Genomic DNA, 99,075 nt, shown 5'->3' with positions numbered 1-99,075 from the left:
ACGTGTTCACTCTTGAGACTTGGTATTCATTTATTGTCCGAAGACATTAAGAATCCATGTCACTTTGAGTGCCCACACAGATTGTCTGATAAATTGTTAAAGAGCAGTTGCAACGCGGCTTTCAGCTCACCGTTGCGAGGTCCCGTATAATACGTTTTCCTCATTCAGAGTCAAGCCCTTATTTTGCTTTTCTCTGTCGGTTTTCAGCGCTGAACTTCATCGCCGAAACCTTGCTGACCCGGCGGCTCGCTTGCCGTTGTTCCGTGTCAGTGGAGGCGCATTATAGGGAGTTCTGAGACGTTGACAAGCCCTGTTTTCAAAAAATTATTCAACCGTCTCTTTTTTGTGCAAAACGCCGTTAAAGCGGTAATTTTTCCAGCGTCGAGAAGCCATAGCGATGCAAAACGGGTAAAAGTTGTTCCGTTTCTGCCGTCAACGCCATGCAGAATGCTTTATTCTCGTCGCTGGACTTCGCATCCGGCGCTTCATGCTCTAACAGCCAGGCGGTGCGACGGGCAATCGCCGCGCCGGAATCAATCAGCCGCGTGCCTTCCGGCAGAACGCGCTGCAGCTCCTCCTGTAAAAGAGGAAAATGGGTGCAGCCCAGCACCACCGTATCCGGCGGCTCCTGCATCCGCAGCCACGGGCGCAGGATACGGCGCAGCTCTTCTAACGGCACAGGCTCGCCGTGCAGCTTCGCTTCCGCCAGCTCCACCAGCTCCGCCGACCCCAGCATCTCAATCCGACATTCATTGGCAAAGCGGTCGATCAGCTCACGGGTATAAGGACGCTTTACGGTACCGCGCGTCGCCAGCAGACCAACAATGCCGTTCGCCGTTAAGCGGGCGGCGGGCTTGATCGCCGGCACCACGCCAACAACGGGGAAGGCGAACTTTTCACGCAGGGCAGGCAGGGAGACGGTACTGGCGGTATTGCAGGCGATCACCGCCAGCGCCAGGGGATAACGCTGCTGGACAGCGGTGACGATTTCCACAACGCGCTCAACGATAAACTCCTCGCTCTTCTCGCCATAGGGGAAGGCAACGTTATCGAAAGCATAGATGTAATGCAGATTCGGCAGCAGCTGCCGAATCTCATTATAAACCGACAACCCACCGACGCCGGAATCAAACACCAGCACGGTGGGACGTGGATCAGAAGGTGTAGCTGCCAGACAAGGTGTATTCCCGTCCTGCAGATTGGTAGCCATAAACTGTCTCGTAATCTTTATCGAACAGGTTGGCTATTTTACCACGAACTGTCAGGTGTGAGGTGACGGGATACGATAAACCGACATCCCAGAGGCTCAACCCACCCATATTGACGGTACGCGAATTGTCGTAATCATAATCGTAGCGCTTGCCGATGTAGTGATACGTCACTTCCCACCCCAGATCGTAGACCTGGCCGTTCAGCTCGTATTTCACCTGCTGCTTCGCCCGGCGATAGAGGATCTTGTTAGTTTCATCATCGCGAGGGTCAACATACTGCAGCGTCAGATGGTGCTCCACCGGCCCTGTGGTGACATTTCCCGTCCACTCCAGCCCCTTGATCGTCGCCGACTTGACGTTGTAATAGGCGTTGTTGTCGTAATCGATGAGGTTTTGAATCTCATAGCGATACGCGGAGAGACGCCAGTCGACCGGCCCCGTTAACCCTTCAAGGCCCGCTTCCCATTGCTTCGACTCCTCTGGCTTCAGGTTCGGGTTAGAGGCGATGCCAAAGCGTTCTGCGCCGTACTGCTGCCCGAGGGAGGGGGCGAGGAATCCTGTGCCGTACGAGAGCGTTGTCCGATAACCGTCGATAAATTCCCAGCCTGCCGCCGTCTGCCAGGTACCGTGCCAGCCAAACTGCTCGTCATGATCCTCACGGCCGGAAGCTTCCAGCGTCACGCTGTCAATCTGCTGCTGGCCCGTCAGATAAAGACCGGTGGTATCGCGCTTATACACGTCGGTATTGGTCGTTCCGCTGGATTTCAGCTTCTCCTGTTTCCAGTCTACGCCGCCGCTCACCGCGCCATGGCCCACCACAACATTATTTCCCCACTGGATATAGCGCTGTTCCATATCATCCAGGGTGGTGCCCGCGGCATAGCGGCCAGCGTCGCTGCTGTAGTTGTAATCTTTAATACGCTGATAGTTCGCAATCAGCTGGGAGGAGTAAATTCCGGAGTGGTAGTGCAGACCGGTATCCCAGGATTGGGTATAGGACTGATCTTCATCGTTTCCACCTGCGTAGCCCCAGTTACCCTGGTCATAGTCAGCATTGGCGGAATAACCATAGCCGCGGAAGAATCCCGAGAAGTTATCATCGAACTGATGCTGTACCCCGCCCCACAGCATTTTATTGCGGTAGCCGTCGCGATCGCTGTCGCCGCTATAAGAGGAGTTCGGCTGGACGTTAAACCCTTTGGTGGTCTGATAGGCGCCGGCAGCGGTAACCAGCGTATCGCCAAACCGCTTGTTGAAGGCGCCATCATAGGACTGATAGCCGTTCGTTCCCGCGCCGGCGTTGATCTGCGAACGCTCAGCGTCGGTCATGGTGATAATGTTCACCACCCCGCCGATCGCTCCGGAGCCATACACCGCGGAGCGCGGGCCGCGGATATATTCCACCCGCTGGACCAGAGAGATAGGGATCTGACTGATATCCACGCCATTGGAGATCCCCGGACGCGCCATCGGCACACCGTCGATCAGCACCAGCACGTGGCGAGCCTCCGTCCCCCGAACATACAGCGAAGCGCTCTGCCCCATGCCGCCGTTGCGGGCAATATCGACCCCGGGAAGACGACGCATGACATCGTTTAAATCTTTGGACTGCCAGCGGTCGATGTCATCGCGCGTCACTATATCGGTCGGCGCCAGCACGGTATTGACCGGCTGTTGAAAACGGTTTGCTGTCACCACCAACGTATCTGAATTGCTATCCTGCGCCCAGCCGGAAAATGCCGTGACGGATAAGGCCGTCATCAGCGAAGCTTTTTTAATCATTGTAAAAGCATCCGAAACAGAAAAAGGATGCCGCAGGTTTTATCAGTTGCTCGCGACGATAAAACCCAGTGCGACGTATTCCGGCAGGTCTTCGGGCTTGGAGGCTGTTTCAAGAAATAATGACTTCCCACGGCTAACCGCAGTGTCTGCACCGAGTGCGCTCATTTCTCACCTTCCTTACCGCTGCGCGTCAGCCCCAGATTTCCACTGGGTTCCCTTTTAACTCACAGGACCGGTAGGCGAATGCTACAATCAGAATCATATAGATGTCCAGACTGCTAATTATATTTCCCGCGGCATTCGAGGCTGGACATCCCCGGCGCTTTCCCTACAATCCCCGCGTACTTATTTTATTCAGGATACATCATGACCCCCGAACACCTTCCTACCGAACAATACGAAGCGCAACTGGCAGAAAAAGTCGTCCGTTTGCAAACCATGATGGCGCCTTTTGCCGCGCCGGTTCCGGAAGTGTTTCGTTCGCCGGTCAGCCACTACCGTATGCGCGCCGAGTTCCGTCTGTGGCACGATGGCGACGACCTGTACCATATAATTTTCGATCAGCAGACCCGGTCGCGGATTCGCGTTGACAGCTTCCCGGCCGCCAGCGCGCTCATCAATCAGCTGATGACCGCCATGCTGGAGGGCGTACGCAACAATCCCGTGCTGCGCCATAAGCTGTTCCAGATTGACTATCTGACCACCCTCAGCAATCAGGCGGTCGTCTCGCTGCTGTATCATAAAAAACTCGATGATGCCTGGCGTGAGCAAGCGGAGGCGCTGCGTGACGCCCTGCGAGCCCAGGGGCTCAATGTGCATCTGATTGGTCGGGCGACCAAAACTAAAATCGAGCTCGATCAGGATTATATAGATGAACGTCTGCCGGTTGGCGGTCGGGAGATGATCTACCGTCAGGTGGAAAACAGCTTTACCCAACCGAACGCGGCAATGAACATTCAAATGCTGGAGTGGGCGCTGGATGTCACCAAAGGAGCGACCGGCGACCTGCTGGAATTGTACTGCGGCAACGGTAACTTCTCGCTGGCGCTGGCGCGTAATTTCGATCGCGTCCTGGCCACCGAAATCGCCAAACCGTCGGTGGCGGCGGCGCAGTACAACATCGCCGCCAACCATATCGACAACGTGCAGATTATCCGCATGGCGGCTGAAGAGTTTACTCAGGCGATGAACGGCGTGCGTGAGTTTAACCGGCTGCAGGGTATCGATCTGCAAAGCTATCAGTGCGAGACCATTTTCGTCGATCCGCCGCGTAGCGGGCTGGACAGTGAAACGGAAAAAATGGTGCAGGCCTATCCGCGCATTCTGTACATTTCGTGCAACCCGGAAACGCTGTGCCGCAATCTGGAAACGCTAAGCCAGACGCATAATGTTACCCGGCTGGCGCTGTTCGACCAGTTCCCGTATACCCATCACATGGAATGCGGCGTGCTGTTGACCCGGAAATAGGCCAAAAAAAACCGGCAACGTCATATTGCCGGTTTTTTATCACTGGCGGCTTATTCGGCTGCCGTATTTTTGCGGTTACGCATCTTGTAGCCGATCCAGAAGACCATCGCGACGGACAGAACGGCCGGGAAGAAGTTAGAGCCGATATCAGGGTACTCCGCACGCACGACGGTGCTGTACAACAGCACCCCGAGAATAAAAAAGGCGGCGGCGAGGCCCGGTAGCCCGACGGGCATACTGCGATTCTGATAGCGCTGGTGCAGACAGTAGACCGTCAGCAGCAGGGATAAGATGGGGAAGACGGAAAACGGAACTATCGAACTGAACAGCGCCGCAAAGGCGCCATTAATAGATAACCCGGCAATCAGCGCCAGCAGCAGCGTACCTTTATCTTGAACTGAGTGTTTCATTGCTCGTCCTTCACGTTATTCGGAATGATGTGACATTTTTTCTTGTTCACGGCGATACCAGTAATACGCGCCTTTCGAGATCATTCTGAGCTGCAGTACCAACCGTTCTTCCAGCTGTCGGCGCTGTTCAGGGCCGACATCCAGCGCTTCCGCGCCAGCGCTAAAAACGATGGTGACCATAGCTTCAGCCTGCGCTTCGGTAAAGGCGCGCGGCATATGGTTTTCGAGTTCTAAATAGTCGGCGAGTTCAGCAATAAAGTGCTGGATCTCGCGTGCGACGGCGGCGCGAAACGCCGCAGAAGTTCCCGAGCGCTCGCGCAGCAGCAGGCGGAAGGCGTTCGGGTTGTTACCGATAAACTCCATAAAGGTCGAGACCGAGGTGCGGATCACGCTGCCGCCTTTGGCAATCCGCTGGCGCGCCTGGCGCATCAGCTGGCGCAGCATCAGTCCGCTCTCATCGACCATCGTCAGGCCTAACTCATCGACATCGCGAAAATGACGATAAAAGGACGTCGGCGCGATCCCTGCTTCCCGCGCCACTTCACGCAAGCTCAGGCTGGCGAAACTCCGCTCAGCGCTAAGTTGGCTGAATGCCGCTTCCACCAGCGAACGGCGGGTTTTTTCTTTTTGTTGTGCTCTTACGCCCATCACGATGTATGAATCCTTCCAATAGCCCTGCTGGCACTATACCAGAGATTAAAACTAATCGGTTTGCCCTGGATTGTGAATGATTGTTTACGAGCCGTTTCTGCTTTTATGCCGCAAAAAAGCACAACGATAATTGGGTTAAAGCGCAGCGAATGTTATCATCGTGTTTATTTTATGTATAAAACAGGTGAGTAATGCCATGTCACACTCTTGGGATTATGATGCAATAGTGATTGGTTCCGGTCCTGGCGGCGAAGGCGCCGCCATGGGACTGGTGAAACAGGGAGCACGCGTTGCCGTCATCGAGCGCTACCATAATGTCGGCGGCGGTTGCACCCACTGGGGCACCATCCCGTCGAAAGCCCTCCGCCATGCCGTCAGCCGTATTATCGAGTTTAACCAAAACCCCCTCTACAGCGACCACTCCCGCCTTCTTCGCTCTTCTTTCGCCGACATCCTTAACCATGCCGACAGCGTCATCAACCAGCAGACTCATATGCGCCAGGGATTCTATGAGCGCAACCACTGTGAAATTCTGCAGGGCAATGCCCACTTCGTTGATGAGCATACTCTGGCGCTGGAGTGTCATGACGGCACGGTTGAGACGGTGACCGCGGAGAAATTCGTTATCGCCTGCGGCTCTCGCCCCTACCATCCGGCGGATGTCGATTTCCACCACCCGCGCATCTATGACAGCGATTCGATTCTCAGCCTGCAGCATGAGCCGCGCCATGTGATCATTTACGGCGCCGGGGTAATCGGTTGTGAATATGCGTCGATCTTCCGCGGCATGGAGGTGAAGGTCGATCTGATCAACACCCGCGATCGTCTGCTGGCCTTCCTCGATCAGGAGATGTCAGATTCGCTCTCTTATCACTTCTGGAACAGCGGCGTGGTCATTCGCCACAACGAGGAGTATGAGAAAATTGAGGGGGTGGATGACGGGGTGATCATGCACCTGAAGTCCGGCAAAAAGCTGAAGGCTGATTGCCTGCTGTACGCCAACGGCCGCACCGGCAATACCGACACTCTGGCGCTGGAAAATATCGGTCTGCAGACCGATAGCCGCGGTCAGCTGAAGGTCAACAGCATGTATCAGACCGCCCTTCCGCACATCTATGCGGTTGGGGATGTCATCGGCTATCCGAGCCTCGCCTCCGCGGCGTACGATCAGGGACGCATTGCCGCCCAGGCGCTGGTGAAAGGCGAAGCCTCAGCGCATCTGATTGAAGATATCCCGACCGGGATCTACACCATTCCGGAAATCAGCTCCGTCGGGAAAACCGAGCAGCAGCTGACGGCGATGAAAGTGCCGTATGAGGTGGGTCGCGCTCAGTTTAAACACCTGGCGCGGGCGCAAATCGTTGGCATGAGCGTGGGAACCCTGAAGATCCTGTTCCATCGGGAGACCAAGGAGATCCTCGGCATTCACTGCTTTGGCGAACGCGCAGCCGAAATCATTCACATCGGCCAGGCAATCATGGAGCAGAAAGGTGGTGGTAACACCATTGAGTACTTCGTCAACACCACCTTTAACTACCCGACCATGGCGGAAGCGTACCGGGTTGCCGCGCTGAACGGCTTAAACCGCCTGTTTTAACGCCTTGTCGAAATGGCCATCCATCGTGCCGCGGATGGCCTCCGCCAGATGTTCGTAGCGGCTGCGCAGCGGTGAGCCCGGACGGTAAACCAGACCGATGGTGCGTCTTGGCTCTGGCTTAATGCACGGCAGGTAGACCACGCCATCGCGTTTTCTTTCCTGCGGCACCGCCAGCGCAGGCAGCAGGGTAATACCGCTGCCTGCCGCTACCATATTGCGCAGCGTTTCCAGGCTGGTCGCGCGGAAGTGGGTATCCTCATCCGCCCCCGCTTCAAAGCAGAAGCCCATCGCCTGATCGCGCAGGCAGTGCCCATCCTCCAGCATCAGCAGCTTTTCACCGGCCAGATCCGACATCGGCACCCGATCGCGGTTTGCCCACGGATGATCCTCATAGATAGCCAGCATCATCGGCTCATCGAACAGCGGCACCTCGATAAAGGCCTCGCTCTCTTTGACCAGCGCCAGGATGGCGCAGTCGAGCTTACCGCTGTCGAGCTGAGCCAGCAGCTGATGGGTCTGCGCTTCGTGCAGATACATTTCCAGCTTCGGGAAGGTCTGATGCAGCATCGGAATGATGTGCGGCAGCAGGTACGGGCCAATTGTCGGGATCAGGCCGATATGCAGCGGCCCGGACATGGTTTCCCCTTGTTGGCTTGCCATCTCCTTGAGCACTTTTACTTCGCGTAAAACGGTGCGCGCCTGATCCACCAGCAACAGCCCCGCCTGGGTAAACAGAACCTTACGGCTGGTGCGCTCCAGCAGCATGACGCCAAGCTCATCCTCCAGCTTGCGGATCTGTCCGCTGAGCGTCGGTTGGCTCACATGGCATGAGTCAGCCGCCCGCCGGAAGTGGCGGTGTTCGGCGAGCGCTACCAGGTATTCAAGATCGCGAATATTCATTATTCATCCTCCATCGCCACGATAGTCCATGGCGATAGATAGCATAGCAACGAACGATTATCCCTATCAAGTTTTCTGTTCAATAATACACCCATAAAGACGGTGAACCTCTGAAAACCACTGGCCCGTCACACTGTTTCTCTACCCGAACAACTAAAGCCAACGTGAACTTTTGCGGACCTTGCGTCCGCTTTTTTTTTTGCATAAAAAACCCGGCGTCGCTGGGCTCGGCCGGGTCAGGGGGGCAGATATCTAAGGATTAGCTCAGACGGGCCTTCGCCTCGCCGATAGCCTGCGCCACCTGCTGCGGCGAGACGCCGCCTTTTGCCGCGCGTTTATCCAGGCAGGACTGCAGCGACAGGATCGGATAAACATCGTCCACAATCACCGGGCTGAATTTCTGCAGATCGGCCAGGGCCAGCGCTTCCAGCGGTTTCCCTTGCGCAATGGCTTCCACCACCGCTTCACCGACAATATGGTGCGCCTCGCGGAACGGTACGCCTTTCGCCACCAGATAATCCGCCAGCTCCGTGGCGTTGGCATAGCCCTGCTGCGCCGCTTCCGCACAGCGCGGACGTTTTACCTGGATGCCATCCAGCACCAGGGTCGCCATATGCAGGCAGTCGAGCCAGGTATCCAGGGCGTCGAAAAGCCCCTCTTTATCTTCCTGCATATCTTTGTTGTAGGCCAGCGGCAGCCCTTTCAGGGTCATCATCATGCCGGTCAGCGCGCCCTGCACGCGACCGCATTTGCCACGGATAAGCTCCAGGGCGTCCGGGTTTTTCTTCTGCGGCATCAGCGAGGAGCCGGAGGTCACGCGGTCGGAAAGCTCGACGAAGTTCGCCTCGCCGGAGTTAAAGAAAATCAGATCTTCCGCAAAGCGCGACAGATGCACCATACCGATAGCCGCATCGGAAAGCAGCTCCAGCACATGATCGCGATCGGACACGCTGTCGAGGCTGTTGCGGGTGGCGGAGGCAAAGCCCAGCCAGCCGGCCAGCTGCTCGCGGTCGATCTCATACGCCGTCCCCGCCAGCGCGCCGCAGCCCAGCGGGCTGACGTCGAGGCGCTTCAGCGCGTCCTGCAGACGGCTTTCGTCACGCGCCAGCATTTCAACGTAGGCCAGACACCAGTGCGCGAACGTCACCGGCTGGGCGCGCTGCAGGTGGGTGTACCCCGGCATCACCGCGTCCTGATTCTGCTGGGCGGTCTCCACCAGCGCGCTCTGCAGCTGGCGGTTCGCCGAGAGCAGTTCGACAACGGTATCTTTGCACCACAGTTTAAGATCGGTGGCGACCTGGTCGTTACGGCTGCGCCCGGTGTGCAGTTTCTTGCCCAGCTGGCCCACTTTATCGATCAGCTTGCCTTCCACCCAGCTGTGAATATCTTCGGCATCGCTGGCGAGGATTTGCTGCGGATTGGCGCGCACCTCTTCCAGCAGCACGTTCAGCGCTTCTTCCAGCTGCTGCTGTTCAGCGGCACTCAGAACGCCGACCGTTACCAGCGCTTTCGACCAGGCGACAGAGCCAACGATATCCTGCTCCGCCAGACGATAGTCGAAGCGCAACGAGTCGTTGAACTGTTTGAACCGTTGATCTGCTGCCTGTGTAAAACGCCCGCCCCAAAGTGCCATAACATGCTTCCTTTATTCGTTAGTTCCGCCGGCGGCATTGTGCCGCTCGGCCTACGGTCTTGTAAGCCCGGCAGACGACGCGCCGCCGGGCATGAAATCTTAAGCCAGAATACGTGTGCCGATCGGCGTGCCGTTAAATAACGCCGGCAGCTGCTCGGCGTGACGCCAGGAGGCGATATCCACCGGACGGCCCAGAGCACGTGCGGCGTCAAGGGCCGCATTCACTTTAACAATCATGCCGTCGGTGATAATCCCCTGCTCGATCAGCTGTTCCGCTTTCTCGGCGGTCATCTCGGCAATGCGCTGCCCTTTACCGTCGAGGATACCGCTAACGTCAGACAACAGGATCAGATCCGCCCCCAGGGTGGCCGCCAGCGCTGTCGCCGCCTGGTCAGCGTTGACGTTCATCAGCTGGCCCTCGTCGGTCACCCCGATAGAGCTCACCACCGGCAGGTAACCGCCGGCCAGCAAGGTATTGATCAGCGTCGGGGAGCCCGGCTGCGCCAGCCCGACATGGCCCAGCTCAGCATCCAGCTGCGTCACCTTCACGCTATCGCCATCGCCGAGGAACAGGCCTACCGAGGAAATACCATGTTTTTTCGCCCACGCCAGCAGCGTCTTGTTGGCGGTACCCGCCAGCGCGCCGGTGATGATGTCGATTTGCTCAGCCGGCGTCACCCGCAGACCATTTTTCTTCTGCACCGGCAGATTGAGCTGCTTCATCAGCTCATCCACCACGCAGCCGCCGCCGTGGACGATAATCAGCGGACGCTGGTGCGCTTCACGGTAATTGACCAGCGCGGTAAACAGACGCTCCAGCGCTTCTTCGCTATCGAGTAATACGCCGCCGAGTTTGATAATTAATGGGTTCATCATCACACCTTAAATAAGAGACTGCGTCTCAGCGAAGCCGAAACGAATATTCGCGCACTGCACCGCCTGCGCTGCGGCGCCTTTCAGCAGGTTATCTTCTGCCGCGACGACGATGAGATGATCGTCCTGCACGGCAAAACCGATATCACAGAATGGCAGACCTTCGACGCTTTTCACTGCGGGCACGCCTTTATCATATAAACGTACCAGCGGTTTATCGGCGTAAGCCTGCTGGTAAACCGCCGCGATCTGCGCATGGCCGACGCCCGGCTTCAGACGGCAGGTAATGGTTTCCAAGATGCCGCGCTTAAAATTACCCAGGTGCGGGGTAAAAATCACTTTCGCTCCGAGGTGGCTGGCAATCTCCGGCTGATGACGATGGTTAAATATGCCGTACGGCTGCAGGCTGACTTCACAGAAGCTGTTGCCGATCGCGGCTTTGCGTCCCGCGCCGCTCACCCCGCTGGTGGCGTTGATCACTGGCCACTGGTTGAGATCCAGCAGACCGGCATCGATCAGCGGCTTCAGCGACAGCTGCGCCGCCGTTGGGTAGCAGCCAGGCACCGCGATTAACTGCGCTTCTTTAAGCGCATCCGCGCTCCACTCCGCCAGACCATACACCGCCTGTTTGAGCAGGTCGGGATGCTGATGAGTGAAACCATAATATTTTTCGTAGAACGCCCCATCGTTAACGCGGAAGGCACCGGAGAGATCGAACACCACACAGCCGGCGGCAAGGAACTGCGGCGCCAGATCGTGACTCACTTCGTGCGCGGTGGCGAGAAACACCACGTCCACGCCAGCGCTGAATTCGCTGATATCGGACATCGGCTGCAGCGGCATATCGACAATGCCTTTGAGCTGCGGATGCAGGTCGGAAATTAATTTTCCCGCATCATTGCTTTGCGCGGAGACCGTCAAAGCGGTTATGTTCATATGCGGATGACGATTGATATAGGTCACCAGCTCTGCGCCGGCATAACCACTGGCACCCACAATCAGCGTATTTAACATTGGAAGCGCATCTCCTTACATTCGATGGGTTTTCTTACGCTCAACGATATTGTATTTTTATTCACAATAAATGCATGAATATTGATACTATCACGACCCAAGGTGTGTCAACAATGAAAAACAATTTACCGCCCTTTATCGAGATCTACCGCGCGTTGATCGCCACACCGTCCATCAGCGCGACCGAAGAGGCTCTCGATCAAAGCAATGAGTCTTTAATCAATTTGCTGGCCGGCTGGTTCCGCGATCTCGGCTTCAACGTCGAGGTACAGCCGGTGCCGGATACGCGCCATAAATTCAATCTGCTGGCCAGCACCGGACACGGCGCCGGCGGCCTGCTGCTCGCCGGGCATACCGATACCGTGCCGTTCGATGATGGCCGCTGGACGCGCGACCCGTTCACCCTCACCGAACACGATAACAAGCTCTACGGCCTCGGCACGGCCGATATGAAAGGCTTTTTCGCCTTTATTCTCGACGCCCTGCGCGATGTCGACGTCACCACGCTGAAAAAACCGCTGTATATTCTGGCCACCGCCGACGAAGAGACCAGCATGGCTGGCGCGCGCTATTTTGCCGAAACCACCCAGCTGCGCCCGGACTGCGCCATCATCGGCGAGCCCACCTCCCTGCAGCCAATCCGCGCCCATAAAGGACATATGTCCAACGCGATCCGTATTCAGGGCCAGTCCGGCCACTCCAGCGATCCGGCGCGCGGGGTCAACGCGATCGAGCTGATGCACGACGCCATCGGCCGGATTATGCAGCTGCGCGATCTGCTAAAAGAGCGCTACCACTTCGAGGCGTTCACGGTCCCTTACCCGACCCTCAACCTCGGCGCCATCCATGGCGGCGATGCCTCAAACCGTATCTGCGCCTGCTGTGAACTGCATATGGACATCCGCCCGCTGCCGGGGATGACCCTCAACGACCTTAATGGTCTGCTGGGCGAGGCGCTGGCCCCGGTCAGCGAACGCTGGCCAGGCCGCCTGACGGTCTCGGAGCTGCATCCGCCGATCCCCGGCTATGAGTGCCCACCGGACCATAAGCTGGTGCAGGTGGTTGAGAAACTGCTTGGCGCCCAGACCGACGTGGTGAACTACTGTACCGAAGCGCCGTTTATCCAGACGCTGTGCCCAACGCTGGTTCTCGGCCCGGGCTCGATCAACCAGGCCCATCAGCCTGACGAGTTTCTGGAGACGCGCTTTATCAAGCCGACGCGGGAGCTGATTAGCCAGATGGTCCACCACTTCTGCTGGCACTAAAATCGCCCTCTTTTTCCGCCCCGTTCTCCCGGGGCGGAACGGTGACGATCGTCACATTTCCATAAGCGATGCTTATCCAGCGCCCCCTGAGTTAAATTTCGCAAATTACGGGTATTTACTCGTTTGCTGAAGCGATTTCGCAGTAATTGACGTGGGGGTATTTACGTGGCTTTATAAAAGACGGGTTGCTTATCCGTTGCTCACGTTCCAGCGCAGCGGATATAACAAAATAAAATGAGATGGGGTGTCTGGGGTAACATGAACGAACAATATTCCGCATTGCGTAGTAATGTCAGTATGCTCGGCAAGGTGCTGGGCGATACCATCAAGGATGCATTGGGAGAAAATATTCTTGATCGTGTCGAAACTATCCGTAAGTTGTCCAAATCTTCACGCGCCGGCAACGAAGCTAACCGCCAGGAGCTGCTGACCACGCTGCAGAATTTGTCTAACGACGAACTGCTGCCGGTAGCCCGTGCCTTCAGCCAGTTCCTGAATCTGGCTAACACCGCTGAGCAGTACCACAGCATTTCGCCGAATGGCGAAGCAGCCAGCAATCCGGAAGTCATTGCGCGTACCCTGAGAAAGCTCAAAGACCAACCCAATCTCAACGAAGAGACCATCAAAAAAGCGGTGGAATCTCTGTCCCTGGAGCTGGTGTTAACCGCCCACCCGACCGAGATCACCCGCCGGACGCTGATCCATAAAATGGTGGAGGTGAACAACTGCCTCAAGCAGCTGGATAACAAAGATATCGCGGACTACGAGCACCACCAGCTGATGCGCCGTCTGCGCCAGCTGATCGCCCAGTCCTGGCATACCGATGAAATTCGTAAGCACCGCCCTTCCCCGGTCGATGAAGCCAAATGGGGCTTCGCGGTGGTGGAAAACAGCCTGTGGGAAGGGGTGCCTAACTACCTGCGCGAGCTGAACGAACAGCTGGAAGCCAACCTCGGCTATCAGCTGCCGGTGGACTTTGTCCCGGTGCGTTTCACTTCGTGGATGGGCGGCGACCGCGACGGCAACCCGAACGTGACCGCCGATATCACCCGCCACGTGCTGCTGCTCAGCCGCTGGAAAGCGACCGATCTGTTCCTTAAAGATGTGCAGGTGCTGATCTCCGAGCTGTCGATGGTGGAGTGTACCGACGAATTGCGTGCCTTGGCCGGCGCCGAGGGCGCTCAGGAACCGTACCGTTACCTGATGAAAAAACTGCGCACTCAGCTGATGGAGACCCAGGCCTGGCTGGAAGCGCGCCTGAAAGGTCAGAAGCTGCCGAAACCGGCGGGACTGATCACGCAGAACGAGCAGCTGTGGGAGCCGCTGTACGCCTGCTATAAATCGCTGCAGGCCTGCGGCATGGGCATTATCGCCAACGGCGAGCTGCTCGACACCCTGCGCCGCGTGAAGTCTTTCGGCGTACCGCTGGTGCGTATTGATATCCGTCAGGAAAGCACTCGCCATACCGAAGCGCTGGGCGAAATGACCCGTTACCTCGGGATCGGCGATTACGAAAGCTGGTCAGAAGCCGACAAACAGGCTTTCCTGATCCGCGAACTGAATTCCAAACGTCCGCTGCTGCCGCGCCAGTGGGAGCCCAGCGAAGAGACCCGCGAAGTTCTCGACACCTGCAGAGTGATCGCCGAGGCGCCGCGCGGATCGATCGCCGCCTACGTGATCTCGATGGCCAAAACGCCGTCCGACGTGCTGGCGGTTCACCTGCTGCTGAAAGAGGCCGGGATTGGATTCGCCCTGCCGGTGGCTCCGCTGTTCGAAACGCTGGACGACCTGAACAACGCCAACGACGTCATGACCCAGTTGCTGAATATCGACTGGTACCGCGGCTTTATCCAGGGCAAACAGATGGTCATGATCGGCTACTCTGATTCCGCGAAAGACGCAGGGGTGATGGCCGCCTCCTGGGCGCAGTACCAGGCGCAGGATGCGTTGATCAAAACCTGTGAGAAAGCCGGGATCGAACTGACGCTGTTCCACGGTCGCGGTGGCTCCATTGGCCGCGGCGGCGCGCCGGCCCACGCCGCGCTCCTCTCACAGCCGCCGGGAAGCCTGAAAGGCGGCCTGCGCGTTACCGAGCAGGGTGAGATGATCCGCTTTAAGTACGGCCTGCCGGAAGTCACCATCAGCAGCCTGTCGCTCTATACCAGCGCGATCCTCGAAGCCAACCTGCTGCCGCCGCCGGAACCCAAACCGCAGTGGCGCGACATCATGGCCGAGCTGTCCGACGTGTCGTGCAAGATGTATCGCGGCTATGTGCGTGAAAACAAAGATTTCGTGCCTTACTTCCGCTCCGCCACTCCGGAGCAGGAGCTGGGCAAACTGCCGCTGGGTTCGCGTCCGGCAAAACGTCGCCCGACCGGCGGCGTCGAGTCGCTGCGCGCCATTCCGTGGATCTTCGCCTGGACCCAGAACCGCCTGATGCTTCCGGCCTGGCTGGGCGCTGGCGCTGCGCTGCAGAAGGTAGTCGAAGGCGGAAAACAGAGTGAACTGGAAGCGATGTGTCGCGACTGGCCGTTCTTCTCCACCCGCCTCGGCATGCTGGAGATGGTTTACTCGAAGGCCGACCTGTGGCTGGCAGAGTATTACGATCAGCGCCTGGTGAAACCGGAGCTGTGGGCGCTGGGTACCGAGCTGCGCAAGCTGCTGGCTGCCGATATCAACGTCGTGCTGGCCATCGCCAACGACTCCCATCTGATGGCTGACCTGCCGTGGATCGCCGAGTCTATCCAGCTGCGTAATATCTATACCGACCCGCTGAACGTCCTGCAGGCGGAACTGCTGCACCGTTCACGCCAGGCTGAAGAAGAGGGCAAAGACCCGGATCCGCGCGTTGAACAAGCGCTGATGGTCACCATCGCCGGCGTCGCCGCCGGTATGCGTAACACCGGCTAATCGATGTCTTCCCCCGGCCACCCGGCCGGGGGATTTCTCACCCGTTCTAGTGGTGCAACATCTCATCAACGATCTGTTCTTTATGCAGCGCATACGGATAATAGGTCGGCCAGTTATCCATCTCTTTCAACAACGCTTCCTGTGATTCATTGCCCATGAAAATATGGAAATGCTGCGATTTACGCGGACCAATGATATGGTCGCTGAACTGGACATATTTTGGCGCGTTGGCATCGCCCTGCTGGCACTCGAACAGATAACGTACGCCCTTCTTACCGGAGGCGTAATGCAGAATTTTGTAGCCTGAATAGCGGTATTTGCAGCTGTTGACGGTCTCGCCGACGTGGAACTCAATCACGTCATCTTCAATGCCAATCTGTTCCACATCGGTGGCGTAGCCCTTCTTATAATAGGCGCGATACTCCTCCACGCTCTTGCCGCCGGGCTTTTTCGCCTTCTGCTCCAGCACCGGATCGAGATCGCCGTTGAGCAGATACGGGTTCACCGACTGCCAGACGCCCTCCCAGTCGCTCAGCGCGCGGTCCTGCACATCTTTATCCGCAAAAATGCCTTCGCTGGCCTGACGCTCCACTTCGGTTAGCGCCGGCCCATGGCTATGGTTGCCGTGGGCGAACGCCTGGGCGCTGGCTAGCGCCATGCCGAGTCCCAAGGCCAGCAGGGGGATCTTTCTGGTCATTACTCTCTCCTGAGTTTGCTATCAATGGTGACAAATTGTTACGATATAACATATCGTAACTGAGAAGCAATAGCGACAGGCTGGCGCTTTTACCGCTGGAATAATGTCCGGTATGATGAAAAGGGTGATGCGCGGGGCGGAACAATGATGGACAACGATATCAATCAACTTATTGATGCATTGCTAAAAAAGCAGACCAGCCTCGGACGGGTTTATTTCGCCGGCGAGACGCGCTCGCCTGCTAAACCGGTGGTGCAGGTTGATTTTCCCCGTCTGAATATCCTCCTCAATGGGCAGCTGCGCGACCAGGCGCTCGGCAATAACGCCCCGCTCCTGGAGGCCCATGACGTGCTCTATATTCCTGGCGATAGCTGGAACTGCCCACAGTGGCAGGCGCCCTGCCTGCTGTTAAGCATCCTGTTCGCTAAGCAGCAGCTGGAGTGCTCGCTGCAGCGCTGGAATGGCAAGACGATCGCCGTTGTTGAAAAGCTACAGGCGCTGCGTCGAGGGCCGCGCGTCGGTTCCTTCCTGCTGCAGGCGCTCAACGAGATCCGGATGCAGCCGCAGGAGCAGCAAACCGCCCGCAGCATCGTCATCAGCCTGCTCAGCCACTGCCATGATCTTCTCGGCAGCCAGGCGCAAACCTCCTCGCGCAGCCAGGCGCTGTTCGAGGCAATCCGTCAGTACATCGAGGTCCATTACGCGGAGCCGCTGAGCCGGGAATCGGTCGCCCAGGCGTTCTATCTCTCTCCCAACTATCTTTCCCATCTGTTCCAGAAATGTGGGCCAATGGGCTTCAATGAATATCTAAACCACATTCGTCTCGAACAGGCCCGTATGCTGCTGAAGGGCCACGATATGAAAGTGAAAGACATCGCCCACGCCTGCGGCTTCGCCGACAGCAACTACTTCTGCCGCCTGTTCCGCAAAACCACGGAACGCTCGCCGTCTGAATACCGCCGTCAGTACCATAGCCAGCTGACGGAAAAATCGTCCGCGGCAAAAAACTAGATTTTTGTGTGTTAAACCTGACTTTTGTGCGCGCTATAGTTTCCTGCCATCCCAGCCAGCGTCGATAAATGTGATCTAAATCATCCTTAATCGCGATGCGTACATTTATCCAGTTTTTGGCAAATTTGTCATCTGGCGATCCTTCGAACGAAAGCCGTATGCTTACCTCAACGACAGCACCGAATTAAGCATTGAGGAAAACATTATGGAACTCTATCTGGATACCGCCAACGTCGCCGAAGTGGAACGCCTGGCCCGCATCTACCCGCTGGCCGGGGTGACCACCAACCCGAGCATTATCGCCGCCGGTAAAACCCCGGTCTGGGATGTACTGCCGCGCCTGCAAAAAGCCGTTGGCCCGGAAGGAATTCTGTTCGCACAGACCATGAGCCGCGATGCGCAGGGCATGGTGGCAGAAGCCAAACGCCTGAGCAACGCCGTGCCGGGCATCGTGGTCAAAATCCCGGTCACCGCCGAAGGCCTCGCCGCTATCAAGCTGCTGAAGAAAGAAGGCATCCCGACCCTTGGCACCGCCGTCTACAGCGCTTCACAGGGTCTGCTGGCCGCGCTGGCCGGCGCAAAGTACGTCGCGCCTTACGTTAACCGCGTCGACGCTCAGGGCGGAGACGGCATCCGCATGGTGCAGGAACTGCAATCCCTGCTGGAAATGCATGCGCCCGAAAGCAAAGTGCTGGCGGCAAGCTTCAAAACGCCCCGTCAGGCGCTGGATTGCCTGCTGGCTGGCTGCGAAGCAATCACCCTTCCACTAGATGTAGCGCAACAAATGCTCGGCACCCCTGCGGTAGAGTCAGCCATAGAGAAGTTTGAACAGGACTGGAATAACGCCTTTGGCACGCTGAACCTGTAACCGGACCCGCGCGCCGCCTGTGGGCGGCATCACGGTCATCGAGGAGGAATCGTAATGGATCGCATTATTCAATCACCAGGCAAATACATTCAGGGCGCAGGCGCCATCAAGCGCCTTGGCGACTATCTGAAACCGCTGGCCGAACGCTGGCTGGTCGTTGGCGATAAATTCGTGCTGGGATTCGCGGAAGAGATGCTACGCAAAAGCCTGGCCGATGCCGGCCTGGCGGCGGAAATCGCGCCGTTTGGCGGTGAATGTTCGCATAATGAAATCAATCGCCTGCGCGATATCGCCGGCAGTGCGAAATGCACCGCCGTGCTGGGGATCGGCGGTGGTAAAACCCTGGATACCGCGAAAGCGCTGGCCCATTTTATGAAGGTGCCGGTGGCGATCGCCCCTACCATCGCCTCCACCGATGCGCCGTGCAGCGCGCTGTCGGTGATTTACACCGACGAAGGGGAGTTCGACAGCTATCTGATGCTGCCGCATAACCCTAACATGGTCATTGTCGATACGCAGATCGTTGCCGGCGCGCCGGCTCGCCTGCTGGCAGCCGGAATTGGCGATGCGCTGGCCACCTGGTTCGAAGCCCGCGCCTGCTCACGCAGCGGCGCCACCACCATGGCGGGCGGGAAATGCACCCAGGCGGCGCTGGCGCTGGCCGAGCTGTGCTACAACACCTTACTCGAAGAGGGTGAAAAAGCGATGCTGGCCGCCGAACAGCACGTGGTCACTCCGGCGCTGGAGCGGGTGGTGGAAGCCAACACCTATCTGAGCGGCGTCGGTTTTGAAAGCGGTGGCCTGGCGGCAGCCCACGCAATTCATAACGGCATGACGGCCATCCCTGACGCTCACCACTATTATCACGGTGAAAAAGTGGCGTTCGGCACCCTGACGCAGCTGGTGCTGGAAAACGCGCCGGTGGAAGAGATCGAGACCGTCGCCGCGCTATGTCACAGCGTTGGGCTGCCGATCACCCTGGCGCAGCTGGATATCAAAGGCGACATCCCGACCAAAATGCGCCTGGTGGCGGAAGCCGCCTGCGCTGAAGGCGAAACCATTCACAATATGCCGGGCGGGGTTAACTCCGACCAGGTCTACGCCGCGCTGCTGGTCGCCGACCAATATGGCCAGCGCTTCCTGCAGGAATGGGAATAATCCAGAGCAAAACAAAACACCCGGCGTCAGCCGGGTGTTTTTTATGTTTATCTGCCGGACGTGTCGCCCACTGGCGGCGGAAACGACAAGCACTCAGGCCGGACGCACGCCCAGCGTATGGCAGATGGCGTAGCTCATTTCGGCGCGGTTCAGGGTGTAGAAGTGGAAATCTTTTACCCCTTCCCGGCTTAAAATCTTCACCATGTCCATAGCGATGTTAGCCCCCACCAGCTGACGGGTTTCGGCATCGTTATCGAGACCTTCGAACATTTTCGACATCCACACCGGGATACGAACGTTGGTCATATCCGCAAACTTTTTCGCCTGTTTAAAGTTGGATACCGGCAGGATACCCGGAATAATTTCCACGTCGATACCCGCTGAGACACAACGATCGCGAAAACGCAGGTAGCTTTCCACATCGAAGAAGAACTGGGTGATCGCGCGGTTGGCGCCTGCCTCGACTTTGCGTTTCAGGTTGAGTAAATCCGCCTGCGCGCTTTTCGCTTCCGGATGCACTTCCGGATACGCGGCGACAGAGATATCGAAATCCCCCACCTCTTTCAGCAGGCTGACCAGATCGGCGGCATACATCTCCGGTTTACCGCTGCCCGGCGGCAGGTCGCCGCGCAGCGCGACGATATGGCGGATGCCGTTGTTCCAGTAATCCTGGGCGATAGTGCGCAGCTCATCGCGAGTCGCATCGATACAGGTCAGGTGCGGCGCCGCTTCCAGACCGGTTCGCTCTTTAATGCCCTTGATGATGCTGTGGGTGCGATCGCGCTCGCCGGAGTTCGCGCCATAGGTCACCGAGACAAACTTCGGTTTCAGACTGCTCAGGCGATCGATGGATTTCCACAGGGTTTGCTCCATTTCACTGGTGCGCGGCGGAAAGAATTCAAAGGACACATTAATCTGGCCCTGGACTTCCGCCAGGCTCTGATTCAGGGCTTCCCGCTGATTGGCGTGAAAAAAGCTCATACCTTACCTCATCAATCGCATGTAATGGCTGTTGTATTGCGAACTTCTATACGTTTAGACGTCCAGATGTAAAAATGACGGAAAAGCGCGCGGGCGTCAATAGAAAAATCTGCGTAAAGAGTGAGGAAAAGGCGGCCAATATGAAAAAAATTCATCTACCGGCGCTTTGCCAGCCGAAAGAGCCCGCTCTGCGGTCAACATGGGGTAGAACGATATTCAGCATGGGACGAGCCAGTCGTCAGGTGCTCATCCAGCAGTGAGAGCCATTGCTGCACGGATTCTGCCCGGTGAGGCGCATAGATCACCCCAAGGCTTAACGGCATGCTGTCGCCTTCAGCGACAGGACAGAACACCACCCCCTGACGCTGGATTGCGGAAAAGGACGCCGGCAGGAGGATCATGCCTTCCCCACGCGCAATTCGCGCCAGCAGCACATCATGTTCGGCAGGCTCTTCCACATAAGCGGGGGTATAGCCAGCCCGGTCGAAAATGCGTCGCGTATAGTCAAAGAAATCGGGGTTACGCTCACGTTTAAACCAGAACAGCGGCCGGTGATTGAGCGCGCTTAGCGTTAACGCTGATGTGGCGGCTTCCGGCCAGGAGGTTGGCACTGCCGCGATGAGCGGCTCCTGATACGGCAATGGGTGCAGGTGCAGCCCTTCAGTATTGAGCGGCAGCGCAACCAGCGCCGCATCGAGTTTGCCTTTGCGCACCTGCTGAGCCAGCGCCGGTGAAGCGTGGCGGGTGATATGCAACGCGCGGGTATGTTCGCTCAGCGCAGATTCAACAGCGGCGAAAATGCCTTGTTCGAAGGCGGTCGTCACGCCCAGACGCAGAGACGGCGGCGAGTGAACGGAGAGCTCGCTCAATGCCGCCAGCGTGCGTTCCTGGAGCGCCAGCATGGGCCGAATCATTGCCAGCACCTCTCTGCCCGCGTCGGTAAGGATCAGGCCTTTGCTATGGCGCTGAAACAGCGTCACCCCCAGCTGCGCTTCCAGATGGCGCATATGGCGACTCAGCGGCGGCTGCGAGATAAATAACCGCTGCGCCGCCCGGCTGATGTTATTTTCCTCCGCCACCACCGCAAAGGCGCGCAGCAGGCGGATATCGAGAGAATGCAATCGCGAAGTTGTCATACTGAAAAGGTATCACGAAAAGGGTATTACTCAAGTCCGGCAAACTTCCCTACCCTTCCTCTCAACGCATCATCACAGAGAGGAAAAAACGATGTCCAGCGAACGTTATATCACCGGTCAGGAAATGCTTCAGCGTGTGGACGGTCGCGGCGGGGAAGCCGTCGTCGACAGCCTGCGGGATATCGCCCCCGACTTCGCCCGCTATCTGATTGAGTTCCCCTTCGGCGATATTTACGCCCGGCCAGGGCTTGATTTGCGCAGCCGGGAAATCGCCACCATCGCCGCGCTCACCGCGCTGGGTAACGCCGAGCCGCAGCTGAAAGTGCATATTGCCGCGGGATTAAATGTTGGTCTGACGCAAGAGGAAATTACGGAAGTGATCATGCAGATGGCGGTCTACGCCGGATTCCCGGCGGCGCTAAACGGCCTGTTTGCCGCTAAAGCGGTTTTTGCGGCGCACTAACAAAAAAGACCAGGCCTGGCCTGGTCTTTTTCTCGGGATTACAGCAGCTGCGCCAGACGGTTAATATCCGACTGGATCGCCCCGGCGGTCACGTCACGCCCGGCGCCGGGCCCGCGGATCACCAACGGATTATCACGATACCAGCGGCTTTCGATAGCAAACACGTTATCGCACGGCAGCAGCGCCGCCAGCGGGTGCTCTTCGCGTACCGCTTCCACGCCGACGCGAGCTTTGCCGTTGGCATCAAAGCGCGCCACGTAGCGGAGCACCAGCCCCATCTCGCGGGCCGCCTCCAGGCGCTGCAGCATCTGCTCGTTCAGCTCTTCGCCATTCTCAAAGAAGTGATCAACCGAACCCTCTTCACAGTGCGCCGGGACCAGTGATTCCACGCGCACCTGATCCGGTTCGATGTCATAGCCCGCTTCCCGCGCGAGGATCACCAGCTTGCGCATCACATCTTTACCGGACAGATCGACACGCGGATCCGGCTCGGTCAGCCCCTGCTGCCACGCCTGATCCACCAGGTCGGTGAACGGCACGGTGCCATCGAACTGCAGGAACAGCCAGGAGAGCGTTCCCGAGAAGATACCGCTCAGGCCGAGGATGGTATCGCCGCTGTCGATCAGGTCGCGCACCGTATGGTTCACCGGCAAGCCGGCGCCCACGGTGGCGTTATACAGCCAGTGGCGCCCCGTCTTCTCAAACGCGTCGTGGATCTGGCGATACTTATCGCTGCTGCTGGCCCCCGCCAGCTTGTTGGCGCTGATCACGTGGAAGCCATGGCTGGCGAAATCAAGATACTGGTCGGCCAGCTGTTCGCTGGCGGTGACGTCCAGCACCACTAAATCATCGTACGGGTGCGCGCGCATCCACAGGAACAGCGACTCTTCATCCTGCTCCACCGCTTCATCGTTGAAGAAAGCTAGCGCCCGGCTGGCGTCCAGCCCGTCATAGTTCAGCAGACTGCGTTTACTGTCGACCACGCCGGCGAGAACAAACTCAAAGCCGGTGCGCGCCGAGAGCGTGGTTTGTTCACGGGCGAACAGCTCCAGCCAGCGGGAACCGATGTTTCCTTTGCCGAACAGCATCAGGCCAATACGCTTTTCGGCACGAAACAAGGACTGGTGCAGCCCCTGGATCAGGCTTTCCGTCGGCCCGGCGCGCAGCACGGCCACCAGGCTGATTCCTTCTTCCGACTGCCAGGTGAACTCCACTGGCTGCCCTTTCAGCTGCTGCCAGAAACGGTGGCAATGCAGGGGGTTACGGGTGACGCCAGCGCCCACCATCGCCACCAGCGCCAGCTTCTGACGCAGACGCAGCTCGCCCGGCAGACCTGCTTCATCGAGCAGCTTCAGCGCGCTGTCGGCCACCTCGGAGGTATAGCAAAATTGCAGCAGCTTGCGGTCGGCATGGACACCAACGGCTAACGGGCGCAGCTGGGCGCGTTTGAGCAGGGCGTCCAGCTCTTTATGCGCCAGTTTGAAATCGTGACCGCCCGGCACCTGGAACTCCACCAGGCAGACGTCGTCATGGCTGGTGACAATCCGGGCGCCAGTACCGGAGGCCAGCACGCGCTCAATGCGCGTGGAACCCTGTTCCGGCGTATAGCTGCAGCGTAACTGCAGATCGATATCGCTGGCGGAAACCGGCTGTAGCGTGCGGGCATGGAGCACCGGCGCGGCCAGACGCGCCAGCTCGCTGGCTTCGTCCAGACGCAGCAGCGGCAGCAGACAGGCGTCTTTCACCTTGCGCGGATCCGCGCTGTACACCCCGGCGACGTCGCTCCAGATAGTGACGCGGGAAGCGCCCGCCAGCGCACCGATCTGGGTGGCGGAGTAGTCAGACCCGTTACGGCCCAGCAGGACGGTTTCACCGGCCTGGTTGCGGGAGATAAAGCCGGTCACCACCAGACGTTTGTTAGGATGCTGCGCCATCAGCTGCTGCAGCAGTGGATAGGATAATCCTTCATCCACCTGCGGCTGCGCGGCACGTTCCGCGCGCAGGAACGCGCGCGCGTCAAGCCAGGCGGCTTCCATTCCCAGCTGGTTGAGAACCGCCGCCATCAGGCGCGCGGACCACACTTCCCCATGGCCGACCACTTCCGCATAGACCGCTTCGGAAACCCCGCCGTCCAGCAGACCAGCCAGACGCTCAAGGTCGTGGATAAAGGCGGCTATCAGCGTATCCGCCGCCGCAGGCTCCACCAGACCACCAATCAGTTCGGTGTGATAGCGGCGAAGCGACTGCTGAACCTGATGCGCAGCAAGGCGATCGCTCTGGCTAAGCTTAAGCCAGCTGATCAGCTGGTTGGTGGTGCTGCCAGCGGCGGAGACGACCATCATGTCCCCCGCCTGCGAATACTCCTTCATGATCCCCGCGACGCGCAGGTAACATTTCGCATCCGCTAAACTACTCCCACCAAATTTGTGCAGCTGACGACCCTTCGCCCCTGCCTGCGCAATCACACTCATCTTTATTCCTCGTTTGCTGCCCGGAAGCCATTTTCCAGGTCGGCAATTAAATCTTCACCATCTTCAATACCGGTCGAAATACGCAGGAGCGTTTCTGAAATTCCGGCGGCGGCACGCGCTTCAGGCGCCATGCCGGCATGCGTCATCGTTGCCGCATGGGAAATCAGGCTTTCAACGCCCCCCAGCGATTCCGCCAGTGTAAACAGCGACAGCCCGCTCAGGAAACGGCGCAGCGTCTGCTCGTCACCGTCCAGCTCGAAGCTTAACATTGCGCCAAAACCTTTTTGCTGACGCGCCGCAATTTCATGCCCCTGGTTTTCCGGCAGCGACGGATGATACAGCTTTTTCACCAGTGGCTGGGTTTTCAGATACTCGACAATCGCCAGGGCATTACGCTGCGCCACTTCCATGCGTGGAGAAAGCGTCCGCAGCCCGCGCAACAGCAGATAGCTGTCGAAGGCGCTGCCGGTGACGCCAATATTATTCGCCCACCATGCCAGTTCGGTGACAGTCGCCGGATCGTTGGCAATCACCACCCCGGCCACCACATCAGAGTGACCATTAAGGTATTTAGTACAGGAGTGCAACACCAGATCGGCGCCCAGCGCCAGCGGGTTTTGCAGCGCCGGACTCAGGAAGGTGTTATCGACCACGCTGATCGCCCCGGCTTCGCGCGCCAGACCACAGATTTTCGCAATATCCACTACCCGCAGCAATGGATTACTTGGGCTTTCGACCAGCACCAGCTTCGGTTTTTCCGCCAGCGCCGCCCGCAGCGCCTGCTCATCGTTTTGATCGACGAACTGAACGCGATAGCAGCCGCGCTTCGCCAGGCTATCGAACAGACGGTAGCTGCCGCCGTAGCAGTCATGCGGCGCCACCAGCAGATCGCCAGGCTTAAGGAACACCGTCGTCACCAGCAGGATCGCCGACATACCGGTATTGGTCAGCACCGCGCCAGCGCCGCCCTCCAGCTCCGCTAAGGCACGCTGCACCACATCACGCGTCGGGTTGCCGCGGCGGGAGTAGTCGTGAGCGCGAGGTTCATTAAAGTCGGTGAAGTTATAGGTACTGGAGAGGTGGATCGGCGGGACAACGCAACCGTACTGCTCGTCGTCATTTAAACCGCTACGCACTGCGATGGTGGCCTGTTTACGCGTCATGTTGGGAAGTTCCTGGGCTGAATCGGTGAAAAGTCAGGCTCCAGAGTAATCATTGTCACAATAGACGTCAATACATCTGGACATCTAAACTTCTTTGCGTATAGATTGAGCAAAGTGCAAATAGCCGTTAAAATTATATGCATTAGCGCACGTCGGCGGCGGCTTATCTCATGTCAGAAAGCCTGCGCTTACGGTAAACTACGCGCAATTATAGCCCGGGCGGAATATTCTGGCCCTTCACTAATAAACAGAGGATTAAGGTATCTCATGGCTGAATGGAGCGGCGAATATATCAGCCCATACGCTGAGCACGGTAAGAAGAGTGAGCAAGTAAAGAAAATTACGGTTTCCATTCCTCTGAAGGTGTTAAAAATCCTCACCGATGAACGTACGCGTCGTCAGGTGAATAACCTGCGTCACGCGACCAACAGCGAGCTGCTGTGCGAAGCGTTCCTGCATGCCTTTACCGGACAACCGTTGCCTAACGATGAAGACCTGCGTAAAGAGCGCAGCGATGAGATCCCGGAAGCGGCGAAAGCGATTATGCGTGAACTGGGTATCGACCCGGATACGTGGGAATACTGAGACAATAAAAAGGGCGGAAGCACTCTTCCGCCCTTTTTCTTTCTCGCCCAGGCAGGCGAGAGACACAAAAAAGCCGCCCTGAGGCGGCTTCTTCTGGCAACTTACTTGCTGCCCGGGATGCTGAAGCGCTTGTTGAAGCGGTCAACACGGCCACCGGTAGCAACATCACGCTGTTTGCCGGTGAAGAACGGGTGGCATTTGCCGCACACGTCGAGGTTCAGGTCATGACCTACAGTGGAGCGGATTTTCATGACATTACCGCAAGAACAGGTAGCAGTAATTTCGTCGTAATTTGGGTGAATACCTTTTTTCATGGGAGAACCTCAGTTAAGGCCGCGTCGCTCTTCCAGCCCTAACGCCAGACACCACGCGATATTAGTAATTTCCCGTCGCCCTCTACGCTGCTGACAGCGTGAAGCACACGGTAATGGTCAATCTTCAATGCGATATAAAGCGCATCAAAGGCGGCGAATCATACAGAATTTGACCAGCATATGCAAACTGATCCGCGCCGCCTTATCGTAATGTGTATACTATCCCGCCAGATTTCAAGTCAGGAAGATGACATGCCTGTCGCCCACGTTGCCCTACCCGTTCCGCTACCGCGCACCTTTGACTATCTGCTGCCTGACGGCATGGCGGTCAAAGCGGGCTGTCGGGTGCGGGTGCCGTTCGGCAAACAGGAGCGGATCGGCATTGTCGCGGCGGTCAGCGAGCGCAGCGAGCTGCCGCTGGACGAGCTAAAACCGGTCGCGGAAGCGCTGGACGACGAACCGGTCTTCTCCGGTACCGTCTGGCGGTTGCTGATGTGGGCGGCTGAGTACTACCATCACCCGATCGGCGATGTGCTGTTCCATGCGTTGCCCATTCTGCTGCGCCAGGGTAAACCCGCCAGCGCTACGCCGCTGTGGTACTGGTTCGCCACCGAGCAGGGGCAGGCCGTCGATCTTAACGGTCTGAAACGCTCGCCGAAGCAGCAGCAGGCGCTGGCGGCGCTGCGCCAGGGCAAAATCTGGCGTCATCAGGTCGGCGAACTGGAATTTAATGAAGCGGCGCTGCAGGCGCTGCGCGGCAAAGGGCTGGCGGAGCTGGCCTGCGAAGCGCCCGCCCTCACCGACTGGCGCAGCGCGTATTCGGTGGCTGGCGAACGCCTGCGTCTTAATACCGAGCAGGCCACCGCCGTCGGCGCGATCCACAGCGCCGCCGATCGCTTCTCCGCCTGGCTGCTGGCGGGTATTACCGGCTCCGGGAAAACGGAAGTGTATTTGAGCGTGCTGGAGAATGTGCTGGCGCAGGGGCGCCAGGCGCTGGTGATGGTGCCAGAGATCGGCCTGACGCCGCAAACCATCGCCCGTTTTCGCCAGCGCTTTAACGCGCCGGTGGAAGTCCTGCACTCCGGGCTCAATGACAGCGAACGTCTCTCGGCCTGGCTGAAGGCGAAAAACGGCGAAGCGGCCATTGTGATCGGCACCCGCTCCTCGCTGTTTACCCCGTTTAAAGACCTCGGCGTCATCGTCATCGACGAAGAGCATGACAGCTCCTACAAGCAGCAGGAGGGCTGGCGCTACCATGCCCGCGACCTGGCGGTATGGCGCGCCCACAGCGAACAGATCCCGATAATTCTCGGCTCGGCGACGCCGGCGCTGGAGACCCTGCATAACGTCCGCCAGGGCAAATACCGCCAGTTAACCTTAAGCAAACGCGCGGGCAATGCGCGCCCTGCCCAGCAGCACGTGCTCGATCTCAAAGGGCAACCGCTGCAGGCGGGTCTGTCTCCCGCGCTGATTGGCCGTATGCGTCAGCATCTGCAGGCGGATAACCAGGTGATCCTGTTTCTTAACCGCCGCGGCTTTGCGCCAGCGCTGCTGTGCCACGACTGCGGCTGGATAGCGGAATGTCCGCGCTGCGACAGCTACTATACGTTGCACCAGGCGCAGCACCATCTGCGCTGCCACCATTGCGACAGTCAGCGCCCTATCCCGCGCCAGTGCCCCTCCTGCGGCTCCACGCACCTGGTGCCGGTGGGTATCGGCACCGAACAGCTGGAGCAGGCCCTGGCGCCGCTGTTTCCTGACGTGCCTATCTCGCGTATCGACCGCGATACCACCAGCCGCAAAGGGGCGCTGGAAGAGCATCTCGCCGCCGTCCATCGCGGTGGGGCGCGTATTTTAATTGGCACCCAGATGCTGGCCAAAGGCCACCACTTCCCGGACGTCACCCTCGTCTCCCTGCTGGACGTCGACGGGGCGCTGTTTTCCGCGGATTTCCGCTCCGCCGAGCGTTTCGCTCAGCTCTATACCCAGGTCTCCGGGCGAGCGGGGCGGGCAGGAAAACAGGGCGAAGTGATCCTGCAAACCCACCATCCGGAACACCCTCTGCTGCAGACCCTGCTGTATAAAGGCTACGACGCTTTCGCCGAACAGGCGCTGGCAGAGCGGCAGACAATGCAGCTACCGCCGTGGACCAGCCATGTGCTGATTCGTGCGGAAGACCATAACAACCAGCAGGCGCCGCTGTTTTTACAGCAGCTGCGCAATCTGCTGCAGGCCAGTCCGCTGGCCGACGACAAGCTATGGGTGCTCGGTCCGGTTCCGGCGCTGGCGCCGAAGCGCGGCGGCCGCTGGCGGTGGCAGATATTGCTGCAGCATCCTTCGCGGGTGCGCCTGCAGCATATCGTCAGCGGTACGCTGGCGCTGATCAATACGCTGCCGGAGGCGAAAAAAGTGAAGTGGGTGCTGGATGTCGATCCTATTGAAGGGTAAGCCTTCTCTTGCGAGCCGGATCGAAAAATTCAACAAGCATCACGTTTTTCATGAAAATTCTGTAACTCACTGCCGCGACTATCTGATAAAAAAGATGCAGCAGTTAGCGCGCAAGGGAAATGCCAGCGCCATTCAGCGAGGAGAAACCAGGTGAAGCCCAAAAAACAAGTGGTTGCCGCCACCATGAAAGACGTCGCCTTAAAGGCAAACGTTTCCACGGCAACCGTGTCCCGAGCGTTGATGAACCCTGATAAGGTGTCGCAAGCCACCCGTAACCGGGTCGAGCAGGCGGCGCTGGAAGTCGGCTATTTACCGCAGTCGCTCGGACGCAATATGAAGCGCAACGAATCGCGGACGATCCTCGTGATCGTCCCGGATATCTGCGATCCCTTTTTTAGCGAAGTGATCCGCGGTATTGAAGTCACTGCCGCCGAGCATGGATATCTGGTGTTAATCGGCGATTGCGCCCACCAGAATCAGAAAGAAAAAACCTTTATCGACCTTATCATCACCAAGCAGATTGACGGCATGGTGCTGCTCAGCTCGCGCCTGCCGTTTGACGCCAGCGTGGAAGAGCAGCGCAATTTGCCACCGATGGTCATGTCGAACGAGTTCGCGCCGGAGCTGGAGCTGCCCACCGTCCACATCGATAACCTGACGGCGGCCTTTAACGCGGTAAACTACCTTCACGAGCTGGGACACCAGCGTATCGGCTGCATCGCCGGCCCGGAAGATATGCCGCTGTGCCATTATCGCCTGCAGGGTTACGTGCAGGCGCTGCGCCGCAGCGGTATCACCGTTGATCCGCACTATATCGCTCGCGGCAACTTTACCTTCGAAGCTGGCGCCAATGCGCTGGAGCAGCTGCTGTCGCAGCCGGTACCGCCCACGGCGGTCTTTTGCCATAGCGATGTGATGGCGCTGGGCGCCTTATCGCTGGCGAAACGCCGCGGTCTGAAAGTGCCGGACGACCTGTCGATTGTCGGCTTCGATAACATCGCGTTGTCTGAATTTTGCGATCCGCCATTGACCACCGTGTCACAGCCGCGTTTTGATATCGGCCGTGAAGGAATGCTGCTATTACTTGAGCAAATGCAGGGTCATAACGTGAACAGCGGCTCGCGCCTGCTCGATTGCGAACTGATAGTTCGCGGCAGTACGCAAAAAATCAGACGATAACCATCAGGCTTTCGGGCCTGCTCTTCTGGTCAAAGGCCCGCCGCTTAAGTAACATGGCGGGCTGACGAACGAATATAAGACAGCGAAACGATAGTGGCACAACGAGATTATGTACGCCGCAGCCAACCGGCTTCTTCGCGGCGCAAAAAGAGCACTACCCGAAGCTCAAGGAATAAGCAAAGCAGCCTTCCGGCAATTTCACCGGCTATGGTGGCGATCGCGGCGGCTGTGCTGGTGGCCTTTATCGGTGGACTCTATTTCATTACGCACCATAAGAAAGAAGAAGCGGAAGCGATGCAAAATCGCCAGGCCGCCGGCAACGGCTTGCCGCCAAAACCGGAAGAGCGTTGGCGCTATATTAAAGAGCTGGAAAGCCGACAGCCGGGCGTTCGCGCGCCGACCGAACCGACCGCCGGCGGCGAAGTGATGAAACCGGAGCAGCTGACTGACGAACAGCGCCAGCTGCTGGCCCAGATGCAGGCCGATATGCGTCAACAGCCGACTCAGCTGACCGAAGTGCCGTGGAACGAACAAACGCCGGCCCAGCGCCAGCAGACGCTACAGCGCCAGCGTTTAGCGCAGCAACAGCAGCAGGCGCAACAGCAACAGTGGGCGCAAACTCAGCCGCAGACCGTGCAGCAGCCGCCGCGCGTTCAGCAGCCGAAGCCGGTCCAGCAGCAACAGCCGAAGCAGACCGCGTCAAACCAGCAGCCGTACCAGGATCTGCTGCAGACGCCAGCGCATACCAATAACACGCAGCCGCGTACCCAGGCCGCGGCGCCGGTAACTCGGGTGGAAGAAGCGCCGAAAACCACCGCCGAGAAGAAAGACGATCGTAGCTGGATGATCCAGTGCGGCTCCTTTAAAGGCGCCGAGCAGGCCGAAACCGTCCGCGCTCAGCTGGCTTTCGAAGGGTTTGCTTCGCACATCACCACCAACAACGGCTGGAACCGCGTGGTCATTGGCCCGCTGAAAGGCAAAGAAAGCGCCAACGAGATGATCACCCGCCTGAAGATGGCTGGACACGCGAACTGCATTCGTCTCGCCGCCAGGGGTTGAAACCCTCAAAAACCCCCCCATCTATAATTGCATTCGGCCCCGCGGACAGCGCGGGGCCCCTGTTCCGCTTTTGCAACCAAGGGGTCTGCTCGTGACTACAATTGTAAGTGTTCGCCGTAACGGCCATGTTGTTATTGCCGGTGATGGCCAGGCCACGCTGGGCAACACCGTAATGAAGGGCAACGTGAAAAAAGTGCGTCGTCTGTACAACGACAAAGTGATTGCCGGTTTCGCTGGTGGCACCGCCGACGCCTTCACGCTGTTCGAACTGTTTGAACGTAAACTGGAAATGCACCAGGGCCATCTGGTGAAGGCCGCCGTTGAGCTGGCTAAAGACTGGCGAACCGATCGGATGTTGCGCAAGCTGGAAGCGCTGCTGGCCGTCGCGGACGAAAACGCGTCGCTTATCATCACCGGTAACGGTGACGTGGTACAGCCGGAAAACGATTTGATTGCTATCGGCTCCGGCGGTCCTTACGCCCAGGCCGCGGCCCGCGCGCTGCTGGAAAACACCGATATGGGCGCGCGCGATATCGCCGAGAAAGCGTTGGATATTGCAGGTGATATCTGCATCTATACCAACCATTTCCACACCATCGAAGAATTACCTTCTAAAGCGTAAGGATCTCCCATGTCTGAAATGACCCCACGCGAAATTGTCAGCGAACTGGACAAACACATTATCGGCCAGGACGCCGCCAAGCGTTCTGTTGCTATCGCCCTGCGTAACCGCTGGCGCCGGATGCAGCTTAACGAAGAGCTGCGTCATGAAGTCACGCCGAAAAACATTCTGATGATCGGCCCAACCGGCGTCGGTAAAACCGAAATCGCTCGTCGTCTGGCGAAACTGGCCAACGCGCCGTTTATTAAAGTTGAAGCGACGAAGTTCACCGAAGTGGGCTATGTCGGTAAAGAAGTGGATTCTATCATCCGCGATCTGACCGATGCGGCGATCAAAATGGTTCGTATGCAGTCCATTGAAAAGAACCGTTACCGCGCGGAAGAGCTGGCTGAAGAGCGCGTACTTGACGTGCTGATCCCACCGGCGAAGAACAACTGGGGCCAGACTGAGCCGTCGCAGGAACCGTCTGCGGCGCGCCAGGCGTTCCGTAAGAAACTGCGTGAAGGCCAGCTGGACGATAAAGAGATTGAAATCGATCTCGCCGCGGCGCCGATGGGCGTTGAAATCATGTCCCCTCCGGGCATGGAAGAGATGACCAGCCAGCTGCAGTCCATGTTCCAGAACCTCGGCGGCCAGAAGCAGAAACCGCGTAAGCTGAAAATCAAAGACGCAATGAAGCTGCTGATTGAAGAAGAAGCGGCCAAACTGGTCAATCCGGAAGAGCTGAAGCAGGAGGCCATCGACGCTGTAGAGCAGCACGGTATCGTCTTTATCGACGAAATCGACAAAATCTGTAAGCGCGGCGGCAACACCTCCGGCCCGGACGTCTCCCGTGAAGGCGTACAGCGCGACCTGCTGCCGCTGGTGGAAGGCTGCACCGTCTCCACTAAGCACGGGATGGTCAAGACCGACCACATCCTGTTCATCGCCTCGGGCGCGTTCCAGGTGGCCAGCCCGTCCGATCTGATCCCGGAACTGCAGGGGCGTCTGCCGATCCGCGTTGAGTTGAAGGCGCTGACCACCCACGACTTTGAGCGCATCCTGACTGAACCGAACGCCTCCATCACCGTGCAGTACAAGGCGCTGATGGCGACCGAAGGGGTGAATATCGAATTTACCGAAGACGGTATCAAGCGTATCGCTCAGGCCGCATGGCAGGTAAACGAAACCACCGAGAACATCGGTGCGCGCCGTCTGCACACCGTGCTGGAGCGCCTGGTGGAAGATATCTCCTATGATGCCAGCGAGATGAACGGCCAGACCGTCACTATCGATGCCGAATATGTGAGTAAGCACCTGGATGTTCTGGTGGCAGATGAAGATCTGAGCCGTTTTATCCTATAATCCGGTGCAATGCATTTTCATCACTGTTGATGGGGGCTATCGCCCCCATTTTTATTGGCTAGAATAACTATGACTGATATCAGCCGTTCTCAGGCGTGGCTGGAAAGCCTGCGTCCTAAAACGTTACCGCTGGCATTTGCCGCGATTATTGTTGGCACCGTCCTTGCCTGGGAGCAGGGACATTTTGATCCCTGGGTCGCCCTGCTGGCGCTGATCACCGCCGGCTTGCTGCAAATTCTTTCCAACCTCGCCAATGACTACGGCGACGCGGTCAAGGGGAGCGATAAACCGGACCGCATCGGGCCGCTGCGCGGGATGCAGAAAGGGGTGATTACCCCCCAGCAGATGAAGCGCGCCCTGATTGTCACCGTCGCGCTGATCTGTCTGTTTGGTCTGGCGCTGCTGTGCGTCGCCTGGCAGAGCGTCGGCGATTTCATCGGCTTCCTCGCGCTGGGTGGCTTGTCGATCGTGGCCGCCATCACCTACACGGTGGGCACCCGCCCGTATGGTTATATCGGCCTTGGTGATATTTCGGTACTCGTTTTCTTCGGCTGGCTGAGCGTCCTCGGCAGCTGGTATCTGCAAGCGCATAATGTGGAAGCGGCCATCTTTCTGCCGGCAACGGCCTGCGGTCTGCTGGCGACCGCCGTGCTGAATATCAATAACCTGCGTGATATCGACAGCGACCGGCAGAACGGGAAGAACACCCTCGCCGTGCGCCTGGGGCCGGTGAATGCCCGCCGCTATCATGCCTGCCTGCTGCTCGGCGCCCTGCTGTGTCTGGCGCTGTTTAACCTGCTGGCGCTGCATTCAGCCTGGGGCTGGCTGTTTATTCTCGCCACGCCGCTGCTGGTCAAACAGGCGCGTTACGTCCTGCGCGAATCCGATCCGCTGGCGATGCGGCCGATGCTCGAAAAGACGGTCAAAGGGGCTTTACTGACCAACCTGCTGTTTGTTATCGGGATTATTGCCAGTAAGCTGGCTGCTTAACTGACAAATATCAATTAACAATTGATGATTTTGCCAACAATGCGATTCGCGGGATATACTAAAAACTCTCGCAGCAACTGAACGTTAAGCCTATGAAATACGATACTTCCGAGCTTTGTGACATCTACCAGGAAGATGTCAACGTCGTGGAACCGCTGTTCTCTAACTTTGGAGGACGGTCGTCGTTTGGTGGACAGATCATTACGGTAAAATGTTTCGAGGATAACGGGTTGCTCTACGATCTGCTCGAGCAGAATGGCCGTGGTCATATTCTCCTGATCGACGGCGGCGGCTCAGTACGACGCGCGTTAATTGACGCTGACCTGGCGCGTCTGGCCGTACAGAATGAATGGGAAGGGTTGGTGGTCTATGGCGCGGTGCGCCAGGTTGACGACCTTGAGGAACTGGATATCGGCATCCAGGCGCTGGCGGCCATTCCGGTCGGCGCGGCTGGCGAAGGCATCGGCGAAAGCGACGTGCGCGTCAATTTCGGCGGCGTGACCTTCTTCAGCGGCGACCATCTGTATGCCGATAACACCGGGATGATCCTGTCGGAAGACCCGCTGGATATCGAATAAACCTTGCGCCATAAAAAAGGCCTTCTCCATGAGAAGGCCTTTTGTTTATCCGGCGCGTAACTTAGTACAGTTTCTTCGCGCAATCCAGCCAGTCGTTCTTGAACGGACGCTTCATGTTCTCGATGGCATCGATGATGTCGTGGTGCACCAGCTTCTCGTTCTGGATGCCGACGCAACGGCCGCCATGGCCCTGCAGCAGCAGCTCAATCGCATAGGCGCCCATGCGGGAAGCCAGGATACGGTCGTAAGGAACCGGGGAACCACCGCGCTGAATGTGGCCGAGGACGGTGGCGCGGGTTTCACGGCCGGTCTCTTTCTCGATGTAGCTTGCCAGCTCGTCAACGTCGCACATGTGCTCGGTGATCGCCACGATAGCGTGTTTTTTCCCTTTCGCGATGCCGGCTTTGATTTCAGCCACCAGATCGTCGCGGGTATATTCCACTTCCGGCACCATGATGAACTCACAGCCGCCAGCAATCGCCGCCGCCAGAGTCAGGTCGCCGCAGTAACGGCCCATCACTTCCACCACGGAGATACGCTGGTGCGAAGAGGAGGTGTCGCGCAGACGGTCAATCGCTTCCACCACGGTGCTCAGAGCGGTGAAGAAGCCGATGGTGTAGTCAGTGCCTTTGATATCGTTGTCGATGGTGCCCGGCAGGCCGATGCAAGGGAAGCCCATCTCGGTCAGGCGCATCGCCCCCATATAGGACCCGTCACCACCGATAACCACCAGCGCGTCCAGGCCGCGCTTCTTCATGTTTTCGATAGCCACAGCGCGGATGTGTTCTTCGCGGAATTCCGGGAAGCGAGCGGAGCCCAGGAAGGTGCCGCCGCGGTTGATCATGTCGGAAACGCTGTAACGGTCGAGCTGAACCATACGGTCTTCGTACAAGCCGAGGTAACCGTCATAGATTCCAAAAACTTCCAGACCTTCCGTTAATGCCGCGCGCACAACGCCACGAATTGCTGCGTTCATGCCCGGCGCATCACCGCCACTTGTCAACACACCGATTTTCTTAATCATGACTACCTCTGAACTTAGGAAGCAAAAAATAATTCTGTTGCCTGAAGCGCTCCCTCACCAGGAGTGCACGACGCTAATGACAATAGTATATCAAACGCTTCAAGCTGAATTGATTCAGGTCAGACCAAACGGCGGTAATTTATACAAAAAATGCCGAGCTGACCCACATTTTTACATCGAGTTTACAGACTATAACCTAACGCTCAAAAAAGCCCTGCTGCGCCGCTGGCACCACAGAACTGGGATCCTGATGGATAATGACATCGGATCCCGGGAAACGGCGCAGAATCGCCTGCTCCACCTGGTCTGCAATCACGTGGGCTTGCACCAGCGGGAGGTTATCTTCCATTTCCAAATGAATCTGAATAAAGCGGGTCGGCCCTGACTGCCGCGTTCGTAGATCGTGCGCCCCGCGGATGCCGGGCCATGCGGTCACGATGGTGATAATGTCCTGACGCTCCTCGTCAGGCAAAGCGCGGTCGAGTAACGACTGAACCGCCTCATAGCCCATCCGCAGCGCGCTATATAAAATATAGATGCCAATTCCTAAGGCAAACAACGCATCGGCGCGATGCCAGCCGTACCAGGATAGGCCCAGCGCCACCAGAATGGCGCCGTTCATCATAACATCAGACTGATAATGAAGCATATCCGCCCGCACCGCCTGGCTCTGGGTTTTTCGCACCACCCAGCGCTGGAAAGTCACCAGCGCCAGCGTGCTGACGAGAGCGATCAGCGTCACAACGACCCCGACGCCGGCGGCCTGCAGCGGCTCCGGACGCACCAGGTGCTGAATACCGGTGAGAAACAGGAACAGCGCCGAGCCGGAGATAAACATGCTTTGCGCCAGCGCCGCCAGCGACTCCGCTTTGCCGTGGCCAAAGGTGTGTTCTTCATCAGCCGGTTGCAGCGAATAGCGAACCACCAGCAGGTTGGTCAGCGAGGCGGCAATATCCACCAGCGAATCCACCAGCGCAGCCAGAATACTGACTGAACCGGTATACCACCACGCAAAAATTTTGATCAAAAGTAACGCAGAGGCCATCGCTGTCGCAGCGATAGCGGCGCGGCTGACCAACCGGCCATAAGATTGATTCATATAGGCTCCTTCTCCTGCACTGCGCTTAGTATAACCTGAACTTGTGACGCTCACGGGAAAGGCGAAGAAGTTGATTTGCCGAAAAAAGGGCAAAAAAAACCCCCACTTCATGTGGGGGAAGACAGGGATGGTGTCTATGGCAAGGAAAACAGGGTTTGTTACTGGGGTTGCAGGGTGTTGCTACTACTCGAAAGCATCATCGCTGAGCCTTTCTGCATCCTTGCAACCTCACGCAACTGATCCATACGTTGCTGGTGCTTAGCATTTAAAACCGCTTGCTGCTCTGGCGTAAGCAGGTGGTACATCTGGTTGCGGACCTTAGCCATCTCGACCTGGCGAGCAACCTGTTCCTGCGCCATCTTTTCTGCCTGAGCGCGCACAGCGTTTTCATCAAAATTTTCTGCGGTGACAAGGCGATGCATTGTCTCCATTTCGCTAACATTAACGGGGAGCCTGTCGTGGCGTGCCCGTTGCATAAGATCCCGTAACTGCTGACGTTGCTGCTCGGTTAAACTTATGCCGTCAAACATATGGCTCTGGCTACCGCGCTGTCCCCCTTCGTCTCCGGGGAGCCAGTTAACGCTGGTAACGACTTCAGCGGCCTGGCTAATTGCACTTAGCGCCAGCGTTGAGGCCATGACGGCAGCGATAACATTGCGCATCACATACTCCCAAAACGTTTGTGTCGCGATTCAACGAGAGACAGTCTACGATTCAGGCTGCAAACATGCGTCAGGGGGTGTAAAACAACGTAAAGTCATGGATTAGCGGGCCTTGATGACGTAATTTCTGCCTCGGAGGTATTTAAACAATGAATAAAATCCTGTTAGTTGATGATGACCGGGAGCTCACCTCCCTGTTAAAAGAGCTGCTCGATATGGAAGGTTTTAACGTGCTGGTGGCCCATGATGGGGAACAGGCGCTGGCCCTTCTGGACGACAGCATTGATTTATTGCTGCTCGACGTAATGATGCCGAAGAAAAACGGTATCGATACGCTGAAAGAGCTGCGTCAGACACACCAGACACCGGTTATCATGCTAACAGCGCGCGGGAGCGAGCTGGATCGCGTTCTCGGCCTCGAGCTGGGCGCAGATGACTATTTGCCTAAGCCGTTCAACGATCGTGAACTGGTGGCGCGTATACGCGCGATTCTGCGCCGTTCCCACTGGAGCGAACAGCAGCAGACGACCGAAGCCGGTTCGCCGACCCTGGAAGTGGATGCCTTAAGCCTCAATCCGGGCCGTCAGGAAGCCAATTTCGATGGCCAGACGCTGGAGCTCACCGGCACCGAGTTCACCCTGCTCTATCTGTTAGCGCAGCATCTCGGCCAGGTGGTGTCACGCGAACATTTAAGCCAGGAAGTGTTAGGCAAGCGCCTGACGCCGTTCGACCGCGCTATCGATATGCATATTTCCAACCTGCGGCGTAAGCTGCCGGAGCGCAAAGATGGCCATCCGTGGTTTAAAACGCTGCGTGGCCGCGGGTATCTGATGGTTTCCGCTTCATGATTGGAAGTTTGACTGCACGCATCTTCGCCATCTTCTGGCTCACGCTGGCGCTGGTGTTGATGCTGGTGCTGATGTTGCCCAAACTGGACTCCCGGCAGATGACCGAGCTGCTGGAAAGCGAGCAGCGTCAAGGCATCATGATCGAGCAGCACGTCGAGGCCGAGCTGGCCAACGATCCGCCAAACGACCTGATGTGGTGGCGTCGTCTGTTTCGCGCCATCGATAAATGGGCGCCTCCTGGGCAACGCCTGCTGCTGGTGACCAGCGAAGGCCGCGTGATCGGCGCAGAACGCAACGAGATGCAGATCATTCGCAACTTTATCGGCCAGGCCGATAACGCCGATCATCCGCAGAAAAAACGCTATGGCCGCCTGGAAATGGTGGGCCCGTTCTCCGTCAGGGATGGGGAGGATAACTATCAGCTGTATCTGATCCGTCCCGCCAGCACCTCACAATCCGACTTTATCAACCTGCTGTTTGACCGGCCGCTGCTGCTGCTGATCGTCACAATGCTGGTTAGCGCCCCGCTGCTGCTGTGGCTGGCGTGGAGCCTGGCGAAACCAGCGCGTAAGCTGAAAAATGCCGCCGACGAGGTCGCCCAGGGCAACCTGCGGCAGCATCCGGAGCTGGAAGCTGGACCGCAGGAGTTTTTAGCCGCCGGCGCCAGCTTTAACCAGATGGTGACGGCCCTGGAGCGGATGATGACCAGCCAGCAACGGCTACTGTCCGATATCTCGCACGAGCTGCGCACGCCGCTTACGCGCCTGCAGTTGGGTACCGCCCTGCTGCGCCGCCGCAGCGGTGAGAGCAAGGAGCTGGAGCGCATCGAAACTGAAGCGCACCGGCTGGACAGCATGATCAACGACCTGCTGGTGATGTCGCGCAATCAGGCGAAAAACGCCCTGGTGAGCGAGACGGTCAAAGCCAATCAGCTGTGGAGCGAAGTGCTGGACAACGCGGCGTTTGAAGCCGAGCAGATGGGTAAATCCTTCACCGTTGAGTATCCTCCGGGCCCGTGGCCGCTGTACGGTAACCCCAATGCGCTGGAAAGCGCGCTGGAGAACATCGTCCGCAACGCCCTGCGCTACTCGCACACGAAGATTTCCGTCAGCTTCTCGGTGGATAAAGACGGGATTACGGTTAACGTCGATGACGACGGCCCGGGAGTCAGTCCGGAGGATCGCGAGCAGATTTTCCGGCCATTCTACCGGACCGACGAGGCGCGCGACCGCGAGTCCGGCGGCACCGGCCTGGGGCTGGCGATTGTCGAAACCGCTATTCAGCAGCACCGTGGCTGGGTGAAGGCCGACGACAGCCCGCTGGGCGGTCTGCGCTTAACCCTCTGGCTGCCGCTGTATAAGCGCACCTGATGCTATCCCGGCTTGCGCTACGCTAAGCCGGGAGCATCCCCGGAAATACTCAATATGGGGGAATTATTTCCCCCATAATCTCCGTGAATTATCTTCGATCTTGCCGCTTAAACGGCGCTTCTGCATGGTTCTGCTCCAGCTCACCGACAGGCCCGCGGCCGACAATAAGCGGTGGTACTGATCGTCATCAAACGGCATATGCCAGGCAATCGCCCCGGCCTCATGGACGCTGACCTCACTCAGGCGAGAGACCAGCTCGAGCGGCGCATCGCTGGAGGCTTTCCCCCCGGCGATCACCCGATACAACCAGCCGGTCTTCCCGCTGTTTTGCATCAGCTGAGCCATGTCATTGATCGAAAAATGAAAGTTGAGCTTGAAGCACGGAGAGCGCGGCTGGGTGACCTGGATCAGCGCCTCGCCCCAGCGAAAGATATCGCCAATGTAGACGTTTTGTTCGGTGAGCCCGGTGGTGGAGAGGTTTTCGCCGAACGCCGGGGCGCAGAACCGATCGGCCTGCTGGGGGAATTCACGGATCCAGTCGGCATAGTGTTCGCGCGGATAGTGACACAGCGCGCGGTCCGGCCCGCCGTGTATTTTCTTCTCCGCCTGCTCATCCCCTTCGAGACCGAGATCGCCGAGCTGCAACTCGCCGTCAACCTGGATTTTGCCGATCGCGCTGGGACGACTGCCCGTGTAGTCCCTGATTTTGCCGACAAAGACATTCACCGGATAATGCATCTCTGCTCTCCTTGCTACCGATATAAAAAAAGCGAGCCATCAGACTCGCTTCTCTCTTAGCACATTGCAACCTTATTTTTTGGCGGCAAAACGCGCTGCAGCTTCGTCCCAGTTCACCACATCCCAGAAGGCTTTGATGTAGTCCGGGCGACGGTTCTGGAATTTCAGGTAGTAAGCGTGTTCCCACACGTCCAGACCCAGGATCGGGAAGCCAGAAGCGCCGGAAATGGCTTCGCCCATCAGCGGAGAATCCTGGTTAGCGGTGGAGACAACGGCCAGTTTGTCACCTTTCAGGACCAGCCACGCCCAGCCGGAACCGAAACGGGTAGCAGCGGCTTTTTCAAATTCCGCTTTGAAGTTGTCCACAGAGCCGAAATCGCGCTCGATAGCCGCTTTCAGGTCGCCCTGCAGGGTGGTACCGGTTTTCAGGCCTTTCCAGAACAGGCTATGGTTCGCGTGGCCGCCGGCGTTGTTACGCAGTACGGTTTTTTTGTCAGCCGGCAGCTGATCCAGCTTGGTGATCAGCTCTTCAGCGGACAGGTTAGCGAACTCCGGCAGGCTTTCCAGCGCGGCGTTGGCATTGTTCACGTAGGTCTGATGGTGTTTGGTGTGATGGATCTCCATCGTCTGCTTGTCGAAGTGCGGTTCCAGAGCATCGTAAGCGTACGGCAGGGATGGCAGGGTATAGCTCATAATCATCTCCATTATTGTCGAGCGGCTCAAGTGTTAACGCCGCGTAAGCAGTTTGTCCATTATAGTTAATTAAATGGTATTGAAAATGCTTATCAATGCCGTATTTTTCATATGGATATAACCAGAAGAAATACCCGCCGTTTTGTGATGTAGAACAACTAATTAAGCCCATGGTTGCCAGAGTTCGCCATCCTGTGGCAACGTCCTGAAGGCGGCCAAAGCGGCTAATTTTTACACTCATCGCATCGGAAGCCGCCGTCTCCGATAAAAAAAGATGAGGATAAAATCAATGAATCACGCGATTACGATGGGTATTTTTTGGCATTTGATAGGGGCCGCCAGTGCCGCCTGTTTCTATGCCCCGTTCAAGAAAGTAAAACACTGGTCGTGGGAAACCATGTGGTCGGTCGGGGGGATCGTCTCCTGGCTGATCCTGCCCTGGGCCATCAGCGCCACGCTGTTACCCGATTTCTGGGCCTACTACCGTTCCTTTAACGCCTCCACGCTGCTGCCGGTCTTTCTGTTCGGCGCCATGTGGGGTATCGGTAATATCAACTATGGCCTGACCATGCGCTATCTCGGCATGTCGATGGGGATTGGCATCGCCATTGGCATCACGCTGATTGTCGGTACGCTGATGACGCCGATTATTAACGGTCAGTTTTCGGTGCTGATGCACACCCAGGGCGGTCAAATGACGCTGCTCGGCGTGCTGGTGGCAGTGGTTGGCGTTGGCATCGTCACCCGCGCGGGCCAGCTGAAAGAGCGCAAAATGGGCATCAAAGCCGAAGAGTTCAATCTGAAGAGAGGGCTTCTGCTGGCGGTGATGTGCGGTATCTTCTCGGCAGGGATGTCGTTCGCGATGAACGCCGCCAAACCGATGCATGATGCCGCCGCGGCGCTCGGCGTCGACCCGTTATATGCGGCGCTGCCAAGCTACGTGGTGATTATGGGCGGCGGGGCGCTGGTTAACCTTGGCTTCTGCTTTATTCGTTTGGCAAAAGTGAAGAGCCTGTCCGTCAAAGCCGATTTCTCGCTGGCCAAACCCCTCATCATCAGCAACCTGCTGCTTTCCGCCCTCGGCGGCCTGATGTGGTATCTCCAGTTCTTCTTCTATGCCTGGGGCCACGCCAGCATTCCGGCGCAGTATGACTATATGAGCTGGATGCTGCACATGAGCTTCTACGTACTGTGCGGCGGTCTGGTGGGTCTGGTGCTGAAGGAGTGGAACAACGCCGGTCGTCGTCCGGTGAGCGTCCTGAGCCTCGGCTGCGTGGTGATCATCATCGCCGCCAACATCGTCGGTCTGGGAATGGCCCGTTAAGCACCGGAGCATTTGCCTGACAAAGACGCGCTTCAGGCGGCGGCGCGACTGCGCTGCCGCCACTGCCCCGGCGACATGCCGATTTCCCGGCTGAACACCACCGAAAAGTAGTTACTGTCCTCAAAGCCGCACTGCATGGCGATATCGCCGATTAAGCGCTCGGTATGCTGCAACAGATACTGCGCATGGCAGATCCGCAGCTGGCGTAAATAGTGATTGATGGTCATCCCGGTTTGCTGGCGAAACTGCTGACGTAGCGCCCGCTCGCTGCCACCCTCCTGCTCGCAGAAACGCTCCAGGACAAAGGGGCGGCTCAGGCTGGCCGCCAGCGCGGCCAGCAGTTTGTCCAACAGCGCTTCGCGCTGCGTCGCCGCCAGGTTATCCGTCGCGTAGCGATGCCGCTGGAGGGTCAGCGCCAGCTGAGCAAACAACAGCTCGGCCATCGCATTCCCCTGCGCATCGTGCCGGGAACACTCATGCTCAAGCTGACTAATCACCTGACGCGCCTGCGCCATACCGGTGCTGCCCATGCGCCAGTGGGGCTTCCACGGGGTGCCGAAGAGGCCAGGGATCGCCCCCGCCCAGTCGAAATTGAGCTGCAGCCGCTCCGGGCAATAGATGATGTTCTGCAGAACCAGATCGTTAACGGAAGCATAGGAGTGTTTATCTTCGGCGCGAATATAGAACAGATCGCCGCGGGTAATGCGCCAGGGACGGTCGTTGAGAACATGCAGCCCGTTGCCCCGCCACACCAGCACCAGCTCGCAGAACTCATGGGTGTGTTCAGCAAAGACGTTTTGCGGATAGCGGTCAGCCACCGCCACCGCCTGCGTGGCGGAAGGGAAAAATTCCTCTTTACGTAGAATCAAACCGGCCACGGCTCACACTCCCAACGCGGATAACGGCGCATTATTCGCGTTTTTTCTCCGCAATACGTTGACTCCTCTCGCGTTACTGAAGAATAGCGTCGCGCCCCTGGCGGATATCGCGCGGCGACCAGGAAAACTCGCGGCGAAAAAGCGTCGAAAAGTGGTTACTGTCGCCGAATCCGCAGCGATAGGCGATATCCGTCACGCTTTCATCGCTGTGGCGCAGCAGGTGGCGGGCTTTCATCAGGCGCACCCGATTGAGATAGCGCTGCGGCGTCAGGCCGGTCTGCTGCTTCAGCTGGCGGTGTAGTGTACGCAGCGATAGCGAAAACTGCGCCGCCACCTCCTCCCAGCAGATCTCCTGCGCAAAATGGTCTTCCAGCCAGGCCAGCAGCTGATTCAGCCGCGCATCGTTGTTGGTGGCCTCTTCCGCAAGGCTGCTTTTCCGCAGCAGCACCAATAGCTGCATAAACAGGATCTCACGGCTGGCGACGGCATGGGTATCCGTTTCGCTCCCCATGGCCTCCATCTGCGCCACGATATGCCGCACCTGCTGCAGAACCGTCTGGTTCACCCGCCAGTGCGACGGGTAGTTGCCCTCCTGCTCCTGGGGCAACAGCTGGCTGACCCCGGCGAGAAACCGAAACGCATCCGGCGCGCGATAAAGCACGTTGGTCAGACACAGATTGTCCGTGTGCTCGTAAAGATGCCGGTCGTGATCGCGAATAAAGCAGACCGAGCCGCCGCCGATGGTATAGGGCTGGCCATTGAAGACGTGAATGCCCGTACCCTGCTCCACGATGACAATTTCATGAAAATCATGGTGATGCTCAGGAAAGGCCGACTGAGGGAGGCGGGGTTCAATAGCCACCGTCGAGATCCCGGCCTTAAAGAAATCCGTACTGTGCAATATGGTCATGATGCCACCCTCGTAATGAGAAAAATTATCAGTCACCGGCTGATAGTAATGAAGGGTTGGCTATCCGGCCTTCAATTTTTGACCGCAAAATTCGTAAATCCTGCCGCTTTTTCAAGAATCAGCCGGAAAGATGCGGAACTGCGGACCCCATCACATCCTCCTCACCACCGCCCAAAACCGCAATTTGTGATTTTCCTCACGGTCACCTTTGCTTTCTTGCCAGCGGCCAGTTTCGGCTGTCCGTAGCGAGAAGGTGTGAGTCAGCGCCCTTTTTTAGACTGCGGACAATGATTTTAAGAAGGGTCTTTCCATGAGTATTCGTCATTGTGTCGCCGTCGATTTAGGCGCCTCCAGCGGGCGGGTCATGCTCGCCAGCTATCAGTCCGGGCCGCGCGCCCTGACGCTGCGTGAAATTCATCGCTTCACCAACAGCCTGCAGAAGGTGGATGGCTTCGACTGCTGGGATCTCGATAGCCTCGAAGGCGAGATCCGCCGCGGGCTGGAGAAAGTGTGTGAGCAGGGCATCCTGATCGACAGCATCGGCATCGATACCTGGGGCGTGGATTATGTCCTGCTGGATAAGCAGGGTCAGCGCGTCGGGCTGCCGGTCTCCTATCGTGACGATCGCACCCAGGGCCTGCTACGTCACGCTGAAGAACAGCTGGGCCGGGCGGAGATCTATCGCCGCAGTGGCATTCAGTTTCTGCCGTTTAACACCCTTTATCAGCTGCGCGCCCTGGTGGAACAGCAGCCGGAGCTGGTCAGTCAGGCCGCCCATGCCCTGCTGATCCCCGACTATTTCAGCTTCCGCCTGACCGGCAATCTGAACTGGGAATATACCAACGCCACCACCACCCAGCTGGTCAACATCCACAGCGATAACTGGGATGAGACGCTGCTGAACTGGACCGGCGCGCCGCGCGAGTGGTTTGGCACCCCGACGCATCCCGGCAATGTGACAGGCCACTGGATCTGCCCGCAAGGCAACCGTATTCCGGTGGTCGCCGTCGCCAGTCACGACACCGCCAGCGCGGTGATCGCCTCCCCGCTGGCCGACCGCCACGCCGCCTATCTCTCCTCCGGCACCTGGTCGCTGATGGGGTTTGAAAGCCTGACCCCTTACACCTGCGACGCGGCGCTGCAGGCCAATATCACCAACGAAGGCGGAGCCGAAGGCCGCTATCGGGTGCTGAAAAATATCATGGGCCTGTGGCTGCTGCAGCGGGTGCTGAAAGAACAAAACGTCAGCGACCTGCAGGGGCTGATCGCCCGCACTGCCGCGCTGCCGGCGTGTCGCTTCATCATTGACTGCAATGACGACCGCTTTATCAACCCGGCCAGTATGAGCGCCGAGATCCAGGCCGCCTGCCGCGGATCCGGCCAGCCGGTTCCTCACAGCGACGCCGAACTGGCGCGCTGCATTTTCGACAGCCTGGCGCTGCTCTACGCCCGGGTGCTTAACGAGCTGGCGGCGCTGCGCGGCCAGCCCTTCAGCCAGCTGCATATCGTCGGCGGCGGCTGCCAGAACGAACTGCTCAACCAGCTGTGCGCCGACGCCTGCGGGATCGCCGTCGTGGCCGGCCCGACAGAGGCCTCCACCCTCGGCAATATCGGCATCCAGTTAATGACCCTCGACGAGCTGGCCAGCGTCGATGAGTTTCGTCAGGTGGTGCGCGGCAATGCGTCCCTCACCGCCTTTACCCCCAATCCTGATAGTGAAATTGCCCGTTTCGTGGCGCAGTTTCAGCCACAACAGACCAAGGAGCTTTGCGCATGACCACTCAACTTGAACAAGCCTGGGAAATTGCTAAGCAGCGCTACGCCGCCGTCGGCGTGGATGTCGAGGAGGCCCTGCGCCAGCTGGACCGTCTGCCCGTCTCCATGCACTGCTGGCAGGGTGACGACGTCGCCGGTTTCGAAAACCCGGCGGGAAGCCTGACCGGCGGCATCCAGGCCACCGGCAATTACCCGGGCAAAGCGCGCAATGCTCAGGAGCTACGCGCCGACCTTGAGCAGGCGCTGAGCCTGATTCCGGGGCCAAAACGTCTCAACCTGCACGCTATTTATCTGGAAGCCGACGCGCCGGTGGCGCGCAATGAGATAAAGCCGGAGCACTTTAAAAACTGGGTCGAGTGGGCGAAAGCCAACAAACTGGGGCTGGATTTCAACCCCTCCTGCTTCTCGCATCCGCTGAGCGCCGACGGCTTTACCCTGTCGCATGCCAACGATGAGATCCGCCAGTTCTGGATCGACCACTGCAAAGCCAGCCGCCGCGTATCCGCTTATTTTGGCGAGCAGCTGGGCACCCCGTCAGTGATGAATATCTGGGTGCCGGACGGCATGAAGGACATTACCGTTGACCGCTTCGCGCCGCGCCAGCGGCTGCTGAACGCGCTGGATGAAGTCATCAGCGAAAAATTCGACCCGGCGCACCACATTGACGCCGTCGAGAGCAAGCTGTTCGGTATCGGCGCCGAAAGCTACACCGTCGGCTCCAACGAGTTCTATATGGGCTACGCCACCAGCCGCCAGACGGCGCTGTGCCTGGATGCCGGCCACTTCCACCCGACGGAGGTCATCTCCGACAAGATCTCCGCCGCCATGCTCTACATCCCGCGCCTGCTGCTGCACGTCAGCCGCCCGGTGCGCTGGGACAGCGACCACGTGGTGCTGCTGGATGATGAGACTCAGGCCATCGCCAGCGAAATCATTCGCCATAACCTGTTTGACCGCGTGCACATCGGCCTCGACTTCTTCGATGCCTCCATCAACCGCATCGCGGCCTGGGTGATTGGTACCCGCAATATGAAAAAAGCGCTGCTGCGCGCCCTGCTGGAACCGACCAACCAGCTGCGCCAGCTGGAGAACGACGGCGATTACACCGCCCGCCTGGCGCTACTCGAAGAGCAAAAAACCCTGCCGTGGCAGGCCATCTGGGAGATGTACTGCCAGCGTCACGACACGCCGGCGGGCAGCCAGTGGCTGGACAACGTGCGGGCTTATGAGAATGCGGTTCTGAGCCAGCGCGGGTAATACACGGGCTTCCCCGGGTCGCGGCTGACGCCTTACCCGGGCTACGAACTGCGCGATGTTGCCAGAGCGCACCGAACCGTTCCCTCTCCCCTGTGGGGAGAGGGTTAGGGTGAGGGGCTACCCCCACCGAATTAACAGGAAAGACAAGACTATGCAGACCATTATCGACGCCTGGTTCGTCCAGGGCATGATCAAAGCCACCTCCGACGCCTGGCTGAAAGGCTGGGACGAGCGCAACGGCGGCAACCTGACGCTGCGTCTGGATGAGGCGGATATCGAACCTTACGCGGCGGATTTCCACGCTAAACCCCGCTATATCGCCCTCAGCCAGCCGATGCCAACCCTGGCCAATCAGCCGTTTATCGTCACCGGTTCCGGCAAATTCTTCCGTAATGTCCAGCTCGACCCGGCCGCTAACCTTGGCGTGGTGAAAGTCGACAGCGACGGCGCGGGATACCATATCCTGTGGGGTCTGACGGAGGATGCGGTGCCGACCTCCGAGCTGCCGGCACACTTCCTGTCGCACAGCGAGCGCATCAAACTGACCGACGGCAAGGACCGGGTGATCATGCACTGTCATGCCACCAATCTGATCGCCCTGACCTACGTCCTGGAGAACCACAGCGATCTGTTCACCCGCAAGCTGTGGGAAGGTAGCACCGAATGTCTGGTGGTCTTCCCGGATGGCGTCGGCATTCTGCCGTGGATGGTGCCAGGCACCGATGAAATCGGCCAGGCGACTGCGGAAACCATGCAAAAACACTCGCTGGTGCTGTGGCCGTTCCACGGCGTCTTCGGCAGCGGCCCAACCCTGGATGAGACCTTCGGCCTGATCGACACTGCCGAGAAGTCCGCCGAAGTGCTGGTGAAAGTCCTGTCCATGGGCGGGATGAAGCAGACCATCACTCGCGAAGAGCTTATCGCTCTTGGCAAACGCTTCAACGTCCAGCCGCTGCAGTCCGCGTTAGATCTTTATCCATAACAACATCGCGCCCCGCTCACCGAGACGGGGCGAAGCCTCACCTGCAAACCCTACAAAACTGACTCATGTGGAGTAAAAGCAATGAAAACAAAGACAAGCTTGATCCTCACCGTTGCCGCCCTGGCGTTGTCCGGTTCCGCCTTAGCAGAAGTTAAAATCGCCCTCGTGGCGAAATCGCTGGGAAATGGCTTCTTCGAAGCCGCCAACGTTGGCGCCCAACAGGCCGCCAAAGAGTTAGGTGATGTCAAAGTGATCTACACCGGCCCGACCACCACCACCGCCGAAGCGCAGATCGATGTGCTGAACGGGTTGATCGCCCAGGGGGTGGATGCGATCGCCATTTCCGCCAACGATCCGGACGCGGTGGTGCCGGTGCTGAAAAAAGCGATGCAGCGCGGCATCAAAGTGGTTTCCTGGGACTCCGGCGTGGCGCCGGCAGGCCGCCAGATCCATCTTAATCCTTCCAATAACGCCTTAATTGGCGAGACCAACGTCAAGCTCGCCGCCGATGCGCTGAAGGCGCTGAACGTGGAGAAGGGGGATGTGGCGGTGTTAAGCGCCACCCCGACCTCCACTAACCAGAATATCTGGATTGAGGAGATGAAAAAGGTGCTGCCGCAGTATCCGTCCGTCAATCTGGTGACCGTCGCCTACGGTGACGATCTGTCGGATAAAAGCTACCGCGAAGCGGTGGGCCTGCTGAAATCATATCCGGATCTGAAAGTCATTGTTTCGCCGTCATCGGTGGGAATTGTTGCCGCCGCGCAGGCGGTGAAGGACCAGGGAAAAATTGGCAAAGTCTATGTCACCGGGCTGGGGCTGCCGTCGGAAATGGCCGGCGCGATCAAGTCTGGCGCCAGCAAAAGCTTCGCCATCTGGAACCCGATTGACCTCGGTTACGCCGCCACCTATCTGGCCGACGATTTAGTCAAAGGCACGGCGACCAAAACCGAAGCCAGTATGGGCAAGCTGGGCAAAGTGAAGCTGGACGCCGAAGGGAATGGCGCGATGGCCGAGCCGTTTGTCTACGATGCGAGCAACATCGATAAGTTCTCGAAAATTTTCTAACCCTTGTTCCCTCACCCCGGCCCTCTCCCAGAGGGAGAGGGGGAACAGCTGGCCCTCTGCGCGATGCGGCCTGCGGGCGCCGGACCGTTCCCTCTCCCCAGGGGAGAGCGGGAAAGACTGGTCCTCTGCGCAATGCGGCCTGCGGGCGCCAGACCGTTCCCTCTCCCCTTTGGGGAGAGGGTTAGGGTGAGGGGCGATTTTACGGAGAACTATCATGTCAGCATCAACACCACTGCTGTCGCTGAAGGGGATCACCAAGATTTTTCCCGGTGTGCGCGCCCTTGAGAACGTACAGCTCGATCTCTGGCCCGGCAAAGTGACCGCCCTCATCGGCGAAAACGGCGCGGGGAAATCCACGCTGGTCAAAGTGATGACCGGTATTTATCAGCCCGAAGAGGGGGAGATCCTCTATAAAGCGATTCCCATTCATCTGCCGACGCCGGAGTCGGCGCACAAGATAGGGATCACCGCCATTCACCAGGAAACCGTGCTGTTTGACGAACTCTCGGTCAGCGAAAACATTTTCGTCGGCCAGTATCTGTATAAGGGACTGCTCAAAACGCTCGACTGGCCGGCGATGCACCGCCGGGCTGGTGAGATCCTCGCCCGGCTGGAAGTCCAGATCGACCCGCGGGCAACGTTAAAAACGCTCAGCATCGCCCAGCGGCACATGGTGGCAATTGCCCGGGCGCTGGCTTTCGACGCCCAGGCGGTGATCCTCGATGAGCCGACCGCCGCGCTTTCCCAGCATGAAATCCTGGAGTTTTATCACATCGTTGAGCGTCTGAAGCAGGACGGCAAAGCGATCCTGTTTATCTCGCATAAGTTCGATGAAATTTTCGAGCTGGCCGACTATTACACCATCCTGCGCGATGGGGTGTACGTCAGCTCCGGAATGATGAGCGATATTACCGAAGAGCGGATGGTGTCGATGATGGTGGGCCGGGCGATCAGCCAAACCTACCCGAAAGTCGACTGTACCCCAGGGGAAACGGTGCTGGAGGTCAACGATCTTTGTCATCCTACCGAGTTTGCCGATATCAGCTTCAGCCTGCGCAAGGGAGAAATTCTCGGCTTTTACGGCCTGGTGGGCGCCGGACGCACCGAGCTGATGCAGGCGCTCTCCGGCGTAACGCATCCCTCCTCCGGCGAGATCCGACTGAACGGCAGCCCCATGCGCTTTCGCCAGCCCGCCGATGCCATCCGCGCGGGCATCGTCTGCGTACCGGAAGAGCGACAGAAACAGGGGGCGATCATCGCCCTGCCTATCGCCCAGAACATCAGTCTGCCGCAGCTGAGCAAGCTCAATCCTAACGGCGTCCTGAACGACGCCCGGGAATGGCGGCTGGCGGACGAGTACGCCTCGCGCCTGCAGGTTAAAGCCTCCAGCTGGCGGCAGCCGGTGGAGACCCTCTCTGGCGGCAACCAGCAGAAAGTGGTGATCGGCAAATGGCTGGCGACCCAACCCGAGGTGATCATCCTCGATGAGCCGACCAAAGGCATCGATATCGGCTCAAAAGCCGCTGTGCATCAGTTTATGTCCGAGCTGGTCAGCCAGGGGCTGGCGGTGATTATGGTCTCGTCAGAGCTGCCGGAAGTGATGGGCATGGCCGACCGGATTATCGTGATGCATGAAGGGCTGATGGTCGCCGAGTACCGGGCCGGGGAAGCGACGGCGGAAACCATCGTTAGCGCCGCCAGCGGCATCGGCCAGGAGGCAGCATGATGGGACACGCATGGCTGAAGCATCGCGAAGCGCTGCTGGCGCTGGTCATCATTTTGATGATCGGCGCCATTGGCAGCCGGGCGCCGTCGTTCGTTTCACCGGGTAATCTGGTGGAGATGTTTAACGATACCGCCATCCTTATCATTCTCGCCCTCGGACAGATGATGGTGCTGCTCACCAAAGGCATCGATTTGTCGATGGCCGCCAACCTGGCGCTGACCGGGATGATCGTCGCCCTGCTCAATGCCCATAATCCGGGTATTCCGGTGGTAGCGCTGCTGGCGCTGGCAACCCTGCTGGGCCTGCTGATGGGGATGATTAACGGCCTGCTGGTCTGGCGCCTCGGCATTCCCGCCATCGTGGTGACCTTGGGCACCATGAGCATTTATCGCGGCATTATCTTCCTGCTGACCGACGGCGGCTGGGTTAACTCACATCAGATGAGCGCTGATTTTCTCAGTCTGCCGCGCAGCACCCTCCTGGGATTGCCGCTGCTGAGCTGGTGCGCCATCGCCGCGCTGCTGCTGGTGGGTTACTTCCTGCGCTACAGCCGCACCGGCTGGGCCTTGTATACCGCGGGCGGCAACGCGACGGCGGCGTATTACACCGGCATTAACGCCGGGAAAATGCAGTTCGTCAGCTTCTGCCTCTCCGGCGCGCTGGCTGGCTTCTGCGGCTATCTGTGGATCTCGCGCTTCGCCGTCGCCTATGTCGATGTGGCGAACGGCTTTGAGCTGCAGGTGGTCGCCGCCTGCGTGATCGGCGGTATCAGCACCATGGGCGGAAGCGGACGGGTACTGGGCTGCCTGTGCGGCGCGCTGTTCCTCGGGGTCATCAATAATGCCCTGCCGGTGATCGGCATTTCGCCGTTCTGGCAAATGGCGATTTCCGGGGCAGTGATCGTCATGGCGGTGCTGCTTAACGAGCGCGGCAATCGCGGTCACGGGCGGTTAATCCTGCGTAACGCGGCGTTAGCCCGGCAGAAACAAGGGATGAAATCATGAGCAAGATGATGGTATCTGAAGAGATGAAAAACGCCCCGGCCGTGCCGTCGCCGCTGCGCCGCCTGCTGTGCTGGGAAGGGTTTTTACTGGCGGTGACCCTCGCGGTATTTATCGGCAACGCCCTGGCTTCCCCGTACTTCCTCAATATCTGGAACCTCTCGGACGCGACCTTTACCTTTACCGAGAAGGCGATCGTCGTCCTGCCGATGGCGATGCTGATTATCGCCCGGGAAATCGATCTGTCGGTGGCCTCGACGATGGCGCTCAGCTCAACGGTGATGGGCTTTTGCGCGGCGGCGGGGATGGATACGCCGCTGCTGGTATTGGTCGGATTGGGCGTGGGTCTGCTATGCGGTCTGTTCAACGGTATCCTGGTGACGCGTTTTAACCTGTCGTCGATCGTGATCACCATCGGCACCATGAGCCTGTATCGCGGCATCACCTATATCCTGCTGGGCGATCAGGCGCTCAACCACTACCCGGAGAGCTTTGCCTGGTTCGGCCAGGGGTACGTGTGGGGGGCGCTCTCTTTTGAGTTTGCGCTGTTTATCCTCCTCGCGGCCGCCTTCACCTTCCTGCTGCATAAAACTAACTTTGGCCGCCGAACCTATGCCATCGGCAATAACCCGACCGGCGCCTGGTACTCCGGGATCAACGTGAAGCGACATAACCTCGCGCTGTTCGCGCTGGTCGGGCTGATGGCCGGGCTGGCGGCGATCCTGTTGACCTCACGGCTCGGCAGTACCCGCCCCACTTTGGCGATGGGCTGGGAGCTGGCGGTTGTCACCATGGCGGTGCTCGGCGGCGTCAATATTCTTGGCGGTTCCGGCAGCATGCCCGGGGTGATCATCGCCGCCTTTCTGATGGGGCTGGTGACCTTCGGCCTGAGCCTGCTGAACGTACCCGGCATCGTGATGTCGGTGATTATCGGCGCGATGCTGATCGTGGTGATCTCCCTGCCGATTATGGCCCGGCGGATGCTGCAGCGAAGACGATGTTAATTTCCCCCTCGCCCTGGCCCTCTCCCAAGGGAGAAGGGCGGGGTGAGGGGAAACGGATTTCCCAAAATCAACATTAAGGAGAATTATCATGAGTTTTATGTTGGCACTACCTAAAATCAGCCTCCACGGCGCAGGCGCTATCGGTGATATGGTCAAGCTGGTAGCGGGCAAACAGTGGGGCAAGGCGCTGATCGTCACCGACGGTCAACTGGTGAAGCTGGGCCTGCTGGACAGTCTGTTTTCCGCGCTGGATGAACAGCAGATGGCTTATCAGCTGTTTGACGGCGTGTACCCTAATCCCACCGAAGCGCTGGTGCAGCAAGGCTATGCGGCGTACCAGGCGGCCCGCTGCGATTACCTGATCGCCTTCGGCGGCGGCAGCCCGATTGATACCGCCAAGGCGATAAAAATCCTCACCGCCAACCCTGGCCCCTCCACAGCCTACTCCGGCGTCGGCAAAGTGAAAAACGCTGGCGTGCCGCTGGTGGCCATCAACACCACCGCCGGCACGGCGGCGGAGATGACCAGCAACGCCGTGATTATCGATAGCGAGCGTCAGGTAAAAGAGGTGATTATCGACCCGAACCTGATCCCGGATATCGCCGTCGACGACGCCAGCGTGATGCTCGACATCCCACCAGCCGTTACCGCCGCCACCGGCATGGACGCCCTGACCCACGCCATCGAGGCCTTTGTCTCCGTTGGCGCCCATCCCCTCACCGACGCCAACGCCCTCGAGGCCATCCGCCTGATCAACCTGTGGCTGCCAAAAGCGGTAGAGGAGGGACACGATCTGCAGGCCCGCGAACAGATGGCCTTTGGCCAGTATCTGGCGGGCATGGCGTTCAACAGCGCCGGCCTCGGGCTGGTACACGCCCTGGCCCATCAGCCTGGCGCCACCCACAACCTGCCGCACGGGGTGTGCAACGCCATCCTGCTGCCGATCATCGAAAACTTTAACCGCCCGAACGCGGTGGCGCGCTTTGCCCGCGTGGCGCAGGCGATGGGCGTCGATACCCGCGGCATGAGCGATGAGGCTGCCAGCATGGAGGCCATCAATGCCATCCGCACGCTGAGCAAACGCGTAGGGATCCCCCAGGGCTTCAGCCAGCTTGGCGTCAGCAAAGCCGATATCGAAGGCTGGCTGGATAAAGCGCTGGCCGACCCGTGCGCGCCGTGTAACCCGCGCCCCGCCAGCCGCGATGAGGTTCGCGAGCTCTATCTGGAGGCATTATGATCCGCAAAGCCTTTGTGATGCAGGTTAACCCTGACGCGCACGAGGAGTATGCACGTCGCCACAACCCCATCTGGCCGGAGCTGGAGGCGGTGCTGAAAACGCACGGCGCGCACCACTACGCCATTTATCTCGATAAAGAGCGCAACCTGCTGTTCGCCACGGTGGAGATTGAGTCGGAAGCCCGCTGGGAGGCGGTCGCCAGCACGGAAGTGTGCCAGCGCTGGTGGAAATACATGCGCGAGGTGATGCCCAGCAACCCGGACAACAGCCCGCTGAGCGCGGAGCTCAAAGAAGTGTTTTATCTGGCGTGAAACCCCGCGACGCCGGAGAGTACTTTCCCCGGCCTCCCCCTATGCGGGCTGGAGGCCGGTTCAACGGCGATAATGCAAAACAGGGGACACGATCCTTTACGCTCCCCTGTTTCTCTCGTCCATCATCCGGGGAAAAGTGCGTATTTGTCTTTATCCGCATCGGTAATTTCTCTTAATACCCGGCAAGGTACGCCAGCGGCAACCACATTCGCCGGTATAGAGCGATTTACCACACTGCCCGCGCCTATGACTGAATTCTGGCCAATCGTTACCCCGGGATTAATAATCACCCCCGTGCCTAACCAGACCCCATCTTCAATCACTACCGGTAATGAAAATTGTTGATGCGTATGGCGCAGCGCGGGGTGGATGGGATGCCCGGCGGTGGAGATAGTGACATTTGGCGCAAACATGACGTTATTGCCGATGATAATGTCCGCATCGTCGACCAGCGTGAGGTTAAAATTGGCATAAAAATTATCACCAATCGTCGTATGGATCCCATAGGCAATATTGATCGGCGGCTCTATCCAGCATTGTTCGCCGACTTTCGCGAACATGCGCTGAATAATATCGTTGCGCAATTCCTGATTAAACGGATGCGAATGATTATATTCATAGGCCCGCGCTTTACCCATCAGCCGCTGCTCCGGCAAGCCATATCCTGCATCCAGGTAAAGCTCACCGCTGTTCATACGTTTTTTCATATCCATCATGACATCTTCCTTCTCTGTCAGGCACCACCCTGTGCCACGGAATGTTGATAATTAAACGGTCATCGCATTATCGCGCAGCGGCTCACTTTTCGCCTTGCCCGCTAACGTAAACGCGGATATTAAGGTGACCGTCAGGGCTATTCCGCCGAGGATCATATAGGTCTCCTGGAAGCCGATCCGATCATACATATTGCCGGCGAAGGCGGAGAGGAAGATCGCCGCCACCTGTTTGGCGAACTGGAAGCCCACCAGATAAATGGTCGCCGACAGCCGGACATCAAACACGCCGGTGATGTATTTAAAGGCGCCCACCAGCAGGAACGGCACTTCCAGCGCATGGAGCATCTTCAGCGCCACCACTTCCGCGGCGGTGGTGGCGAAGGAAGAGCCAATCATTCTGGCCGCCATCACCATCCCGGCGATCAGCAGGGTATTCTTCGCTCCGATGCGGTTAATAATCCACGGCGAGCTGAACATAATGATGGCGTTACATATTTCTCCCGCGGTGGTGGCGAAACCAAAGGCACGGGTGCCTGCTTCCGGGGTCGCAAAGAACGATTTGAAGAAGGTGGCGAACTGCTGATCGAAAACGTCATACACGCAGGCTACGCCGATAACATACAGAATAAACATCCACATCTTCCGCTGACGGAACATGCGCACCGCCGTTTTTAAATCGATCGCCGGGCGATTGGCGCCGAGCGAGTCCATTACCTGCGCGGACTGACTGGCCTGCGGTTTGGCGATAGCCACCAGCACCACCAGCAGCAGCGCGGCGGCCGACCCCATCCAGAACACCCATTCGGGATTAATGCTGAACAGCATGCCGGCGGTGGTGGCGCACAGCGCCCATCCCAGACAACCAAAGGTGCGCGCCTTGCCGTATTCAAACCCGCTGTTGCGGCTTACCCGTTCGATATAGGCCTCCATCGCGCCGGCGCCTGCGGAGAATACAAAGCCGATATAGGCGCCGCCGCTCAGCGCCCCGAGCCAGATGTTGGTTTTCAGCAGCGGCGCGAAAACATAGAGGAAGAAGGGAGCAATCAGCACCAGCAGAACGGTCACGATCCACATCAGATGTTTTTTCAGCCCCAGCTTGTCTGAGATCACCCCGAGAACCGGCTGGAAACAGATGGCGAACAGCGACAGGCTGGAGAAAACGAGGCCGGTTTCAGTTTTATTCAGGCCGATAACATCCGACAGCCAGATCGGCAGAAACGGAAAGCAGGTGGCCATGATGAAGAAGTAGAGAAAGAAGAACAGCCCGAAAATCCAGAAGTTGGGGTTGTTTTTGTGGGTACAGACGGTCGGGTTCATTATATTTTCCTCAAGAAGGGCCGCGACGCGGCCCGATACCATCACACGCGTTGCAGGCCAATCAGAATGGCGCTTTCCGGGTCGAGGATGGGCAGCGCCAGCCCCGCCTGCTGTAGCCACTCACCGCTCACCGTCTGCGGCGTCGTCATCCATGCCGGCAGCTTCCGCATGGTGTGGCCGCCCTCGCCGGTGATCTGAATGTTCGGATGATCGAGGAGCGTCACCTGATAGCGGGCGCTCGCCTCCAGCCCCGCCAGGCGCAGCGGCGCCATCAGGGTGTAGTCCGGCATCGCCAGCTGGCTGACGAGGAAAATCGCCTGCGCTTTATCCGGGCTGACGACGCCATGAGCAAGGGTGGTGGCGTCCGGCATATCCATCCGCCACTGCACGCCGTGATGGATCACGTCGCGCCACTGCTTATGCAGAGCCGCGTATTTCCTATACCCGGCGCGCTCTTCTTCATCGGCGCTCACCGGATCCAGCTCAAGCCCCATATGACCGAACAGCGCCGTCAGGCCGCGGAAGGCGATACTGTGCTGGCGGAAGGTGGCATGACAGTGGCGATTACCGATATGCGCGCCCATCACCTCCGGCGGGAAGAAGTAGCTCATGCCGCGCTGGATGGTGTTGCGCTCAAGGGCGTCATTGTTGTCAGAAGCCCAGAAGCGATGGCTGCGCTTGAGGACTTCATAATCGATACGACCGCCGCCGGAGGAGCAGGATTCAAATTCAATATGCGGGAAGCGGGCCACCAGCGTATCCAGCAGGCGGTAGAACTGGCGAGTCTGCGCATCGGCGGCGGCTTTGCCGTTATGGCCCGGCTGCACCAGCTCGCGGTTCATATCCCATTTCACGTAGTCCACCGCATGTTCGCCCAGCAGCCAGCTCATCCGCTCCAGCAGATAATCAAAGGCTTCCGGAATATTCAGGTTCAGGACAAACTGATGACGCCCGGGAAGCGGCGTATAGCCCGGAAGCGCCAGCACCCAATCAGGGTGTGCCCGATACAGATCGGAATCCGGGTTAATCATCTCAGGCTCCACCCAGATACCGAACTCCATCCCCAGCGATTTCACGTGGTTGATAACCGGCGTCAGGCCGTGGGGGTATTTTTTCTCATCGAGATACCAGTCGCCGAGCGCCGCCCAGTCGTCGTTGCGTCCTTTAAACCAGCCGTCGTCAATGATAAAACGCTCCACGCCCAGGGCCGCCGCTTCATCCGCCATGCGCATGATGTAGTCCGGATCGTGGTCGAAATAGATCCCCTCCCAGGTGTTGAGATGCACCGGGCGCGGCTTGTTGCCCGGGAAGCGAATAATCCGTTCGCGCAGATAACGATGGAACTGCTGGCTCATGCCGTTCAGCCCGTTCGCCGAGTAGCTGGCATACAGGTAAGGCGTCCACAAGGTTTCCCCTTCTGCCAGCGCCATTTCGCCCGGCAGATAGAGCGCCTCGGCCTGCAGATAGCGGCGGCCATCGGTTTTCACCTCCGCCCGCAGGCGATGATTACCGCTCCAGGCCAGATGCACGCCCCAGACTTCACCCTGCATCTCGCTAAAGGCGTGGCTGCCGGTGATCAGGGCCGGGAAATGTTCGTGAGAGGTGCGCCCGCGGCGGTTCTCCAGCACAAAGCTGTCGTGCTCCAGGGTCAGGCGGTGAGGCTGAAACTCGCGGATCCAGCGGCCATGGAAAGCCATTACCTCACGAGCGCGTTCGGCGACCGGCAGCGTGACCGCCAGGCGATCCACCTGCCATGGGCTGACGCGCAGATTGGTCACGCCATGGCGCACGCTCAACACACCGCTGGCATCCAATGCGATCTCGCTGTACAAACGCAGGCCGGCATGCGGGTCTTCGCTGACCAGGGTTAGCGTCTGGCCCTCGTGCCGCACTTTGCTGGTGGCGAAAATCGGCGAGGCATCCAGCCCCTGGCGATGGCCTTCAATGCCCGGCGCGCCAAACAGACCATGGCCCAGTTCCGCCATTAAAGTGACCGGGGAATCGACATCGAGGCGGCCATTGGCGACCGGTCGCGTCAGGCTGTCGGCATCCTGCGGCGAAAAGTGGCTTAAATGCGGCCCCCAGTAGATAATTTCGGCGAAAGGGCGGGCTTTGATCACCACGTCAACCGTTGCGCTTTGCAGGCGTATAATCGAATCTGACATTAGACATCTCCATATCAAGGAATGTCTTACTGTTGATCCGAAACGTTTCGGACGCCAACCAAAACGTTTCGGATCCGTGATCGAGTTCAGGAAATTAATCTGTGGAGAGAAGTATCAGGCGGTTTCGCCGGGAATGAATTCGGGCTGCCAGAGCACCTGAAGCGAGGTCAGATCTTCGCCGGCAATTAAGCGGCGGACCATCGTGGCTATCTGGCGGCCCACCCCCTGTCGGGTGGATTGAACCACCGCGCCCACCGGGGTGTCGATGATGCTATCCTGCGGCAAACCGTCGTAGACCACCAGTGAGACGCGATCGGCGCCGGTAAGACGTCCGAGCTGAGCCAGGGCCATCGCCGCGCCGTCGCCATGGGTATTGCAGTCGGTGACAATCGCCGTTGGCGGTTCAGGCAAGCGCAGCAGCTCCATCGTTGTCTGAAACCCGCCGCGGCGGGTGGGCGGCACGCTGCGCAGCCAGGTTTCCGCCAGGCCCGCTTCGCGCAGCGCTTCCAGGTAACCGTTGCGGCGTTGGGTAATAAACGCCTGATTATTATTTTCGCTCAGCAGCGCGATGCGCCGGTGCCCCTGGCTAATCAGATGACGGGTGGCGCGATACGTGCCCGCCTGGTTATCGAAATCAAACCAGGCGTAGGGCTGCGGCAGGCGGCTACGGCCCAGCGCGAGAAAAGGAAAGCCGGAAGAGAGCAGCTGAATCAGGCGCGGGTCGTCATCCAGGGTATGCGCGACGATCAACGCATCGACGCGACGGCTCTGCACCATGCGCATATAGCCGTGTTTATCGGCCTGTTCATCATCGGCGATCAGCAGTAAATCAATCTCATAGCGCGCCAGCTCGTGGCTGATTTCTCCCACCATTTCGAGAAAGACGTTGTTATTCAGCGGCGCGGGGCGCACGGGGAAAACGAGGCCAACGGCGTCGATTTTGCCCATTTTCAGGCGACGCGCGAACGTGTTTGGCCGATATCCGCGACGCTGCGCTTCAGCCTCCACGCGAGCACGGGTCTCCTGCGACACATCATCATAGCCGTTTAACGCGCGGCTGACGGTCGTTACCGAGATCCCAAGTTCTTTAGCAATGGCTTTCAGCGACATAGGTATGCCTGTCTTCGCGGAAGAATGCGGCTAGTGTCCCGCAATACGGCTATGGCGTCCAGCGAGAGCGCGACGCCCGCCGGTGCGATGTCAGTTTTGCTCAGCGATCAGCAGGGCCTGCGTATCCGGCTCCAGGGCCTGAAACACATGCTCCTGATCCGCCGGATAGCAGATATAGTCGCCCTCGCCGAGCTCTTCCGGCGCCGACGTCAGCCCTACCCGCGCCCGCCCCTGGGTCACGATAATATGTTCCACCGAGCCTGGCGGATGCGGATGCGAAATGCGGTCGGCGCCGGGCTGGGTGAGCAGCAAATAGATGTCCCGACGCGCGCCGGGTGGACAGGCGGCCAGCAAAATAGCCTGATAGTTCGCCTGCTCCGCCACCACTTTTGTCCCCTCGCCGCGGCGGATCACCTGCGTTTTGTTCACCTGCGGCTCAAGCAGCCTGGCAAATGGAATATCCAGCGCTACGCAGAGCGACCACAGCGTTTCCAGACTCGGATTACCGTTGCCGGACTCCAGTTGCGATAGCGTGGATTTTGCGATACCCGCCCGACGCGCGACTTCCGCCAGCGAAAGCCCGGTCCGCGCCCGCTCCCGCACCAGACTTTTGGCGATAACGCTGATTGGCTGTGTCATACCCGCCCCTTGTTTTTTATATCGAACGATTTGTTCGCCTTGAAAAACGATCATTATGTGTTCATTATAATGGAAATTCGTTCGATATGGCTAAGGGATATGAAACAAACTCTCTCCAGTCTCAGCGGAGACACGATAAAAGCGATTGTTTTAGTTTGCCTCGCCGTCGGGGTGGTAGGCATGTCCTATGGGTCGCTGGCGGTGGCTTACGGCTTCCCCTTATGGGTGCCGCTCGTACTTTCGGTGTCCGTGCTGGCGGGCGCCTCTGAATTTATGTTTATCGGTATTGTCGCCAGCGGCGGTAGCCCGCTGGCCGCCGCCGCCGCCGGCCTGTTAGTCAACGCGCGCCATATCCCTTTCGGGGTGACCGTGCGCGAACTGGTTGGTCGGCGCGCCTTAAGCTTTATCGGGTGCCACATTATGAACGACGAGAGCGTGGTCTTTGGCTTGTCGCAGCCCACCCCCGCGCAGCGCAAAGCGGCCTACTGGCTGTGCGGCGCCGGCGTAGCGCTGATCTGGCCTTTGGGTACGCTCACCGGCGCCGCCGTCGGCAAACTGCTGCCGGCGCCGGAAACCATCGGGCTTGACGCGGTCTTCCCGGCAATCCTGCTGGCGCTGGTGATCCCGGCCTTTAAAAACCGTACCACGCTGATCCGCGCCGTCAGCGGCGCCGCGCTGGCGCTTGCTGCCGTGCCGTTTGCGCCTACCGGGCTGCCGGTGCTGCTCTCGTTGTTTGGTTTACTGTCGAGGAAAAAATAATGGGCAATATGACGCTGTTTATCGCCGGTATCGCCATCCTGTCGCTGGGAACCTATCTGATGCGTCTTGGCGGCGCGAAGCTTGGTAATCGGCTGGCATTTTCCGAGCGCTCGCAGGCGCTGCTTTCCGATGCGGCGACGGTGCTGCTTTTTTCCGTCGCCCTGGCCACCACTTTCTATGAAGGCGCGCATTTCGCCGGCATAGCGCGCGTTCTGGGCGTGGCTGTCGCTGTGTTTCTCGCCTGGCGCAAGGTGCCGCTGATCGGCGTGATTATCGCCGCGGCGGTGGTGACGGCGCTGCTGCGGCTGGCGGGTATGTCCTAGGACGGGTAGGCGTAATTCGCCAAACCGGTACGTTGTCCGCTAATTGTACCTTCAAGCCAGTGAATAACCGCCGTTATCTCCAGCGGGCGCTGCTGGTCTATCGTCAAAAGGGGCCCTAAAGACATGGGCTGCGCGCGCCCGGCCAGCTGGGCCAGCTCCGGCAGATACTCTTCGCCGGGGTGGCCCGGCGGCCGCGTCGCCAGCCGCGAGGCATAGCGCGCGACCGCCAGCTCGGGGGAGATATGGTTCCAGATCTCAATCACCTGCTCCACGCCCGCCTGCCGCAGCAATTTTTGCAAGGTCTCCCGCGGCTGAAAGCCGAACCAGGCGTCGATCAACCAGACCATACTGGCAGGCGACGCGCCGACAATCGACCAGATCACCTCATACGCCGCACAGCCCAGCTGGCGATTCATTGGCCGGTCGACCGGAGCCAGACGCGCCATAAACGGCTCTTTGATGCCGTCGATCGTCAATACCGGCAGGCTGAAGGTCTCCGCCAGCAAACGGGTGATGGTACTCTTCCCCGAGGCCGGAATGCCGTTGATTAAAATAGCCGTTTTGCAGACTGGGGTCAGATGTCTGTTCATAGTAACGCGACAACCTCCTCCCGGCTGCGGGCCATCCGCAGTTTGGCCATCGTGTCATTGTTATCCAGCAGCGCGACGATGGAGCGGATCCCCTCCTCGATATGCGCATTGCTATCACGGGCGCCAAACATAATGACAATGTCGGCTTTTTCACTGTCCGCAAAAGGAATCGGCTTTTCCAGCAGCACCAGGCTAAAGCAGTTGCGTCTGACGCCGCACTCGGGTCGGGCATGGGGGATAGCAATACCTTCATCGAAGACGTAATAGGCGCCATGGTTCAGGGTATTGTCGATCACCGCCTGGCTATATTCCGTCGAAATAAAGCCTTTTGCCTCCAGCGGGCGGGCAGCCAGCTTTATTACCCGCTGCCAGTCGGACTCCACAACGCCAACCTGAATGGCATCGGCCTCAATAAGCAGTTCTTTTATGGTCATTCTGTATTCCTAAATATTGCGGCGAATAATATTGCGTAAATTATCAATCTGCAGAAACAGCGTATCAATATTCTGCCGGTGGGTGGTGCTTTTGGCATATATGGATAGCGCCCGGTTGTAAGTCAGCATCAATGTTTTTTGCACCTCGCTATTGCCAGGCTGGCGCTGTAGTTCGCCTTCCAGCCTGGCAATCTCCTCCGCCAACTGACGGGACTGTTGATCATAATCCTGCAGCGGGGTTTGCTCTTTTTTCCACAACGTTTTCAATGATTCAAACATAGCAAGTTCCCTCCCTGGCGGAAGACAGGGCAACGAAATAGAGAGTGACGGAGAAAACGTTATTTAAATAACGCCATTTTTTCCATTAAGACTTCAGTGACCGCCTGGTTGGCGGGAATTAAGAATTTCCGTACGCTGTCATTCACTTTCCCTTTCTCAAACGTCGTTTTACAGCGGTCAACCCACTGCACGTTCATTTCCGTCCCGACGTTCACTTTATTAATCCCTTCGGTGACGGCCAGCCGCATATCCTCATCGCTGACGCCGGTACCGCCGTGCAGCACCAGCGGCACGCCGGTCGCCGCGCTAATCTGTTTCAGCCGCTGGTGCTGTATCTGCGCTTTACCGGTGTAGAGGCCATGCACAGTGCCCACCGAGACGGCCAGCATATCGACCTGGGTCTCCTCCACAAAGCGTTTCGCGTCTTCGACGGTGGTAAAACAGATATCTTCCGCCGCCACCGCTTTTCCATCCTCTGACCCACCGATCGCCCCCAGTTCGCCTTCTACCGTAATATTGCGCGGGCGGGCCATCTCCACCACTATTCGCGTATTACCGATATTTTCCTCAAGGCTTAAATGTGAGCCGTCGTACATCACCGACGAAAAGCCCGCGTTCATTGCCGTCTCGATGGCCTTAATATCTGAGCAGTGGTCAAGATGCAGACAGGCTGGAATATTTTCACTGTCCGCTAATGAACGCACGGCGTCGACCAGCAAACGATAGCCGAGGTACTCCGCGGTCCCGGTTGAAATTTGGATCATTAACGGGCTGTTGCTGTTTTGCGCGGCTTTGAAAAACGCCGGCAGCATCTCAATACAGTGCAAGTTAAACGAGCCAATCGCTTTAAAATTTCTCGCTTGGGCAATTTTTAAAATCTCATTGAAATTATACAGACTCATGAACATTTTCCCCTTTCGGCTTAGCGGATTTCCCGTTGACAAACCATGCCAGTGCGGCGACAAACACAATAAATAAGGCGACAAAGAGCCAGTTATTCTGGAAGGCGTGGCCTAATACCAGACCCGAGCTGATGACGTCAGAGTCGCTGAAGGTGACGCCCGTAAAGCCATAGCTCTCCAGCATGGGCACCAGAATGGCCGGCAGAAACGTGATAAACAGGCCGTGAATAACCCCGCCGATCATCGCCCCGCGGCGTCCGCCCAGCGCGTTGCCAAAAACCCCTGCCGTGCCGCCGGCGAAAAAGTTGGTTAACAGCCCGGGGAGGATCATCGCCAGACCGAACATCGGGAAAACCAGCATGCCGATAATCGAGCCGACGGTCGTCGCCAGAAATCCGACAATCACCGCATTCGGCGCATAAGGAAACAGTACCGGGCAATCAAGAGCCGGCTTCGCATCCGGGACAATACGCATCGCGATACCGCGAAAGGCCGGCACCAGCTCATTGAGCAATAAACGCACGCCGCTATAGAGGACAAAGACCCCGGCGACAAACTGAATGGACTGCATAAAGGCATACATCAGGTAGTTAATCCCGCCGGAGAACTGCGCGATGTACTGGGGGCCCGCCGCGATAGCCGGGATGAGATACATCGGCACCATCACCACCGCCATGGCCAGATAGGTATCCTGCAGAAACTTAAAGTTATCAGGCAGCTCGAGATCTTCCGTGGAGCGGGAGCCTTTGCCGACGACCTTTGCGACGGCGGCCTGCACCAGATAACCGATGGTACAGAAGTGCCCCAGGGCCACGTCGTCAGATCCGGTAATGCGCCTGACCACCGGCTGCGCCAGGGCCGGCATTAACACCGCCATCACGCCGCCGAAGATGCCCCCGGTTAAAATCAGCGGTACGCCGGTGAGCCCGGACTTATAGCCAATCACGGCGCCGATCGTCGCCATCCACAGCAGCGCCTGGCCGGTCAGGAAAATATATTTAAGCGGCGTCAGACGGGCGATAATAATATTGACGGCAAAGATCACCAGCAGCGTCAGCGCCACTTCCGAACCTAATTCCCGATTCGCTAACCCGGCGATGGCGGCCACATCGGTAATATAGCCTTTCATGCCAAATCCCTGGGTGAAGATATCGTTCAGAAAGGTTAGCGTGGCGACAATGATGTTGATCCCCGCCATCATAATTAAGAAGCCAAGCAGCGTTTTAAACGTCCCTTCCGCGGTTTTGCCCGGCGATTTCTTTTGCAGGATCAGGCCAAGCATGGCAATAAAAGCAATAAGAATGGATGCCTGGCCAAGTAAATCCTTAACGATAAACGCAACGAAGCTATTCATAATCAGCCACCTTCAGATGACGTTCTTTTAAGAATGCGACGATCTTGGTTTCAATTTCCTCTTTATCCGTAAGCTTATTGAGCACCACGACGCGTTTAATTTCCTCTTCAGTAGCATCGGCGGTTAAGATGTCGGCAAAGGTTTTTTGCGTCAAAATCATATCCGATTTAAAGGCTCCGGCTTCGGATACGGTGGTGTGTTCAATATGAGCGGGAATTTCCAGCTTTTTTAAAACTGCCTTCGCCGTCATTTCAATGGCAAAGCTTGAACCGAGGCCGCAGCCACATACGCATAAAATTTTCAGCATGGAGGGTCTCCTCAAATAATATTGAGTTGCTTGGCAAGTTTATAATGATGTCCTTCAGTATCGACCAGACGTTTTTTCATACTGACTAAATCAATCGGAATAGGTTTGTTACTGGAATTAATTATTATGGCTTTATTTTTCATACCTGACTGAATACAGCGAACCACTTCACTGGCCATAATGGTGCCCTGATAAATCTCTTCACAGGTCGGGTCACCGCTGCGTAGGCCATAACCGACAATCGTTTTACGGATTCGGACGCCGATTTGCGGTTCCAGCTGTTTGATCATGGTATCAATCGCTCCCTGAAAGCCGGGAGAGTATTCTTTGGTGTAGCCTTCTGAGCAGAGGATAACGACGCTGTTCTGCGTGCTCAGCTTCCGGGTAATCCGCTCCGCAAGCATGGCCAGCGGCATCTGCGCCTCCGGGATCAGGGCAATATCCGCATTGCATTTAATGGCGGACTGTAACGTTAATTCTCCACAATAACCTCCTAATATCTCAACCATAAAAACCCGCCCCGGCAGCGCTCTTCCGGTATTTCTTAAACGGGAGACTTCTTTAATAATCTGCTCGCAGGCCGTGGAAAAACCAATCGTATAATCACTGCCATACACGTCATTATCGATAGTCATTCCCACGCCAAAGCAATTAATATCAAATTCACTTAGGGTATTGAGAAACTGCAGGCTGCCGTCCCCCCCGGCCATAATAAGCACGTCAATACGCAGCGATTTCAGTTTTTTAGCAATCATTTCATATTCGCTGCGCTGTAGTTTGCGACTGGTTCGTCCGGAGGTAATGATCGGCACCGCGGTAATGGAGAAATCAACCAGATCGCGCCACGCGATATCCTGATGATTTTTCTCCAGCAGGCCAGGAATACCGCCATTAAACAGCGTGATGTCGGCATCAGCCTGCCTGGCAATCTGGAATATAAAATTATTCATTCCCGAAACATCCCCGCCGCTAATAACGATGCCAATTTTCATGACGCCTCCTCGCTCATTTGCCTGACGACATTTTTCCCTGACTGCAAGACTTGTATTTGCAATGGAGATCACATAATGCGTATTAAATTACGTACATGAATAGTTGACAGTCGCAACGGCGGGCTTATTTTTGTGACAAAGATCGCACATGCAGAGCGTGTTCTTCATCGCTTTTCCTTTTTAATATCTTTATATTTCATAGCGTTAAAATATCGAGATATTCAACAGTGAAGATGTTTCATTGGCGGTAATAATGGGGAGTTAAGAAAAGAACGGAAACGTGAGTACTGCCACATTTTTTTCGCGGCGGTGGGGAATAGTGGCTGTTTTTTGCCGAAACGGAAACAAAAAAAGCGCCCTGAGGCGCTCTTTCAACAGTAGCGTTACGCTTATTTGTTCAGTTCGGCAGTCATATGCACGCGGTTGCCGGTAAACGCTTCGGTAATTTTGTAAGACGACGCGCCTGCTGCCTGGGCCTGTGCGGCGATTTTCGCTTCCGCGCCGTCCATCGTTGCAGCGGTAGCGGTGACGGTTTCAGCGGCGAAGGAAGCAAAAGAGGCGGCCATAGCGATTACTGCGACAAAAGTTTTGATGTTTTTCATGATATAAACCCTTTCATTTAGTTGTTTAGATAAGGCGTTGTGCCTTGATGTGTTAAATAGTAGCCCGCACATCACCAAACAAAAAGCGGAAGGATTTGCTGTCATTATTCAAATTTACTGATTAACTTTTAACCCGCGATCAAACGCTGCGGGTGGGTGTAGATCGTCGCCCTGCCCGGCTTGCAAAAGCCCACCAGCGTCAGGTTGCAGCGCTCGGCGACCTCCACCGCTAAGGTGGTGGCTGCTGATACCGCGAACAGGATCTCGACCCCGCACATCGCGGCTTTCTGCACCATTTCATAGCTGGCGCGGCTGGAGACCAGCGCGGCGCCCTGCTGCCAGCCCTCACCGATTTCCGCCCGCCGGCCCAGCAGTTTATCCAGCGCCACATGCCGGCCGACGTCTTCAAAACCGCCCGCCAGTTCGCCCGTCGACCGGACCCAGGCGGCCGCGTGGGTACAGCCGGTGAGTCGGCCGACCGGTTGAAAGTCGTTAAGATGCGCCAGGGCCTGGTCGAGATTGGCGATATCGAACGTCTGAGTGAACGGCAGCGGTTGAACCGGCTTACCAATATCATTGAGCTGCTCGACGCCGCAGACCCCGCAGCCGGTACGCCCGGCCAGCGCGCGACGCCGGGCTTTGAGCCCCATAAAACGCCGGCTGGAGAGTTCAATCTGCACCTCAAGGCCGTTGCATACCGACACCACGTCCATGCCGAAAATCTCCCGCCGATGCTCAATAATCCCTTCGGATAAGGAGAAACCGACGGCGAACTGCTCCAGGTCTTTCGGCGTGGCCATCATCACCACGTGGGAGATACCGTTGTAGACCAGCGCGACCGGTACCTCTTCCGCTAACTCATCTGGCTGAGGATGTTGCAGATCCTCGCGCTTCCAGAGGGAGACCTGGCGATATCCTGTGACATTCGTCACATTTTCGATTTGTTCGAGAGGCTTCTTGTTCACTTTGCTTTAACCGTATTGGAACAGGCATACACACAATGTGGTATTCTGTTTTTATCCCTTCAGGAATGAGGGAAATATGCCCTAATTCTGAACCTTTGCGGCTCTCACCGCAAAGCAAATAACTACATGTGACAATGTCGAAACAAGGAGCGAACCATGCAGGTCAGCAGAAGGCAGTTCTTTAAGATCTGCGCTGGCGGTATGGCGGGAACCACGGCAGCAGCGCTGGGCTTTGCCCCGGCGACTGCGCTCGCGGAGACACGGCAGTACAAATTGCTGCGCACGCGCGAAACCCGTAACACCTGCACATACTGTTCTGTCGGCTGTGGGCTGTTGATGTATAGCCTCGGCGACGGCGCGAAAAACGCCAAAGCATCCATTTTCCATATCGAAGGCGATCCGGATCATCCGGTCAACCGTGGTGCGCTCTGTCCGAAAGGGGCTGGTCTGGTGGACTTTATCCATTCTGAAAGCCGCCTGAAATTCCCGGAATATCGCGCGCCAGGCTCCGATAAATGGCAGCAAATCAGCTGGGACGAAGCGTTCGATCGCATCGCCAAGCTGATGAAAGAGGACCGCGACGCCAACTTTATCGCGCAAAACGACGCTGGCACCACCGTCAACCGCTGGTTGACCACCGGGATGCTGTGCGCCTCCGCCTCCAGTAACGAAACCGGCTATTTAACGCAAAAATTCACCCGCGCCCTCGGGATGCTGGCGGTGGATAACCAGGCGCGTGTCTGACACGGACCAACGGTAGCAAGTCTTGCTCCAACATTTGGTCGCGGTGCGATGACCAACCACTGGGTGGATATTAAGAACGCCAACCTGATCGTGGTGATGGGCGGTAACGCCGCTGAAGCGCATCCGGTGGGATTCCGCTGGGCGATGGAAGCCAAAATCCATAACGGTGCCAAACTCATCGTTATCGATCCGCGCTTCACGCGTACAGCGTCGGTGGCTGATTTCTATACCCCGATTCGTTCCGGTACCGACATTACCTTCCTGTCGGGCGTGATCCTGTATCTGCTGAATAACGAAAAATTCAACCGCGAATACACCGAAGCCTACACCAACGCCAGCCTGATCGTGCGTGAGGACTACAGCTTCGACGACGGGCTGTTCAGCGGCTATAACGCAGAAAAACGCCAGTACGACAAAACCAGCTGGAACTATGAGCTGGACGAAAACGGCTTCGCCAAACGCGATACTACGCTGCAGCATCCGCGCTGCGTCTGGAACCTGCTGAAGCAGCACGTTTCCCGTTATACCCCGGATGTGGTCGAAAACATCTGTGGTACGCCGAAGGCCGACTTCCTCAAAGTCTGTGAATACATTGCTGAAACCAGCGCGCCGGATAAGACCGCGTCGTTCCTGTACGCTCTCGGCTGGACCCAGCACTCCATCGGCGCGCAGAACATCCGCACCATGGCGATGATCCAGCTGCTGCTGGGCAACATGGGGATGGCGGGCGGCGGCGTCAACGCCCTGCGCGGCCACTCCAATATCCAGGGTCTGACCGACCTCGGCCTGCTCTCCACCAGCCTGCCAGGCTACATGTCGCTGCCGAACGAAAAACAGGCCGACCTGCAGACCTACCTGACGGCTAACACGCCGAAGCCGCTGCTGAAAGACCAGGTCAACTACTGGGGCAACTATCCGAAGTTCTTCGTCTCCATGATGAAAGCCTTTTTCGGCGATAAAGCGACAGCAGAAAACAGCTGGGGCTTTGACTGGCTGCCGAAATGGGATAAGAGCTACGACGTTCTGCAGTACTTCGAGATGATGAATCAGGGCAAAGTGAATGGCTATATTTGCCAGGGCTTTAACCCGGTCGCCTCGTTCCCGAACAAAAACAAGGTCGTCGCTTCCCTGTCGAAGCTGAAGTTCCTCGTTACCATCGACCCGCTCAATACCGAAACGTCCACCTTCTGGCAAAACCACGGTGAGTCGAACGATGTTGACCCGTCGAAAATCCAGACCGAAGTGTTCCGTCTGCCGTCTACCTGCTTCGCCGAAGAGAATGGGTCTATCGTCAACTCCGGCCGCTGGCTGCAGTGGCACTGGAAAGGCGCGGACGCCCCGGGGATCGCTGTCACCGATGGTGAAATCCTCGCCGGTATCTTTACGCGCCTGCGTAAGATGTATGCCGAAGAGGGTGGCCCGGCGCCAGAGCCAGTTCTCAACATGACGTGGAACTACTCCACGCCACACGAGCCGGCGTCAGAAGAAGTGGCGATGGAGAGCAACGGTAAAGCGCTGGCGGATATTACCGACCCGGCAACCGGCGCGGTGATCGTCAAGAAAGGCCAGCAGCTGAGCTCCTTCGCACAGCTACGCGACGACGGCACGACTTCCAGCGGCTGCTGGATCTTCGCCGGAAGCTGGACGCCGGAAGGTAACCAGATGGCGCGCCGGGATAACGCCGATCCGTCAGGCCTCGGCAATACGCTGGGCTGGGCATGGGCATGGCCGCTCAACCGCCGCATCCTGTATAACCGCGCCTCCGCGGACCCGCAGGGTAAACCGTGGGATCCGAAGCGTCAGTTGCTGAAGTGGGATGGCGCGAAATGGGGCGGCGTGGATATTCCGGACTACAGCGCCGCTGCGCCTGGCAGCGACGTCGGTCCGTTTATCATGCAGCCGGAAGGGATGGGCCGTCTGTTCGCTATCGATAAGATGGCGGAAGGACCGTTCCCGGAACACTACGAGCCGTTTGAAACGCCGCTCGGGACTAACCCGCTGCACCCGAACGTGGTCTCTAACCCGGCCGCTCGCGTCTTCAAAGGCGATCTCGAGCAGATGGGCAAAGCGGAGAAATTCCCGTACGTCGGCACCACTTATCGCCTGACTGAGCACTTCCACTACTGGACCAAGCACGCGCTGCTTAACGCCATCGCGCAGCCGGAGCAGTTTGTGGAGATCGGTGAAAAACTGGCGAATAAACTCGGCATCAGCCATGGCGATACCGTCAAGGTCTCCTCCAACCGCGGCTACATTAAGGCCAAGGCGGTGGTGACCAAACGTATTCGCACGCTAAAAGTTGACGGTAAGGATATCGATACCATCGGCATTCCTATTCACTGGGGCTATGAGGGAGTGGCGAAAAAAGGCTTTATTGCCAATACCCTGACGCCGTTCGTCGGTGATGCGAATACGCAGACGCCGGAGTTCAAAGCTTTCCTCGTGAACGTGGAAAAGGTGTAACGGAGACGACTTATGGCTTATCAATCGCAAGATATTATTCGTCGTTCCGCGACTAACGGTTTCACCCCCGCGCCTCAGGCGCGGGACCACCAGCAGGAGGTGGCGAAGCTTATCGACGTCACCACCTGTATCGGCTGCAAAGCCTGTCAGGTGGCCTGCTCCGAATGGAACGATATTCGTGATGAAGTCGGTCACAACGTTGGGGTGTATGACAACCCGGCGGACCTGACCGCCAAGTCATGGACGGTGATGCGCTTCTCGGAAGTGGAGCAAAACGACAAGCTTGAATGGCTCATCCGCAAGGATGGCTGCATGCATTGCGCCGATCCGGGCTGCCTGAAGGCCTGCCCGTCAGAAGGCGCGATCATTCAGTACGCCAACGGCATCGTCGATTTCCAGTCCGAGCAGTGCATCGGCTGCGGTTACTGTATCGCCGGCTGTCCGTTCGATGTACCGCGTCTGAACCCGGAAGACAACCGCGTCTACAAATGTACCCTGTGCGTAGACCGCGTCACCGTCGGCCAGGAACCGGCCTGCGTGAAAACCTGCCCGACCGGCGCCATCCACTTTGGCTCCAAAGAGGATATGAAAACGCTGGCCGGCGAGCGCGTAGCTGAACTGAAAACCCGCGGTTACGACAATGCGGGCCTGTACGATCCGGCCGGCGTCGGCGGTACCCACGTCATGTACGTGCTGCACCATGCCGATAAGCCGAATCTGTACCACGGCCTGCCGGAAAACCCGGAGATCAGCCAGACCGTCAAGTTCTGGAAAGGCATCTGGAAACCGCTGGCGGCCGTCGGCTTCGCCGCGACCTTCGCAGCCAGTATCTTCCACTACGTCGGCGTCGGTCCGAACCGCGCGGAAGAGGAAGAGGACAACCTGCATGAAGAGAAAGACGAGGTGCGCAAATGAAAAGACGTGACACCATCGTGCGCTACACGGCGCCGGAACGCATCAACCACTGGGTCACCGCCTTCTGCTTCATCCTGGCGGCGGTAAGCGGGTTAGGCTTTTTCTTCCCGTCCTTTAACTGGCTGATGCATATCCTCGGCACGCCGCAGCTGGCGCGAATTCTCCACCCGTTCGTCGGGGTGGTGATGTTCGCGTCGTTCATCATCATGTTTTTCCGTTACTGGCACCACAACCTAATCAATCGGGATGATATCTTTTGGGCGAAGAATATTCGTAAGATCGTCGTCAACGAGGAGGTGGGCGATACCGGACGCTATAATTTCGGCCAGAAATGCGTATTCTGGGCGGCGATTATCTTCCTGGTACTGCTGCTGGTGAGCGGTGTGATCATCTGGCGTCCGTATTTTGCGCCGGCTTTCTCAATCCCGGTGATCCGATTTGCGCTGATGCTGCATTCATTTGCCGCAGTGGCGTTAATTGTGGTTATCATGGTGCATATCTACGCCGCCCTCTGGGTGAAAGGCACCATTACCGCGATGGTGGAAGGCTGGGTCACCAGTACGTGGGCGAAGAAACATCACCCGCGCTGGTACCGAGAGGTCCGCCAGAAACAGGAAAAGTCATCTGAATGAGTATTCGCATAATCCCGCAAGACGAGCTGGGTTCGAGCGAGAAACGCACGGCGGAAGCAATTCCGCCGCTACTGTTCCCCAGGCTGAAAAATCTGTATAACCGCCGCGCTGAACGTTTGCGCGAGCTGGCCGCCAATAACCCGCTGGGCGATTACCTGCGCTTTGCCGCGCTGATCGCCCATGCCCAGGAAGTGGTGCTGTACGACCATCCGCTGCAGATGGATCTCACCGCCCGTATTAAAGCGGCCAGCGAACAGGGCAAGCCGCCGCTGGATATCCACGTCCTGCCGCGCGACAAACACTGGCACAAGCTGCTGCACTCGCTGATTGCCGAGCTGAAGCCGGAGATGAGCGGCCCAGCGCTGGCGGTCATTGAGAATCTGGAAAAAGCCTCTGAGCAGGAGCTGGAGCAGATGGCCAGCGCGCTGTTTGCTTCCGACTTCGCCTCGGTCAGCAGCGATAAAGCACCGTTCATCTGGGCCGCGCTGTCGCTCTACTGGGCGCAGATGGCCAGCCTGATTCCGGGGAAAGCGCGCGCTGAATACGGCGAACAGCGCCAGTTCTGCCCGGTGTGCGGCTCGATGCCGGTCTCCAGCATCGTGCAGATCGGCACCACCCAGGGGCTGCGCTATCTGCACTGCAATCTGTGCGAAACCGAGTGGCACGTGGTACGCGTCAAATGTAGCAACTGCGAACAGAGCCGCGATCTGCACTACTGGTCGCTGGACAACGAGCAGGCTGCGGTGAAAGCCGAAAGCTGTGGCGACTGCGGAACTTACCTGAAGATTATGTATCAGGAGAAGGATCCGAAAGTCGAAGCCGTCGCCGACGATTTGGCATCCCTGGTGCTCGACGCCCGCATGGAGCAGGAAGGCTTCGCCAGAAGCTCAATTAACCCGTTCATGTTCCCCGGCGAAGGGGAATAAGTTCTGCGCTCCTGTAACGGGCGACTCAGGTCGCTCGTTATCATTCATATGGTGTGAACACGCCGGAAATGCTCTCCTTAGCCCGTTTCTGCTTCTCCAGATATTGTTCAACTTTTAGGGTGCTGTTCAGAAGGACAAGGTTTTACGGCGCACCGGATAACGAGCAAATTACACCTGATAAAAACGAAGAAAAAGCAGATCTTTGCTGAGAAATACGCTTCTGCGAGCCGCTTTCCACAATGCGATCGCGGCTTTATTCGGTATATCTTTTTCGCAATAACCAGGCTATAACACTGGATATTAACCCAGTAAAAGGGACTTGCCATGACGTTGGAAAAAGGGATTGCTTCGCTGGTTGAGGAATTTATTGCTGCGGGGCGGCCATCATCGCGAGAACAGAGTATTGATGACCGGAGAAACGGCTATCTCGCCAGCGCCGTTCTCGCAGGGGAAACGGAAACGCGGGTACAGGTTGAAGACATCGCGCTCGATGGCATGACCTTGCGCGTCGTCTCGCCGCCAAAAAGCAACGGCTTACTACCCACCATTGTGTATTATCACGGCGGCTGTTTTGTCAGCGGCGGCTTTGCCACCCACGACAATCAGCTCCGCCAGCTAGCCTGGTTCAGCGGTTGCCGGGTGATCGCCGTGCAGTACCGCCTGGCGCCGGAGCATACCTTTCCGGCGGCGCACGATGACGCAGAACAAGGTGTCATGATCATCCACCGGCACGCGGAGCAGCTTGGCGTTGACGCCTCACGCATCACACTGGCTGGCGACAGCGCCGGCGGGCACCTCGCTCTGGTAACGGCCCTGCGCCTGAAAGCGAATGCGGCGTGGCAACCCGCGCAACTGATTCTGATTTATCCCATGCTCGACCCCACCGCCAGCATGGCGAGCTACGTCAGCAACGGCGCTGACTATGTGATTACCCGGGACACGTTGTTGAGCGGCTATGAAATGTACCTCGCCTCGACGCCAGCGAACCATCCGGATGCCAGTCCACTCTGGCGCGACGATTTTCACGGTCTGCCGCCGGTGCATATTCTGACGGCGGAGTTCGATCCTTTACGCGACGAGGGCGAAGCGCTGCATCGAAGGCTGATGGCGCAAGGGGTGGAGAGTTCCTGTCAGCGCTATCTGGGGGTGATCCACGGCTTCTTTCAGCTGGGTGGGATCAGCCGCGCCGCGCGAGATGCCATGCGGGATATCGCCTGGCGCTTAGCATCGCCAGGACGATAACCGCCCGCGGCTTACTCTTCCTCGTTGCCGCCCTCTTCGTAAGAGCCAAAGGGCTTCGCCGGCAGCACGATGTAGATCCCCTCGAAAACGGCGCCCTGTTTATCGTCGCCAAAAAGCTCCACCTGCATTTGCACGCGGGCTTTACGCCCACGCGCCAGACGGTCGAGATCGCCGCTCAGCGAACCGAGGTCGGCGATGGCGCTGGGGCGGCCGCTAATGGGCTGACTGTAGCGGATATGCGCATCCGCCAGAATGATGGTGCCCCCCAGGTGCCGCTCGCGCAGCATCAGCCAGATAAGCCCCCATCCGGTTAAGGTGGCGAGCGAGAACAAACTGCCGGCAAACAGCGTGTGGTGCGGATTCTGATTTCCCGCTTCCGGCATGGTGGTAATAAATTTCTGCCCGGTGTACTGCTGAATGCGCACGCCCATTTTTTCACTCAGCGGGATATGCTGATACCACGCCTGCTGTAGCTGCGCGCACCAGTCGCCACGGTGGAGAATGTCGTCCAGCGATGCGACCGGCTTAATCATCAGGAAATGACGGATCGGCGTGGTGGTCGGGGTGGTGATCTCCCCCTGATTGATAAAGCCGAGCTTGGCGAAAAACTCCACCGCATCTTCGCGAGCGCTACAGGTGACCCGCTTAACCCCTTCCTGACGCGCGACGGACTCCAGGGTCATCGCCATCAGCGTACCCAGCCCTTTATCCTGCACCGAGGGATGAACGGCCATAAAGCGAATGGAGGCTTCATTCTCTGCATTGATATATAGCCGGCCGACAGCCACCAGGTTGCCCTCTTCATCCACCACCATCTGATGATGCGCCATCGCATCCCAGGCGTCACGTTCCGAACCCTTAGGCTGATGCAGCGGCTTACGCAGCATTTCCCAGCGGAACTGATAGTAGCTCTCTAACTCTTCTGCTGTTTGCGGTACACGAAGGTGATACATAGTCGTACTCTCTTTTGTTACCCGCAGCCTGCCCGGAAGCTGGGTCATACTTGCAACCAAAAGGTCACGGGACCATCATTGACCAAAGAAACCTGCATATCCGCAGCGAATCTTCCGGTCTGGGTGTTCATTTCCTGCTGGCGACAGCGGGCGACGAAATACTCATACAGCGCCTCAGCGCGGTCAGGAGCGGCGCCTTTCGAGAAGCTTGGCCGCATTCCCCGCTCGGTATCCGCCGCCAGCGTAAATTGCGAAACCACCAGCACGCTGCCGCCCACCTGCTGAACGTTCAGGTTCATTTTCCCCTCCGCATCGCTGAAGATGCGGTAGCCCAGCACGCGCTCGCAGAGGCGATTCGCTTTTTGTTCATCATCGTCTTTTTCGACCCCCAGCAGCACCAGCAGCCCCGGGCCAATTTCGCCCGTCACCTCGTCCGCCACGGTAACGCTTGCACGGGATACGCGTTGAATTAATGCAATCATGGTTGTTCTGTTTCTTCTGTTTTAAGTTTGCGGTATTCACCGAGAGTGACAGTAATTTCAGCGCCAAGCAAGACGATACACCAGGTCCAGTACACCCAGACGAACAAAATCGGCACCACCGAAATCACGCCATAAATGAGCTGATAGGACGGAAAGGTGGTGATATAGAGGGCAAACGCTTTTTTACCTGCCTCAAACAGCAGCGCTGCCACCAGCGCTCCGATCACCGCGTCGCGGTTACGTACCTGGGTGGTGGGTACAATACTGTAGAGCAGCCAGAATGCCGCCCAGGAGAGGATCAGCGGGAAAAGACGGAGCAGATTATCAATTACGCCGTCCAGGTCGCTTGCCCAGCGCAGCGACAGCAGATAGGAACTGATCGCCAGGCTGGCGCCCGCCAGCAGCGGACCAAGGGTCAGAATCATCCAGTAAACGGCAAAGGAGTAAACTTTGGGGCGACTGCGCGTGCTGCGCCAGATGGTGTTTAGCGCACTGTCGATCGAGTACATCAGCAGCAGCGAGGTGACGATCAGGCCAAAGGCGCCTACGGCGGTCATGCGGCTGGAATTGGCGACGAACTGCTCGATATATCCCTGGATCACATCCCCGGTCGCCGGAATGAAATTGGCGAAGATAAAATGGCGGATCTGCACGCTGACTTCGGAGAACATGGGGAAGGCCGCAAATAGCGCGAACACGACGGCAATCAGCGGCACCAGGGACAGTAATGACACATAGGCGAGGTTCCCCGCCAGGGTCGTCATATGGTCTTCATCAATACGCCGCCACAGCAGCTTTAGCCACGCCAGCAGCGGCCGGGTATGGTGGAGTAATTTTTGATGAACGGTTCTTAGCATAGCTGTTTCGCGAAATAGTCAGGGATGGTCTTCTTCCCGGTCACCAGAATGCTGGTGATCCCCAACCGGTTAGCCCCTGCTATATTATCGACGTTATCATCAAAAAAGACCGTATCTGCGGCGGAAAAGCCCTCTTCTTCCAGTACTCGCTGATAAATTTGCGCTTCAGGCTTACGCATTCCCATCTCCTGTGACAGATAGATGCGATCGGCGGCAGCGCGCACTTCCGGGTATTCATCCGGCCAGAACGTGGTGTGAAGACGATTGGTATTGGAGAGCACCACCACGCGATGGCCCTGGGCACGCAGTTTTTGCATGATCGCAATCACTTCCGGACGCAGCGCGACAAACACCGCCTGCCAGCCGTGAGCAAACTGCTCATAGCTGAGGGACATATTCATTTCATGACACATGGCGGCGGCAAAGTCTTCATCGCTGAGCTCGCCGCGCTCATGCTGATGGAAAGCCTCTCCCATGGTGAAATGCTGCTTCAGCGTCGCCAGCGGGATGCGGGTTAAATCGCTCCAGGCCCCCAATACCCGGTTGAAGTCAATGTCGACAATCACATTACCTAAATCAAAGATATAGAGCATTTTCGTCTCCTTCCGCGCCGTGGAAAATTAACTTTAGCGGGAAAGATGAGGTTTGACTATGCATAAACCTGAAACAACAAGCCACTCGCGAACAAAGCCGCATAATGCGGCTTTGAATAAGCAGAATCAGGCTGGCGGTTATTCTGTCGCAGCGCGCAGCGTTTTCCTGCCACCGCGAATGCGTTTAACCAGCATGACCGAAACGAACGCGCCACAGAGCGCAAAGCACGCCATGATGCCAAAGACTATCTTGTAGCCTGTCAGACCAGGGTTGAGATCGAGAATGTAGCCATACAGGCTGTAGCAGAACATGGCCGGTGCGTAGCCAATGAAACTCCCCAGCGCCATGGCGGCGCCGGTCCGGTTCTCCGCGATGTTGGCTTCACCGATCGGGGCAAAGAAGACCGCTCGCTGGGTAAACACAATTGCGCCAAATCCCAGGGTGCAGATCATGCCGAGGTAGACTGGCATGCTTTCGTGGGGCAGCAATATTAACGCCACCAGGGCTACGGTGCTGGCACAGAAGGTATAGAAGAGATATTTGCTTGGCGACTTGAGGATTTTATCGGCTATCAGGCCGCCAATCGGCCCACCCACCATTTTCAAACAATACTGGTTAATGATGCCGTAGGCGCCCACCAGCGCCACCGGCAACAGGTAGATATTTTTCAGGAAGGGAATAAAGAAAGTGAGCCCACAGTAAACCGCATAAACAAAGAAGACGTTGAACGCGATAAGCCAGATGGTTTTATCTTTTAAGACCGAAGAGATGCTACTTTTCTCTGTGGCGCTGTCGACGGTAGCTTTCTCAGGCGCATCCTCATCCTTTTCTTTCAGCATAAAAAACAGCATGATCCCGACAACAATCACGATCAGAGCGTAGAACCAGATCCCGGCTTTAAACCCCAGCAAACCGCTGCCAAACCAGGTGAAAATAGCCAGGGCAGAGAAAGCAATAATCGTGTCGACAATCCCCCGCCCGGTCTCAAAGAAACCAAACAAACGCCCCTGCTGTTCGCTGTTGCCCAACCGGCTTACCGACTTTAATAGCACCGGCCAGTTCATCATGTCGCAGGTAACGCCAAAGAGAGCCCAAACAAAGAGAATTCCCCAGTAGCCTGGCATAGTCGTCAGATAGATCCCCAACAAGCCTGTCGCAATCAGCGATAGCGACATGGTGTAGCGGCGAGGCAGTTTATCGGCAAAGTAAATTGACAGGAAAAAACCAATCGTGGTCACCACGGAGTTCACCGACATGGCATTGCCTATCTGGCCATTAGTCAGATGGAAATAGTCCTGCATCGGGATATAAAAAGCATCTTTCAGAGAAGGCAGTTTATAAATGGTGCCACCGCACAGGGTTAATAAACTGAATATAGCCCATTTCTTTTTTGTGAGCATAAGTTCCCCTAATGATTGAACATCATTTGGTTTAAGGAAAATAACAGACCATCATCATTTATTAAAAATGATGTCCCGGCATAACGAATTAATAGTAAATTTAGTGTGCCAGCGCCGTAAGCGCTTCGTCTTTTATTCTCTGCAACGTCTCTTTGACATAATGGAGCTGCGCTATCGCATCCTCTTTTTCTTTTAGCAGTCGCTCTTCAAGCTGATCGGCGTCTGGCAGTGGGGTTTCGCTCATTTGTCGCCAGGGGATCCACGGGTTGTCCCCCTCCGAGGCAAAACGGAACGGGGGGGCATAGTAATCCACTTCTTCTTCCAGACCGTATGCCATGACCTGCGGATGATCATCACCAAGACAAATTAATTCCGTCAGCAGCGCCTTAAACGGCATATCGCCCTGGCCTGAATTACAGGCCCGATGCCCAAGCCCACCGTTCTCAGTAATAATACAAGCATCTTTGATATGAACCTGCGTAATGTAAGGTGACATCAACGCTAACGCCTCAAGCGGTCGCTCATTAGCGTTGATCATATTGGCGAAGTCAAAAAGGAGCGATAGCGATGGCATCTCGCTTTGTTTAATTAAATTCACCAGTTCAGCGCTTTTGAGATCTTCATGTTGCTCAAGGGTGAAGGTCAGGCCGGTATGGCTATAAGCCTTTTTAATGTATTGAATATCTGCTGAAATTTTTTCCATTACGTCATGTAAATGGCCTTCATAACGCGGATAAAAACGAACGGAAGTCGCTCCTGTTTTTAAAGCGATAGTCGCGGCCTGATCGATGGTCTGTTTATCGGAGGCGCTGGTTTCGATGTGAATATCCAGCTGCAACGCTTTCGCTTTGTCAGCAAACCCGGCTAACTGGGCATCATTCATATTGCTCAGCGAATAACGCTCACCATCAAGAACGTGTATTTTCACCCCCTTTAAATGCAGACTATCTGCAATGGTCAGTAAATCATTAGGTAAAATACGTTCAAGCCGCATATTCAAATGATAGGCATAAGCATGAAGGTAGAGTGGTATATTATCAATACGGGAAAGGATCTTCCCGGCGTTATCTTTAGTGACCATAAAATACCTACAAGTTAATAAACAGATCCACAGCCTCAAATCGCCAGTATTCGAGATCTATTTGCACAATATTGCCGGCACTATCGGCACGGTGTTTTTCTATCAGAATAGCCGGCAGACCTGCAGAGCCACCGATGAATTTGCTCACATCGCCCGACATTCTGACGGGTCTAAAAGCCAGTTTTTTTATCACCACAGGCTTATGATATTCACGCTCCCAGACGGAGGAAAAAGACTGGTTCTTCAACCGGTCAATAAAATCTGGCGCGACGTTAGGGTTGATAAAAGTCTCGTGGTAGAAAACTTTATGCCCTTCCAGCGCTCCCCAGCCGGTGACCAGATATAAATCATCAGACGGAGTGACATCCAGCAGGGGTTTAGCGGCGTCGGGATAGTCTCGGGTTCGCTGTTTTTCAATAAAGCCCCACGAGGGTTCTCTTCCCTGCTCAATGGCGGCCCGCTGAAAGCTCGCGGGGAGCTCAGGACTGTAGTTAAAACGCGGCTGCGCGACAAACCATCCTTTCCGGTCTTTACGAAAGATCCTCGATTCCGCTTCCAGGCTGAGCAGCGCCTGACGCAGCGTCATGCGTTTGATCCCCAGCAGTTCGCCAAGCTCTCTCTCTGAAGGCAGTTTTCCACCCGCAGCCGTCAGCCCTTGCTTAAGCCACAGATCCAGTTTCTCTTTTGCATTTTCGACAGTAGAAAGATTTTCAGTCATTGTTTAATCCATTTGGTTTAAACCAGATAACTCATCTTACTCTTCTGCAAAAAAAGAAAGCAATTCCTCGGACAAACTTTAGGTATAAATGTGACCAGGGTCTCCTGGAGGCCCCGGGTTAGCGCAGCGATTGTCAGATCTCACCCATAAAAAAACCCCGCCGGAGAGGCGGGGTTTAGCGAACAGCAAGAAGAATCAATTACTCTTCTTTTGCACCGCGCATTGCGCGTTTACGGTCGTTCTCGGTCAGGTGACGTTTACGAATACGGATAGAGGTCGGAGTGACTTCTACCAGTTCGTCGTCATCGATGAACTCCAGAGCCTGCTCCAGGGTCATCTTAACCGGCGGAACCAGAACCGTGGCTTCGTCAGTACCGGACGCACGCATGTTGGTCAGTTTTTTACCGGTCAGGCAGTTTACCGTCAGGTCGTTAGAACGGCTGTGAATACCGATGATCTGGCCTTCGTAAACTTCCGCACCGTGACCGAGGAACAACTTACCGCGATCCTGCAGGCCGAACAGCGCGAACGCTACCGCTTTACCCTGACCGTTGGAGATCAGCACGCCGTTGTTACGCTGGCCCACTTCGCCCGGACGAACGTCGTCGTAGTGGCTGAAGGTGGAGTACAGCAGACCGGTACCGGAGGTCATGGTCATGAACTCTGAACGGAAGCCGATCAGACCGCGGCTTGGGATCACGTAGTCGAGACGTACGCGGCCTTTTCCGTCCGGATTCATGTTTTTCAGGTCGCCTTTACGCTCGCCCAGCGCCTGCATAACAGAACCCTGGTGCTGCTCTTCGACGTCCAGCGTCACGTTCTCGAACGGCTCTTGTTTACGGCCATCGATTTCACGGAAGATAACTTTCGGACGGGAAACCGCCATCTCGAAACCTTCGCGACGCATGTTTTCAATCAGAACGGACAGATGCAGTTCACCACGGCCGGAAACGCGGAACGCATCAGCGTCTTCGGTTTCTTCAACGCGCAGCGCCACGTTGTGCACCAGCTCTTTGTTCAGGCGGTCCAGAATCTGGCGAGAGGTAACGAACTTACCTTCTTTACCGCAGAACGGAGAGGTGTTGACGTTGAAGAACATGGAAACGGTCGGCTCATCAACGGACAGGGCCGGCAGCGCTTCGACATTCTGCGGGTCGCAGATGGTGTCGGAGATGTTCAGCTCGCCCAGACCGGTGATCGCGATGATGTCGCCAGCTTCAGCTACGTCGCTCTCGATACGCTCAAGCCCCAGGTGAGTCAGCACTTTACCGACTTTACCGTTACGGGTTTTGCCTTCGCTATCGATGATAGTGACCTGCTGGTTCGGCTTCACTTTACCGCGTTTGATGCGGCCGATGCCGATGACGCCAACGTAGTTGTTGTAGTCCAGCTGGGAGATCTGCATCTGCAGCGGACCGTCAAGGTCAACGTCCGGCGCCGGCACGCGATCGACAATCGCCTGGTACAGCGGGGTCATGTCGTCAGCCATGTCTTCGTGGTCCAGACCCGCGATACCGTTCAGCGCGGACGCGTAAACGATCGGGAAGTCCAGCTGTTCGTCGGTCGCGTCGAGGTTAACGAACAGGTCGAACACCTGATCGACAACCCAGTCCGGACGCGCGCCCGGGCGGTCAACTTTGTTGATGACCACGATCGGCTTCAGACCGTGGGCAAAAGCTTTTTTGGTCACGAAGCGCGTTTGCGGCATCGGGCCATCAAAGGCATCTACCACCAGCAGCACAGAGTCAACCATGGACATAACACGCTCAACTTCACCTCCGAAGTCGGCGTGCCCAGGGGTATCAACGATGTTGATACGGTAATCATTCCATTTGATTGCGGTGTTTTTCGCGAGGATGGTAATCCCACGCTCTTTCTCCAAATCGTTGGAGTCCATCACACGTTCTTGTGCTTCAGTACGTGCGTCGAACGTACCGGATTGCTGTAGCAGCTTGTCAACCAGGGTAGTTTTACCATGGTCAACGTGCGCGATGATGGCGATATTACGCAGATTTTCGATCACAACTTTGCCTCAGGCATTAGAAATAGCGCGTTATTGTACACGTATTAAGCGAAGGACTGAACAGGATCACAAACATCCTCCGCAAACAAGTATTGCAGAGTTTCTTTGTGACCGCTTTCACGGAGCGATAAAAGGGCACCGTAACAAAAATTGCACCAAAATGGTGCTCAATGTTCACACTGAGGCACTATTTTGGTGCATTATCTCCATCATGGTGCAGTCCTTTTGCACTATGGTGCGCATGATACAGCGTTTTATGGGGCATTTAAAAGTTGGCACAGATTTCGCTTTATATTTTTTAAGGCAACAACGCCACTTTTAAGCAGTATGAAGTTTTCGTTACCACGACGACAATGACCAATCCGGGAGAGTTTAAGTATGTCCGCTGAACACGTTTTGACGATGCTGAACGAGCACGAAGTGAAGTTTGTCGATCTGCGCTTCACCGATACCAAAGGTAAAGAACAGCACGTCACGATTCCGTCTCATCAGGTAAATGCCGAATTCTTCGAAGAAGGCAAAATGTTTGATGGCTCCTCGATTGGTGGCTGGAAAGGTATCAACGAATCTGACATGGTCCTGATGCCGGACGCTTCCACCGCGGTCATTGACCCGTTCTACGAAGAACCGACCCTGATCATCCGCTGCGATATCCTCGAGCCTGGCACCCTGCAGGGCTATGACCGTGACCCGCGCTCCATCGCGAAACGCGCTGAAGAGTACCTGCGCGCTACCGGCATCGCTGACACCGTCCTGTTCGGGCCAGAACCAGAATTCTTCCTGTTCGACGACATCCGTTTCGGCGCCTCTATCTCCGGCTCCCATGTCGCGATCGATGATATCGAAGGTGCGTGGAACTCCTCCACCAAATACGAAGGCGGTAACAAAGGTCACCGTCCGGGCGTGAAAGGGGGTTACTTCCCGGTTCCGCCAGTAGACTCTTCTCAGGATATCCGCTCCACCATGTGTATGATCATGGAAGAGATGGGCCTGGTTGTTGAAGCTCACCACCACGAAGTGGCTACCGCAGGTCAGAACGAAGTGGCAACCCGCTTCAACACCATGACCAAAAAAGCGGACGAAATTCAGATTTACAAATACGTTGTTCACAACGTCGCTCACCGCTTTGGTAAAACCGCGACCTTTATGCCGAAACCAATGTTCGGCGACAACGGCTCCGGCATGCACTGCCATATGTCTCTGGCGAAAAACGGGACTAACCTGTTCTCCGGCGACAAATACGCAGGTCTGTCTGAGCAGGCGCTGTTCTACATCGGCGGCGTAATCAAACACGCTAAAGCCATCAACGCCCTGGCGAACCCGACCACCAACTCCTACAAGCGTCTGGTCCCGGGTTACGAAGCGCCGGTTATGCTGGCTTACTCTGCCCGTAACCGCTCTGCCTCCATCCGTATTCCGGTGGTGACCTCTCCGAAAGCGCGTCGTATCGAAGTGCGCTTCCCGGACCCGGCTGCTAACCCGTACCTGTGCTTTGCGGCGCTGCTGATGGCTGGCCTCGATGGTATCAAGAACAAAATCCATCCGGGCGAAGCAATGGACAAAAACCTGTACGACCTGCCGCCGGAAGAAGCGAAAGAGATCCCGCAGGTTGCCGGTTCTCTGGAAGAAGCCCTGCAGGCCCTGGATGCTGACCGCGAGTTCCTGACGGCTGGCGGCGTATTCACCAATGACGCTATCGATGCTTACATCGCCCTGCGTCTGGAAGAGAACGACCGCGTACGCATGACTCCGCATCCGGTTGAGTTCGAACTGTACTACAGCGTCTAATTTTGCTGTAAATCCAGGGTATGTCGTGTTGTGGCGCGGGATGCCCGGGATATTTTGTTGCCGTGGAAACTTTCAGCCCATCTCAGGATGGGCTTTTTTCTCCACCAACACGCTGATCTCGCGAGCTTTTTACCGATAAAAAGCTATACTGCACTAAATTGGTGCACTCTTTTTCAGGAGACTGTCGAATGGCAACAGGCACACTGCCCGATGCTGGGCAGATCCTCAACTCTCTTATCAACAGTATCTTACTGGTCGATGATGACCTGGCGGTGCACTTTGCCAACCCTGCGGCGCAGCAGTTGCTGGCGCAGAGTTCGCGCAAGCTGTTTGGCACCCCGTTACCTGAGCTGTTGAGCTATTTCTCATTAAATATTGGGCTGATGCAGGAGAGTCTGCAGGCGGGCCAGGGTTTTACCGATAACGAAGTGACGCTGGTTATCGATGGCCGCTCGCATATCCTGTCGCTGACCGCCCAGCGGCTGCCGGAAGGCTTTATTCTGCTGGAAATGGCGCCGATGGATAACCAGCGCCGCCTGAGCCAGGAGCAACTGCAGCACGCGCAGCAGGTCGCCGCCCGCGATCTGGTCCGCGGCCTGGCGCACGAGATTAAAAACCCGTTAGGCGGCCTGCGCGGCGCGGCACAGCTGCTCAGCAAAGCCCTGCCCGACCCGGCGCTAACGGAATATACCAAAGTGATCATCGAGCAGGCCGACCGGCTGAGAAATCTGGTCGATCGCCTGCTCGGCCCACAGCATCCGGGCATGCACGTTACCGAAAGCATCCACAAGGTCGCCGAACGGGTAGTGAAACTGGTCTCGATGGAGTTGCCGGACAACGTGAAGTTGATCCGTGATTACGACCCCAGCCTGCCGGAGCTCCCCCACGACCCGGATCAAATTGAACAGGTGTTGCTGAACATCGTCCGTAATGCGCTGCAGGCGCTGGGGCCGGAAGGGGGCGAAATTGTTCTCCGCACCCGGACCGCTTTCCAGCTGACGCTGCACGGGGTGCGTTATCGCCTCGCCGCCCGTATTGACGTCGAAGATAATGGCCCGGGTATTCCGCCCCAGCTCCAGGATACGTTGTTTTATCCGATGGTCAGCGGCCGCGAAGGCGGTACTGGCCTGGGCTTATCTATCGCCCGCAGCCTTATCGATCAGCACTCCGGCAAAATTGAATTCACCAGCTGGCCGGGTCATACCGAATTTTCGGTATACCTGCCTATTCGGAAGTAGAGGTGTTTATGCAACGAGGGATAGCCTGGATCGTTGATGACGATAGCTCCATCCGCTGGGTGCTTGAACGCGCGCTCACCGGAGCCGGCTTGAGCTGCACAACGTTCGAAAGCGGCAATGAGGTGCTAGATGCCCTCACCACCAAAACCCCGGATGTACTGCTGTCAGATATCCGTATGCCGGGAATGGATGGTCTGGCGCTGCTCAAACAGATTAAGCAGCGTCATCCGATGCTTCCGGTCATCATAATGACCGCACATTCCGATCTGGACGCCGCGGTCAGCGCTTATCAGCAGGGCGCGTTTGATTATCTGCCCAAACCTTTTGATATCGATGAAGCTGTCGCCCTCGTCGACCGGGCGATTAGCCACTATCAGGAGCAGCAGCAGCCGCGAAATGCGCCGATAAGCAGCCCCACCGCCGATATCATTGGCGAGGCGCCGGCCATGCAGGATGTCTTTCGCATTATTGGCCGTCTGTCGCGATCATCCATCAGCGTGCTGATCAATGGCGAATCCGGTACCGGTAAAGAGCTTGTCGCTCATGCCCTGCATCGCCATAGCCCGCGCTCAAAAGCGCCGTTTATCGCGCTGAATATGGCGGCAATCCCCAAGGACCTGATTGAGTCCGAGCTGTTCGGCCATGAAAAAGGGGCCTTTACCGGCGCCAATACCGTCCGTCAGGGTCGCTTTGAACAGGCTGACGGCGGCACGCTGTTCCTGGATGAAATTGGCGATATGCCGCTGGATGTCCAGACTCGTCTGCTGCGCGTTCTGGCGGATGGCCAGTTTTATCGCGTGGGCGGCTACGCGCCGGTGAAGGTCGATGTGCGGATCATCGCCGCCACCCATCAGAATCTGGAGCAGCGGGTGCAGGAGGGGAAATTCCGTGAAGATTTATTCCACCGCCTGAACGTGATCCGGGTGCATTTGCCGCCGCTGCGCGAGCGTCGGGAAGATATTCCACGTCTGGCCCGCCATTTTCTGCAGATTGCCGCCCGCGAGCTAGGTGTTGAAGCCAAACAGCTGCATCCGGAAACGGAGACAGCGCTGACCCGCCTGGCGTGGCCGGGCAACGTTCGCCAGCTGGAAAACACCTGTCGCTGGCTCACCGTCATGGCCGCCGGCCAGGAGGTGCTGACGCAGGATCTGCCGAGCGAACTGTTTGAGACCACCATTCCTGATAGCCCGACGCAGATGCAGCCAGACAGCTGGGCGACGCTGTTGGGTCAGTGGGCCGATCGGGCGCTGCGTTCCGGTCATCAAAACTTGCTTTCAGAAGCGCAACCCGAAATGGAACGCACGCTGCTGACGACCGCCCTGCGTCATACTCAGGGACATAAACAGGAGGCTGCGCGCCTGCTGGGATGGGGTCGTAATACCCTGACGCGTAAGCTAAAAGAGTTGGGTATGGAGTAGGGTTAAACGGCGTGATGAAAAATAGCCGATCAGCGCAAAGTGCTGCTATTTTGTACTTTACTGTTCCGATGAGTTGAGTATGATCGTGCCCGGCATTAGGGGAGAGCATCATGTTTGAATCACTGGTGAGTATGATATCGAGCGGCGCCGCTGCGAGTCACACACCACAAACGGCAGTCGCTGCCGTTCTGTGCGCTGCGCTGGTCGGGCTGTTCAGCTAATTGTTCCCCCTCTCCTGCGGGAGAGGGGGAAAACATTAAATCACCCTTGAGAACTGCTGCATCCGAGCCTTTTGCCGCAGATAGGCATCAAAGCACATACAGATGTTGCGGATCAGCAGGCGGCCTTTCGCCGTTACCTGGATAGCCTTACTCTCCACCACCACCAGCCCGTCATGCGCCAGCGGCGCCAGCAGTTTCAGGTCCTCAGCAAAATAAGACTGAAAATCCACGGCCCACTGCGCTTCGACTGCATCAATATCCAGACGGAAGTTACAGATCAACGCCTTAATTACGTCGCGACGCAGACAGTCGTCCCGGGTTAACGCGATCCCGCGCCACAGGGCGTTCCCTTGCTCTGCCACCTGCTGGTAGTACTGCTTTAGCTCTTTTTGGTTCTGGGCGTAGCTGTCGCCAATCATGCTGATCGCGGACACGCCCATCCCCAGCAAATCGGTATCGCCCTGAGTGGTGTAGCCCTGGAAATTGCGATGCAGTACGCCGTGACGTTGCGCGACCGCTAATTCATCATCAGGACGCGCGAAGTGGTCCATGCCGATGAACTGATAGCCTGCCGCCGTCAGCGAGCCGATGGTCTCCTGGAGGATCTCCAGCTTCTGTTCAGCGGAGGGCAGATCGGCATCTTTAATTTTGCGCTGTGCGGCAAAGAGCGTGGGCAGATGCGCGTAGTTAAACACGCTCAGGCGGTCAGGATTGAGCTCGGCGACCTTTTGCAGGGTAAAGGCAAAGCTCTCCGGCGTTTGTTTCGGCAGGCCGTAGATGAGGTCGATATTGGTCGAGGTAAATCCAATCTCCCGCGCATGACGGAGCAAATCAAAGATGAACGCTTCGTCCTGTTCGCGGTTAACCAGACGCTGAACCTCTTTATTAAAGTCCTGCACGCCCATACTCAGGCGGTTGAATCCCTCAGCGCGTAAATGATCGAGGACATCCAGCTCGATTTCACGCGGATCGACCTCGATGGAGATCTCGGCTTCGGCGCTGAAATGAAAATGGGTACGCAACAGATCCATCAGGCGACTGATTTGCGCCTTGTTGAGATAGGTCGGCGTGCCGCCTCCCCAATGCAGTTGCTTAACCTGACGGTTGGCAAACAGCGGCGCACGGTGGATGATCTCCTGTTCAAGGAGATCGAGATACTGATCGGCCTTATGCTGCTGGCGGGTGACGATCTTATTGCAGCCGCAGAAATAACACAGCTTATGGCAAAACGGGATATGCACGTACAGCGACAGGGGACGCTGTGGGTAACGGGCCACAGCGGCATCGAATTCCGCCGCGCCGAATTGTGGTGAAAACTCTAGCGCGGTGGGATACGAGGTATAGCGCGGCCCGGAATAGTTATATTTCTGGATCAGGGCCAGATCCCAGTCGATTATCTGCTCAGACATGCTCACTCCTTCCGATGGTGCCGCCGACGGGTACGCCGTCCCGGCCCCACCGCACCGCGGGTCATGAGCCGGTTGCGCAGCCATTTCAGACGCCGCGACAACCGTCGTAGTTTAACGAATAACCACAGCAGATAACATATAACCAGAAGGGTTATAAGCAGTACCGGGAATCCGATGGGATGCAAATGTTAGTTTCCACCCTTCAGCAGACGCATCATATCTTCCTGACGCTCTTCCTCTTCTTCATCTTCGTCATCGTAAGAGAGGCCGAGCTGCTGCATCAGCTCATCAATGCGATCCAGTTTGGCATCCACCCAGCTCTGCTCTTCAGCATTCAGGGTACCGCCCTCTTCCAGACGTTCCAGCAGCGCGTCCAGGCGCTCATCATTCTCCAGCAACTCCAGCTCAGCCTGCGGTGAAAGCATAGGTTTCTCGCTCTTTGGTTTATGCTGCTTGGGAGCTGGAGCGCTGCTTTCGCTCACGCCCAGCGGGATGGGTTTTTTGCTGCCCACGCGTGGATCTTGCGCCTGGCGCTGTTTTTTACCTGCTGAAGCCGCATCGCCGCCGTTCGCGCGACTTCCTGCCGCGTGGCCACGATGTTTCTTCTGCCGTTTGCGATCGCGAGCTTCCTGATTTAACTCTTCACGCGACTTGCGGCCGGATTTGCCACGGGTGGCGGATGTCGGTTTTTTCATGGTGTGTAATCTTCAGACAGTATTATTCAGTATAGAATTGAGGCGGAATCTAGCAGAAAGCAAGCAAAGAAAAAAGGCGACAGATTACTCTGTCGCCTTTTTCCTCACTGACCACCCTTAACGGGCTCTTCTTTCCCTGTTCGCTAACGACTTACCCTGTCTTTCCCTTAGCGTCCAACGGTCCCTGTCTCTTCCTTTTCCCTTTGAAACGTTTCCAAAACGCGCGTCATCCTGACAATCCTGTGGTCTTCGCCTCCTGGCGCTTCCTGACCCCTCGTCCTGAGTCCTCATCCTTTTCAGCATCCCCGCCGTTGTGTATTACTTTACCCTGTTGACAAAAATCGACAACCAGTCTGGCCGTTAAAATTCCACTTTTCAGATTTCTCTATTCTTGTAATCTATTTATTTTCAGTAGGTTATAATTTATTAGTCTTATTTTTCTCAGGCATGTCCTATACGAAGAATAGCCAATGTCTCACAAAGTGCATGGTTTTTACTTACAGAACCGGCGTGCGGTAAAAACAGCCTTTTTCTGCTGTTCAGGTATAATCCCTGCCATAGCCTGTTTTAACGGAGACGACCGTCTTGACCAACTGGAATTATCAACTGACGCACTTTGTCACTAGCGCGCCAGATATCCGCCATCTTCCTGCCGATACCGGTATTGAAGTGGCATTCGCCGGCCGCTCCAATGCGGGAAAATCCAGCGCGCTGAATACGCTGACCAACCAGAAAAGCCTGGCGCGGACCTCCAAAACTCCCGGACGTACACAGCTGATTAACCTGTTCGAAGTCGCCGAAGGCAAACGCCTGGTCGACCTTCCCGGCTACGGTTATGCGCAAGTCCCGGAAGAGATGAAGATCAAGTGGCAGCGCGCGCTGGGAGAATACCTGGAAAAACGCCTGTGCCTGAAGGGCCTGGTGGTCCTGATGGACATTCGCCACCCGCTTAAGGATCTCGATCAGCAGATGATCCAATGGGCGGTAGAAAGCGATATTCAGGTGCTGGTGCTGCTGACCAAAGCCGATAAGCTCGCCAGCGGCGCGCGTAAAGCGCAAGTGAATATGGTGCGTGAAGCGGTGCTGGCCTTCAATGGCGATGTTCAGGTTGAACCCTTCTCCTCGCTGAAAAAATCTGGCGTGGATAAGCTGCGACAGAAGCTGGATAGCTGGTTTAACGAAATCCCGCCGCAGGAAGCAGAGAGCACCGTAGACGAGTAATCGTCACCAACAGCCGGATAAGAGCGTGCCGCGCCTTGTCCGGGTTCCTCTCCAGCGTCAAGCACAAGCGCGTCCTTCTTTTTGCCACTTTTCTTTCGCGCAATAAAAAACGCCCCGGTCATAAATGACCGGGGCGGCTAAAATATTCAGCCAAATCCGATTACGTGAAGTAAAAGGTCTGAAAGATAGAACATCTTACCTCTGTACCCTACGCGAATAACTTTACTCTTCTTTCGCTCACGGATAAAGCATTTTTTGTAGTTTTTTTTCACTATTTACATAGCAAATTCAAATGATCCTCACAAAACTCTATAAGTTATGTTGCTTACTTACAGAAAATCGCGTTGTGCTTTGTATACTTAGTGCGCTTGATCCCAGTTTTCTCCGCTGCCCACTTCCACCAGCAACGGTACCGCCAGCGTAGTGCTGTTCTCCATCAGTTCGTGGATCTTTTTCGATACGGCATCGAGCTCATCCTTATGCACTTCAAAGACCAGTTCATCGTGAACCTGCATGATCATTCGCACGCGAGGTTTCTCGCTCCGCAGCCATTCATCAACGGCAATCATCGCCCGCTTGATGATATCCGCAGCCGTCCCCTGCATTGGGGCGTTAATCGCCGCACGTTCCGCACCGGCACGACGAGCGCCATTGCTGGACTTGATATCCGGCAAATAGAGTCGACGGCCGTCCAGCGTTTCAACATACCCTTGCTCCTTCGCCTGTGCGCGGGTGCGCTCCATATACTCCAGGACGCCCGGATAACGCTCGAAATAAAGATCCATGTACTTCTGCGCTTCTTTACGCGGGATGTTCAGCTGGCGGGCCAGGCCAAAGGCGCTCATGCCATAGATCAGACCGAAGTTGATAGCTTTCGCACTGCGCCGCTGTTCGCTGCTGACGCTGTCCAGCGGTAAGCCAAACACTTCAGCCGCCGTCGCCCGGTGAATATCCTTCCCTTCCGCGAAGGCGGTCAGCAGGCCTTTATCCCGCGACAGGTGCGCCATAATGCGCAGCTCGATTTGCGAGTAGTCCGCCGAGACAATAACGTAATCTTCTGGCGCGATAAACGCCTGGCGAATACGGCGCCCTTCTTCGTTACGCACCGGAATGTTTTGCAGGTTTGGATCGGTAGACGACAAACGGCCGGTGGCGGTAACCGCCTGATGATAGGAGGTATGTACGCGGCCCGTTTTGGGATTAATCATCAGCGGCAGCTTATCGGTATAGGTCGACTTCAGCTTCGCCAACCCACGGTACTCCAGAATCACTTTCGGCAACGGATAATCGAGCGCCAGCTCTTCCAGTACCTCTTCAGAGGTGGACGGCGCACCGCCCGGCGTCTTCTTCAGCGGCTTGATACCCTGTTTTTCGAACAGGATCGTTTGCAGCTGTTTGGTGGAGGAGAGATTAAACGCTTCCCCGGCGATCTCATGCGCCCGCTGCTCCAGCTCAACCAGGCGCTGGGCTATTTCCTGCGAGTGCGCATGCAGCACGGCGGGGTCGATTTTAACGCCGTTGCGCTCAACGCGTGACAGCACCGGCACCAGCGGCATTTCAATGTGCTGGAAGATATTCAGCGGACCTTCATGCTGCTGCAGCTTCGGCCACATTTTCAGATGCAACTGAAGCGTGACGTCGGCGTCTTCCGCCGCGTAGCGACCCGCCTCTTCCAGCGCAATCTGGTTAAAGGTGAGCTGATTCTTACCCTTACCAGCGATCTCTTCGAAGGTAATCGTTTTATGTTTCAGCCAGCGGTCGGAAAGACTGTCCATATCATGGCGGCCCGCCACGCTGTCGAGAATGTAAGATTCCAGCATGGTATCGAACGCAATCCCGCGCAGCTCAATGTCGTAATTAGCCAAAATGCCGCGATCGTATTTGAGATTTTGCCCAACCTTGAGCAGCTTCTCATCCTCCAGCAGCGGTTTAAGCAGCGCCAGCACGCGCTCGCGCGGGATCTGATCCGGCGCATCAAGGTAATCATGCGCTACCGGGACATAGGCGGCCACGCCCGGCTCAACAGCGAATGAAAGGCCGACCATGTTGGCGGAGATGTTATCCAGGCTGTCGGTTTCCGTATCAAAGGCAAAGAGCGGCGCTTGCTTCAGCTTATCGATCCAGGTGAGCAGCGTAGCCTCATCAAGGATGGTGACATAGTGCTCTGCTGAAAGTGCAGTAGCGGCCTCAACCTCTGCTTCCGCTTCTGCTGCTGCTGCAAGCACTGCAGGTTTCGCAGCCGGTTTGCCCCCCTTAGCCTGCAGCCATTTTCCGGCTTCAACGTCGGTGGTCCAGCGCTTAAACTCATACTGTCTGAACAGCGCCAGCAGATCGTCTGCCGCCGGCGGCTGCACCTCCAGCTCTTCGCAAGTGAGCTCCAGCTCGACGTCGGTTTTGATGGTCGCCAGCTGATAAGAGAGATAAGCCACCTCCTTGTTCTGCTCCAGCTTCGCCGCCATCGTTTTCGCGCCGCGGAAGCTCAGTTCAGCGATCTTCTCCGGTTCCGCATACAGCGTATCGAGGCCGCCGAGGCCTTGCAGCAGCGCCTGGGCGGTCTTTTCGCCCACGCCCGGCACGCCGGGAATGTTATCCGAGGAGTCGCCCATCAGCGCCAGGAAATCAATAATCAGCTCTGGCGGGACGCCGTACTTGGTAACCACCTCATCCGGCCCGAGGATAGTGTTGGTCATGGTATTGATCAGGGTGATCCCCGGCGTCACCAGCTGGGCCATGTCTTTATCGCCGGTACTGATCAGCACCGGACGTCCAGCCCTTTCCGCTTCCCGCGCCAGGGTGCCAATCACATCGTCAGCTTCGACGCCCGGGACCGCCATCAGCGGCAGCCCCATCGCTTTCACCATCTTATGCAACGGCTCAATCTGCGCGCGCAGATCGTCCGGCATCGGCGGGCGGTGAGATTTGTAATGTTCGAACAATTCATCACGGAAGGTTTTCCCTTTCGCATCAAAGACCACGACGGCATGAGTCGGTTGATACTGCAGAATCAAACTGCGCAGCATATTCAGTACGCCGTACATAGCCCCGGTGGGCTCCCCTGCGCTGTTAGTCAGCGGCGGAAACGCATGATACGCCCGATAAAGATAGGAGGAGCCGTCAACGAGGATGAGAGGGTTTTCTGGGATCTGAACCATAATTTCCGTGCCTGTTTATCAGATTATGGATAAAGGATGCCACAGACGGGCATGAAATCCTGAATTTTTCCCGCATTTCGCGGAAAAGATTCAACGATCGTCCCGATCGCGCGACAACTTATCTTGTGGATAACTTTGTGCATAGTTTTACAACGTCAGCTTATCCGCCCCTGAAAATAAATGAATAAATAGTATTAGTTATTATTTATCAATAACTTAAAAGAAGATCAACGATCCTGGCATGAATTTGATGACCTAATCTTCCATGTGGATAGAAGATCCTTGTTTTTTTCTGTTCTGGTAAGACCCGTCATTTGCCGCGTTTTCTGGTAAAATCAGCCTCTTGCGCAGCTTAAAGGCGCTCTTTGTCAGCCTAACTTTCTGAATAAACTAACTATGTCGAGATTACTCGCTGCGATAACACTTCCGCTGAGTATCGCCTTAACCATCTTAGTCACCGTTATCTGCTCTGTACCGATCATCGTCGCCGGGCTGATTAAACTACTGGTCCCCATTCCAGCGGTATGGCGCTCTATATCCGTTTTTTGCAATTTTATGATGTACTGCTGGTGCGAGGGGCTGGCGCTGCTGTTGCATCTCAATCCCTGGCTAAAATGGGACGTCCAGGGTCTGGAAGGCCTGAACAAAAAGAACTGGTATCTGCTGATCAGCAACCACCACAGCTGGGCAGATATCGTGGTGCTATGCGTGCTGTTCCGCAAGCATATTCCGATGAATAAGTACTTCCTTAAACAACAGCTGGCGTGGGTACCGTTCATCGGCCTCGCCTGCTGGGCGCTGGATATGCCTTTTATGCGCCGCTATTCGCGCAGCTATCTTATTCGTCACCCCGAACGCCGCGGTAAAGATGTCGAAACCACCCGCCGTTCATGTGAGAAATTCCGCTCGCACCCAACGACAATCGTCAATTTTGTGGAAGGCTCGCGTTTTACCGACGCAAAAAAGCGCGAGACGCGCTCTCCTTACCACAACCTGTTACCACCGAAAGCGGCGGGTATTGCCATGGCGCTCAATGTTCTCGGCTCGCAGTTCGATAAACTGCTGAACGTTACGCTGTGCTACCCGGAAAATCATGCAAGGCCGTTTTACGACATGCTAAGTGGCCGACTGACGCGCATTGTGGTTCGTATCAATCTGGTACCGATTGGCGAAGAGCTACACGGCGATTACGTCAACGATAAGAACTTTAAGCGTGGTTTCCAGCGCTGGCTGAATGGGCTATGGGAAGAGAAAGACCGTCAGTTAACTGACATCATGCGGGACAAAGCAAGGAAGTCACGGCAAAGTAGATAAAAAAAAGCCGGTCAGTGACCGGCTTTTTTTTTATTTCTTCTCAACCAGCTGCTTCACGGTATCCGCATACTGAGCGACGAAGACATCCATATTGCTGGTGTCCATCCCCTGCGGGTTCAGCTGGTACTTACCATTGACGTACATAGCCGGTACCCCCTGCAGCTGCAGATCGGCTGCCGCTTTCTCCTGCTGAGCGACCAGAGATTTCACCACGAAGCTGTTCCATGCGGCATCGTAGTCTTCCCCTTTCACGCCAGCGTCGACGAACACTTTACGAATGTCAGCCAGGCTCTGTACGGTCTGGTTTTTCTGCACCGCTTCGAACATCGGCGCCGTAATTTTATCTTCAACGCCCAGCGCGATGGCCACAGCCCATGCCTGCGTCAGCTCCTTGCCCAGCGGCCCCAGGAACTCGACATGGTATTTGGTCATTTTGGTGCCTTCTGGCAGTTTCTGGCGCACGCTGTCAGAGACATGCAGCACTTCTTCAAACTGATAGCAGTGCGGGCAGTAGAATGAGAAGAATTCGAGCACCTGCGGCTCGCCAGCAACCGGCTTATCAAGGGTGATGTACTGCTTGCCGTCGGTGATCTGGGCAGCGGATGCACTAAAAGCCAGAATCATACCAGCCAGCGCCAGCCAAACTTTTTTCATGATTTACTCTCTCCTGGATATATCACATTAATACATTGGCGTTAACTGAAGCGGGGGTTCCTGTAGAACCTTCACCTGCTCGAGAAAAGTAGACGTCTGCCCTCGCCAGTAATCCTCCCCGGTTAACCAGGGAAAATTAACCGGAAATGCCGGATCGTCCCAGCGTCTGAGCAACCACGCCAGATAATAAACCAGTCGCATGGCGCGTAAAGGTTCAATAAGCGCGATTTCATCGCTGTTAAAGGGGCTGAATTCCTCATAGGCCTCGACGATGGTCTCCAGCTGCATACGCTGTTCAGCCTTATCGCCGTTGAGCAGCATCCACAGATCCTGAATCGCCGGGCCGGTTCGCGCATCGTCTAAATCAACAAACAGCGGCCCATCGCGCCAGAGGATATTGCCTGCATGGCAGTCACCATGCAGGCGCAAAGTAGTCCCGCCACCGTGCCATTGCGTCATGACGGCAGCGATGAGTTTATCGGTCGCCTTCAGGAAATCGGCCTTCAGGCCTGAGGGGATAAGCGTCGACTGTTCAAATACCTGGCGTGGTTCCAGCAGATATTCCTGCACGCCAATCTCCGGACGCGCAGAAAAGCGCTGTTTGCGCCCGGTCTGGTGCAGGCGCCCCAGATAACGGCCAACCCACTCCATCTGATCAAGGTTATCCGCCTCGAACTGTCGGCCGCCAAGGCTTGGGAAAACGGCAAAATAAAACCCCTGGTGCTGATGAAGCGTACTGTCGTTAAATAACAGCGGCGCCGCAACGGGCACTTCATCTTCTACAAGCTGAAGCGCAAACTTGTGTTCTTCAAGGATTTGTGCTGCCGACCAGCGCTCAGGACGATAGAACTTCACCACATAACGATGACGCTCTTCGTCCTGGAACTGATAAACGCGGTTCTCATAGCTGTTCAGCGGGGTAAGACCGGAGTCCACCCGCATACCCAGATCGAATAACCCATCGATAATGGTATCCGGGCGAAGCGTCTGAAAAGTAAAAGCCTTATCGTGCATCCTGACATCCGATAATCGTACGAATAGTTCAGGATATCATCTCATTGCGCTTTACGCGGCAGCGCTTACAACCTTTTACTCTTTTATTACGCCGCGGGCGCGCAGCAGCGCGGTTTTAAAGTCTTCTTCATAATCCTTCTGAATACCCGGGATGACAGCATCTTTTGAAGAATCACGCATCTTCAGGTGATAGATCAGAATATCGTCGGAAAGATCGCTCAGTTCGCCATCATAGCCAGCCTCTTTCGCCAGTTTCTGCAAAAATTGCATCAGGTTCAGTTCTGGCTCTTTCTGCCAGGCGGGCTGGAGGAGTTCAATTACTTCATTCAGACGTTTACATTTCATGGTCATGCTCCTTACTCTTGATAGGGACAAGTTAACAGGGTCAATCCCACAATGAAAGAGGCGATATTCATATGCAAAGCGAGGCGATAACCGGCGTCGTGCTGGCGGGCGGCAGGGCCACGCGAATGGGCGGCATTGATAAAGGATTACAGTTGCTCAATGGACGTCCTCTCTGGCGACACGTCGCGGAGGCATTAGCTCCACAGGTCGATGAGTTAGTCATTAGCGCCAATCGTCATCTTGAACAGTGGCGTGCCAGCGGATATCCGGTCTTTCGAGACATACAGGAGGGTTATCAGGGGCCGCTGGCCGGAATGCTTGCTGTGATGCAGCAGGTCGCGAGCCCATGGTTTGTTTTTTGCCCCTGCGACACGCCGTTCATTCCGTCCTTTTTGGTGGAGCGCTTTATCCAGCAGAGAGGGGACGCACCGGTCGTTTGGGCCCATGACGGCGAACGGGATCATCCTGCCGTTGCATTAGTTCATCGTCAAATCATTCCGGAACTGGAGGCTTATCTGGCACATGGAGAGCGCAGGGTGATGGTTTTTATGCGACAAATGGGTGGGCGCCCGGTGAATTTCAGCGATGTGAAAACTGCTTTCATTAATGTAAATACGCTCGAAGATTTGCAGCAGATGCAGGAGCCATCATGATCCCATTACTGGCGATCGCCGCATGGAGCGGTACCGGAAAAACAACATTATTAAAGCGTCTTATCCCTGAGCTTTGCGCTCTAGGATTAAGCCCGGGACTGATAAAGCACACCCATCATGATATGGACGTGGATAAGCCGGGCAAAGATAGCTATGAACTGCGTAAGGCGGGCGCTGCGCAAACTATTGTCGCCAGCGAACAGCGGTGGGCATTGATGACCGAGACGCCAGAGAAGCCGGAATTAGATCTCACGTGGCTGGTCAGTCGAATGGATGCCAGCAAACTGGACCTGGTTTTAGTGGAGGGGTTCAAACATGAACCCGTGCCGAAGATCCTGCTTTTTCGGCAAAACAGCGGCCATCGTGTAGAAGAGCTGGTAATTGATGAGCATACCATCGCCGTGGCCAGCGATGTATCGATCGCGACCTCACTTCCGTTGCTGGATTTAAATAATATTCCGCAGATTGCGTCATTTATTGTCGGCTGGTTAGCGAAGCAGTAGCAGGTATTCAGGCGTTTTTTTTCCCAAAGGCGGTGCTGCGCCCCCCTGGCCGGGCGACCGGGGCGTAGCCCCATGTCGGATCAGTAGCCCCGGTAAGCGCAGCGCCACCGGGGGGCATACCCCACACAGCAAAAAACCCCGCACCTTTCGGGACGGGGTTCTTGTTAAAACGCAAAAAAGCTCAGCCTTCCGACTGAGCTTTCTGCTTTATTTGATGCCTGGCAGTTCCCTACTCTCACATGGGGAGACCCCACACTACCATCGGCGCTACGGCGTTT

92 protein-coding genes and 1 riboswitch are annotated in these 99,075 nt (G+C 56.9%); of the genes, 43 read left to right on the top strand and 49 right to left on the bottom strand.

The annotated features are described in order from the left end of the window. Window positions 1-358: 358 nt before the first annotated feature. Complete coding sequence (murI, locus tag ACQUTI_RS23230) at window positions 359-1,210, bottom strand: glutamate racemase (RefSeq protein ID WP_023291541.1); 852 nt, start codon at window positions 1,208-1,210, stop codon at window positions 359-361. Continuing rightward, window positions 1,155-2,993, bottom strand: coding sequence for a TonB-dependent vitamin B12 receptor BtuB (gene btuB / locus ACQUTI_RS23225; RefSeq protein WP_122542741.1), 1,839 nt, complete (start codon window positions 2,991-2,993; stop codon window positions 1,155-1,157). The genes murI and btuB overlap by 56 nt, the downstream gene beginning before the upstream one ends. A 65-nt stretch (window positions 2,994-3,058) precedes the next feature. Next, window positions 3,059-3,245, bottom strand: a riboswitch (cobalamin riboswitch). A gap of 114 nt (window positions 3,246-3,359) precedes the next feature. Between btuB and trmA the strand changes: the two genes are divergently transcribed. Beyond that, window positions 3,360-4,460 (top strand): tRNA (uridine(54)-C5)-methyltransferase TrmA, encoded by a 1,101-nt coding sequence (gene trmA / locus ACQUTI_RS23220; RefSeq protein ID WP_004203692.1) that lies wholly within the window; start codon window positions 3,360-3,362, stop codon window positions 4,458-4,460. 50 nt (window positions 4,461-4,510) lie between these two features. On the opposite strand, the gene ACQUTI_RS23215 is transcribed toward trmA, so the two are convergent. Together ACQUTI_RS23215 and fabR are read right to left on the bottom strand one after the other, a co-directional pair. Next, window positions 4,511-4,870: a YijD family membrane protein gene (locus ACQUTI_RS23215; RefSeq protein WP_004203691.1), complete on the bottom strand. Its 360-nt coding sequence runs from the start codon at window positions 4,868-4,870 to the stop codon at window positions 4,511-4,513. Between the two features lie 15 nt (window positions 4,871-4,885). Next, window positions 4,886-5,521, bottom strand: coding sequence for an HTH-type transcriptional repressor FabR (gene fabR, locus ACQUTI_RS23210; RefSeq protein WP_004151856.1), 636 nt, complete (start codon window positions 5,519-5,521; stop codon window positions 4,886-4,888). A 196-nt stretch (window positions 5,522-5,717) separates the two neighbouring features. Here fabR and sthA point away from each other — a divergent pair, with 196 nt between their 5' ends. Beyond that, the gene (gene sthA / locus ACQUTI_RS23205; RefSeq protein WP_002883016.1) at window positions 5,718-7,118 is read left to right on the top strand and encodes a Si-specific NAD(P)(+) transhydrogenase; all 1,401 of its coding nucleotides are present in this window, start codon (window positions 5,718-5,720) and stop codon (window positions 7,116-7,118) included. On the opposite strand, the gene oxyR is transcribed toward sthA, so the two are convergent. The 4 genes from oxyR to argC all read right to left on the bottom strand — a co-directional run bounded on the left by oxyR (window position 7,101) and on the right by argC (window position 11,538). After that, window positions 7,101-8,018 carry a DNA-binding transcriptional regulator OxyR gene (gene oxyR / locus ACQUTI_RS23200; RefSeq protein ID WP_002883015.1) on the bottom strand — a complete coding sequence of 306 codons (918 nt, stop codon included), beginning with the start codon at window positions 8,016-8,018 and terminating at the stop codon, window positions 7,101-7,103. The two genes, sthA and oxyR, sit on opposite strands and share 18 nt — an antisense overlap. A gap of 259 nt (window positions 8,019-8,277) precedes the next feature. Beyond that, a complete protein-coding gene (gene argH / locus ACQUTI_RS23195) occupies window positions 8,278-9,651 on the bottom strand; it encodes an argininosuccinate lyase (RefSeq protein WP_064187991.1) in 1,374 nt (457 codons plus the stop codon). A 99-nt stretch (window positions 9,652-9,750) separates the two neighbouring features. Continuing rightward, window positions 9,751-10,527 (bottom strand): acetylglutamate kinase, encoded by a 777-nt coding sequence (gene argB / locus ACQUTI_RS23190; protein WP_015959218.1) that lies wholly within the window; start codon window positions 10,525-10,527, stop codon window positions 9,751-9,753. Between the two features lie 6 nt (window positions 10,528-10,533). Next, entirely contained in the window at window positions 10,534-11,538 is a 1,005-nt protein-coding gene (argC, locus tag ACQUTI_RS23185) for an N-acetyl-gamma-glutamyl-phosphate reductase (RefSeq protein ID WP_004203689.1), read from the bottom strand. A 113-nt stretch (window positions 11,539-11,651) separates the two neighbouring features. Between argC and argE the strand changes: the two genes are divergently transcribed. Next, window positions 11,652-12,803, top strand: a complete 1,152-nt coding sequence (argE, locus tag ACQUTI_RS23180) for an acetylornithine deacetylase (RefSeq protein WP_122542743.1) — start codon at window positions 11,652-11,654, stop codon at window positions 12,801-12,803. A 258-nt stretch (window positions 12,804-13,061) separates the two neighbouring features. After that, window positions 13,062-15,713 carry a phosphoenolpyruvate carboxylase gene (gene ppc / locus ACQUTI_RS23175; protein WP_017899812.1) on the top strand — a complete coding sequence of 884 codons (2,652 nt, stop codon included), beginning with the start codon at window positions 13,062-13,064 and terminating at the stop codon, window positions 15,711-15,713. 46 nt (window positions 15,714-15,759) lie between these two features. On the opposite strand, the gene zinT is transcribed toward ppc, so the two are convergent. Then, window positions 15,760-16,410: a metal-binding protein ZinT gene (gene zinT, locus ACQUTI_RS23170; RefSeq protein WP_004203686.1), complete on the bottom strand. Its 651-nt coding sequence runs from the start codon at window positions 16,408-16,410 to the stop codon at window positions 15,760-15,762. Between the two features lie 69 nt (window positions 16,411-16,479). On the opposite strand from zinT, the gene ACQUTI_RS23165 reads away from it, so the two are divergent. From ACQUTI_RS23165 to gldA, 3 genes are all read left to right on the top strand, one after another. Continuing rightward, the gene (locus ACQUTI_RS23165; protein WP_227543151.1) at window positions 16,480-17,421 is read left to right on the top strand and encodes an AraC family transcriptional regulator; all 942 of its coding nucleotides are present in this window, start codon (window positions 16,480-16,482) and stop codon (window positions 17,419-17,421) included. Window positions 17,422-17,626: 205 nt separating this feature from the next. After that, the gene (gene fsa / locus ACQUTI_RS23160) at window positions 17,627-18,289 is read left to right on the top strand and encodes a fructose-6-phosphate aldolase (RefSeq protein ID WP_004203684.1); all 663 of its coding nucleotides are present in this window, start codon (window positions 17,627-17,629) and stop codon (window positions 18,287-18,289) included. Window positions 18,290-18,343: 54 nt separating this feature from the next. Further along, window positions 18,344-19,447 carry a bifunctional L-1,2-propanediol dehydrogenase/glycerol dehydrogenase gene (gene gldA, locus ACQUTI_RS23155; RefSeq protein WP_004203683.1) on the top strand — a complete coding sequence of 368 codons (1,104 nt, stop codon included), beginning with the start codon at window positions 18,344-18,346 and terminating at the stop codon, window positions 19,445-19,447. Between the two features lie 93 nt (window positions 19,448-19,540). On the opposite strand, the gene metF is transcribed toward gldA, so the two are convergent. Then, window positions 19,541-20,428, bottom strand: coding sequence for a methylenetetrahydrofolate reductase (gene metF, locus ACQUTI_RS23150; RefSeq protein ID WP_004203682.1), 888 nt, complete (start codon window positions 20,426-20,428; stop codon window positions 19,541-19,543). Window positions 20,429-20,622: 194 nt separating this feature from the next. Then, window positions 20,623-21,564 carry a LysR family transcriptional regulator gene (locus ACQUTI_RS23145; RefSeq protein WP_069135898.1) on the bottom strand — a complete coding sequence of 314 codons (942 nt, stop codon included), beginning with the start codon at window positions 21,562-21,564 and terminating at the stop codon, window positions 20,623-20,625. Window positions 21,565-21,655: 91 nt separating this feature from the next. Between ACQUTI_RS23145 and ACQUTI_RS23140 the strand changes: the two genes are divergently transcribed. Then, entirely contained in the window at window positions 21,656-22,027 is a 372-nt protein-coding gene (locus tag ACQUTI_RS23140; protein ID WP_017899820.1) for a carboxymuconolactone decarboxylase family protein, read from the top strand. Between the two features lie 38 nt (window positions 22,028-22,065). Here ACQUTI_RS23140 and ACQUTI_RS23135 read toward each other — a convergent pair whose 3' ends face one another. Both ACQUTI_RS23135 and metB read right to left on the bottom strand, forming a co-directional pair. Beyond that, a complete protein-coding gene (locus ACQUTI_RS23135) occupies window positions 22,066-24,498 on the bottom strand; it encodes a bifunctional aspartate kinase/homoserine dehydrogenase II (RefSeq protein WP_023319429.1) in 2,433 nt (810 codons plus the stop codon). 2 nt (window positions 24,499-24,500) lie between these two features. Next, a complete protein-coding gene (gene metB, locus ACQUTI_RS23130) occupies window positions 24,501-25,661 on the bottom strand; it encodes a cystathionine gamma-synthase (RefSeq protein ID WP_004203678.1) in 1,161 nt (386 codons plus the stop codon). A 267-nt stretch (window positions 25,662-25,928) separates the two neighbouring features. Here metB and metJ point away from each other — a divergent pair, with 267 nt between their 5' ends. Next, a complete protein-coding gene (gene metJ, locus ACQUTI_RS23125) occupies window positions 25,929-26,246 on the top strand; it encodes a met regulon transcriptional regulator MetJ (RefSeq protein ID WP_002882924.1) in 318 nt (105 codons plus the stop codon). Between the two features lie 101 nt (window positions 26,247-26,347). On the opposite strand, the gene rpmE is transcribed toward metJ, so the two are convergent. Next, window positions 26,348-26,560 carry a 50S ribosomal protein L31 gene (rpmE, locus tag ACQUTI_RS23120; RefSeq protein ID WP_002882922.1) on the bottom strand — a complete coding sequence of 71 codons (213 nt, stop codon included), beginning with the start codon at window positions 26,558-26,560 and terminating at the stop codon, window positions 26,348-26,350. A 252-nt stretch (window positions 26,561-26,812) separates the two neighbouring features. Here rpmE and priA point away from each other — a divergent pair, with 252 nt between their 5' ends. From priA to rraA, 7 genes are all read left to right on the top strand, one after another. Then, on the top strand, window positions 26,813-29,008 hold the full coding sequence (priA, locus tag ACQUTI_RS23115) for a primosomal protein N' (RefSeq protein ID WP_004203677.1): 2,196 nt from the start codon (window positions 26,813-26,815) through the stop codon (window positions 29,006-29,008). 150 nt (window positions 29,009-29,158) lie between these two features. After that, a complete protein-coding gene (gene cytR, locus ACQUTI_RS23110; protein WP_004203676.1) occupies window positions 29,159-30,187 on the top strand; it encodes a DNA-binding transcriptional regulator CytR in 1,029 nt (342 codons plus the stop codon). A gap of 93 nt (window positions 30,188-30,280) precedes the next feature. Continuing rightward, window positions 30,281-31,246 carry a cell division protein FtsN gene (gene ftsN, locus ACQUTI_RS23105; RefSeq protein WP_122542745.1) on the top strand — a complete coding sequence of 322 codons (966 nt, stop codon included), beginning with the start codon at window positions 30,281-30,283 and terminating at the stop codon, window positions 31,244-31,246. Window positions 31,247-31,337: 91 nt separating this feature from the next. Beyond that, the gene (gene hslV, locus ACQUTI_RS23100; protein ID WP_002882918.1) at window positions 31,338-31,868 is read left to right on the top strand and encodes an ATP-dependent protease subunit HslV; all 531 of its coding nucleotides are present in this window, start codon (window positions 31,338-31,340) and stop codon (window positions 31,866-31,868) included. Window positions 31,869-31,877: 9 nt separating this feature from the next. Then, entirely contained in the window at window positions 31,878-33,212 is a 1,335-nt protein-coding gene (gene hslU, locus ACQUTI_RS23095; protein ID WP_004203674.1) for an HslU--HslV peptidase ATPase subunit, read from the top strand. Between the two features lie 69 nt (window positions 33,213-33,281). After that, on the top strand, window positions 33,282-34,202 hold the full coding sequence (menA, locus tag ACQUTI_RS23090) for a 1,4-dihydroxy-2-naphthoate polyprenyltransferase (RefSeq protein ID WP_004203673.1): 921 nt from the start codon (window positions 33,282-33,284) through the stop codon (window positions 34,200-34,202). Window positions 34,203-34,294: 92 nt separating this feature from the next. Beyond that, window positions 34,295-34,780, top strand: a complete 486-nt coding sequence (gene rraA, locus ACQUTI_RS23085) for a ribonuclease E activity regulator RraA (RefSeq protein ID WP_002882913.1) — start codon at window positions 34,295-34,297, stop codon at window positions 34,778-34,780. Between the two features lie 61 nt (window positions 34,781-34,841). Here rraA and pfkA read toward each other — a convergent pair whose 3' ends face one another. The 3 genes from pfkA to cpxP all read right to left on the bottom strand — a co-directional run bounded on the left by pfkA (window position 34,842) and on the right by cpxP (window position 37,565). Then, window positions 34,842-35,804: a 6-phosphofructokinase gene (gene pfkA / locus ACQUTI_RS23080; protein ID WP_002882911.1), complete on the bottom strand. Its 963-nt coding sequence runs from the start codon at window positions 35,802-35,804 to the stop codon at window positions 34,842-34,844. 196 nt (window positions 35,805-36,000) lie between these two features. Next, complete coding sequence (fieF, locus tag ACQUTI_RS23075) at window positions 36,001-36,903, bottom strand: CDF family cation-efflux transporter FieF (RefSeq protein ID WP_002882907.1); 903 nt, start codon at window positions 36,901-36,903, stop codon at window positions 36,001-36,003. 158 nt (window positions 36,904-37,061) lie between these two features. Next, complete coding sequence (cpxP, locus tag ACQUTI_RS23070; protein ID WP_004203672.1) at window positions 37,062-37,565, bottom strand: cell-envelope stress modulator CpxP; 504 nt, start codon at window positions 37,563-37,565, stop codon at window positions 37,062-37,064. A 149-nt stretch (window positions 37,566-37,714) separates the two neighbouring features. On the opposite strand from cpxP, the gene cpxR reads away from it, so the two are divergent. Both cpxR and cpxA read left to right on the top strand, forming a co-directional pair. Further along, window positions 37,715-38,413, top strand: a complete 699-nt coding sequence (gene cpxR, locus ACQUTI_RS23065) for an envelope stress response regulator transcription factor CpxR (RefSeq protein ID WP_004203671.1) — start codon at window positions 37,715-37,717, stop codon at window positions 38,411-38,413. Beyond that, window positions 38,410-39,783 (top strand): envelope stress sensor histidine kinase CpxA, encoded by a 1,374-nt coding sequence (cpxA, locus tag ACQUTI_RS23060; RefSeq protein WP_004203670.1) that lies wholly within the window; start codon window positions 38,410-38,412, stop codon window positions 39,781-39,783. The genes cpxR and cpxA overlap by 4 nt, the downstream gene beginning before the upstream one ends. 63 nt (window positions 39,784-39,846) lie before the next feature. On the opposite strand, the gene yiiM is transcribed toward cpxA, so the two are convergent. After that, a complete protein-coding gene (yiiM, locus tag ACQUTI_RS23055; RefSeq protein ID WP_064178643.1) occupies window positions 39,847-40,521 on the bottom strand; it encodes a 6-hydroxyaminopurine reductase in 675 nt (224 codons plus the stop codon). A 72-nt stretch (window positions 40,522-40,593) separates the two neighbouring features. Then, on the bottom strand, window positions 40,594-41,214 hold the full coding sequence (gene sodA, locus ACQUTI_RS23050) for a superoxide dismutase [Mn] (protein WP_004203668.1): 621 nt from the start codon (window positions 41,212-41,214) through the stop codon (window positions 40,594-40,596). A 289-nt stretch (window positions 41,215-41,503) separates the two neighbouring features. On the opposite strand from sodA, the gene rhaT reads away from it, so the two are divergent. Then, on the top strand, window positions 41,504-42,538 hold the full coding sequence (gene rhaT, locus ACQUTI_RS23045; protein ID WP_004203667.1) for an L-rhamnose/proton symporter RhaT: 1,035 nt from the start codon (window positions 41,504-41,506) through the stop codon (window positions 42,536-42,538). A gap of 32 nt (window positions 42,539-42,570) precedes the next feature. Here rhaT and rhaR read toward each other — a convergent pair whose 3' ends face one another. Both rhaR and rhaS (ACQUTI_RS23035) read right to left on the bottom strand, forming a co-directional pair. Further along, complete coding sequence (rhaR, locus tag ACQUTI_RS23040) at window positions 42,571-43,416, bottom strand: HTH-type transcriptional activator RhaR (RefSeq protein WP_004203666.1); 846 nt, start codon at window positions 43,414-43,416, stop codon at window positions 42,571-42,573. A 73-nt stretch (window positions 43,417-43,489) separates the two neighbouring features. Then, window positions 43,490-44,326 carry an HTH-type transcriptional activator RhaS gene (gene rhaS, locus ACQUTI_RS23035; protein ID WP_004203665.1) on the bottom strand — a complete coding sequence of 279 codons (837 nt, stop codon included), beginning with the start codon at window positions 44,324-44,326 and terminating at the stop codon, window positions 43,490-43,492. A 310-nt stretch (window positions 44,327-44,636) separates the two neighbouring features. On the opposite strand from rhaS (ACQUTI_RS23035), the gene rhaB reads away from it, so the two are divergent. The 9 genes from rhaB to rhaM all read left to right on the top strand — a co-directional run bounded on the left by rhaB (window position 44,637) and on the right by rhaM (window position 54,688). After that, window positions 44,637-46,103: a rhamnulokinase gene (rhaB, locus tag ACQUTI_RS23030; RefSeq protein WP_004203664.1), complete on the top strand. Its 1,467-nt coding sequence runs from the start codon at window positions 44,637-44,639 to the stop codon at window positions 46,101-46,103. Further along, window positions 46,100-47,359, top strand: coding sequence for an L-rhamnose isomerase (locus ACQUTI_RS23025; protein ID WP_428923379.1), 1,260 nt, complete (start codon window positions 46,100-46,102; stop codon window positions 47,357-47,359). Before rhaB ends, ACQUTI_RS23025 begins: the two co-directional genes overlap by 4 nt. A gap of 151 nt (window positions 47,360-47,510) precedes the next feature. Then, complete coding sequence (gene rhaD, locus ACQUTI_RS23020; protein WP_004203662.1) at window positions 47,511-48,341, top strand: rhamnulose-1-phosphate aldolase; 831 nt, start codon at window positions 47,511-47,513, stop codon at window positions 48,339-48,341. Between the two features lie 81 nt (window positions 48,342-48,422). Beyond that, window positions 48,423-49,409, top strand: a complete 987-nt coding sequence (gene rhaS, locus ACQUTI_RS23015; RefSeq protein ID WP_004203661.1) for a rhamnose ABC transporter substrate-binding protein — start codon at window positions 48,423-48,425, stop codon at window positions 49,407-49,409. Window positions 49,410-49,623: 214 nt separating this feature from the next. Then, window positions 49,624-51,135 carry a sugar ABC transporter ATP-binding protein gene (locus ACQUTI_RS23010; RefSeq protein WP_122542747.1) on the top strand — a complete coding sequence of 504 codons (1,512 nt, stop codon included), beginning with the start codon at window positions 49,624-49,626 and terminating at the stop codon, window positions 51,133-51,135. Continuing rightward, entirely contained in the window at window positions 51,132-52,139 is a 1,008-nt protein-coding gene (locus ACQUTI_RS23005; RefSeq protein WP_428923378.1) for an ABC transporter permease, read from the top strand. The genes ACQUTI_RS23010 and ACQUTI_RS23005 overlap by 4 nt, the downstream gene beginning before the upstream one ends. Further along, window positions 52,136-53,140, top strand: a complete 1,005-nt coding sequence (locus ACQUTI_RS23000; RefSeq protein ID WP_032455459.1) for an ABC transporter permease — start codon at window positions 52,136-52,138, stop codon at window positions 53,138-53,140. Before ACQUTI_RS23005 ends, ACQUTI_RS23000 begins: the two co-directional genes overlap by 4 nt. Window positions 53,141-53,228: 88 nt before the next feature. Continuing rightward, window positions 53,229-54,377, top strand: a complete 1,149-nt coding sequence (fucO, locus tag ACQUTI_RS22995) for a lactaldehyde reductase (RefSeq protein WP_049116372.1) — start codon at window positions 53,229-53,231, stop codon at window positions 54,375-54,377. Beyond that, complete coding sequence (gene rhaM / locus ACQUTI_RS22990) at window positions 54,374-54,688, top strand: L-rhamnose mutarotase (RefSeq protein WP_017899830.1); 315 nt, start codon at window positions 54,374-54,376, stop codon at window positions 54,686-54,688. Before fucO ends, rhaM begins: the two co-directional genes overlap by 4 nt. Window positions 54,689-54,810: 122 nt before the next feature. Here rhaM and ACQUTI_RS22985 read toward each other — a convergent pair whose 3' ends face one another. The 5 genes from ACQUTI_RS22985 to ACQUTI_RS22965 all read right to left on the bottom strand — a co-directional run bounded on the left by ACQUTI_RS22985 (window position 54,811) and on the right by ACQUTI_RS22965 (window position 60,635). Beyond that, a complete protein-coding gene (locus ACQUTI_RS22985; RefSeq protein WP_017899831.1) occupies window positions 54,811-55,404 on the bottom strand; it encodes a maltose acetyltransferase domain-containing protein in 594 nt (197 codons plus the stop codon). Window positions 55,405-55,455: 51 nt separating this feature from the next. Continuing rightward, window positions 55,456-56,721 (bottom strand): MFS transporter, encoded by a 1,266-nt coding sequence (locus tag ACQUTI_RS22980; RefSeq protein WP_004203654.1) that lies wholly within the window; start codon window positions 56,719-56,721, stop codon window positions 55,456-55,458. Window positions 56,722-56,762: 41 nt separating this feature from the next. Further along, entirely contained in the window at window positions 56,763-58,886 is a 2,124-nt protein-coding gene (locus tag ACQUTI_RS22975) for an alpha-galactosidase (protein WP_004203653.1), read from the bottom strand. A gap of 114 nt (window positions 58,887-59,000) precedes the next feature. Then, window positions 59,001-59,996 (bottom strand): substrate-binding domain-containing protein, encoded by a 996-nt coding sequence (locus tag ACQUTI_RS22970; protein ID WP_032455457.1) that lies wholly within the window; start codon window positions 59,994-59,996, stop codon window positions 59,001-59,003. A gap of 90 nt (window positions 59,997-60,086) precedes the next feature. Continuing rightward, the gene (locus ACQUTI_RS22965; RefSeq protein ID WP_002882865.1) at window positions 60,087-60,635 is read right to left on the bottom strand and encodes a helix-turn-helix domain-containing protein; all 549 of its coding nucleotides are present in this window, start codon (window positions 60,633-60,635) and stop codon (window positions 60,087-60,089) included. A gap of 99 nt (window positions 60,636-60,734) precedes the next feature. Here ACQUTI_RS22965 and ACQUTI_RS22960 point away from each other — a divergent pair, with 99 nt between their 5' ends. Both ACQUTI_RS22960 and ACQUTI_RS22955 read left to right on the top strand, forming a co-directional pair. After that, entirely contained in the window at window positions 60,735-61,394 is a 660-nt protein-coding gene (locus ACQUTI_RS22960) for an AzlC family ABC transporter permease (protein ID WP_032431168.1), read from the top strand. After that, complete coding sequence (locus tag ACQUTI_RS22955) at window positions 61,394-61,717, top strand: AzlD domain-containing protein (protein WP_043521891.1); 324 nt, start codon at window positions 61,394-61,396, stop codon at window positions 61,715-61,717. The genes ACQUTI_RS22960 and ACQUTI_RS22955 overlap by 1 nt, the downstream gene beginning before the upstream one ends. Here ACQUTI_RS22955 and ACQUTI_RS22950 read toward each other — a convergent pair. From ACQUTI_RS22950 to fdhD, 9 genes are all read right to left on the bottom strand, one after another. Continuing rightward, window positions 61,714-62,307 (bottom strand): AAA family ATPase, encoded by a 594-nt coding sequence (locus ACQUTI_RS22950; RefSeq protein WP_004203646.1) that lies wholly within the window; start codon window positions 62,305-62,307, stop codon window positions 61,714-61,716. The genes ACQUTI_RS22955 and ACQUTI_RS22950 overlap by 4 nt on opposite strands. After that, a complete protein-coding gene (locus ACQUTI_RS22945) occupies window positions 62,304-62,741 on the bottom strand; it encodes a PTS sugar transporter subunit IIA (RefSeq protein ID WP_004203645.1) in 438 nt (145 codons plus the stop codon). The genes ACQUTI_RS22950 and ACQUTI_RS22945 overlap by 4 nt, the downstream gene beginning before the upstream one ends. Before the next feature lie 9 nt (window positions 62,742-62,750). After that, the gene (locus ACQUTI_RS22940; RefSeq protein ID WP_064183871.1) at window positions 62,751-63,020 is read right to left on the bottom strand and encodes a hypothetical protein; all 270 of its coding nucleotides are present in this window, start codon (window positions 63,018-63,020) and stop codon (window positions 62,751-62,753) included. Window positions 63,021-63,079: 59 nt separating this feature from the next. Continuing rightward, window positions 63,080-63,922: a class II fructose-bisphosphate aldolase gene (locus tag ACQUTI_RS22935; RefSeq protein ID WP_049115286.1), complete on the bottom strand. Its 843-nt coding sequence runs from the start codon at window positions 63,920-63,922 to the stop codon at window positions 63,080-63,082. After that, window positions 63,909-65,276, bottom strand: coding sequence for a PTS sugar transporter subunit IIC (locus ACQUTI_RS22930; protein ID WP_004203642.1), 1,368 nt, complete (start codon window positions 65,274-65,276; stop codon window positions 63,909-63,911). Before ACQUTI_RS22930 ends, ACQUTI_RS22935 begins: the two co-directional genes overlap by 14 nt. Beyond that, entirely contained in the window at window positions 65,269-65,583 is a 315-nt protein-coding gene (locus ACQUTI_RS22925; protein WP_004203640.1) for a PTS sugar transporter subunit IIB, read from the bottom strand. Before ACQUTI_RS22925 ends, ACQUTI_RS22930 begins: the two co-directional genes overlap by 8 nt. Window positions 65,584-65,594: 11 nt before the next feature. Further along, window positions 65,595-66,575, bottom strand: a complete 981-nt coding sequence (locus tag ACQUTI_RS22920; protein ID WP_004203638.1) for a 6-phosphofructokinase — start codon at window positions 66,573-66,575, stop codon at window positions 65,595-65,597. 389 nt (window positions 66,576-66,964) lie between these two features. Further along, the gene (locus tag ACQUTI_RS22915; protein WP_119621022.1) at window positions 66,965-67,177 is read right to left on the bottom strand and encodes a YdgH/BhsA/McbA-like domain containing protein; all 213 of its coding nucleotides are present in this window, start codon (window positions 67,175-67,177) and stop codon (window positions 66,965-66,967) included. Between the two features lie 128 nt (window positions 67,178-67,305). After that, entirely contained in the window at window positions 67,306-68,142 is an 837-nt protein-coding gene (gene fdhD, locus ACQUTI_RS22910) for a formate dehydrogenase accessory sulfurtransferase FdhD (protein ID WP_017899836.1), read from the bottom strand. A 156-nt stretch (window positions 68,143-68,298) separates the two neighbouring features. Between fdhD and fdnG the strand changes: the two genes are divergently transcribed. The 5 genes from fdnG to ACQUTI_RS22885 all read left to right on the top strand — a co-directional run bounded on the left by fdnG (window position 68,299) and on the right by ACQUTI_RS22885 (window position 75,064). After that, window positions 68,299-71,349: a formate dehydrogenase-N subunit alpha gene (gene fdnG, locus ACQUTI_RS22905; RefSeq protein WP_085956538.1), complete on the top strand. Its 3,051-nt coding sequence runs from the start codon at window positions 68,299-68,301 to the stop codon at window positions 71,347-71,349. A gap of 12 nt (window positions 71,350-71,361) precedes the next feature. After that, window positions 71,362-72,264, top strand: coding sequence for a formate dehydrogenase subunit beta (fdxH, locus tag ACQUTI_RS22900; protein WP_002882822.1), 903 nt, complete (start codon window positions 71,362-71,364; stop codon window positions 72,262-72,264). Further along, a complete protein-coding gene (fdoI, locus tag ACQUTI_RS22895; protein WP_004203632.1) occupies window positions 72,261-72,896 on the top strand; it encodes a formate dehydrogenase cytochrome b556 subunit in 636 nt (211 codons plus the stop codon). The genes fdxH and fdoI overlap by 4 nt, the downstream gene beginning before the upstream one ends. Continuing rightward, window positions 72,893-73,822 (top strand): formate dehydrogenase accessory protein FdhE, encoded by a 930-nt coding sequence (gene fdhE, locus ACQUTI_RS22890; protein ID WP_004203631.1) that lies wholly within the window; start codon window positions 72,893-72,895, stop codon window positions 73,820-73,822. The genes fdoI and fdhE overlap by 4 nt, the downstream gene beginning before the upstream one ends. 324 nt (window positions 73,823-74,146) lie before the next feature. Further along, window positions 74,147-75,064, top strand: a complete 918-nt coding sequence (locus tag ACQUTI_RS22885; protein ID WP_004203629.1) for an alpha/beta hydrolase — start codon at window positions 74,147-74,149, stop codon at window positions 75,062-75,064. Window positions 75,065-75,075: 11 nt separating this feature from the next. Here ACQUTI_RS22885 and fabY read toward each other — a convergent pair whose 3' ends face one another. From fabY to typA, 8 genes are all read right to left on the bottom strand, one after another. Further along, complete coding sequence (gene fabY, locus ACQUTI_RS22880; protein ID WP_025999202.1) at window positions 75,076-76,017, bottom strand: fatty acid biosynthesis protein FabY; 942 nt, start codon at window positions 76,015-76,017, stop codon at window positions 75,076-75,078. A gap of 44 nt (window positions 76,018-76,061) precedes the next feature. Continuing rightward, window positions 76,062-76,499 carry a D-aminoacyl-tRNA deacylase gene (gene dtd, locus ACQUTI_RS22875; RefSeq protein ID WP_064178636.1) on the bottom strand — a complete coding sequence of 146 codons (438 nt, stop codon included), beginning with the start codon at window positions 76,497-76,499 and terminating at the stop codon, window positions 76,062-76,064. Then, window positions 76,496-77,356 carry a virulence factor BrkB family protein gene (locus ACQUTI_RS22870; protein ID WP_004203625.1) on the bottom strand — a complete coding sequence of 287 codons (861 nt, stop codon included), beginning with the start codon at window positions 77,354-77,356 and terminating at the stop codon, window positions 76,496-76,498. Before ACQUTI_RS22870 ends, dtd begins: the two co-directional genes overlap by 4 nt. Further along, entirely contained in the window at window positions 77,350-77,949 is a 600-nt protein-coding gene (yihX, locus tag ACQUTI_RS22865) for a glucose-1-phosphatase (RefSeq protein WP_017899838.1), read from the bottom strand. Before yihX ends, ACQUTI_RS22870 begins: the two co-directional genes overlap by 7 nt. A gap of 138 nt (window positions 77,950-78,087) precedes the next feature. Beyond that, on the bottom strand, window positions 78,088-79,350 hold the full coding sequence (locus ACQUTI_RS22860; RefSeq protein ID WP_048293950.1) for an MFS transporter: 1,263 nt from the start codon (window positions 79,348-79,350) through the stop codon (window positions 78,088-78,090). A gap of 100 nt (window positions 79,351-79,450) precedes the next feature. Continuing rightward, window positions 79,451-80,431: a sugar phosphate isomerase/epimerase family protein gene (locus ACQUTI_RS22855; RefSeq protein ID WP_049093857.1), complete on the bottom strand. Its 981-nt coding sequence runs from the start codon at window positions 80,429-80,431 to the stop codon at window positions 79,451-79,453. A 7-nt stretch (window positions 80,432-80,438) separates the two neighbouring features. After that, window positions 80,439-81,149, bottom strand: a complete 711-nt coding sequence (locus tag ACQUTI_RS22850; protein WP_017899841.1) for a GntR family transcriptional regulator — start codon at window positions 81,147-81,149, stop codon at window positions 80,439-80,441. A gap of 199 nt (window positions 81,150-81,348) precedes the next feature. Continuing rightward, window positions 81,349-83,172 (bottom strand): ribosome-dependent GTPase TypA, encoded by a 1,824-nt coding sequence (gene typA, locus ACQUTI_RS22845; protein WP_002882755.1) that lies wholly within the window; start codon window positions 83,170-83,172, stop codon window positions 81,349-81,351. Between the two features lie 378 nt (window positions 83,173-83,550). On the opposite strand from typA, the gene glnA reads away from it, so the two are divergent. The 4 genes from glnA (at window position 83,551) to ACQUTI_RS22825 (ending at window position 87,837) form a co-directional block, all read left to right on the top strand. Further along, a complete protein-coding gene (gene glnA / locus ACQUTI_RS22840; RefSeq protein WP_004203622.1) occupies window positions 83,551-84,960 on the top strand; it encodes a glutamate--ammonia ligase in 1,410 nt (469 codons plus the stop codon). A 188-nt stretch (window positions 84,961-85,148) separates the two neighbouring features. Continuing rightward, window positions 85,149-86,198, top strand: a complete 1,050-nt coding sequence (gene glnL / locus ACQUTI_RS22835) for a nitrogen regulation protein NR(II) (protein WP_004203621.1) — start codon at window positions 85,149-85,151, stop codon at window positions 86,196-86,198. A gap of 8 nt (window positions 86,199-86,206) precedes the next feature. After that, window positions 86,207-87,616 carry a nitrogen regulation protein NR(I) gene (gene glnG / locus ACQUTI_RS22830; protein WP_002882749.1) on the top strand — a complete coding sequence of 470 codons (1,410 nt, stop codon included), beginning with the start codon at window positions 86,207-86,209 and terminating at the stop codon, window positions 87,614-87,616. 110 nt (window positions 87,617-87,726) lie between these two features. Next, window positions 87,727-87,837, top strand: coding sequence for a YshB family small membrane protein (locus ACQUTI_RS22825; protein WP_004152951.1), 111 nt, complete (start codon window positions 87,727-87,729; stop codon window positions 87,835-87,837). A 35-nt stretch (window positions 87,838-87,872) separates the two neighbouring features. Here the strand turns inward: ACQUTI_RS22825 and hemN are convergent, their stop codons facing one another. Together hemN and yihI are read right to left on the bottom strand one after the other, a co-directional pair. Next, window positions 87,873-89,246 (bottom strand): oxygen-independent coproporphyrinogen III oxidase, encoded by a 1,374-nt coding sequence (gene hemN / locus ACQUTI_RS22820; RefSeq protein ID WP_004203620.1) that lies wholly within the window; start codon window positions 89,244-89,246, stop codon window positions 87,873-87,875. Window positions 89,247-89,434: 188 nt separating this feature from the next. Beyond that, window positions 89,435-89,941, bottom strand: coding sequence for a Der GTPase-activating protein YihI (gene yihI, locus ACQUTI_RS22815; protein ID WP_002882743.1), 507 nt, complete (start codon window positions 89,939-89,941; stop codon window positions 89,435-89,437). Window positions 89,942-90,526: 585 nt separating this feature from the next. Here yihI and yihA point away from each other — a divergent pair. Beyond that, window positions 90,527-91,162, top strand: a complete 636-nt coding sequence (gene yihA, locus ACQUTI_RS22810; protein ID WP_017899842.1) for a ribosome biogenesis GTP-binding protein YihA/YsxC — start codon at window positions 90,527-90,529, stop codon at window positions 91,160-91,162. Window positions 91,163-91,521: 359 nt separating this feature from the next. On the opposite strand, the gene polA is transcribed toward yihA, so the two are convergent. Next, complete coding sequence (gene polA, locus ACQUTI_RS22805; RefSeq protein WP_080838625.1) at window positions 91,522-94,314, bottom strand: DNA polymerase I; 2,793 nt, start codon at window positions 94,312-94,314, stop codon at window positions 91,522-91,524. Between the two features lie 396 nt (window positions 94,315-94,710). Between polA and ACQUTI_RS22800 the strand changes: the two genes are divergently transcribed. Beyond that, complete coding sequence (locus tag ACQUTI_RS22800; protein WP_017899843.1) at window positions 94,711-95,628, top strand: acyltransferase; 918 nt, start codon at window positions 94,711-94,713, stop codon at window positions 95,626-95,628. A 30-nt stretch (window positions 95,629-95,658) separates the two neighbouring features. Here the strand turns inward: ACQUTI_RS22800 and dsbA are convergent, their stop codons facing one another. From dsbA to ACQUTI_RS22785, 3 genes are all read right to left on the bottom strand, one after another. Beyond that, window positions 95,659-96,282, bottom strand: a complete 624-nt coding sequence (dsbA, locus tag ACQUTI_RS22795) for a thiol:disulfide interchange protein DsbA (protein WP_004203613.1) — start codon at window positions 96,280-96,282, stop codon at window positions 95,659-95,661. A 27-nt stretch (window positions 96,283-96,309) separates the two neighbouring features. Further along, window positions 96,310-97,296 (bottom strand): serine/threonine protein kinase, encoded by a 987-nt coding sequence (locus ACQUTI_RS22790; RefSeq protein WP_065878550.1) that lies wholly within the window; start codon window positions 97,294-97,296, stop codon window positions 96,310-96,312. Between the two features lie 75 nt (window positions 97,297-97,371). After that, window positions 97,372-97,641: a YihD family protein gene (locus ACQUTI_RS22785; protein ID WP_002882612.1), complete on the bottom strand. Its 270-nt coding sequence runs from the start codon at window positions 97,639-97,641 to the stop codon at window positions 97,372-97,374. Between the two features lie 71 nt (window positions 97,642-97,712). Here ACQUTI_RS22785 and mobA point away from each other — a divergent pair, with 71 nt between their 5' ends. Together mobA and mobB are read left to right on the top strand one after the other, a co-directional pair. After that, a complete protein-coding gene (gene mobA / locus ACQUTI_RS22780; RefSeq protein WP_004203611.1) occupies window positions 97,713-98,294 on the top strand; it encodes a molybdenum cofactor guanylyltransferase MobA in 582 nt (193 codons plus the stop codon). Further along, the gene (gene mobB, locus ACQUTI_RS22775; protein ID WP_043521871.1) at window positions 98,291-98,797 is read left to right on the top strand and encodes a molybdopterin-guanine dinucleotide biosynthesis protein MobB; all 507 of its coding nucleotides are present in this window, start codon (window positions 98,291-98,293) and stop codon (window positions 98,795-98,797) included. Before mobA ends, mobB begins: the two co-directional genes overlap by 4 nt. Window positions 98,798-99,075: the final 278 nt, after the last annotated feature.

The organism is Klebsiella sp. 7-CIP_Kleb., assembly GCF_050378655.1.
Taxonomy (GTDB): Bacteria; Pseudomonadota; Gammaproteobacteria; order Enterobacterales; family Enterobacteriaceae; genus Klebsiella; species Klebsiella quasipneumoniae.
Note: the sequence above shows the minus strand (reverse complement) of the source record. Positions and strands in the feature narration are given on the sequence as shown.

Coding starts and splice junctions, on each gene's coding strand:
- metF (WP_004203682.1), bottom strand. CDS start 20,428: ATGAGCTTTTTTCACGCCAATCAGCGGGAAGCCCTGAATCAGAGCCTG.
- ACQUTI_RS23215 (WP_004203691.1), bottom strand. CDS start 4,870: ATGAAACACTCAGTTCAAGATAAAGGTACGCTGCTGCTGGCGCTGATT.
- mobB (WP_043521871.1), top strand. CDS start 98,291: ATGATCCCATTACTGGCGATCGCCGCATGGAGCGGTACCGGAAAAACA.
- sodA (WP_004203668.1), bottom strand. CDS start 41,214: ATGAGCTATACCCTGCCATCCCTGCCGTACGCTTACGATGCTCTGGAA.
- ACQUTI_RS22925 (WP_004203640.1), bottom strand. CDS start 65,583: ATGCTGAAAATTTTATGCGTATGTGGCTGCGGCCTCGGTTCAAGCTTT.
- yihX (WP_017899838.1), bottom strand. CDS start 77,949: ATGCTCTATATCTTTGATTTAGGTAATGTGATTGTCGACATTGACTTC.
- ACQUTI_RS22935 (WP_049115286.1), bottom strand. CDS start 63,922: ATGAGTCTGTATAATTTCAATGAGATTTTAAAAATTGCCCAAGCGAGA.
- yihI (WP_002882743.1), bottom strand. CDS start 89,941: ATGAAAAAACCGACATCCGCCACCCGTGGCAAATCCGGCCGCAAGTCG.
- pfkA (WP_002882911.1), bottom strand. CDS start 35,804: ATGATTAAGAAAATCGGTGTGTTGACAAGTGGCGGTGATGCGCCGGGC.
- rhaB (WP_004203664.1), top strand. CDS start 44,637: ATGAGTATTCGTCATTGTGTCGCCGTCGATTTAGGCGCCTCCAGCGGG.
- oxyR (WP_002883015.1), bottom strand. CDS start 8,018: ATGAATATTCGCGATCTTGAATACCTGGTAGCGCTCGCCGAACACCGC.
- hslU (WP_004203674.1), top strand. CDS start 31,878: ATGTCTGAAATGACCCCACGCGAAATTGTCAGCGAACTGGACAAACAC.
- ACQUTI_RS22825 (WP_004152951.1), top strand. CDS start 87,727: ATGTTTGAATCACTGGTGAGTATGATATCGAGCGGCGCCGCTGCGAGT.
- trmA (WP_004203692.1), top strand. CDS start 3,360: ATGACCCCCGAACACCTTCCTACCGAACAATACGAAGCGCAACTGGCA.
- argH (WP_064187991.1), bottom strand. CDS start 9,651: ATGGCACTTTGGGGCGGGCGTTTTACACAGGCAGCAGATCAACGGTTC.
- ACQUTI_RS22785 (WP_002882612.1), bottom strand. CDS start 97,641: ATGAAATGTAAACGTCTGAATGAAGTAATTGAACTCCTCCAGCCCGCC.
- ACQUTI_RS22975 (WP_004203653.1), bottom strand. CDS start 58,886: ATGTCAGATTCGATTATACGCCTGCAAAGCGCAACGGTTGACGTGGTG.
- ppc (WP_017899812.1), top strand. CDS start 13,062: ATGAACGAACAATATTCCGCATTGCGTAGTAATGTCAGTATGCTCGGC.
- sthA (WP_002883016.1), top strand. CDS start 5,718: ATGTCACACTCTTGGGATTATGATGCAATAGTGATTGGTTCCGGTCCT.
- cpxP (WP_004203672.1), bottom strand. CDS start 37,565: ATGCGCAATGTTATCGCTGCCGTCATGGCCTCAACGCTGGCGCTAAGT.
- ACQUTI_RS22915 (WP_119621022.1), bottom strand. CDS start 67,177: ATGAAAAACATCAAAACTTTTGTCGCAGTAATCGCTATGGCCGCCTCT.
- menA (WP_004203673.1), top strand. CDS start 33,282: ATGACTGATATCAGCCGTTCTCAGGCGTGGCTGGAAAGCCTGCGTCCT.
- fdxH (WP_002882822.1), top strand. CDS start 71,362: ATGGCTTATCAATCGCAAGATATTATTCGTCGTTCCGCGACTAACGGT.
- rhaS (WP_004203665.1), bottom strand. CDS start 44,326: ATGACCATATTGCACAGTACGGATTTCTTTAAGGCCGGGATCTCGACG.
- ACQUTI_RS22930 (WP_004203642.1), bottom strand. CDS start 65,276: ATGAATAGCTTCGTTGCGTTTATCGTTAAGGATTTACTTGGCCAGGCA.
- fdoI (WP_004203632.1), top strand. CDS start 72,261: ATGAAAAGACGTGACACCATCGTGCGCTACACGGCGCCGGAACGCATC.
- rhaD (WP_004203662.1), top strand. CDS start 47,511: ATGCAGACCATTATCGACGCCTGGTTCGTCCAGGGCATGATCAAAGCC.
- priA (WP_004203677.1), top strand. CDS start 26,813: ATGCCTGTCGCCCACGTTGCCCTACCCGTTCCGCTACCGCGCACCTTT.
- ACQUTI_RS22970 (WP_032455457.1), bottom strand. CDS start 59,996: ATGTCGCTGAAAGCCATTGCTAAAGAACTTGGGATCTCGGTAACGACC.
- ACQUTI_RS22850 (WP_017899841.1), bottom strand. CDS start 81,149: ATGACTGAAAATCTTTCTACTGTCGAAAATGCAAAAGAGAAACTGGAT.
- rhaT (WP_004203667.1), top strand. CDS start 41,504: ATGAATCACGCGATTACGATGGGTATTTTTTGGCATTTGATAGGGGCC.
- yiiM (WP_064178643.1), bottom strand. CDS start 40,521: ATGCATTATCCGGTGAATGTCTTTGTCGGCAAAATCAGGGACTACACG.
- rhaS (WP_004203661.1), top strand. CDS start 48,423: ATGAAAACAAAGACAAGCTTGATCCTCACCGTTGCCGCCCTGGCGTTG.
- fucO (WP_049116372.1), top strand. CDS start 53,229: ATGAGTTTTATGTTGGCACTACCTAAAATCAGCCTCCACGGCGCAGGC.
- dsbA (WP_004203613.1), bottom strand. CDS start 96,282: ATGAAAAAAGTTTGGCTGGCGCTGGCTGGTATGATTCTGGCTTTTAGT.
- ACQUTI_RS22980 (WP_004203654.1), bottom strand. CDS start 56,721: ATGAACCCGACCGTCTGTACCCACAAAAACAACCCCAACTTCTGGATT.
- fdhE (WP_004203631.1), top strand. CDS start 72,893: ATGAGTATTCGCATAATCCCGCAAGACGAGCTGGGTTCGAGCGAGAAA.
- ACQUTI_RS22790 (WP_065878550.1), bottom strand. CDS start 97,296: ATGCACGATAAGGCTTTTACTTTTCAGACGCTTCGCCCGGATACCATT.
- ACQUTI_RS23000 (WP_032455459.1), top strand. CDS start 52,136: ATGAGCAAGATGATGGTATCTGAAGAGATGAAAAACGCCCCGGCCGTG.
- btuB (WP_122542741.1), bottom strand. CDS start 2,993: ATGATTAAAAAAGCTTCGCTGATGACGGCCTTATCCGTCACGGCATTT.
- rhaM (WP_017899830.1), top strand. CDS start 54,374: ATGATCCGCAAAGCCTTTGTGATGCAGGTTAACCCTGACGCGCACGAG.
- glnA (WP_004203622.1), top strand. CDS start 83,551: ATGTCCGCTGAACACGTTTTGACGATGCTGAACGAGCACGAAGTGAAG.
- metB (WP_004203678.1), bottom strand. CDS start 25,661: ATGACGCGTAAACAGGCCACCATCGCAGTGCGTAGCGGTTTAAATGAC.
- ACQUTI_RS23025 (WP_428923379.1), top strand. CDS start 46,100: ATGACCACTCAACTTGAACAAGCCTGGGAAATTGCTAAGCAGCGCTAC.
- ACQUTI_RS22920 (WP_004203638.1), bottom strand. CDS start 66,575: ATGAAAATTGGCATCGTTATTAGCGGCGGGGATGTTTCGGGAATGAAT.
- polA (WP_080838625.1), bottom strand. CDS start 94,314: ATGGTTCAGATCCCAGAAAACCCTCTCATCCTCGTTGACGGCTCCTCC.
- ACQUTI_RS22885 (WP_004203629.1), top strand. CDS start 74,147: ATGACGTTGGAAAAAGGGATTGCTTCGCTGGTTGAGGAATTTATTGCT.
- rraA (WP_002882913.1), top strand. CDS start 34,295: ATGAAATACGATACTTCCGAGCTTTGTGACATCTACCAGGAAGATGTC.
- argB (WP_015959218.1), bottom strand. CDS start 10,527: ATGATGAACCCATTAATTATCAAACTCGGCGGCGTATTACTCGATAGC.
- ACQUTI_RS22955 (WP_043521891.1), top strand. CDS start 61,394: ATGGGCAATATGACGCTGTTTATCGCCGGTATCGCCATCCTGTCGCTG.
- cpxA (WP_004203670.1), top strand. CDS start 38,410: ATGATTGGAAGTTTGACTGCACGCATCTTCGCCATCTTCTGGCTCACG.
- rpmE (WP_002882922.1), bottom strand. CDS start 26,560: ATGAAAAAAGGTATTCACCCAAATTACGACGAAATTACTGCTACCTGT.
- hemN (WP_004203620.1), bottom strand. CDS start 89,246: ATGTCTGAGCAGATAATCGACTGGGATCTGGCCCTGATCCAGAAATAT.
- cpxR (WP_004203671.1), top strand. CDS start 37,715: ATGAATAAAATCCTGTTAGTTGATGATGACCGGGAGCTCACCTCCCTG.
- murI (WP_023291541.1), bottom strand. CDS start 1,210: ATGGCTACCAATCTGCAGGACGGGAATACACCTTGTCTGGCAGCTACA.
- ACQUTI_RS22855 (WP_049093857.1), bottom strand. CDS start 80,431: ATGGTCACTAAAGATAACGCCGGGAAGATCCTTTCCCGTATTGATAAT.
- ACQUTI_RS23135 (WP_023319429.1), bottom strand. CDS start 24,498: ATGAGTGTGATTGCGCAGGCAGGGGCGAAGGGTCGTCAGCTGCACAAA.
- gldA (WP_004203683.1), top strand. CDS start 18,344: ATGGATCGCATTATTCAATCACCAGGCAAATACATTCAGGGCGCAGGC.
- glnL (WP_004203621.1), top strand. CDS start 85,149: ATGGCAACAGGCACACTGCCCGATGCTGGGCAGATCCTCAACTCTCTT.
- ACQUTI_RS22870 (WP_004203625.1), bottom strand. CDS start 77,356: ATGCTAAGAACCGTTCATCAAAAATTACTCCACCATACCCGGCCGCTG.
- dtd (WP_064178636.1), bottom strand. CDS start 76,499: ATGATTGCATTAATTCAACGCGTATCCCGTGCAAGCGTTACCGTGGCG.
- ACQUTI_RS23140 (WP_017899820.1), top strand. CDS start 21,656: ATGTCCAGCGAACGTTATATCACCGGTCAGGAAATGCTTCAGCGTGTG.
- ACQUTI_RS22800 (WP_017899843.1), top strand. CDS start 94,711: ATGTCGAGATTACTCGCTGCGATAACACTTCCGCTGAGTATCGCCTTA.
- fsa (WP_004203684.1), top strand. CDS start 17,627: ATGGAACTCTATCTGGATACCGCCAACGTCGCCGAAGTGGAACGCCTG.
- ACQUTI_RS22985 (WP_017899831.1), bottom strand. CDS start 55,404: ATGATGGATATGAAAAAACGTATGAACAGCGGTGAGCTTTACCTGGAT.
- ACQUTI_RS22965 (WP_002882865.1), bottom strand. CDS start 60,635: ATGACACAGCCAATCAGCGTTATCGCCAAAAGTCTGGTGCGGGAGCGG.
- ACQUTI_RS22950 (WP_004203646.1), bottom strand. CDS start 62,307: ATGAACAGACATCTGACCCCAGTCTGCAAAACGGCTATTTTAATCAAC.
- fabY (WP_025999202.1), bottom strand. CDS start 76,017: ATGTATCACCTTCGTGTACCGCAAACAGCAGAAGAGTTAGAGAGCTAC.
- ACQUTI_RS22945 (WP_004203645.1), bottom strand. CDS start 62,741: ATGACCATAAAAGAACTGCTTATTGAGGCCGATGCCATTCAGGTTGGC.
- ACQUTI_RS23010 (WP_122542747.1), top strand. CDS start 49,624: ATGTCAGCATCAACACCACTGCTGTCGCTGAAGGGGATCACCAAGATT.
- glnG (WP_002882749.1), top strand. CDS start 86,207: ATGCAACGAGGGATAGCCTGGATCGTTGATGACGATAGCTCCATCCGC.
- argC (WP_004203689.1), bottom strand. CDS start 11,538: ATGTTAAATACGCTGATTGTGGGTGCCAGTGGTTATGCCGGCGCAGAG.
- metJ (WP_002882924.1), top strand. CDS start 25,929: ATGGCTGAATGGAGCGGCGAATATATCAGCCCATACGCTGAGCACGGT.
- ACQUTI_RS22860 (WP_048293950.1), bottom strand. CDS start 79,350: ATGCTCACAAAAAAGAAATGGGCTATATTCAGTTTATTAACCCTGTGC.
- zinT (WP_004203686.1), bottom strand. CDS start 16,410: ATGACCAGAAAGATCCCCCTGCTGGCCTTGGGACTCGGCATGGCGCTA.
- fieF (WP_002882907.1), bottom strand. CDS start 36,903: ATGAATCAATCTTATGGCCGGTTGGTCAGCCGCGCCGCTATCGCTGCG.
- ACQUTI_RS23145 (WP_069135898.1), bottom strand. CDS start 21,564: ATGACAACTTCGCGATTGCATTCTCTCGATATCCGCCTGCTGCGCGCC.
- mobA (WP_004203611.1), top strand. CDS start 97,713: ATGCAAAGCGAGGCGATAACCGGCGTCGTGCTGGCGGGCGGCAGGGCC.
- ACQUTI_RS23005 (WP_428923378.1), top strand. CDS start 51,132: ATGATGGGACACGCATGGCTGAAGCATCGCGAAGCGCTGCTGGCGCTG.
- ACQUTI_RS22960 (WP_032431168.1), top strand. CDS start 60,735: ATGAAACAAACTCTCTCCAGTCTCAGCGGAGACACGATAAAAGCGATT.
- ACQUTI_RS22940 (WP_064183871.1), bottom strand. CDS start 63,020: ATGTTTGAATCATTGAAAACGTTGTGGAAAAAAGAGCAAACCCCGCTG.
- argE (WP_122542743.1), top strand. CDS start 11,652: ATGAAAAACAATTTACCGCCCTTTATCGAGATCTACCGCGCGTTGATC.